The sequence below is a fragment of the Loktanella sp. SALINAS62 genome (assembly GCF_018263905.1).
GTDB lineage: Bacteria > Pseudomonadota > Alphaproteobacteria > Rhodobacterales > Rhodobacteraceae > Loktanella.
In genome coordinates this window covers 108,755-222,747 of the sequence record NZ_JAAFZU010000023.1, presented here as the reverse complement: position 1 = coordinate 222,747, position 113,993 = coordinate 108,755, and the positions used below count along the sequence as shown (strand labels likewise).

Here is a 113,993-nt window from a genome sequence, read left to right as displayed (position 1 = left end):
GTTACAGGCTTGCGTCGAGCGCGGCCAGAATCCGGTCGCCCATGACTGTGGTGCTGATCGGTGTGCCGTCTTCTGGGCCCAGCAGATCGGCGGTGCGGGCACCGTCGGCCAGCACGCGTTCCACCGCCTGTTCAAGGCGATCTGCCTCTGACCCGGCGTCGAAGGAATAGCGCAGCGCCATCGCAAAGCTAAGGATACAGGCAATCGGGTTGGCCTTGCCTTGACCTGCAATGTCGGGCGCGGATCCGTGCACCGGTTCGTACAACGCCTTTGGACGGCCATTGGCCATCGGCAGGCCCAGCGATGCACTTGGCAACATGCCCAGCGATCCGGTCAGCATGGCCGCCGCGTCGGACAAAAGATCACCGAACAGGTTGTCGGTCACGATCACATCGAACTGTTTGGGCCAGCGGCAAAGCTGCATCGCACCTGCGTCGGCGTACATGTGGCTTAGTTCGACGTCCTGATATTCTTTCTGGTGCACTTCGGTGACGACCTGACGCCACAGCACGCCGGATTCCATCACATTGGCCTTTTCCATCGAACAGACCTTGTTGCTGCGACGGCGGGCCAGTTCGAATGCGGACCGGGCGACACGGGCGATTTCGGATTCCGTATAACGCTGGGTGTTGATGCCGACGCGTTCGTTGCCTTCGGTATGGATGCCGCGCGGTTCACCGAAATAGACGCCGGACGTCAGTTCGCGCACGATCATGATATCCAGACCAGCCACGACATCGCGTTTCAGCGACGAAAAATCCGCCAATGCATCAAAACACTGGGCGGGGCGCAGGTTGCTGAACAGGTCCATTTCCTTGCGCAGGCGCAGCAGACCGCGTTCCGGCTTCAGGCTGAAATCAAGATCGTCATATTGCGGACCGCCAACGGCACCCAGCAGAACGGCGTCGACCTCTTGCGCCTTGGCCATCGTGTCGTCGTGCAGTGGCGTGCCGTGCTTGTCATATGCGCAGCCGCCGACCAGATCTTCGGACACGTCAAACACCATGTCGCGTTTGGTGCCATACCAGTCGATGACGCGTTTAACCTCGGCCATGACTTCGGGGCCGATGCCGTCGCCGGCCAGAATCAACAGTGAGGGGTTCGACATGTCAGCGGTCCTTGTGTGGAAAGGTTCGCGCGTGGCGTAAACCCAAGGGCCGCCGGGATCAAGTCAGCGTGAGATATCGACCCAGACCAAACGGTGCGGACCCGCATCTGCCACAATGCGCGCCACAGGGTCATCCGACGGCGGCCAGACGACGCCGGCGTCGTCGATGCGCCAATCCGCAGATGGCAGCACATATGACACGCGCAGGTTGCCGGGCGTGCCATCAGTCCAATCGGCGGTGTCCAGTGCGGGATCACCCACATGATTGGCGTCAGCGGCTTCGACCCCGCCAGCACTGCGTGGTAAAGGATCGATGATGCGGGGATCGGCCAGAAAATCCGTCATCGCATCGCGCAATCCGTCACCGTCAGCAGGATCAAGATTGGCATTCCCCAAAATGACGAACATCGGTGGCTGATCCTGATCCAGCACATGGGTCCAAAGACGTAACTCGTCACGGTTTCGCAGGCCATTGCGATCCTCTGGCCCATCGAAAACCGGTGGCGTAGACGAAAAGGCCATCAGCGTGACCTGCCCACCCGGGGCGTCGATGGGCAGAACCCAATGCGCTGTCGACGACAGCCGCTGCACGTTCATGATCTCGGATGACCCGGTTGGCCCGTCAGGCGGAACAGCGCCCGGTAGATCATGCCAAAGCATCGTGGTCAGGTCGCGTTTCTGATCTGCCAAGATCGGGAAACGGGATAACACAGCCAATCCGCCCGCACCAAAAAACCGCCCGTATCCCTGAGCGTCGCGTGGTTCCCCCAGCCGCCCATTGGCATTCAGGTCCAGACCGGTCGGTAAACCGCTGTTCGGCGCACCTGCATAGTGGTGCGGATATCCCAAAAGGTCAGCCAAGGCCGCCAGCGTCAGCCCGTCCACATCGTAATCCACGGCTGTCAGCAGCAGGATATCGGGGGCTGCATTCGCAACGATGATCTGCACAGCGTCGATTTGTGGATCGTCGCGCCCCAGATCGCGCAGCAGCATGCCCGGCCCATCACGGCCCAGCGGTGCGGCAAAGGTCGCGACACGGATCGTTTCCGACGCCGCAGCCGTGGCCGATAGCGTCAGGATCAGACTGGCAGCAGCCCGCCAGCGGCCGCTTCGGCGTAGGCGCGTTTGCGCTGGTTGTGGATCATCTGCGCCACCCGCGACAGCGCGATGCCGCGCATCAAAAGACTTGCTGGCAAAAAGGCCCATGCTGCTACCATCCAGATCAGGGTCTGTGGATCGTTAAGAGCAATCGGTGTCGCATAGATCGAAATCAGCTTGCCAACCGCCGGGATCAGGAATGGCAGCAGGAATCCTAAGATCAGGTTAATCTGGCTGTCCCTGTGCAGGCGCTGGACCACGTCGCCCCCTGCGGTGGGATCGAACATCGGCAGATTGATCCAGACATTGAAGCTTTCGGATCGGCGGGGCCAGCGTTTCACGCGCAGCATCATGATGAACGCGGCAATGGAAATCAGCGACACCAGATAGGCAAGCCCAGCCGCGACACGCAGGGTTTCCAGAACTGACGCTGGCGTATTTTCAGACATCATCAGCTGGACAAGCCGAACCGGCGAAAACGGAACGTCCAGCGCGTCGCCGATCTGTCGGCCAATCCCCTGCAGCAAAAGCGTCATTGTACTGGGGTTGTCGCCACCGCGCAGAATCAAAGAGAGTGTGAGAACCGTAAAAAACAGTGCGGCAAAGCGCAGCCGATTGAACGGGGGGGCACTGCGAAATTCGATGAAGCTGGGACTGGCCACACTGTATTCAACGATTGTGAAAAGCGCGGCAAAGACGGCCACAAGTGCCACAACGGCGGAATTGCCATTGGGTTGAATCGGCAGGAACAATGTAGGTGTCGCAATCAACACCACTACGCATAACGCGCGCGCCAATGCCTTTAGCAAAGTCGTGTTCAAAACCTGCATATCCTTCTTGCGGCCAGGGGCGATACGATGCCGACCCTTTGTTCCGTCAAACGATCCCGCTATTGTGGCGGGCTGCCTCGGTACTGCCATAATCTTGCCTTTCTCACCCGGTCCGCACAAGTTTCTGTTATGTCTGTATAAAAGACAGGGCTGTTTTGCGGCGCGGGTGGTGCGGCTTTGCAACCCTTTTGGGGCGCTGGGGCGTCAACGTTGCGTTTGCCTACAAGATAATGGGGCCAGCAAATACTGGCCCCATAGGAAAAATTTGAATTTACTTAAACTTTGTTTAGACCCAAGGCCGAGATGTGGCGGCCTGCGCCTCGAACGCTTCGATCGATGCCGATTTTTCCAGCGTCAGTCCGATGTCATCCAGACCATTCATCAGGCAATGCTTTTTGAAGCTGTCGACCTCAAACGTGAAGACCTGACCATCAGAAGACGTGATGGTCTGGGTTTCCAGATCAATTTCGATCCGGGCGTTCGACCCCTTTTCAGCGTCCGCCATCAGCACATCGACCTGTTCCTGTGGCAGGACCACCGGCAGGATGCCGTTTTTGAAACAATTGCTGTAAAAGATATCGGCATAGCTTGGTGCGATCACGCAGCGGATACCGAAATCCTTGATCGCCCAAGGCGCATGTTCGCGCGACGACCCGCAACCAAAGTTATCGCCCGCCACCAGAATTTCGGCGTTGCGATATTGCGGTTTGTTCAGCACAAAATCGGGGATTTCGTCGCCGTTGTCGTCATAGCGCATTTCGTCGAACAGGTTCACGCCCAGTCCAGACCGCTTGATGGTCTTCAGGAACTGTTTGGGGATGATCATGTCTGTATCGATGTTCACCAGTGGCATTGGCGCAGCAACACCGCTGAGTTTGTCGAACTTTTCCATTACATCATCTCCCTTACGTCGGTCAGCCGTCCGGTGATTGCGGCGGCGGCGGCCATTTGCGGCGACATCAGGTGCGTGCGTCCGCCGCGGCCCTGACGGCCTTCAAAGTTGCGGTTGGATGTGGCGGCACAGCGTTCGCCGGGCGACAGTTGGTCAGGGTTCATCGCAAGGCACATGGAACAGCCTGCCAGACGCCATTCGAAACCGGCGTCCTTGAAGATATCGGCAAGCCCTTCTTCTTCGGCCTGCGCGCGGACAAGGCCCGAGCCGGGCACGACCATCGCACGTTTCACGGCGATCTTCTTGCCCTTCAGGATTTCAGCGGCAGCGCGCAAATCTTCGATCCGGCCGTTGGTGCAAGACCCGATGAAAACGGTGTCGATCTCGATTTCGGACAGCGGGGTGCCGGGCGTCAGGCCCATGTAATCCAGCGACCGCTGTGCGGCACCGACCTTGCCGCCCGTGAAATCGGACGCTGCCGGCACGGTGGCCGTGATCGGCAGCACGTCTTCGGGCGATGTGCCCCACGTGACCGATGGCGCAATGTCTTCGCCTTTGAGCGTTACGACCTTGTCCCATTGCGCATCGTCGTCGGAATACAGCGTTTTCCACCATTCCAATGCGGCTTCCCACTGGGCGCCCTTGGGGGCGTGCGGGCGACCGTTGCAATAGGCGAACGTCTTTTCATCGGGCGCGATCAGTCCAGCGCGTGCACCGCCTTCGATTGCCATGTTGCAGACCGTCATGCGGCCTTCCATGCTCAGGTCGCGGATCGCCTCGCCGCAGTATTCAATGACATAGCCGGTGCCGCCAGCGGTGCCTGTCACGCCGATCACGGACATGGTGATGTCCTTTGCGGTCACACCGGGGCGCAGTTTGCCGGTGATTTCGACCTTCATGTTTTTCGATTTCTTCTGGATCAGCGTCTGGGTGGCCAGCACGTGTTCGACCTCTGACGTGCCGATGCCGTGGGCCAGCGCGCCGAATGCGCCATGCGTTGCGGTGTGGCTGTCACCGCAGACGACCGTCATGCCCGGCAGGGTCCAGCCCTGTTCCGGACCGACGATGTGCACGATGCCCTGCCGCACGTCGGACACCGGGTAATAGTGGATACCGAAATCCTTGGCGTTCTTGTCCAGCGCTTCGACCTGAATGCGGCTGTCTTCGGTCATCGACTGGGCGTTGGCGCGGTCCAGCGTGGTGGGGACGTTGTGATCCGGCACTGCAATCGTCTTGTCCGGGGCATGAACCGTGCGATTCGTCATGCGCAGGCCTTCGAACGCCTGCGGCGACGTCACTTCGTGAACAAGGTGACGGTCGATATACAAAAGGCAGGTGCCGTCTTCGGCTTTGTGCGCGAGGTGCGCATCCCAGATTTTATCGTAAAGGGTCTTGGGGGACATTGGTCCACTCCCGTGTTGGTCAGTGATGTGGGGTCATGGCATGGCGCACAAGGACGCCGCACGCATCATAGATGCGCGAGAATTGTCCGTGTCGCGCCAAAAAACCGCCAAGGCAGCCGTGCGCGATCATCCATGTCGAAAAACCGTTTCATGCAGGGCGGGATATACCCCGCCCCGCTTTGCCGCAAGGGGGCAGTCACTGGTGCGCGCTACCGGGCGTCGATTTCAAGGTAAGACAGCTGCGACGCGGCATAGGTGGTAAAGTTGTCTTCCGTCAAATCAGCCGGAGAAATGCCATTCAGCCGCAGCACCAGATCACCGTTGGTCGTATCTGCCGACGTCGTCGGCCCAAAGGTCACCAAGGTGAACGGTCCGTCTGCATCAGTGCCCGATGTCAGGACAATGTCATATTCCGCGGGCTCGTCGAATTCGCTGCCGTCATCAGGCATGCGCAGTTGATACAGGTCGATCTGGTCGCGGGTTGGATCAAAGTCGGTAATCGTGGTGTCGGTCGCCACTTCGATCGTGTCGAACCCGGTGCCTGTCGTGATGGTGTTGTTGCCCGACATGCTGAATATCTGGTCGCCGCCGTCCCCGCCAAAAACAACGTCGTCGCCTGTGTCCGCCACGATGGTGTCGGCACCAGCGCCACCGTCCAGAACATCGTCGCCGTCCATGCCGATCAGATAATCGTTTCCGGCGCTGCCGATCAGCGTGTCGTCGCCCAGTCCGCCATCAAGAATATCATCGCCACCGTCGCCACCAATCACGTCATTCCCATCGCCACCCATGATGGAATCGTTGCCGTCACCACCGTTCAGGCGATCATCGCCAGCACCACCGCGGATGGTATCGTCACCGTCGCCACCGAACACGCGATAGGGGCCTTCGTCATCGCCGGGATCAATCCTGTCACCGATCAGGATCGTGTCGTTGCCTTCGTTGCCCAGCACAAGGCCGGTGCCACGTTCGACGATGATCGTGTCGTCGCCCAGCCCACCAAAGGTGGTGTCTTCGCCACCGTTGATTGTGATGGTGTCATTACCCGTCCCGCCGCTGACCGTATCGTTGCCAGAACCGTCAAAGATTGTATCATCGCCGGCACCGCCAAAGATAAGGTCGTCACCCGCGCCGCCACCCAACAAATCGTCACCGAACCCACCGTCCACAATGTCGTTGCCGGCATCGCCGCGCAGTTCGTCATTTCCCAAACGGCCGCGCAATGTGTCGTCGCCATCGCCGCCACGCAGGATATCGTCACCGTCGTCACCGATAAGTACATCATTGCCACCGCCGCCATCGATGGAATCATTCCCCATCAGGGCGCTGTAGCGATCATCGACGTTGCCCAACGTCACAACGTCGTCACCGTTCGTCCCTAACTGCAGCGGTGTGATTGCCGGATCGTCCGCGGCATCATCGCCCGACGTGTCCTGATCGGGTTCAGGCAGCGCGGTTTCCGTAAGGCCAAGGGTCAACCCGTCGTCCGCGGGTGGCGCGTCGTCGTTGTCGTCATCATCGTCGTCAAACGTGAATGCGTAGATCAGTCCAACAGCCAATAGTGCGGGCAGCAAAAAGAGTTCCATTCAAAATCCCCTGATTTTTTCACCTGTGCAGGTCAGACGCGACCAAAGCCGCAGAAGATTGCATCGAATATCGTCAAAATCCGCCCGGTGCCGTGGTATTGTTTCCCGTATGAAAACATTATTAATTTCATAGCCTTATAAAAGTCATAATTGACGATTGGCCAAGCTTTGTGCCCTGTCAAGTCTTTGCGTGTCGGACCGGCTTATCTTGATGGTATATCGTTAACGATCTAGCCTCACTTATCTGGCTGGAGAATGCGATGGCGCTGCATGAAGACCTGTTGACGCAACCCGACGGGGCGGATGCCCCAATGGATGAGATTATTGGCGTCGGGCAGGATCTGTTTCAGCAGGCAGAAGTGTTCATCGCGTCGCTGTGGCGGCCATGGATTCTGTACCAGATACTTATCGCATTGGTGATTTTCATCGTTGCGCATGTTGCGCATACTATTCTTGCACCGCGACTGCGCGCATGGATCAAGACGCGTGAAGACTGGCCGTTGTGGCGCATCCGCTGGATGCTGGTTGTGCACAAACGGCTGCGCGGTATTTTGTTCGTGGCACTGATCTGGACCACCATCCTGATCATGCAGGAAATCACATGGAACAGCCGCAGTTACTTGCTGCAGATCGTCGGCAATCTGGCACTGGCCTGGCTTTTGGTGGCATTTACCACCCGTGTGATTGCCAATCCCCTGATGCGTGGCATCGTGCGGTACACGCTGTGGGCCTGGATTACCCTGCGCATTCTGGGGCTGACCGACGAATTTGCTGCACTTCTGGACAGTCTTGCGTTCCATGTCGGCGACGTGCGGTTTTCCCTGCTGATCGTGGTGCAGGCGATCCTGATTATCGGTCTGTTGTGGGTCGGCGCACGGTTTCTGTCGCGGATGGTGACGGGGCGCATCCACGGCAATGCGGATATCAGCCCATCGATGCAGGTGCTTGCGGTCAAGGCGATGCAGATATTGCTTTATGGTGCCGCCGTTTTCGTCGGACTAAAGGCAATCGGGATCGACCTGACCGGTCTTGCCGTGCTGTCGGGTGCCATCGGCGTGGGCCTTGGTTTTGGTCTGCAAAAGGTCGTATCGAACCTTGTGTCGGGCGTGATCATCCTGCTGGACAAATCGATCAAGCCCGGTGACGTCATTAGTCTTGGCGAAACCTTTGGCTGGATCAATTCGCTGGGCGCGCGCTATGTCAGCATCACCACACGCGACGGCAAGGAGTATCTGATTCCGAACGAGGATCTGATCACCGGGCAGGTGGTGAACTGGTCCCATTCCAACGATTTTGTCCGGCTGGATATCTATTTCGGCACGGCCTACAACGATAACCCGCATGATGTACGCCGCATTGCGATCGCTGCGGCGCAAAGCGTGGACCGGGTGCTGAGCACACGACCTGCGGTGTGCCATATCGTTGGTTTCGGGGACAGTTCAGTGGATTACATCCTGCGGTTCTGGATATCGGACCCGACCGGTGGCCTGACGAATATCAGGGGTAATGTCTATCTGGCGCTGTGGGATGCATTCAAGGAACACGACATCAGCATCCCGTTTCCACAACGCGAGGTAAAGGTGTTGGACGGGTCGACGCTGGTGACGCGCTCAAACTCAACCCCCTGAGGTTGGTCCGCTTCTGTGGCGTCTGGTCAAGTGCCGGGGCGCCGTGGTGCTGCTGGCCTGACAAGGGGGCACAGGCTGCAGGTAGATTTTTCACCGTTGCAATTGATCCATAATGGTGCCAATTGGCGATACCTTGCGCGCCGGATGTGTCGCAGTCGTTGAAATCGTGTCTTGACGGGTCTAGATTGAACTTACGCACCGCGTCGGGGCGTTTGATGCCGGCGCTATTCCTTGGAGGACAATGCACTGTCTCTTTCCACCCCGGCAGCTTTCCCTGCCGCCCGCAAGGCCGATAGCGTGACATCGGTTGCATACAATGGCGACCAATTGCTTGACGCCATCCTGACCTCTCTGGATGACGACAAAGCCGAAGAGGTCGTGAAAATCAATCTGCGCGGTAAATCCGAAATGGGTGACTGGATGGTCATTGCGACCGGACGGTCGACACGTCAGGTGTCCGCCATTGCCGAAAAACTGGTCGCACGCATGAAGGAAAAATTCGGCGTCGTGTCCAAGGTCGAAGGCAAGGACGTTGGTGACTGGGTTCTGATCGATACCGGCGATGTCATCGTGCATATCTTCCGCGAAGAAGTGCGCGAATTCTACCAGCTTGAAAAGATGTGGATGCCCGGCGCGGACACCGCCACCGTCTGATGAAGCTGTCGATCTGCGCCGTCGGGCGTCTTGCGCCCCGCTCTGAGGAGCGGGCGCTGACGGATGATTACATGTTACGGTTCGCGCCGGTCGGGCGTACGCTGGGCTGGGGTCCGTTGACCGAAACGCAGGTCGAAGACCGCAAATCCCAAGGGATGGGCGCAGAAGCAGAGCTTTTGCGCCGTGCCATTCCCAAGGGCGCCGTAATCGTGGCGCTGGATGAACGCGGCAAGCCTGTCACCTCTCCGGATTTTGCCGAACGGTTGCGCAATTGGGGCGATCAGGGGCGTGATGTGGCGTTTGTCATCGGTGGTGCCGACGGTATCGATCCGGGTCTGCGCGATCAGGCCGATATGCTGCTGTCGTTCGGATCAATGGTCTGGCCGCACAAGCTGGTGCGCGTCATGCTGGCGGAACAGATCTACCGCGCCGCGACGATCCTGACGGGATCGCCCTATCACCGGACCTGACAAATTGCCCTAGAAACCGCGTACCGGGCATTTTCCCGCGCCGCCGCTTACGCTAGGTCTGTGCCAACAAGGAGATCCGCGATGACCCAGACAACGCCAAAACCAGTCGTCCTGTGCATTCTTGACGGCTGGGGGGACCGGGATGCGCGCGACGGCAATGCGCCCGCGCTGGCCCAGACCCCGAACTTTGACCGGATTGCCGCCGCAGGTCCGCGCGCACAACTGATCACGCACGGGCCGGACGTTGGGCTGCCCAGCGGCCAGATGGGCAATTCAGAGGTCGGCCATACAAATATCGGCGCAGGCCGCGTCGTGGCAATGGATCTGGGCCAGATCGACCTTGCCATAGAAGACGGCAGTTACGACACGCAGGCCGCGATCAAGCGGTTCATCGCCGCATTGAAAGACAGCGGTGGTCGCGCGCATCTGATGGGTGTGGTGTCCGATGGCGGTGTACACGGGCATATCGCGCATTTGATCCGCACGGCCCACGTCATCCACGATGCGGGCGTTCCCGTCGTGATACATGCCATCACCGATGGCCGTGATGTCGCGCCGAAATCGGGTGCTGATTTCATGGCTGACCTGCTGGGCCAGCTTCCCCCTGACACACAGATCGGCACAGTGATCGGGCGGTATTACGCGCTGGACCGTGACAATCGCTGGGAACGTGTCGAAACCGCATACGACGCGATGGTGCGGGGTCGGGGTCAAGCTGCAACCGATGCGCCGACTGCCATCGCGCAGGCGTATGCCGCCGGACAGACCGACGAATTTGTGACCGCCACGGTGATTGGTGATTACACGGGGATGGAACAGGCCGACGGTTTGTTTTGCCTGAATTTCAGATCGGACCGGGCCCGCGAAATCCTGGAAGCGATTGGCAACCCCGATTTCGACGGCTTCACCCGGGACCTGCCGCATTTGGTGGCGCGTCTGGGAATGGTCGAATATTCTGACCGGCATAGCGCATGGTATGACGCCGTTTTCCCCAAGCGGGATATCGTCAATACGCTGGGGGCGTGGGTTGCGCAGCATGGACGCACCCAGTTCCGGTTGGCAGAGACGGAAAAATATCCGCATGTCACGTTTTTCCTGAACGGTGGCAAGGAAACGCCAGAAGCGGGCGAAGACCGCCATATGCCAAAATCACCCAATATCGCCACCTATGACATGCAGCCCGAAATGTCGGCGGCAGAGGTGACCGATGCCTTTGTCGGTGCCATCGAAAAAGGTTACGACCTGATCGTCACCAATTATGCCAATCCCGACATGGTCGGTCATACCGGTGATCTGGATGCCGCCATCGCAGCGTGCGAAACGGTGGATCGCGGTCTGGGGCGCGTGCTGGACGCGCTGGAACGGGCAGGTGGCGCGATGATCGTCTGTGCCGATCACGGCAATTGCGAAACGATGGTCGATCCCGCATCCGGCGGGCCGCATACCGCGCATACCATCAACCCGGTGCCCGTCATCATGGTCGGCGGTCCCGATGGTGCGAGTCTGCGCAACGGGCGTCTGGCCGATCTGGCACCGACCCTTCTGGCGCTGATGGGGCTGGACCTGCCCGACGAGATGACGGGACGGTCATTGATCGACTGATGCGTACGCTCGTCCTGATCTTGATGCTGTGGGGCGGGATCGCCGCTGCGCAATCCCCGGCAGAGGCGGCGCAACAGGCGGCTGACCGGCTGACAGCCGCACGCGCGCAGTTGGATGCGGCAGGTTCCGGTTCCGACCGGGTCACGGCGCTGTCCGAAACTGTCGGCGCATATGAGGACGGTTTGATCGCCCTGCGCGACGGGCTTCGGCGGTTGGCGATCCAGCAGGACACGATGCAGACCCAGTTGGACAGTCGCAGCGTAGAGGTGGGCCGCCTGCTGGGGGTGCTTGCATCCATCGGGGACGCACCTGCGCCGTTGTTGCTGTTGCATCCGAACGGGGCGCTGGGCACCGCGCGTGCTGGAATGATCGTGGCGGATGTGACGCCTGCGTTGCAGTCACAGGTGGATGAACTTCGCCTGCAACTTGAAGAACTGGGGCTGATTCAGTCGCTTCAGGAAACAGCGCTGGATACGCTTGGCGACGGGCTCGAAGGGGCGCAAGCCGCGCGCGCTGCCCTGTCCGCCGCGATTTCAGACCGGACGGACCTGCCACGCCGGTTCAGTGACGATCCCATTCAGACCGCCCTGTTGCTGGCCAGTACCGATACGCTGGACGATTTTGCCGATGGGCTGGCGCAGTTTTTCGATACCGGCGACGCGGCACCGACATTGGAACCGACGGGCAACCTGCCATCGCCCGTGCGGGGCACCGTGCTGCGCGGATTCAATCTACCAGACGCGGCGGGTATATCGCGGCCGGGTGTGATCATTGCGGGGCGGCCGCGCGCGCTGGTCACGACGCCGGTGGCGGCCACCGTCCTGTTTCGCGGGCCGTTGCTGGATTACGGCAACGTCATCATCATTGAGCCTGCGCAGGATGTCATGATGGTGCTTGGTGGTCTGGCTGAAGTTTACGGCGAAACCGGTCAAGTGCTGCCCGCAGGGGCACCCGTCGGCCTGCTGGGCGGAGATGCGCCTGCCATTGACGACATTTTGACTGAAACGAAGCGTTCCAGCGACCCTGCGGCGTCCGAGACCCTTTATCTTGAAGTCAGAGAAGGGCAAAGTCCCGTGGACCCCGCGACATGGTTCGCGCTGGACCAAAGATAGGAACACGCGATGAAAAAGTTGATGATGGCAGCCGCTGGCGGCACGATTGTGGGTCTTGTGGCAACGACACAGTTTGCTGGCCCGGTTCTGGCGCAGACGACCGACAGTGGTGGCAGTATTTACCAGCAGCTTGATCTGTTTGGTGATATTTTTGAACGCATTCGACAGGGCTATGTCGAAGATGTGGATGACAAGGCGCTGATCGAAGCGGCGATCAACGGGATGCTGACATCGCTTGATCCCCATTCGTCCTATCTGTCCGAAGACGATGCATCGGACATGCGGGTGCAGACCCGTGGCGAATTCGGTGGTTTGGGGCTAGAGGTTACGCAGGAAGAAGGCTGGGTCAAAGTCGTGTCGCCCATCGACGGCACCCCGGCTGATGCCGCTGGCATGGAAGCGGGCGATTATATCACGAATGTCGATGGTGAAAGCCTGATGGGCCTGACGCTGGACGAGGCGCTGGAACTGCTGCGCGGCCCTGTCGGGTCCGAAGTCATCATCACCGTGGTGCGCGAGGATGAGCCGGAACCGATCGATGTGTCGATCATCCGTGACACGATCAAACTGACCGCCGTGCGGGCCCGTACCGAAGGCCGCGCCGTCGTTCTGCGTGTCACGACCTTTAACAACCAGACCTTCCCCAACCTTGAAGAGGGGCTTGCCGAACAAGTAGAGGCAGCAGGCGGAATCGAAAACGTGGACGGGATCGTGCTGGACCTGCGCAACAATCCGGGCGGTTTGTTGAATCAGGCCGTGTTCGTGTCGGACGCATTCCTGAACGCTGGCGAAATTGTATCCACACGGGGGCGCGACGTGGCGGACAGTGACCGTTTCAACGCCACCGAAGGCGATCTGGCCCAAGGTCTGCCCATCGTCGTTTTGATCAATGGCGGGTCTGCCAGCGCGTCGGAAATCGTCGCGGGCGCGTTGCAGGACCATCGCCGCGCCATCGTCGTCGGCACCAAAAGCTTTGGCAAGGGATCGGTGCAGACTGTCGTGCCGCTGCAGGGGAACGGCGCAATGCGTCTGACCACCGCGCGGTATTACACGCCATCGGGTCGGTCCATTCAGGCGTTGGGCATTTCGCCCGACATCATCGTCGAACAGCCCCGCCGGGCGGAAGAAGATCCAGAGGCTGACGAAAACGATGCGGCACCGCGCACCGAAGCAAACCTGCGTGGCGCGCTGAACAACGACAGCCTGACCGACGACGAGATCGAACAGATCGAAGAAGACCGCGCGCGGGCGGAAGCTGCGGCACAACTGCGCGAGGACGATTATCAACTGGCCTATGCCATTGATATCCTCAAAGGGCTTCAAGCGCTGGGTGGCGAACAGGTCGGTCTGATTTCAGAACAGGACTAATCCATTCGATACCAAAGGGGCCGCATTTCAGTAGAATGCGGCCCCTTTTGCGTCAGACGATGGTATGTCCGGCATCAGTGATCGCCCGCGCCAAAGCGCTGATATGGGCGGGCCCTACCTCGCAGCAGCCACCGACGACGGTGGCGCCTGCGTCGATCCACGCCATTGCATGTTCAGCATAGGCATCAGGTGACAGGTCGCGGCTGGTCAATGCGTCGACTGTCGGTTTGTCCTGCAGAAATTCAGCCGTGATCTTTTGAAACCCGTTGGCATAGGCACCGAACGGCAGATCACCTGTTGCAAGGATGCGCAGGGTGTCATGTATGGCTTCGGGTGCCGAACAGTTCACAAGGATCGCCGCCGCGCCGCCGTCTTTTGCAATCGGTAACACGTCTGAAACGGGCTCGCCTGACCGCAATCTGGTGCCGTCGCGGTCGTCCACCGTCACCGCCAGCCAGACAGGTAAACCGGTCGGCACGGTTGCAGCCAGAATTGATCGGGCATGGTCCAGCGATGCCACCGTTTCACACAGAATCAGATCGCAGCCGGGGGCCAGCGTCTGCGCGATTTCCGCATATAGTGGTATGGCAACCGCCGCTTTGGGATGGATGTCGGGGCGGTAGCTGGCGATCAGTGGGCCGATGGCGCCTGCGATCTTGCCCGACCCGTGGGCGTCACGGGCGGCGTGTGCTTCTGAAAGTGCCAGTGCGTGCAGTTGGCTGAACTGGCCTTCGCAAGGGGTATCGACCAGTCTGTCGTGATGAATGGCATAGGTATTGGCCGTGGCCACGGTCGCACCAGCGGCAAAGTAGTCGGCATGCACCTGTTGCACCATGCCGGGATGGTTGAACATCACCTGCGTGCCCCACAGTGCTGTCGGCTTTTCGGGTGCGCGATGGGTCAGTTCCTGTCCCATGCCGCCGTCCAGAAGGGTAATTTCGGTCATTTCACTGATCCTTTGCGGCGAAAACTGCGCCAAGCAGGCGTTCCAGTTCATCCGCATCTTGTTGTGTAAAGGCGTCGGGTTGGTTGCTGTCGATGTCGAAGACACCCAACAGCCCGCCGTCGCGGCCCCAGACCGGCAGCACCAGTTCGGACCGTGTCGATGACGCGCAAGCGATATGACCGTCAAAGACGTCAACATCAGGCACCAACTGCACCTGTCCCGTCCGGGCGGCAGCACCGCAGACACCACGGGAAAACGGAATGACAAGACAGCCGTGGCCCCCCTGATAGGGGCCGATCTTCAGCAATTCAGGGTCCGTCAGGCGGTAAAAGCCTGTCCAGTCGAACCGGTTGTCAGCGTGATGCACCTCGCATGCGACGGTCGCCATCAGGGCCACGACATCGGTTTCGCCTGAAACAAGCGATGCGACGGTCTGGTGAAGCTGTGGGTAATTGATCTGTTTCATGGCGGTTACGTATCGCCATATTTGGGCCGGAAAAAGCCCCGAAACGACCTGCTTTGCGTCACGACCAGGTCAAACCGACTCGTCAAGGATCGAACTGTAGCTGCATGGCTTCTTTCGGCACCGCGTTTTCTAGCCCCCACCCAGTAACGCGGTGCCGATCAATCTGTGATCAGCGATTGCCCCTGCATGTTTTTTCCCCCACGTTCCGTGATCAAAGCGGGAGGAGCTGCAATGCGTGATTTTCATCTACCAGGTCGGTCGGCGGTCTATGCGGAAAACGGAATGTGCGCGACATCGCACCCGCTGGCCGCAAAAGTGGCCGTACAAATTCTGGAAGCCGGCGGAAATGCCGCGGATGCCGCCATCGCAGGCGCCGTTCTGCTGGGGATCTGTGAACCGCAGATGACAGGGATCGGGGGCGATTGTTTCGTCCTGATGACCCCACCGGGCGAGGATCGTATCATTGCGCTGAACGGGTCAGGCCGCGCGCCTGCCGCGTATTCCGCAGATGCACTGCGCGCACAGGGTCATGCGACCGTGCCAGTTGACAGCGCACATGCCGTCACTGTGCCGGGGGCCATTGATGCATTTTGCCGCCTGTCAAAAGACTGGGGCAAACTGGGCATGAAGGCGGCGCTGGCGCCAGCCATCCACTACGCTGAAACGGGTGTGCCAGTCGCACCGCGCGTCGCCTTTGACTGGGCGCTGGATGAACCGCGCCTGCAAGGTGCGGCACGCGATGCCTATCTGATCGGTGGCGCGGTGCCGCGCACGGGCCAGATGTTCCGCGCGCCCGGTCAGGCGGATGTGCTGCGTCGCATCGGTCTGGATGGACGTGCCGGTTTCTACGAAGGCGAGGTGGCCGCAGATATGGTCGCATCGCTGAACGCCGCAGGTGGTGTGCATACGCTGGACGATTTCGCGCAGCACGAATCAACCTATGGTGACCCGATCCACGGTGCCTATGGCGGGTTGGATCTGTTCGAGCATCCGCCAAACGGGCAGGGTGCAACCGCCATCCTGCTGCTGAACATGCTGGCGCATTTCGATTTGAAATCAATGGACCCGCTTGGGGCAGACCGTATCCATATCGAGGCAGAGGCGACAAAACTTGCCTATGATGCCCGCAACCGTTTTCTGTCCGACCCCGATCATATGACGCGGCTGGACCATATGCTGTCGATGGAAACGGCCCAAAAACTGGCCGCAACCATTGATCCAAAACGCGCACAAGCGCCGCAACGCGCACCGGTCGAGGCGATCCACAAGGACACGATCTATATCACCGTGGTGGACCGCGACCGCATGGCCGTTTCGCTGATCTATTCCATTTTTCATGGGTTCGGGTCGGGGATCGCATCCGACAAATTCGGCGTCCTGTTCCAGAACCGTGGCGCGGGCTTTAGCCTGGCCAAAGGCCACGCCAACGAAGGCGGCCCTGGCAAACGACCCATGCACACGATCATTCCGGGGATGTTGCAGCAAAACGGCAAGACGATCATGCCGTTCGGCGTCATGGGCGGGGCGTATCAATCGACGGGCCATGCACGGTTTGTGACGAACCTGACGGATTACGAAATGGACCTACAGGCCGCACTGGACGCGCCGCGTGCGTTTTCCGACGTGGACGGCCTAAAGGTGGAACGCGGATACAGCGACGCTGTCCGTGCCAAGTTGTCGGACATGGGACATCACGTGGTCATTCCCGAAACCGCAATCGGCGGCGCACAGGCGATCAAGATAACCGAAGACGGTATTCTTGAAGGTGCGTCCGATCCCCGCAAGGACGGTTGCGCACTGGGCTATTAATTTAGCTGCACCTGCAACGGGTATGCACCATCCTCGAACGGGCCAAACAGATCGGGCACGTCGGGATGGTCCACCGGTTCACCGGAATAATCTGCAACCAGATTCTGTTCGGATACATAAGCCACGTAGAAACTGCGTTCGTTTTCGGCCAGCAAGTGGTAATACGGCTGATCCTTGGCCGGGCGCGACTCTTCTGGGATGGCTTCATACCATGCGTCCGTATTCGAAAAACTGGCATCGACGTCAAAGACGACCCCGCGAAACGGATGTTTGCGGTGACGGACGACTTGGCCAAGATAGTATTTCGCGCGTGTCTTATACATGGTTAGCAACCCCCAAGGTCCGAATACCTTCAAAGTTGACCAAAAGTCCATCGGGACAAGGGCAATTCCAAAGAAACAGTCTGTTAAGGGGTCTGATTAAACCAAAATCGGCGGATCGGCGCGGATCGGTGCATTGTGATCAGGCCACTCTCATAGAACCGTTCACACAAGGCGTATCATCAGCTATGCTGTAAAAAAACGAGCGAAAAGCGAGAGGCGTATGAGCAGTTTCTTTCGCGCATTGGTGTTATTGGCGGTCCTTGGCAGTTGCGGCAGCCGGGAATTTTCTGCACCGCGCGACCTGGAAAACGCGTGTTCCATCCTGATGGAGCGCCCGGAATACCGACGTGCCTTCAAGAAGGCAGAGCGTAAGTACGGTGTGCCCATGCCGGGCATGATGGCGATGATCTACCAAGAGAGTAAGTTCATCGGCAACAATCGCCCGCCACATCAATACGCTTTGGGCGTGATTCCCGTTGGGCGACAATCGTCTGCACTGGGCTACAGTCAGGCGCTGGATGGCACATGGGAAGAATACCAGAACGAAGTCGGTGGTCGTAGATCAAAGCGCGAAAACATTGATGACGCTGCTGATTTCATGGGCTGGTACATGACCAAGACCGTGTCTGAAACGGGCGTCCCAATGCACGATATCCGCAATCAGTATCTAGCCTACCACGATGGCCGTTCAGGTTTTAAGCGTGGAACTTGGCGTAGCAAAAGCTGGTTGATCCGGATCGCCGGAGAGGTCGAATCACGTGCCTTGGTCTATGACGCCCAGTTGCGCGCCTGCGGCAAACGCTAAACGGCAATGACCCCGGCGTCATCACGCCGGGGTCATCAACCCTATTTCAGGTTTATCGAGAGCCGTTTGCCCCGATGAACCATGCGTCTTTGTCCAGCGCGCGGCTGATTTCGACGAACAGATCTTCTGTATCGCCGTCGCCCGCCTCTTCGGCAGCGGATGCGGCATCGCGAATGGATGCGCCAACGCTGAGAAAACGCTTTTTCAGCTCTTCGACGTGTTCTTCAATTTTGGTCAGTTCCACCGGATAGGCGGTCATCTTGGCCTTATCGGCGGCGACTTCCAACGTGCCACGGGCGAAACCACCCAAGATTACGGTGCGTTCGGCGATGGTGTCGATACCGTCGCGCAGGCGGGCCGATACATCGTCCAGCAGTTCGTGCACACCGATGAAACCTTCGCCCTTGAGGTTCCAGTGCGCTTGCTTGACGGCCATCTGCAGTGCCTGCATTTCGACCAGATTGTCGTTGAGAATATTGATGACCTTTTCACGGGTCTGGCCGTCCAGACCGGCGACGAATGCTTCTGGCATGTGAAACTCCTGTTCAAATAATACGGCGTCATCGCCTTTGGTCCATTAATGCGTGGGCCCCCTGTACGGTTCCATCGCCGATAGTCGCTGACAGGGTGGCGCTATCGCATGTCAGACCCGATATGGTTTTCATCAAGCCAACCGCGGCCTATGTCGTGGAACACGTCGAATAGGGTTTTAGACACATGAACAGACGCACACTTCTTCTGGCAGCCGCAGCTACGGCGCTTGTCGGCACGGCTGCGCAGGCGCAGCAGCTTTCACTGTCGCAGGTGTCCAGCTATCTGAACCAGCTTGTCACCGCGACGGGCGGATTCACGCAGATCAACGGGGACGGCACGCTGTCCACGGGGCAAATCTATATCAAGCGACCGGGGCGCATCCGATTCGAATACAATGCGCCCGACAATTCGCTGGTGATGGCGGGTGGCGGATCGGTCGCAATTTTCGATCCCCGATCCAACACGCCGGCTGAACGCTATCCGCTGTCACAGACACCGCTGTCGATCATTCTGGCACCGAACGTCGATCTGGGCCGGGCCAGCATGGTCACGGGACACACGTCCGACGGGACAACCACCACGATTACGGCGCAAGACCCCGAAAATCCCCAATACGGCAATATCCAGATGGTATTTACCGCCAATCCGGTGGAATTGCGGCAGTGGGTGGTGACCGATGACGTCGGTGAAAAGACCACCGTGATCCTGAACGATCTGCAGCCCGGTGCGTCGATTTCGGACCGCATGTTCAACATCGTGGCCGAAAACAGCGCACGCGGAAACTGACAACATTAGGGCGCGGGACGATTAGTGTGATCGACCCGCGCCTTTTTGCTTAACTGTCCCGGAATGACGGCTATAAACCGACTGCATTCAGGGAAAGACCAGATATGACATACCCCCGCGATATGATCGGCTATGGCGCCACGACGCCTGATCCGAAATGGCCCAACGGGGCAAAGATCGCCGTTCAGATCGTCGTGAACTACGAAGAAGGCGGCGAAAACAACATCCTGCACGGCGATCCCGCATCAGAAGCGTTCCTGTCCGAAATTCCGGGTGCGACCGCGTGGTCGGGGCAGCGCCACTGGAACATGGAAACCATCTATGAATACGGCGCGCGCGCCGGGTTCTGGCGTCTGCATCGCCTGCTGCACGATCTGCCCGTGACCGTCTTTGGTGTCGCGACCGCATTGGCGCGCGGGCCTGAACAGGTTGCCGCGATGAAGCAATCGGGCTGGGAAATCGCCAGTCACGGGCTGAAGTGGATCGAATACAAGGACACCCACGAAGACACCGAACGCACCCATATCCAGCGCGCAATCCGCCTGCATACCGAAGTTACGGGGGAACGTCCGCGCGGGTTCTATCAGGGGCGCGCGTCGATGAATTCAGTGCGGCTGGCCGCCGAAGAAGGGTTCGACTATCTGGCCGACAGCTACGCAGACGATCTGCCGTTCTGGCAGTCGATCAACGGCACAGACCGGTTGATCGTGCCATATACGCTGGACGCCAACGACATGCGGTTTTCCACGCCGAACGGGTTCAACGCAGGCGACCAATTCCGCGACTACCTGACCGCAAGTTTCGACGCCTTGTATCGTGAAGGCGTCGAAGGTGCGCCCAAGATGATGTCCATCGGTCTGCATTGCAGACTGGCCGGACGGCCGGGCCGGATCGAGGCACTGCGCCAGTTTCTGGACCATGTCCGGTCGCATGATCGTGTCTGGTTCGCCACCCGTGCCCAGATCGCGGACCATTGGAAAGCGCATCATCCCGCAAGCACCGCGCAGCGCCCGTCCCAGATGGACCAAAAGGAATTCGTCAAAGCCTTTGGTGATGTCTATGAACATTCGCCATGGGTGGCCGAAGAGGCATTCAAGCTCGAACGTAGCCCGGCCCATGATACCCCTGTGGGACTGGCGAACCTGATGGCCCGCGCGTTCCGCCGCGCGACGGATGATGCCCGGCTGGAAGTTCTGCGCGCGCATCCCGATCTTGCCGGAAAACTGGCGGCGGCCCGGCGGTTGACGGCAGACAGCACATCTGAACAGGCGTCCGTCGGCCTGGACGCGTTGACCGACGACGAACGCTCTTTGTTCCAGCGCGCAAACGAGGCTTATACTAAGAAATTCGGGTTTCCATTCATCATTGCGGTGCGTGACAATACCAAGAATTCGATCCTTGAAGCGTTCGAAATCAGATTGAACAACACCAAAGAGCAGGAATTTGCGACCGCCTGCGAACAGGTCAACCGCATTGCGGAACTGCGCCTGATGCACATCCTGAAGGGCTGAACGGCCCCGCAAAGATAAAAAAACCGCGCGCACCATGGGGTGTCGCGCGGTTTTTTTGTACGCCTTGGTTTGTGCCCTAGTGTTGTTCGGGCACCAGAATTTCGCGCTTGCCCACGTGGTTGGCCGAAGACACCACGCCTTCGTCTTCCATCTGTTCGACCAGTCGCGCGGCCTTGTTATAACCAATCGCCAGCTTGCGCTGGATATAGCTGGTGGAACACTTGCGGTCTTTGATGACGATGGCAACGGCGGTGTCATACAACGCGTTTTCGGAATCGGACCCGTCGCCCAGACCCAGCACAGCATCGATGCTGGATTCCGTATCTTCTGACGGTCCTTCGACAACACCGGACATGTATTCGGGCGGCCCAAAGGATTTGAGGTAGTTGACGATCTCCTCGACCTCTTCGTCGGAACAGAACGGGCCGTGGACGCGCGTCACCTTGGACCCGCCCGCCATGTAAAGCATGTCGCCCATGCCCAGCAGCTGTTCTGCACCCATCTCGCCCAGAATGGTGCGGCTGTCGATTTTCGACGTGACCTGAAACGAAATCCGGGTCGGAAAGTTCGCCTTGATCGTGCCGGTGATGACATCGACCGATGGGCGCTGCGTCGCCATGATCAGGTGGATACCCGATGCGCGGGCCATCTGCGCCAGTCGCTGGATGCAGGCTTCGATTTCCTTGCCCGCGACCATCATCAGGTCTGCCATCTCGTCCACAACGACAACGATATAGGGCAGCACGACGGGCTTGAATTCATCCGTTTCAAAGATTGGATCACCGGTTTCATCGTCGAATCCGGTCTGCACGGTGCGGCTGAACATTTCGTCCTTGGCCAATGCTTCGCGGACGCGCCCGTTATAGCCGTCGATGTTCCGCACACCCATCCTGGACATCTTGCGATAGCGTTCTTCCATCTCTCCGACGACCCATTTCAGGGCGACAACCGCCTTTTTCGGGTCGGTCACGACGGGGGACAGCAGATGCGGGATGCCGTCATAGACGCTGAGTTCCAGCATCTTGGGGTCGATCATGATCATCCGGCATTCTTCGGGAGACAGTTTGTAAAGCAATGACAGGATCATCGTGTTGATCGCCACGGATTTACCCGAACCGGTGGTCCCGGCGATCAAAAGGTGGGGCATCTTGGCAAGGTTCGCCACGATGGGCTGGCCGCCGATATCCTTGCCCAGGGCCAGCGGCAGTTTCATCGCACTGTCACCGAAATCGCGGGCTGACAGGATTTCGCGCAGTACGACCTTTTCGCGGTTTTCGTTCGGCAGTTCGATCCCGATCACGGTGCGCCCCGGCACGGTGGATACGCGTGCCGACAGCGCTGACATGCTGCGGGCGATGTCGTCGGCCAGACCGATCACGCGGCTTGCTTTCAGCCCGGGGGCGGGTTCCAGTTCATACATCGTGACGACAGGGCCGGGGCGGACGGATACGATTTCGCCCTTGACGCCATAGTCATCCAAAACGGATTCCAGCATCCGCGCGTTTTCTTCCAACGCCTCGTCCGACAGAACGTGCCGCTGCACGCCCGACGGGTCCGCCAGTAGGTTCAGCGGCGGTATTTCGTAGTCTGCAAATTTATCTTCGAACGCAAGTTCTGGCTGCGCTTCGGCACGCGCCTGTTTCGACGGCAGGACCTTGCGGCTCAGCTCGTGCTGGACGACGGCGCGGCGTGGTTCGGCGGGTGTGGCGCGCGGCGCATCTGGATCGAACAGCGGTGCAGCAGTCAGCGAGGGCGCTTCTTCACGCGGAAGGGCGCTGCGCTGATAGACCGATGGCTCATCCGGGGCGATGACCATGCCATCATCGTCTTCATCATGGTCTTCGACGTGCAACAGGGTGTCCTGCGCCGTCAGCGGCGGAACAGACGGCAGGACCAGCGCCTTGGGGCGGCGGCCTTCGGTCAGCGACGGTTCTATGCGCACCCCTGTCACTGCAGGGGACACAACCGGCTGCGGTGGCATGGTGCGCGCGCGGACGGCGTCGGTGATCCGGCTGCTGATCCGATCTTCTGGCGGGCTTTCGACATCACCGTCGAAATCATGTTCCAGCAGTTCGGGTTCGGGCGCCTTGCGGCGCAACAACGACCCGATACCGGGCATTCTGCGGGTGTTTGGCGCGGGGACAGCATCGTCATCATGCGCGTGCTGTGCTGTCACGGGCGGTTCGGCGCGGCTGCCGTCGGCGCGGATGATCGGGGGCATTTTGCGGCCCGCGTTGCCCCCGGCATTGGCGCGGACGGCTGCGATGGCACGGGCGCGCACATCGTGCTGTTGAACAGGCTGGTCGGCTTGCGCAACACTTGCCTCACGCCGGGCGGCCATGGTGGTCCGCGCGGCACCCGCTGCGGTGGCGGCACGGCTGGTTCCCTGCGACAGCAGACGCAGTGCCGCATCATACAGCGTAATTGTCCCGAACAGGACGTAGCGTATGCCAAACCGGATTTCGACACGGGTAAAGCCCAGCGCAAACGCCATCAGCCCCAACGTCACGAATGCCAGCACCACTGACAGCACCTTGACCGAAAACGCGGCACTCAAAGGCAGGATCGTCAGCACCATGCCCAGAACGGTATCGCCCAGCAGCCCGCCAAGACCGAAATTCGGCGGCCAGCCCGCGCCCGGTGTCAACGTAGCGGCGTAAAGCGATGCAATGGCGACCGCGATCGGGGCAAAGACGAGTCGCGTGCCCGCACGGTCGGACCCGTGATGCAGCATGAACCTTGCGCCCCATGCCAGCAGCGTTAGCGGCAGCGCCCAGATACCCAAGCCGACGATCATGATGACCGGCGCCGCGATGGATGCACCCAATGGCCCCAACCAGTTGCGGACCGGGGCATCTGTGGCAGAAATCCAGGACGGATCATCTGGCGAATAGCTGAACAACAGTGCTGCACCCAGCAAGCCCAGCACCACCAGACACAGCCCCAGCAGTTCTTTGCCGCGTCGTTCCAGAATGGCCTGCGTTTCGCTGTCCAAAAGGGGATCGCGTTGCCGGGTCTGGTAAGAAGCCATTCGTTTCGTCCTCACTGGTAAAGGCAGTCGCGCAGTCGGGTCAGGCCCGTCGCAACATCGGTCTTGGGGCCGCACAGGGCGACACGGATATAGGACGCGCCGGGGTTTCCGGACGCGGTATCGCGGCTAAGGTATGCACCGGGCAGTGTACGCACGCCGGTGGTTTGCCAAAGATGCAGGGCGGCCCGTTCGCCGTCATCGACGGGCAGCCACAGAAAGAATCCGGCGGGCGGGCTGACGTAACCGGGCACATTGCCCAGAATGTCGTCCGCGATCTGAAATTTTTCGACATACAGCGCGCGGCTGGCGGCGACATGGTCTTCGTCGTCCCAAACACGGGCCGATACCGTCTGGATCGGGCCGGGCAGCGGGGCGCCAGCATAGGCCCGAAGCGCGCGGATGCGGGCGATATTGCCGGGGCCGGACGCACAAAATCCCGACCGCAGCCCGGCCAGATTCGACCGCTTTGACAGCGAATGAAAGATCACGACGCGGTCGGGGTCAGCGCCCATTTCGCGCGCGATTTCCAATGCACCCGGTGGCGGCGCATCGCGGTAAATCTCGGAATAGCATTCGTCGGCGAAAATGATGAAATCATGCTTTTCGGCCAAGCTGATCAGGTTGCGCCAATAGTCGCGGTCCGCAACGGCGCCCTGCGGATTGGCAGGAGAGCAGATATAGGCAATGGCGGTGCGGTCCAGCGTTTTGATGTCCAGTGCTGCGAAATCAGGCAGATGGCCGGTTTCTGCCGTTGCTGGCACATAGACGGGTTGCGCGCCGACGCTGAGCGCTGCAACGGCATAGACCTGATAGAACGGGTTCGGGGTTAGAATAACGGGTGTTTTGCCATTCTTGGTTTCAGGGCACAGCGCCATGGCCGCGTTATAAAGCCCCTCTCGGGTGCCGTTCAGGGCCATTATTTCTGCCGGTGCGACGGTCACGCCATAGCGGCGGTTCAGCCAGCGTGCGACGGCATCAAGCAGCACCGGCGCGCCGTCGTTGTTGGGGTATTTGGCAAAGCTCGCCATTTCGGCAGCCAGCGCGTCGGGCAGAAACGCGGGAAAGGCGTGCTGCGGTTCACCGATAGTCATGTTGACCGGTGTGTCGCCCGGCTGGACGGCATCCAGCAGCCCACGCAATCGGGGCCACGTCGCAACCGGAAGGTCTGCAAACCGCATCGGGGGTTTCATCTTACTGCCTCTCGTGCGGGGTCATGTCGCCCCACTTGCGCCTAACGTAGACGGCGGGCCCGTCCCCTGTCCAGCGGGACGGGGGGGCTTTGACGCAAGAATGTGTCTTTTAGGCCAGCGCCATCTCTGCCGCACGGGCGACCCGTAGCAACGCATCGTCGCGTCCCGGTTGGCCGCACAGCATGATCCCGCAGGATGGCGTGCCAGTGGGCAGCGTGACGGCGGGCAGGTCCATCAGGTTGGCGATGCGCGTATTGCGCAGCGTCAGCAGGTTCTGCGTCTTGTAGTAGTCGGAATCGTCCAGCAGGCGCCGGACCTTTGGCGGCAGGATCGAGGCCGTCGGCATCAGGATTGCATCATAGGGCGCAATCGCTTCGGCAAATTCGGCGCGCACGGCACGCAACCGGGTCCATGACGCGATGTAATCGGCCGCCGATACGTCTTGTCCGGCGCTGACACGTTCCTCGATCTGGTTGAACATGACGCCGGGATGGGTGCTGATCAGATCGCGCCACCACGCCCATGCGTCCGCTGTGTATAGCGGCCCGGCAAAGGTAAACACCTCTTCCATCGGGGGAAATTTCAGGTGATCGACCGTGACACCAGCGGATTGCAGTGTGGCGACTGCGGCGCGGAACCCGTCGGCCGGGGCCTGTTCCAGACCATCCATCGCAACGGTATCAAGAATCGCCATATGCAGGTCTTGACGCGGATTGGACAGATCAGGCGCGCGTTCACCGCCAAGGGCTGCCGTCAAAAGTGCGGCATCGGTGACGGATCGGCACAGCGGCCCGATGCTGTCGAACGTGATACACAGCGGCACGGTGCCTTGCAGGGTCAACCGCCCGTGGGTCGTCTTGAACCCCGTCAGATCGTTCCAGGCGGCGGGAACCCGCACCGAACCGCCTGTGTCGGACCCGATGGCAGCGGCCGCCAATCCGAATGCAACAGATGCCGCCGCCCCCGAAGACGACCCGCCGGGCGCTGCGTCATGGTCGTTGCGGTTCGGCGGTGTTGCGGTGATCGGGTTCACACCCAGCCCGGAAAACGCGATTTCCGACATATGGGTCTTGCCCAGACACACCAGACCGGCAGCGGTGGCATTTTCCAGCACCAGCGCATCGCGGACCGGCACCCGACCCGACAGCAGGCGTGTGCCCGCCTCTGTCGTGGTGCCTGCGGTATCGAACAGGTCTTTCCAGCTGATCGGCACACCGTCCAGCGGGCCGCGTCGCAGGCCAGAACTGGCCCGGTCACTGGCGGCGTGCGCTTCGGCGCGGGCGCGGTTTTCGGTGACGCTGGTGTAGATCCGCTTGCCATCGGGGTGCGCCGCGATGGCGGCCAAAAACACCTCGCACAGGGCGGCGGGGTCGATGCCGCCTGCGGCGATCGCCATGCCCAGATCCTGCGCCGTCATCCACCGCCAGTCGTCCATCGCGTCCTCCGTCATTTGTCGACAGGGTAGCGGTGCGCTGCCGCATGGACAATCCTGCATGCGCAACCATATCGTGCAGTATGAAAACTGAAAGCGACATTCTGATCGTCGGCGGTGGGCTGAATGGCCCAGTGCTGGCGCTTGCAGCGGCCCACGTGGGTCTGGACGTTACGATCGTTGACGCAATGGTGCCGGACACGCAGCGCGCGCCTGATTTCGATGGCCGGGCCTATGCATTGTCACTGACGTCGGTGCGGATGTTGCGCCGGTTGGGGGTCTGGGACGACGTTGCCGACGACGCCCAGCCCATGCTGGACATCAAGGTGACGGACGGTCGCGCCGGTGAAGGCGCGTCACCCTGGATGATGCATTTCGACCACGCCGAGATCGAAGAAGGCCCGATGGGCTGGCTGGTGCAGGATCGCCATCTTCGGCCCGCCCTGTTGGGTGCGCTTGACCGTGACGGGATCACGCATGTGACGGGCCGCACGGTCGTCAGCCAGCAGATCGAACAGGCTGGCGTGTCGGTGGCGCTGGACGACGGCACGACCTGTAGCGCACGTGTGCTGGTCGGGTGCGACGGGCGATCCAGCGGTACCGCGCGGCGGGCCGGGATCGGGCGCACCGGATGGGATTACGATCAGCGTGCGCTGGTCTGTGCCGTCGAACACGATCTGCCGCACAATGGCATCGCGCATCAATTCTTTATGCCGGGCGGACCGTTGGCGATCCTGCCCTTGACGGGCAACAGGTCGTCCATCGTCTGGTCGGAAAAAGCCAGCCGCGCGACGGCGGCGATGGAACTGGATGACGATGCGTTTCTGGACGTGCTTCGGCCCGCTTTTGGGTCGTTTCTGGGGGATATCCGGCTGGCAGGTCAGCGGTTCACCTATCCGTTGGGGCTGACACTGGCGCACAGCCTGATCGCGCCGCGTATCGCGCTTGTCGGTGATGCCGCACATGGTATCCACCCGATTGCGGGGCAGGGGTTGAACGCCGGTCTGCGTGATGTCGCGGCACTGGCGCATGTTTTGCAGGACGCCCGCCAGCGCGGACAGGATATCGGCAGCCCGACGACGCTGGACGCCTATCAGCAGTGGCGGCGTTTCGATACGGTCAAGCTGGCGCTGGCGACGGACGCGTTCAATCGGTTGTTTTCAAACGATAACGCCCTGCTGCGCGGGGTGCGCGATCTGGGCATGGGGATCGTGAACGCGGTGCCCGGTCTGCGCCGCGGTTTCATCCGCGAGGCAGCGGGACTGAACGGCGCGTTGCCGCGACTGATGCGCTAGGCGCTGGACACCGTGAAAGGCGCGCTATCTGTGTTGCAAACGGATAATAGGAGCGCCGCCATGAAAACCGCCAAAGACTATCTGGAAGAAGCCAACAGCGTCATCACCCGCATATCCACAGAAGATGCGATCAAGGCCCATGCATCCGACGATGGGGGTGTCTGGATCGATGTGCGCGACAGCGCTGACATGAAAAAGACCGGCACGATCAAGGGTGCAAAGCACGTCGCACGCGGTTTCATGGAATTTTCAGCCGACCCGGATTCACCCTATTACAAGGATTTCCTGAAGCGTGATGGCAAATATTACCTTGTCTGTGGTGCAGGCGGTCAAGCAGCGCTTGCCGGCAAGACGCTGAAGGACATGGGTTACACCGACGTCACCAACGTCGGCGGCGTCCCCGACTGGAAAGAGGCAGGCGGCCCGACCGAAGAGGTCTAGGCCCATATTTCCCAAAGCAGCCGCACGGCCAACGCCGTTGCGGCTGTGACCAGCACGGGTTTGATCAGGCGCGACCCGACCCGCATGGCCAGTTTCGATCCGACCCATGCCCCGGCGATCTGCGCCGCGCCCATTGCCAGCCCGACCGCCCACCAGGGCTGTGCAACCAGCGCATAGGTTGCGATGCCGCCAAGGTTGGATGCGAAATTCAGCAGCTTGGTATGGGCCGTGGCCCGCAAGACGCCGTATCCCGCCAACCCGACAAATCCCAACATATAGAACGCACCTGCCCCCGGTCCGATCAGTCCGTCGTAGAACGCCACCAGTGGCACGACGGTCAACGCAAAGATCCACGGCGCGATGCGCTGGGCGCGGTCCACATCGTTCAGACCCGGTTTCAGCGCGAAAAACAGCGCAATCCCGATCAGCAGGATCGGCAGGCCCAGCCGGATCACATCTGTCGGCAGGCGCGATGTCAGCAGCGCCCCCGCGATCGCCGCGGCAAAGGCCAGTAGCGCGGGCCGCAGTTGTTTTCGCAGGTCGACATGCCCGCCCCGCGCATATGTGATCGCCGCCATTCCCGCACCAAAGACACCCTGCACCTTGTTCGTGGCAATCGCCGTCACGGGCGGCGCACCGGCCAGTACAAGCACCGGCAGCGTGATCAGACCGCCGCCACCCGCGATGGAATCGACGATCCCGGCGATAAAGGCGGCCAGCAAAAGCCAGATCAGGACATCGGATGCGACTTCGAACATCTAGCCGACAAATTCGCTGTCGGCATAACCTTGAATGAACAGCAGGGCGGTCAGGTCTGAATGGTTGATCCTAACGGCACATTCTTTCTGAACGCTGGGTTTCGCATGCAGGGCAACGCCGGTGCCGGCCCGGCCCAGCATCCCCAGATCGTTGGCCCCGTCGCCCACGGCGATGGCGTCCGCTTCGGTCAGGCCCAGCCGGGTGGTGATCTCTGACAGTGCCTGAATCTTGGCTTCGCGGCCCAGAATCGGGTGACCGACGTCACCTGTCAGCGCACCATCCGCGACTATCAGGGTGTTGGCGCGGTTTTCGTCGAATCCCAGCGTTTCCGCGATCCGGGCGGTAAATGCGGTGAACCCGCCAGACACCAGTGCGGCATACGCGCCATGTGCCTGCATCGTTGCCACAAGCGTCTGACCGCCGGGCATCAAGGTGATGCGGGTGTCGACGACGTGCTGGATGATGCTGTCCGGCAGACCTTTCAGCAGGCCGACCCGTTCGATCAGCGCGGATTCGAAATTCAACTCGCCGTTCATGGCGCGGGCGGTGATATCGGCCACGCGTTCCCCGACACCTGCCTCTGCCGCCAGTTCGTCGATACATTCCTGACGGATCATTGTGCTGTCCATGTCGGCCAGCAGCAGACGTTTGCGGCGGTTGTCGGCGGGTTGCACCACCAGATCGACGCCCAACGCCTGCATGTCGTCCCAGACAGTCCATTGGTTTTCGGGCGCGGCGGGCATGGTGAATTCCGCAGCGGTGCCGCGCGACAGCCAGACAGCATCGCCGCCACCCCAGGCGTTGCGCAGGTTTTCGACCAGCGTGGCGTCCAATGCGCCGGGCTGCGCGATCAGGGTCGTGACGAACATGGGCGGTCTCCTTTGACGAACGGAGTAATGCGGTTAAGTCCGAAGGGAAAGCAGGAGAGCGGCATGACGGATCTGACATGGTGGCAACGCGGGATCATTTATCAGGTATACCCCCGCAGTTTTCAGGACAGCGACGGCGACGGGATCGGTGACCTGCAAGGCATCATCCAGCGGCTGGATTATATCAAGGCGCTGGGCGCGGATATCGTCTGGATTTCCCCGATCTTTCCATCCCCGATGAAGGATTTCGGCTACGATATCAGTGACTATCGTGGCATCGATCCGATGTTCGGCACGCACCGGGATTTCGATGCGCTGATCGCTGCGGCCCATACCCGCGGGCTCAAGGTGCTGCTGGATTTTGTGCCCAGCCATACAAGCGACCAGCATCCATGGTTTGTCGATAGCCGGTCGTCGCGCGACCACCCCAAACGCGATTGGTACATCTGGCGCGACGCCCAGCCCGACGGCAGCCCCCCCACCAACTGGATCAGCGAATTCGGCCCGACGACATGGGCGTGGGATGAAACGACGGGTCAATATTACCTGCATATCTTTCTGGCGTCCCAGCCCAGCCTGAACTGGCGCAATCCGCAGGTGCAGGCCGAAATGCTGGATACCATGCGGTTTTGGTATCAGCGTGGCGTCGATGGCTTTCGCGTCGATGCGATCACCCATGCCGCGCCAGACGTGGCAAGGGGCGACCACCCAGAAAATCCCGATTGGCATGACGGGATGAACCCGTCCCAACGGCTGTTGAAAGCTCATTCCAAAAACCAGCCGTTCAATTTTGATATCGTGCGGATGATGCGCCGCGTGACAGAGGAGTTTCCCGGTCGCCTGCTGTTGGGCGAAACCGACGGCACGCTGGCAGAGGTGACCCGCTACTACGGCGCGGATATGGACGGGTTCCAACTGCCGTTCAATTTTGCGCTGCTGGATGTGGAATGGACCGTTCCGGTCCTTGTCCGCACCATCGAAAACTATGTGGCGGCCTTGCCCCGTGACGGATGGCCGACATGGGTGATTGGCAATCACGATTGCATCCGTATCGCGTCGCGTGTGGGCCATGATCGGGCGCGGTTGGCGATGACGCTGCTGCTGTGTCTGCGTGGCACGCCGACGATCTATCAAGGCGACGAACTGGGGATCGAAAACGCTGATATTCCTGCGGACAAGGTGCAGGACCCGTGGGAAATTCAGGTCCCGGGCAAGGGGCTGGGACGCGACCCGGTCCGCACGCCGATGCCGTGGGATGCCAGCAACGGCGCGGGCTTTACCACCGGCACGCCGTGGTTGCCGGTTGCGGTGCCGCGCGACGGTCCTGTCAGCCTGCAAGGTCCGGGGTCGGTCGTGGATTATGTCCTGCAGCTGATCGCGTTGCGACAGGGGACGGACGCATTGCTGCGGGGTGCCTATCGCACTGTCACGGCGACCGATGATGTGCTGATCTTCGCGCGGGACGGGGCGGACCAGACAATCCTGATTGCGCTGAATTTCTCGGATCACACACAGCCTGCACCAAGCGGCGATACCCTGCTGTCGTCGCATGACGGCACTGGTCCGCTGGCCCCGCACGAGGCGCGAATCCTGCGCGCACACTAAGTCGCAAAATGTCGTAAAACCGTCGTTGCCTTTACCCGGCGTCCGATCTATGTCCGGCGGTGGGACACCCTTCCCCAACGAAGGGCGCTTATCTGTGAGGATACCAGCAATGGTTACGACCAAACCGGCAACGCGGCCGGCTAATCCGCGTTTTTCTTCTGGCCCCTGTGCCAAACCCCCCGTTTTTGAATTGCAGAACCTGTCCGACGCCCCATTGGGACGGTCGCACCGGGCTGCTGTCGGCAAGGCGAAACTTGCCGAAGCAATCGACCTGACGCGCACCATTCTGGGCGTGCCGGACGATTATCGCATCGGGATCGTGCCCGCATCCGACACCGGTGCCTATGAAATGGCGATGTGGACCATGCTGGGGGAACGCCCTGCCGAAATGGTTGCATGGGAATCCTTCGGTGCGGGCTGGGTCACGGATGTGGTCAAACAGCTGAAAATCGAAGCGCAGGTGCATACCGCCGAATATGGCGATATCGTCGACATGGCAGCGCTGAACTATGACAATGACGTCTGTTTCACCTGGAACGGCACGACATCTGGCGTGCGGATGCCGCATGGCGAGATGATCCCTGCGGACCGTGCAGGGCTGACGCTGTGCGATGCGACCTCTGCCGCGTTTGCGCAGGATCTGCCGTGGGACAAGCTGGATGTGACGACGTTCAGCTGGCAAAAAGTGATGGGCGGCGAAGCGGCACACGGCATGCTGATCCTGTCGCCGCGCGCCGTGGAACGACTGGAAAGCTACACGCCCGCATGGCCGCTGCCCAAGATTTTCCGCATGACCAAAGGCGGCAAGCTGATCGAAGGTATTTTTAAGGGTGAAACGATCAACACCCCGTCCATGCTGTGCGTCGAAGATTATTTGCTGGCGCTGAAATGGGCACAGTCGATCGGGGGTCTGGACGCCCTGCACGCCCGTTGCGATGCCAACGCACAGGCCATCTGGGACTTTTGCGATGCCAACGATTGGATTGCGAACCTAGCCAGCGATCCTGCGACGCGGTCCAATACATCCGTTTGCGTGAAATTCACGGACGACCGGATCACGGACGGACCCGCGTTTGCCAAGGCCGTCGCCAAACGGCTTGAAGCCGAAGGCGTGGCGTTGGATATCGGTGCCTACCGTGACGCCCCAGCCGGTCTGCGGATCTGGTGCGGTGCAACCGTGGAAACGGCCGATGTGCAGGCGCTGTTGCCTTGGATCGACTGGGCATTCCAAGCCGAATTAGCAGCCTAAGGCTGGCCGGGCGGACATGATTTCGCCCGACCGTCATTCCCCAATTTATGCGGGATGCGTCCCGCACCATTCATTCAAGGAGCGCCCATCATGGCCCCCAAAGTTCTGATCTCGGACGCGTTGTCCGAAGCTGCCGTCCAGATTTTCCGCGACCGTGGGATCGACGTGACGTTCGAACCCAAACTGGGCAAGGACAAGGAAAAACTGCTGGAAATGATCCATGAATTCGACGGTCTGGCCATCCGGTCCGCCACGAAAGCCACCGAAAAGCTGATCGAGGCCGCGACGAACCTCAAAGTGATCGGTCGCGCCGGGATCGGCGTCGACAACGTCGACATTCCTGCCGCGTCCAAAAAGGGCATCATCGTGATGAACACGCCCTTTGGTAATTCCATCACCACCGCCGAACACGCGATCAGCCTGATGATGGCCGTCGCACGCCAGATCCCCGAAGCAAACGCCAGTACCCACGCAGGCAAATGGGAAAAATCCCGTTTCATGGGGGTCGAGCTGACCGGCAAGACGCTGGGCGTCATCGGGGCAGGCAATATCGGGTCCATCGTGATCGACCGCGCCAAGGGTCTGAAAATGAAGGTCGTCGCCTACGACCCGTTCCTGTCCGAAGACCGCGCGCTGGAAATCGGTGTTGAAAAGCTGGAACTGGACGATCTGCTGGGTCGGGCTGATTTCATCACTTTCCACGTGCCGCTGACCGACCAGACGCGCAACATCCTGTCGGCGGATGCGATTGCCAAACTCAAACCCGGTGTGCGGATCGTGAATTGCGCCCGTGGCGGTCTGGTGGACGAAGCCGCGCTGGCCGAAGCGATCAAAAGCGGCCATGTCGCAGGTGCCGCGTTTGATGTTTTTGCCGAAGAACCAGCCACCGACAGCCCGCTGTTCAATCTGCCCAATGTCGTTGTGACACCGCATCTGGGTGCCGCCACGACCGAAGCACAGGAAAACGTCGCCCTGCAGGTCGCGGAACAGATGTCCGATTATCTGCTGTCTGGTGCCGTGACCAACGCGATCAACATGCCGTCGATCACGGCAGACGAATCAAAGATCATGGGCCCGTGGATTCAACTGTCCAAACATCTTGGTAATTTTGTCGGGCAGATGACCGATGAACCGATCCTGTCGATCAACATTCTGTTCGACGGCGAAGCATCGGATATGAACCTCAAGGCGCTGACAGCGTCGACCGTCGCGGGCATCATGCAGCGGCGGAACCCCGACGTGAACATGGTCAGCGCCCCTGTCATCGCCAAGGAAAATGGCATGAAGGTCAGCACGACCAAACAGGACCAGTCCGGCGTTTTCGAAGGCTATATCAAAGTCACGGTCAAAACTGCCAAGATGGAACGGTCCGTTGCCGGCACCGTGTTCAGCGATGGCAAACCGCGTTTCATCCAGATCAAGGGCATCAACGTCGATGCCGAAATCGGAAGGCACATGCTGTACACCACCAACCTTGATGTCCCCGGCATCATCGGTGTGTTGGGGCAGACGCTGGGCAACCATGGCGTCAACATTGCAAACTTTACCCTTGGACGTTCCGCAGCCAAGGGCGAGGCGATTGCCCTGCTTTATGTGGACGACAAAGTTCCGGAAGATGTCGTGCAAGCGCTTGGCGCGACTGAAAAGTTTCAGCAGATCAAAACGCTGGCCTTCGACGTCGCCTGACAGCTTGCGTCCTGAACCCAGATTTGGCCCGCCCGGACATCACGCCGGGTGGGCCTTTTTATGCGGACCTTGCGTCTGACCTGTCAATCGCCACGCAGCCTGCTACATATTGCCCGCAACTGACGGAGTGTGACCCATGATCTATGCAATCGGTGATATCCACGGCCAGAAACAGATGTTGGACCACGCGCTTGATCTGATCGCGCGGGACGGTGGCGATGATGCGGCGGTCGTCTTTCTGGGTGATTACACAGATCGCGGTCCTGATAGTGCAGGGGTGATCGACACGCTGATCGCCGGACGCGATGCGGGGCGTAACTGGACATTCATCAAAGGCAATCATGACCGGATGTTCGCGTTGTTCGTGGCTGATGGCACTTGCCATGATCCTGCGATCAAGTCGGGTCTGTCATGGATGAACGCCCGATTGGGCGGGCCGCAGACGCTGCAATCCTATGGGATCGTGCCGACGGGTCCGGCCGTATTCGATCTGGATGAAAATGGGCTGGAAATCCTGCGCTATCAGCCGACCGAACAGGGCGATCTGACCTTGGCCGAATTGGTCGCGGCGGCGCAGTCTGCGGTGCCGCAGGCGCATCTGGATTTTCTGTCGGGCAATCCGCTGATGCACCGTGCGGACGATCTGTTGTTCGTGCATGCGGGCATCCGTCCCGGCGTGCCGCTGGATCAGCAGGTCGAAAACGATCTGATCTGGATTCGCGATGGCTGGCTGGATAATGACGATGACCACGGCGTTATGGTGGTCCACGGGCACACAATGGTCGACCAGCCGACGCATTTTGGGAACCGTATCGATCTGGATGCAGGCGCGGGCAAGGGGCGGCCGCTGATCCCGGCGGTCTGTGATGACGGCAGTTGGTTCACCCTGACCGAATTCGGACGCGTGCCATTGGTCCGTGAATGACACGCAGCTTCGGCGATCTGACGGCCATCCTGTCACATGATTTCGACACGGTGATCGACGTGCGGTCGCCAGCCGAATTTGCAGAAGACCACGTGCCGGGTGCGATCAACCTGCCCGCGCTGTCCAACACGCAGCGGGCAGAGGTCGGGACGATTTACAAACAGCATGATCCTTTTACCGCGCGCAAGCTGGGGGCGGCAATGGTGGCGCGGAACGTGGCGGATTACGTCGATGGCCCGCTGAATGCGCATGACGGATCATGGCGCCCTCTGGTCTATTGCTGGCGCGGGGGGCAGCGGTCGGGGTCGGTGGCCACAATCCTGCAACAGATCGGTTGGCGGGCAGAGGTGGTGAACGGTGGGTATCAAGCCTATCGCAGACTGGTGTTTCGATATCTTTACGAAGCACTGTTGCCGCACCGCCTGATCCTGCTGGACGGCTATACCGGCACGGCCAAGACGGCGCTGTTGCACCGGTTGTCGTCGCGCGGCATCCAAACCCTCGATCTGGAAGGTCTGGCGGCGCATCGCGGATCTTTACTGGGGGGGATACCGGGCGGCCAGCCCGCGCAAAAAGGGTTTGAAAGCGCGTTGGCGGCGCAGTTGTCGCGGCTGGACCCCGACCGCCCCACGATCGTCGAAGCCGAAAGCAGCAAGATCGGGCGGCTTATGCTGCCCAAGCAGCTTTGGCAGCGGATGACCGAATCCCCAAGAATCGAAGTGACAGCGTCGCTGCCTGCACGGGCTGCATTCCTGACGGATGCCTATGCGGATATCATCGCAGATCCGGTGGCGCTGCGCGACCGGCTGCAACCCTTGCGGACCATTCGCGGTCACGCTGTTGTTGATGCATGGGAAGCGTTGTTGGATACGGGCGAATTCGTCACCCTTGCGACCGCGCTAATGGATCAACATTACGATCCTTCTTATGATCGGTCGCGTAAATCCGATACCCGCGATTGGCTGGGGCAGGTCCACGCTGACACGCTGGACGGGTCGGGGCAGGAAACGACTGCCGATGCGCTGGCGGCATTGATCCGCAGGCTTTAGCGCAGGCGCAACCTGTCGCCTGCGGTGATCGTACCGATCCGTGCGGCGTCGGCATAGCCTGCGGCGCGCAGTGCTTGCACAATAGCATCGACCTGACCCGGACTGACGGCGGCCAACAGGCCGCCTGCGGTCTGTGGATCGAACATCAGGTCACGGCGCGGACCGGGGGCCGCTTCGTATGCACCGGCACCGGTTTCGTTGTCTGTGAACAGACTGGACCGTGTGCCTGCGGCTGCAAGCGCCAGCGCGCTGTTCAAAAGCGGCACATCGGCCAGCACGATATTCGCGCCGACACCGCTTGCGTCACAGATGCCGCGCAGATGCCCGGCTAGACCGAACCCCGTCACATCGGTCATCGCGTGGGCATCGCGCAGGATTGTGCTGGCCTGTGCCTGCCCCTGACACATCGCCGCCAGTGCGGCGGCAACATCTGCACCGCGACCTTTGCCCGCCATTTCCGCGGCCATGATCGTGCCGCTGCCAATCGGCTTTGTCAGGATCAGCGCATCGCCCACCTGCGCACCGCCCAAGGTAATGGGTGCTGCATCGCACAGACCTGTGACGGTGAAACCGATGGTCAGTTCCGCACCCAAAGAGGTATGGCCGCCGATCACCTCTGCCCCGGCATCGGACAGGATGTGCCGGGCGGTCGTCACAATCTCGCGGACCGTGCGCGATTGCAGGTCGGCGGACAGACGCGGCAGGATCAGGTTTACCGTTGCCGCCTGCGGCGCGGCACCCATTGCCCAAATGTCGCCCAGTGCATGGGTCAATGCGATGCGTGTCATCAACACGGGGTCATCCCAGAAGGCGCGCAAATGGTCGGTGCTGACGACCTGCCGGACCTGCCCCATGGTCAGCAACCCGGCATCGTCGCCCGCCAGCCGGACCACATCATCACGCTGCGGCGCGGGCAGGTCTGACAGCGCGGCCTGCAAAGCCGCGCGCCCGACCTTGGCCCCGCAGCCGCCGCACATCGGTTTGTCGCCCAGCGCGTCCGGCAGACCCAGCGCGTGTCTTTTTGGCAGATTGGGCAGCGTCATCTGGGGCAGATCGCTGAAACGGCGCATGAACTTGCGGTCGATGTGATCTTTCCACCGCCACAATGGCCCGCCGGCAAAGGCCGTACCGAACCGTTCTGCAAGTGCGCTTTTACCGCCCAGAGATATCAGTTTCAGGTAATCACCCTGCGGGGTGTAATGGCGCAGCTTGTCGCCAGACAGCACAGCGCACAGGTTATCAAACAGGATTGGTGCTTCTCTGACGGCATAGACGCCGGCCTTGGGACGCGGGTCGTGGGTCAGATGCGCGCAATCCCCGACCGCGAATATTGCCGGATCGCTGGATTGCAGCGTTGGACCGACGGCGATGTATCCGTCATGCAGATCCACGGCGATGCCAGAAACCCAGTCATGCGGTTTTGCGCCCGCAGCACCCGTGGTGAAATCGGACCGGATGCGCTGGCCGTTGTCCAGCACCACGGCGCCTGGCTCAATGGCGGATACGGTCGTGTTTTCCATCACCTGAATGCCGTTGCTGTCCAGTGCCGCGCGCAGCTTAACCCGTGCGGTGTCGTTCAGCCCGGTCATTGCAGCGCTGCGGTCGATCAAGTGGACGGTCGGTTGCAGATTGCGCGACCGCAGCGCGTGCGCCATCGCCATCGACAGTTCTGCCCCTGCGACGCCGCCGCCCAGAACCACGATATGCGGATCACTGGCCTGCAGGCGAAACGCATCCCATCGGCTTGCAAACGGGGCCAGCGGTTTCGCAGGGATGCCATGATCGGCAAAGCCGGGCAGCGTCGGCATGTCAGACGTGATGCCCACATCGACGCTGACCACGTCATAGGCGACGGGTGGGCGTCCCGGCACCTCTATTTCCCAGTTTGCCAAGTCAATTCCGGTGACGGCCCCGTCGATCAGGCGGGCACCGGCAAAGCGTGCCAGCTTGACCAGATCAATGTCCAGTTCATCCCGCGTGTAATGGCCCGCAACGAACCCCGGCAGCATCCCCGAATAGGCAGCGGTTGGGCCGGGGGATATCAGCGTCAGACGCACGCCGGGCAGCGGGTTCATCCCCCATTTGCGCAAGACGATCGCATGCGTATGTCCACCACCGATCAGCACAAGGTCGCGGGTCTGGGGAAGCATGTTTTGCATGATTTTAGTCTACCGTCGGTTCAGGGCGAAAGCCATTGGCCTTGCCATCCATCCGCGCGGGTAAACGCAGCGCGTCTGTGATCGTCGCCCAGATGCACCAGATCGATGGTCTGAATCGCACAACGCAGCACCGCAAAACGTTCGAAATCGGGCGCTTTGTCATAGGCCAGCGCATCCGTCAGCGGCGCACCCGGCTGCGGGGTCACCCCATAGCTCAGCCGTCCAGTGTCCGGCATCCTGTCCCAACGGTCGCGCACTGTGTCGCTGGTCAGGATCGTCACCGCGCATTGCAACCGGATCTGTAGCCGTTTTTTATCTTCCCAGACGTGAAGCGCGCCGCGCGGCGCATCGCGCAAGCTCGCGATCTTGTCTGATTGCAGGTCGGTATAGACTTCTAGCGTTGCAGTATCGCGGTCAGCGGCACGCAGAACGATGGTGCGCGCCTCTGGCCAGCCGTCGCGGACGGTGGCGAGCGTCGGTTGTCTGCTGGGCGATTTGTGGTCGGCCACACCGCGCGACAGCCGTTGCCACATGCGGTCATGCAACCCGTTCAGCGTTTCAAACCATTCACTCATATCCCGTCATCTCCAGATATCCTTGGCCTGTGTGGCTGCCGCTTACGGTCACCGGACCTTCCCAGTACGGGACAGAGGTGTCCATCCATGCCAGTGGATTGATCGCTGTCACTGTCACGTCGACCCCCCGGTCGGGTAGCGTGACACGCCATGTGGTCGGCACGCTGCGCCCCGCAACTTCGGTGTTATCCAGCGGGATGGCGCGCAATGCCCCGTCCTGAAACGGCGTCGGCGTGCCGTCGGCTGTAATCCACGTGGCATAGGTGAAATCTTCACCGTCTGTCTGGCGCAACTGAAATCCCATCAGCTTGTCGCCGGTGTCGAACGACAGCGAAAACCAGTCCCATCCGGTCTGCGTGTCCGCCAGCGGCTGGCTGGACCATTCCCGATCCAGCCAAGCCGTTCCGGTAATGGGCACATCACCCGTCGGCAGGGTCAGGGTGCCCGTCAATTCATAGAACGGCTGGGAATAATAATACGACGCCTGACCGGCGGCAGATTTGACGGAATAGCCGTTATCGCCCTGCCGGACCAACGGACCGGTGGCGGTCAGGTCCACGTCATAGGCAAAGTTTGGACCGGATGCGGTCAGGCGCGCGTCGTCGATCCCTGTCATCTGCCAGTCGTCGATCCATGCGGTGAACGGGTCCGCGATCACGCCCGCCTGTCCGATCCCGCCCCGCGCCAGCCGTTCTGTCACGAAATGCGCGTCCGGCGTGGTGACGGCGGCGTGACCCATCCAAAGTTGCGGATCGTCCCAGCCATCGCGTGTTTCAGGGGCCATTGCGCTGCGGAACAGCGTCCATTGCAAACCATAGGGCGTGCCGTCCGGTCCGGTCATGTTGGCGGTCAGATACCACCATTCGATCCTGTAATCGGGATGCGCGCCATGATCGGCGGGAAAGCTGAACTGTGGATCGGGCTGCGGAACCGCAAAGCCCTGTGCATCGCGGCCCAGCCCGGCAAAGCCCTGTGCCATGGCTGTCATCGGCAACAGACACAGGATCAGGATTTTAACGTTCATTGGAAAATACCTGTAGCAAGGCCGCAGGGGGTGTGCGGGCCAACCGCCATGCGGGCCAGAGTGCTGCCAACCCGGCAGCCCCCAGCGCGAAAACCCCCAAACGCAGATAATCTGCCGGGAACAGGAACATCGGCAGTTTCCAGCCAAATGCCGCGACGTTGACGACCGCCAACAGCGCCCAAGCCAACGCCAGCCCCAGCGGCAGCGCGACGGCAGCGGTAAAGACCGCCAGCATCACGGCGCGGATCAATTCGATTGCACCCAGACTGCGGCGCGTCATGCCCATCGCCCAAGCCGGGGCCAGTTGCGGCACGCGCAGCGCTGCAAGTGTCAGAAGGCTCATCAATATGGCGAACCCGGCAACGGCCAGCGTCAGCACATTCAGCGCGGTTGTCACGGTAAACGTCCGGTTGAACACATCCAGCGAAAATTGTTTGATCCCCGCCTGATTGATCATCGCACCATCAGGAATGCCGACATTGCGGGTAAGGGCCGCGCGAAAATCGGACACCTCATCCGGCGGCAGGCGTAGCCCGAACCGCAAGGCGATGACATCGGGGTAAAGCGCGGCAAACACGGTTTCGGACAGGATCGCCTGACCGATGGGGTTGCCATAGTCGCCGTAGATGCCGGCAACGGCAAAGCTGCTGTCACCCACCGGCACCATATCATTCATCGCCAGCCCGGTGCGGCGCGCCAATTGTTCGTTGATCAGGATGCCCGTGCCGTCGCTGACCTGTTGCCACGGGTCCGGCCCTGCCGACAGAAACGTCCAGTTGTCGGTATAGGTCGGACCGATCCGCGCGCCGAACACTTCGGTCGGCAGATCGCGGACTGTGGCCATGGCGGATTGGATGGGCAGGATGGCGTCGGTGCGCGGCGCGGCATAGGTGGTCAGCGCTTGCGCCTGCGCAGCATCCTCTGCCGTGACGTAAAGCTCTGACGCCAGCCGCTGGTCCAGAAATCCGACAAACGTCAGGCGAAAACTGCTGACCATCGTGGACACGCCGACGTTTGCGGCCATGGCCAGCAACAGTGCAGCCAACGCAAGCGACAGGCCCGGCAATTGCTGGCGGGTATCGGCCCAGAACCACTGGGTTCGCACGCCTGATGACAGCGACTGCGCCAGTGCCAGCACCCGGTCAAGGATCAGCGGCAGCGCCAAAGCAGCGCCGATCAACAAGGCGCCAAGCAAGGCGAAACCCGTGATCAGCCCGTCTGCCGTGAACGCCAGCACGGCAGCCAGCACCAGCAAAACGGCGGCCAGCCCACCCTGTACCCGCGCACCACGCCCCGCCGCCATCGACAGCGCCCGCCGCGATCCGCCCGCCAGTAGCGGCATTTGCGCCAGCCGCCAGAACGCCGCCGTCGCGGCAAGCGCCGTGCCGCCCAGCGCGATCCCAAGACCCGACAGCCACCAGACCGGGCGCAGTTGCAGCGTGCCTGCGACGGTCTGCCCGTAAAGCCCCTGCAAGGTCGCGGCGACATCTGGCAACAGGACCGACGCGATCACATACCCGAGCGCCACACCGATGGTGCCTGCGACCAGCGCCATCAGCGCCAGTTCGGCGGCCATCAGTGCCATCAGCGTCCGCAGCGGCACCCCCAGCGCGCGCAGTGTCCGCACGACGGGGCGCCGCTGTTCAAACGCCAGCCCGATCGCGCCGTTCACGATGAAAATGCCGACCGCAAAGCTCAGCAGGCCGAAGGCCGTCAGGTTCAGATGGAAACTGTCTGTCAGACGGCCAATGTCGCTGCCGTCCTGCGCCACCTGCCGCACAAGGTTCGGGGCGATATCCTGCAACGCAGGGCGACCCAGCGGTTGTTCCGTGGCGACAATCATCCGCGTCAGGCCGTCGGTTTCCAGTAACGTCTGCGCCAGTCCGATGTCGGTCAGGACCGTGCCGGGGGCCACATCGGGGGCTGTGATCCGTTCGGCGTCGATGTCGGGCAGACGGTTCAGGACCTCTGCCCGGCCAAAGACCTGACCGGACCCGGACAGGAACGTGTCAATTTCGACCCCATCGGACACGGTGACAGGTCCCAGCCCACCGGGCGCCGTCAGTGGGTCCAGCCCGACGATACGGACACCGTTCAGCCGACCCTCAATCACGGGGGACACCAGCCAGCCGGCGCGGCGCAGCGCGACGTATGTCGATTGCGGGATCGTGCCGCCGTCGCGGGCGGTCAACTGGTCGAACTGGCCTTCGCCCAAGGTTGCGGCGGCCGCGTCGTAGCTGGCCGATGCCTCTGCATTGATGGCCTGCACGCCGGACCAAAGCGCCGTCGCCAGCGCGAGCCCCGCCAGCAGCGTGAACAACTGCAGCGGATTGCGCCACCAATGCGAAGTCAGCGCCTGAAGCGTGGCGCGGATCACGCGATCCGGCCCTTGCGCAGATGGACCCGCCGCTGCATCTGCGCCGCAAGGATCTGCGAATGCGTGACCATCAGCAGGCCCGCGCCCGTGTCACGCACCAGATCCAGCATCAGCGACAGGACCGTCGCTGCGGTATCTTCGTCCAGATTGCCGGTCGGTTCATCCGCCAGCACCAGTCGGGGGCGGGGGGCCAGCGTGCGGGCGATGGCGACGCGCTGCTGTTGGCCCCCCGACAGTTGTTCGGGATATTTGTTCAACTGCGGCGTCAGTCCCATCCGGTCGGCCAGATCGGCGCACCACGCGGCATCGTGCCGCCCCGCCAACCGCGCCTGAAAGTTGATGTTGTCCACGACCCGCAACGATGGGATCAGATTGAACTGCTGGAACACAACACCCACGGTGCCGCGCCGCAGCCCGGCACGGGCGCGGTCGTCCAGCTGTGTCAGATCCGTGCCGTCCAGCATGATGTGCCCTGAATCCGCCTGATCCAGACCGCCGACAAGATGCAGCAGCGTGCTTTTGCCGGACCCGCTTTCCCCGGTCAGCGCAAGCGTTTCGCCTGCGCCCATTTTCAGATCGACACCATCCAGCACAGTGATCCGCGCATCGGCGGTCACATAAGATTTTCGCAGGTCGCTGATGGTCAACAGCATGTACATATCCTTTTGGTGTGAACTTAAGCCGTGAGTAGGGTTTTCCACCACCCGGGCGGTTTGCCGCAGGGTCAGTTCACGTTTTTCTGGCGTCTGGCGTGGCGGCTTGTCATCCTGCTGGTGACACATGATCAGGAGGGTCACATGACCGATATCGTCATTCTGGGCGGCGCACGCACGGCCATCGGCACATTCGGCGGCGCATTGGCAGGGACACCCCCCACCGAACTGGGGGCCATCGTGTCGCGTGCCGCGCTGGACCGCGCAGGCGTGGATGGTGCGCAGATTGGCCATGTCGCATTCGGCCACGTCATCAACACCGAACCGCGTGACATGTATCTGTCGCGTGTGGCGGCGATGGATGCCGGTGTGCCCGACACCACACCGGCAATGAACGTCAACCGCCTGTGCGGGTCCGGCGTGCAGGCGATCGTGTCTGTCATGCAGTCGCTGGCGATGGGCGATGCGGATTTCGGACTTGCCGGTGGGGCAGAGAATATGTCGCGCAGCCCGTTCATCGTATCCGGCCAGCGCTGGGGCACAAAGATGGGCGATGTCGTGTCGCGTGACATGATGCTGGGAACACTGAACTGCCCGTTCGGGTCCGGGCATATGGGCGTCACGGCGGAAAATGTCAGCGGCGAACATGATATCAGCCGCGCGGCACAGGATGCCTTTGCGCTTGAAAGCCAGCGACGGGCGGCCGCCGCGATCAAGGCTGGTTATTTCGCTGATCAGATCGTGCCCGTGCCGATCAGGGTCAGACGGGACACGGTGGATTTCGTGACCGACGAACATCCCAAACCGACAACGGCGGACGGTCTGGCCAAACTGCGCCCGGCCTTTGCCAAAGATGGCACTGTCACGGCAGGCAATGCGTCGGGGCTGAACGACGGGGCGGCGGCCGTGGTGCTGGCGCGCGCCGATGCGGCACAGGCGGCAGGCCTGACACCCCGGTTCCGCGTGCTGGGCTATGCCCACGCCGGTGTCCGGCCAGAGGTGATGGGCATCGGTCCGGTGCCTGCAGTTCGCAAGCTGCTGGACCGCACCGGGTTGCGGCCCGGCGATTTCGACGTGATCGAAAGCAACGAAGCGTTCGCCGCACAGGCGCTTGCCGTCAGCAAGGAACTGGGATTTGACCCAGACCGCGTGAACCCGAACGGTGGTGCGATTGCATTGGGCCATCCGGTCGGTGCCACGGGTGCCATCATCACGGTCAAGGCGATGTATGAACTGGACCGCATTCAGGGCAAGCGTGCCCTAATTACGATGTGCATCGGTGGCGGTCAGGGGATCGCGTTGGCCATCGAACGCATCTGAACGGATGCGGAGCCGCGCCGCCCTAGTAGAACAGGGCGGCGTTGTTGATCAGCAGAATGCGGATGATTTCGATCCCGATCAGGGCGACGATGGGCGACAGATCGATCCCCCCCATGCTGGGCAGGATGTTGCGGATCGGACGATAGATCGGGTCCAGGATGCGCTGCAATGTGTACCAGATCTGGCCAACGATTGGCTGACGGACATTCAGCACGTCGAAACTGATCAGCCAGCTCATGATGAAATGGGCGAAGATGAAAAAGCGCGCCACGCCAAGCAGCAGCAGCAGGATCTGGAACAATGATGTCATCAACGTCACTTTCGGGCTATGTCAGCCCCGGAGGTAAGCGCAAGTCGCTGGCGCATCAAGACCTTGTTGCCGCAGCGGCACAGCTTGACCTGCGCGTCAGGCAGTGACACCTGCGCCCGCATGTATCCATTTGTTCGTCTTGCCAAGGAATTCATCGTGCACCGGGGCGCGCAGGACCTGCCGGTTCTGGGCGCGCATGTCAGTCATCATCGGTGCTGGCCGCAGGATCTGGATGTCTTCGTCGAAATGAACAACGGGCGCATTCTGACGATCCTTGATCTGGGGCGCACCATTCTGGCCCAGCGGGTCGGTCTGCTGCGGGCGCTACGGCGCAACAGGTGGGGTCTGACGATGGCGGGGGCCAGTGTGCGCTATCGTCGCCGCATCCGTCCGTTCGAAAAATTCCGGGTCATCAGCCGTTGTGTCGGCTGGGACGGGCGGTTCTTTTATCTGGATCAGTCGATCTGGGTGGGCGATGTCTGTGCGGCGCAGGCGCTGTATCGATCCGCCGTGACCGACCGCAACGGGATCGTCGATCCCGCGCGGGTGTTCGAGGCAGCGGGTTTTGATGATGCCCCACCGATGTTGCCTGCGTGGACGCAGGGCTGGATTGATGCCGATGCAACGCGCCCCTGGCCGCCGGAACTGCCCGACGCGCTATAATACTTGCCAGCGCATGTCCCGGCGGGCTTAGGTTGCCGCAACGGGACAAGGGGCAGGGCATGGCAGTATCACGCAGGCGTATCTGGGGCTGGATGGCGTTCGATTGGGCGTCACAGCCGATGTATACACTGGGACTGACATTCGTGTTCGGACCCTACTTTGCCAGCGTCGCCACAGCCTATTTCATGACCGGTGGGCTGGACCGCGCCGCCGCCGGGGCAGAGGCGCAGGGGCTGTGGTCGATGGGGCAGGCGGTGGCCGGACTGTTAATTGCCGTCACCGCACCGTTTCTGGGGGCTTTTGCCGATAATTCCGGGCGCAAGATGCCGTGGATTGCAGGCTTTTCCGTCCTCTTCGTCGTGTTGACGGCAATGCTGTGGAACCTGACTCCAGACGGTGCCTGGATCTACATGGCGCTGATATTTTTCTACCTTGCGTTCTTTTGTGCGGAATCGGCGCTGAATTTCGTCAACGCAATCCTGCCCAGTCTGGGCAACCGGCATGAAATCGGGCGCATTTCAGGGTCTGGCGCGGCATTCGGCTATTGGGGCGGGGTGGCATCGTTGTTCATCATGCTGCTGCTGTTTGTCGAAGACCCCGACACCGGCGTCACCCTGATCGGCCTTGCCCCGGCGCTGGGCCTTGATCCCGCCCAGATGGAAGGGACGCGGTCGGTTGGTCCGTTCATTGCCATCTGGTTCGCGATCTTCATGGTGCCGTTCTTTATGTATGTGCGCGATGACCCGTCGCTGGGCGGGCAGTCCACGAAAATCAGCGCCGTCTGGGCAGAGCTGAAAGACACGCTGCGCGGTGTCGTCCGACGTAAAAGCCTGCTGAACTTTCTGCTTGGGTCGATGTTCTACCGCGACGCACTGAACGCGCTTTATGCGTTCGGCGGTGTCTATGCGGCGATTGTGCTGGACTGGACAACCATCAACATCGGAATTTTCGGGATCGTCGCGGCCTTTGCCGCCGCGATTTTTACCTGGATCGGCGGATTGGCCGATGCGCGCTATGGGCCCAAACCTGTGATCATTGTGTGTGTCTGGTTGCTGATCGGCGTCAGCATCGTGATCGTCGGCATGTCGCGCGCGTCGCTTTTCGGCGTTCCGCTGGCCACCGGATCGGCGATGCCCGACGCGATCTTTTTCGCGGCTGGCGTGATTATCGGCGGGGCGGGTGGTGCGACCTATGCCGCATCCCGGTCGCTGATGGTCCGCCACACAGACCCCGACCGCCCGGCAGAGGCGTTCGGCCTGTTCGCCCTGACCGGCAAGGCGACGGCGTTTCTGGCCCCCGCCAGCATCGCACTTTTCACATATATGACAGGAAACGTACAACTTGGGTTTCTGCCGGTGATCTTCCTGTTTCTGTTGGGGCTGCTTCTGCTAAGGTGGGTCAACAAAGACGGAGACCGAGCATAATGATCCGCACCATCGCCGCCATGACGTTGCTTGCCGCCCTTGCGGCTTGCCAGCCCGAAAAGCCTACTGTTTCTGTGGTGTCCACCCAGAACACCAACGACACACGGATCGCCAAACAGGTGTTCGGCCCGATGGCAGGCGCATCCCGGCAGGCACCCGAATCGCTGGGGTCCTATGCGCGGGGCTGTCAGGCGGGGGCGCAAGCGTTGCAGGAAACAGGCCCGACGTGGCAGGCGATGCGACTGTCGCGCAATCGCAACTGGGGGCAGCCGCAGCTGGTGGATTTCGTGCAGGATCTGTCGCGTTTCGCGGCGACGCAGCCGGGGTGGAACGGGTTGTATGTCGGTGACATCAGCCAGCCGCGTGGTGGCCCGATGACATCCGGCCATGCCAGCCACCAGATCGGTCTGGACGCGGACATCTGGTTGAAACCCGCACAATCGCTGACACTGAGCCGGACAGAGCGCGAGAATATCTCGTCCGACCGGATGGATCGCAATTCCGGCGCTTACATCAACAGCAGTTGGACGCCGCAGCACGAAGCGATCATCAAAGCTGCAGCATCCGACCCGCGCGTGGCACGTATCTTTATCTTTCCGGGGGCAAAGGTGGCGATGTGCAACAACGCCACTGGCGACCGAAGCTGGCTGAACAAGGTCCGGCCTTGGGCCGGCCACAACTATCATTTCCATGTGCGGCTGAACTGCCCGCGTGGCGATGTGACGTGCGAAGATCAGACCCCGCCGCCGCCCGGTGATGGCTGCGCCGATGCGCAGGAGTGGGTGAACAACATCATCAACCCGCCACCATTAATGCCGCCACCGCCAGATGCGCCGCGTCGTGTGCCAAGGGGTGATCTGACCATGGCCAACCTGCCTGGCCAATGCGCTGCAGTCGCTGCCAACTGACGTGTTCAGACCTGTCGTTATTCTCTTGTCCCTGCTTGGGGGCTGCCAGACCTACGTCGGGGTGCAGGCCGACACGTCTGCCGAATATCTGGGCCGATTTGTCTGGCAAGACACGGACCCGGCGTTTGGCGGATTGTCCGGGCTGGAATTGAACGCGGACGGGTCGCAGATCTGGGCTCTGGGTGACCGCGGCGTTCTTTGGACCGGCGACGTCATGCGTGACGACGGTCTGATCGCGTCGATTGCGCTGGATTCACCGCACACGCTGCGCACGTCAAAGGGTGATCCTGTATCGGGCAGTACTGCCGATGCCGAAGGTCTCGCTTTGTCCGGCGACGGCAGGCTTTATGTCTCATTCGAGGGGCTGGCCAGACTGGCGGCCTATCCCGACCCGAACGGCCCTGCAGTCCGCATCCCCCGCGCAGAGTCGTTTGCAGACATGCAGGGCAATGCCTCTCTTGAGGCGCTGGCCATCGTCGGGTCAGACGGTGCGCTTTATACCTTGCCGGAACGCAGTGGCGCTGTGACGCGTCCCTTTCCGGTCTATCGTTATCTGGATGGTGAATGGTCCACAGTGTTCAGCATCCCGCGGACCGATACGTTTTTGCCGGTTGGCGCGGACATCGGACCGGACGGGCTGTTCTATCTGCTGGAACGTGATTTCACCGGGTTCGGGTTCCGATCGCGGGTCCGGCGCATGCAGATGGATGGCACCGGGCTGGAATTGCTGTTGGAAACCAGCACCGGGACGCATGACAACCTCGAAGGTATCAGCGTCTGGCGCGATGCTGCAGGTGATATCCGCCTGTCGCTGGTGTCTGACGACAATTTTCGCTGGTTCCAGACAACAGAAATCGTGGAATACCGCGTCAGCGATTGACGCGGTTCGGGCTTGTGGCTAATCGGCGTCGTCCCCGAAAGGTTCGGGGGCCAAGTGCCGCACCCTTGTCAAAACGGAAACCAACATGACCCGAATCCTTCCCGGCGTAATCGCCATGGCCGCCATTGTCGTGGCGTCCAACATCCTTGTGCAATTTCTGATCCTTGATGGTCTTCTGACCTGGGGGGCATTCACCTATCCGCTGGCGTTCCTGGTCACCGACCTGATGAACCGCATCTACGGTGTCACCGCCGCCCGCCGCGTTGTGTTCGTCGGATTGATCGTCGGCATCATCTGTTCGCTGATCGGCAGTCAGATCCAGCTTGAATTCGGTCCTGCCGTGCCGATCCGGGTCGCCATCGCATCGGCCACCGCGTTCGGCGTGGCGCAACTGCTGGATATCACGGTGTTCAACAAGCTGCGCATGGGTGTGTGGTGGGTTGCCCCGCTGGGATCGACGCTGGTGTCGTCCATCGTGGACACCGTGATCTTTTTCTCGATCGCCTTTGCCGCTGTGTTCAACTCACTGTCGGCCGCCGCTGCGGATCAGATCATCTGGGCCCAGGATGCCGTGCCGTTCCTGAATGCCGGACCACTGGTGCCGCTGTGGGTATCGCTGGCCGTCGCGGATTGGGGCGTCAAGATCGCCGTGGCGCTGATCGCTCTGGTCCCATTCCGCCTGATTGTCCGTCGAGTCACAGCCACGTCATAAATGCAGGATTTAGTGTGATTAGGGTTTGACAGACGCGATATCTGCGGCAAACCTGACAACAGGCGAAACATTTGAAAGGAGGTGATCCAGTGCATCATGAAGTTCTGGAGACGTGTGTCGGGACAGCTTGGGGGATTCTGATCTAGGGCAGCCCTTGGATTAGCAATTTCACAGGTGGGTGACCCTATGGGTTCCTAACCGACCACCTCCGATATTCAGGAAAGGGCTGTCCCATCGCCGGGGCGGCCCTTTTTTGCTTTGAATGCTTGGCGGTCATCTGTTGGGCCAGCGTTTGGCAACGCCAATTACGACGATACGTGGTATGAAGCTGGGTGCAGGTGTCAAATGCGCGCGGGCCTGCTACATCAATCCCATGGCCGACGATCTGTACATCACCGACAGCATCACCCTGCAGGGGTGGGAACTGACCGAACAATTCACCCGCGCCTCTGGCCCCGGCGGGCAAAACGTGAACAAGGTCAGCACCGCTGTCGAACTGCGGTTCGAAGCCGCCAGGTCCCCGTCCCTGCCCGATCCCGTCAAAAGCCGTCTGCGCCGTCTGGCCGGGCGTCGCTGGACAACGGACGGCGCGGTGGTCATTTTCGTGCAGGACACGCGGTCGCAGGCCCGCAATCGCGATCTGGCCCGCGAACGACTGGCCGAACTGGTGATCGAGGCGACCCGCCGCCCCAAACGCCGCGTCGCCACCAAACCGACCTATGGATCGGTCAAACGCCGGCTGAAGGCCAAAAAGGTCCGTGGAGAGGTGAAGGCCCTGCGCGGATCTGTCGACCCCGACTAGGGGAACGATCGCCCGGCCATCGTGTTGAACCCAAAAGGAGACTTATTATGCGCAACCGCTATATCTACGCCCTGATCCCCCTCGGCTTTGTCGCCCTCGTCGCTTTCATGCTGCTGGGAGGAGAGGCTGTTCAGGAAACAACCGACGGCCCCGTGGGTGATGTAATCGAAGGGCAGGGCGAGTAATCGCCCAGACATTTCAAAAATGATGCCTCAAGTCGGGATGGAAAGCGCCAAAAAGTTCAAACCACGACCTCCGCCCGGTCCTGTGCCCCCACCCCGAATACCCGTTTGTACCGTGTGATCTCTTCTTCCGGTCCCATCGCCTTGTTGGGGTTGTCGGACAGCTTTACCGTCGGGCGGCCTTCGGCCGAGACGGCTTTGCAGACCAGTGAAAACGGTGCCAACCCGTTGTCGGGGGTCAGGCCGATGAAATCATTGGTCAGCATCGTGCCCCAGCCGAAACTGATGCGGACGCGGCCCGCGAATTGGGAAGACAGGGATTCGATCTTGTCCACCGTCAGCCCGTCGGAAAAGATCACCAGCTTGTCGCGTGGGTCTTCGCCACGGTCCTGCCACCACCGGATCGCGGTTTCGGCCCCTGTCGCGGGATCGCCTGAATCGACGCGGATGCCGGTCCAGCCCGCCAGCCAGTCGGGCGCGCGGTCCAGAAACCCCGGTGTGCCAAAAGTGTCGGGCAGGATGATCCGCAGGTTGCCGTCGTGTTCCGCCTGCCAGTCGCGCAGCACGTCATAGGGCGATTGCGCCAGTGCCGCGTCGCCGTCGGCCAAGGCGGCATAGACCATCGGCAATTCGTGGGCGTTGGTGCCGATCGCTTCCATGTCGCGGTTTTTGGCGATCATGCAGTTCGATGTGCCGGTAAAGGCCGCACCCAGCCCTTCTTGCATCGCCTGCACGCACCAGTCCTGCCACAAAAAGCTGTGCCGCCGCCGGGTGCCAAAATCAGCGATCCGCAGACCGTCGATCCGGCGCAGGCGTTCGATCTTTTCCCATGTCTTTGTCATGGCGCGGGCGTATAGCACCTGAAGCTCGAACCGGCCCATGTCGCCAAGCACCGCGCGGCCCCGCAATTCCATCAACACGGCGAGTGCGGGAATTTCCCACAGCATCACCTCTGGCCAGTTGCCTTCGAATGTCAGCTCATACTGTCCATTGCGTTTTTCCAGATGATAGGGCGGCAGACGCAGGGCTTCGAACCAGTCCATGAATTCAGGCGTGAACATCGCGCGCTTGCCATAGAACGTGTTGCCGCGCATCCAAGTGGATTCGCCACGCGACAGCGACAGCGACCGGATGTGGTCCAGTTGTTCGCGCAGTTCGCCTTCATCGACCAGATCGGCCAGCCGGATGGATTTAGTGCGGTTGATCAGGCTGAACGTCACCTGCGTCGTTGGATGGTTGCGGAACACCGACTGGCACATCAGCAGCTTGTAGAAATCGGTGTCGATCAGGGACCGGACGATCGGGTCGATCTTCCATTTGTGGTTCCAGACACGGGTAGCGATATCGACCATGGGGTCCTCCGGCGTTTGGGCCGTTAGACCAACTGCGCATAGGGCTGGCAAGGGCTGGTGCGGGCGCGCTGATTATTCAGAACAGGCCCGATTTCGCCATTTCTTCGTCGTGCAGTTCCTTGGCCCGTCCCGGGGCGACGCCAAGGATCGCTTCGATCTGGTGCAGCAGGTCGTCCTGCTCTGCTTCTTCGAAGCCGTCGGAAAACACCACGGACCACAGCGCACGCACCGCGTCTTCTAGATGGTCGTCTGCGATATGCTGGTGCAGCACCTCTGCCAGTGCCTTGGTGTCGGGCATTGCTGCTTCCAGCTTTTCACAGCGGGCGCGCATTTTTGCGGCTTCAACCGCGTTCAGGCCGTACAGGCGGGCCAGCACGTGGTCGATTTCTTCCACTTCCTCGAAAAGATAGGCGCGGTCGATCTTGGCCGCGCGCACCAGCAAGGCACCCAGCGCGTGGCGTTCGTCTGCCTGTGGCAGTGGCGTGACCGCCTTGTCGGTGTGAAACAGGGACAGCAGACGTTCGAGCATGGAAACCTCGGGCTGGGGGTGATTCGCCCCTCTTACGCGATTGGGCAAACCATGCAAACGGTGGCTAGGACATGCGCCGCAGGATCAGACGGGATGTTGCGGGCGCGACAGCGATGACAAGCGCGATACGGACAATATGCATGACGGACACGTATGCGATGTCCTGCCCCAGTGCGAGTGTCAGCAACGACATTTCCGTCAGGCCACCGGGCGAATAGGCCAAAAACGCTTGGCTCAGGGGGATGCCCTGACTGTAGGCGATCAGTTCCGCACACCCCAGCGCGACCACCAGCATCGCGCCAGAAGCGACAGCCGCGACGCCAAGGTCGCGCGCGATCTGGCGGGGCGTCGATCCGACGAACCGCGCGCCGATGACTGTGCCAATGACGATCTGCGCAATAATGACCAATAGCGTGGGCGGTGCGATTTCGACCCAGCCCATCAGGTGGACCCAGCCCGACAGGATCATCGGGCCAAAGATCGTGGCAGCGGGCAGGCGCAACCGTTTACCGGCAAAGACCCCGATGACAGCGCAGGCCAGCAAGATGATCCCGTTTTTCGGCGTGATCATGTCAAGCGGGACAACACCGTTGCCGTCGGCGCCGGATTTCACGTCCAGCACATAGCCGAAATAGATGACCACCAGCGTGACCACGATCAGGATACGTGCGGCATGGGCCAGCGCGATCTTGCGCGCGTCGCCACCTGCCGCTTCGCCAAGGATCAGCATTTCGTTCAGACCGCCGGGCATGGCAGAATAGAACGCGGTAACAGGGTCATATCTGCCCAAGCGGCGATAAATGACGAAAGACACCGCTGCCGCGAGGGCCAGAAACAGCGGCAACAGCAGGATCGTCAGCGTCCATGTTCCCAAGCGGTCGAACAGATCGGGCGTGATGGCGCTGCCCAGCAGTACGCCGATGACGGGAACGACATAGGGCCGCAACTTGCCGGGGCCGCGTACCGGCAGGCCGACAAGGGCGGCAAGGGTTGTCCCGATCATCGGTCCCAGCATCCAGGGCAACGGCATCTGGATCGCCCAGCCGATAAAACCCGATACGATCCCGATTGCCAGCGCCAGTCCCGTGTCCTGATGACGACGGACCATGCTAAAGACTGCCGATGTGGCGTTCGCCACGCGCGCGGGCCAGTGCGATTTGTCGCTGGCGTTCGCGGAAACGGTCCTTGTCGGCGTCAGTGGTGTCGTTGACGCAGTGATGACAGGCGACGCCTTCTTCGAAAGCGGGATGCTGCGTGTCTTCGGGCAGCAGCGGACGACGGCAGGCATGGCACAGCACGTGCGGGCCTTCGGTCAGGCCGTGGCCGACGCTGACGCGCCCGTCGAACACAAAACAAGACCCCTGCCATGTGCTGTCGTCCTGCGGAACCTCTTCAAGGTATTTCAGGATGCCACCTTGCAGGTGGTAAACGTCTTCGACGCCCTGTTGGCGCAGGTAGTTCGTTGATTTCTCGCAGCGGATGCCACCGGTGCAGAACATCGCGATCCGCTTGTTATGGAAGCGGTGTTTGTTTGCTTCCCACCAGGCAGGAAATTCGCCAAAGCTGCGGGTCTGCGGGTCGATGGCGCCGTCAAAGGTGCCGATCGCCACCTCATAGTCGTTGCGGGTGTCGATGACGGCCACGTCATCGGATCGGATCAGATCGTTCCAGTCGGCGGGGGAGATATATGTGCCGGTCCCTTCGGCAGGGTTCACGTTCGGCTGACCCATCGTCACGATCTCGCGCTTCAGACGGACCTTCATCCGGTTGAATGGCTGCGTGCTGGCGGTACTTTCCTTGTGTGTCAGATCCGCGCAACCGGGCAGGGCGCGGATGTGGGCCAGCACGGCGTCAATCCCAGCACGCGGACCGGCGATGGTGCCATTGATGCCTTCGCCTGCCAGCAGCAATGTGCCGCTGATGCCATGCGTCCGGCAGGCATCCAGCAGGGGACTGCGCAGCGCGGCGGGGTCGGAAAAGCGGGTAAAGTGATAAAGGGCGGCGACAGTGAACATAGGGTCAGACTTACGCCTTTGCCGCCGCGCGCGCCAGACCGTCGGACACGGCGGTAAAGGCCGACCCCTGTTCCAGTCGCGCCTTTGGAAAGGCGCGCGCCAGCGCCTGTGACAGCGTCATCATCAGGGATGAGCCGCCGACAAAGATCAGCGCTGCGATCTGGTCGGGATCGGTGTCACCCAGCGCGTCCCGCGCGGCCTGCACGACATCGGCCACAGGGTCCGACAGCGTGGCGCCAAGCGCCTGCGCATCCAGCGGCACGGCCAGCCCTTTTTCCAGTGGGGAAAGATCGATGTGGGCACGGTCGGTATCGTTGGCCGCGATCTTGCCTGCCTCGACGGCAAAGGCGATGTCGTGGCCCAGTTCCATATCGATCACCTCTTGCAGGCGGGCGAATGCGGTCTGGTCCGCGCCCTGCCGTGCCAGATCGGCCACCAGTCGCCGCGTGTCGGGGGAATACAGGAAAGCGATCTTTTCCCATGTTGCCAGATCGTTGAACACGGCGTTGGGGGCTGTCGATGTGCCGGACCCAAAGGTATCGCGCACCTCGCCGCCGCGGCCCAGCAGCGGCATCACATGGGCCAGCGACAACAGGCGGTCAAAATCGGTTCCACCGATCCGTACGCCATGGCTTTGCATGATCTCGGGGCCGTCGGACCCTTGGCGAAACAACGTGAAATCTGACGTGCCGCCGCCGATATCGACGACAAGGCCCAGTTCACCAGTGGCCAGCGGTGCGGCGGTCAAGGCGGCCGCTTCGGGTTCGGGCAAGAAGTTGACGGTCGTGAAACCTGCCATGCGATATGCTTCTGTCAGGTCGGCCAGCGCGCGGTCGTGACGGTCGGGATCGGGATGAAACCTCACGGGGCGACCCGACAGGGCGCTGTCGATGGTCAGGCGGGTGGCTTCTTCTGCCGCGATCCGGACGTGGCGCAGGAAATCGGCAACAACACCCAGCAGCGTCATCCGGACATAGCCGATCTGCCGGGTTTCGCGCATCAACGGCGTGCCAAGCACCGATTTCAGCGCGCGCATGAAACGCCCTTCGCGCCCGGCGATCAGGGCGGCGTTGGCAGCGGACCCGGTCAACATCCGGTGCGCGTTCATGTCGAAAAACACCGTGGTCGGCAGCGTGGTCCGGTCGGTTTCCACCGGGATACGATAGACGCGGTCCCCCGCCATCAGGGCGGCGGCGGTGTTCGATGTGCCAAAGTCGATGCCAAGTGTCGGCATGGAACGCTCCTGCTATGAGGACGCGCGAAATAGGCGAAAGGCGGTCTACTGGCAAGCTCTGGCTTTGATTCAAGTCAGGAAGCTGCGGGACAAAGATTGACGGCCCTTTGGCCCGTGCCTAACCCTTGCGTTAGCAACAAGGAGACGACCATGTCAGAAGCCCTGATCGTGATCGACATGCAGAACGATTTTTGCGAAGGCGGCGCGCTTGCCGTCGAGGGCGGATCGGCGCTGGTTGCACCAATCAACGCGTTGATGGACGATTTTACAGCGGTGATTCTGACGCAGGACTGGCACCCTGCGGGGCATTCATCGTTTGCATCCAGTCACCCCGATCGTGCGCCGATGGATCTGATCACCATGCCATATGGTCCGCAGGTATTATGGCCTGATCACTGCATTCAGGGCAGCGACGGTGCAGCGTTCCACCCCGGCCTGCGGACCGATGGCGACCTGATTATTCGCAAGGGTTACAACCCGGCTATCGACAGCTATTCGGCGTTTTTTGAAAATGACCATGCGACGCCCACGGGGCTGGACGGCTATCTGAAATCGCGCGGTATCACGCGGCTGACGCTGGTGGGCCTCGCGCTGGATTTCTGCGTCAATTACTCTGCCGTTGATGCGGCCCGGTTGGGGTATGACGTGACCGTGCGGACGGATCTATCGGCGGCCATTGATGTGAACGGATCGCGCGATGCCGCACTGAAATCCATGGCCGATGCGGGCGCAAAGGTTGCCGTATGACACGCGCTGCGCATTACGACGTGGTGATCGTCGGTGGCGCGATTTATGGGTTCGCCATTGCCTGGTTTCTGGCGACTGATCCAGACTTTGACGGGCGCGTGCTGGTGGTGGAACGTGACCCGACCTATGCGCGGGCCGGAACATCGTTGACAAATTCGTGCATCCGTCAGCAGTTTTCTGACCCGTTGAATGTGCGCATCAGCCAGTTCGGTGCGGCCTACATCAAGGATTTTCGCGCGCAGATGGGATTGGGCGACGACGTTCCGCATCTGGCGTTGCACAGCTTTGGTTACATGTATCTTGCGGATACGCCGGCCTTTGCCGATGCGTTATTGCAGGCGCAACAGATGCAGGTGTCATTTGGGGCTGCGACCCGCCACATGATGCCGGATGACATTGCGCAAGCCTATCCATTTTACCAACTGGACGACATCATTGCCGGCAACCACAACACCGTGGACGAGGGCTATTTCGACGGCGGCACCCTGTTCGACTGGTGGAAACGCGGTGCGCGGCAAAAGGGCGTTACCTATGTCACCGATACCGTTGTGGGACTGGATCGCACAGGTGACAGGATCACGGCCGTGCACCTGATGGATGGTGGCAAGGTGGGCTGCGACTGGTGCGTAAATTGCGCGGGCACGCGCGGCGCGCAGATTGCGCAGATGGCCGGGATAGCCCTGCCGGTGGAACCGCGAAAACGATACTCTTTCGTGTTCAAGGCAGAGACACCGCTGGACCGCGACCTGCCGCTGACCATCGACCCGTCAGGTGTGCACGTGCGGCAGGACGGCGCATATTACCTTGCAGGGTGCCCACCGGACGACGACCCTGCCGTCGACCATGATGATTTCGGGTTCGATCACAGCCTGTGGGAAAACAAGGTATGGCCCGCCATCGCAAATCGCGTGCCTGCGTTTGAAAAGGTCAAGGTGGTCAACAGCTGGGTTGGTCACTACGACTACAACCTGCTTGATCAAAATGCGGTGCTGGGGCCGCATCCGCAGGTTGCCAATTTTGTCTTGGCCAACGGGTTTTCTGGTCACGGGCTGCAACAATCCCCCGCCATCGGGCGCGGGCTGGCGGAACGGATCGTGCACGGCGCATACCGGACGCTGGACCTGTCACCGTTGAGCTATGACCGGATCACGGCCAATGCACCAATCGTCGAAAAAGCGATCATCTAAGGAACAGACCATGTTGAAAAAAATCGTCCTGACCGGGGCCGCCGGAAATCTGGGCAGCGTGCTGCGCAAGCCGCTGGCAGAGATGTGCGAAACGCTTGTCACCACAGATATCGCCGACACCCTGACCGGCATTTTGCCGAACGAAACCTATACAAAGGCCGATCTGGGCCAGCTGGATCAGGTCGAACCGTTGTTGCAGGGTGCGGACATGGTCGTGCATTTCGGCGCGATCGGTGACGAAGCTCCTTGGGATCAGATCCTGCATTCCAACATCGTAGGCGCCTATACCATCTGGGAAGCGGCTTACCGTCAGGGGGTGCGGCGCGTCGTCTATGCATCTTCGATCCATGCAGTCGGAATGCACGCAAAGTCCGATTGTCTGGACGGTTTGGAACGTCACCGGCCCGATACCTATTACGGCCTGTCCAAATGCTTCGCAGAAGACCTTGCCAGCCTGTATTGGGACAAACGCGGCGTGGAATCGGTCTGTATGCGGATCTATTCATGCCAGCCTGAACCGGCAAATGCCCGTGCGGTCGGATCGTGGCTGTCCTATGACGATCTGACACGCATGGTGCGATCTGCAATCACGTCGCCCACCACAGGGTTCACGATCGTCTGGGGTGTGTCGAACAACGACCGCGCCCCGGTCAGCAATGCGCGCGCGTCTTTCCTTGGCTACCGACCGCAAGACAACGGCGAAGACTATGCAGGTGCCATACTGCCAAAAGCCGATCCGATGGACCCCCAGAATCCAGAAGACATGTGCCACGGGGGGCCGTTCGCTGTGGTCCCACTGGGAGAGTCCGGTGTCGAGATGATCAAGGCGCGCAGCCCAAAACCGTAGCTTTGGGTCGGCGCGCTGGGTCTGGATATCACAGCAGCTTGATCGCGATTGGACACGAATTAGCCACAGTTTTGCGGTCAGGTCGGCATTGTCCAAGAATCGGAATTTGATCACAGGTATCTTGCTATGCTGACCCGCCGCCGCTTCATTGCCGCCACCGCGTTGCTGCCTTTGGCGGCACCAGCGCTTGCGAACACGGTCGTGTCTTATCCAAAGCTGCCGCGCAAATTCATGCCGCAGACCGTGGACGTGAATCCCGATCTGCCGGCGGGTGAAATCCATGTCGTCAAAGACCAGTTTTACCTGTTCTGGACCTTGGGTAACGGTCGGGCCCGTCGTTATGGAATCGCTGTCGGGGCTGAAGGCCGCAACTATACCGGCGTTCTGACAATCGAACGCAAGGCGGTCTGGCCCAGTTGGCGACCGACACCGGGCATGATCCGCAAGGAACCGCAGGTCTATGGCCCCTTTGCCGCGGGTCTGCCGGGTGGTCATCCGCAGAACGCGCTGGGCGCCCGTGCGCTGTATCTGCACAACCGTGATGGCGACACATTCTACCGCATCCACGGCACCCCCATGCCCGATAGCATTGGCAAGGCATTTTCGTCGGGCTGCGTGCGGCTTCGCAACGATCACGTGGCGGAATTGTATGATTTGGTGCCAGTCGGCACGCGGGTCTATCTGTTCTGAAGCGTGCGCAGCGTTAGCTGCTGGTCCAGCTTTTCGGCCAGATCGGACGGCAGATCGTCATAGCGCGCTTTCACCAGATACCTGTTCCAAAGCCATCCCAGCAATTGTTTTCTCAGGCGCTTGTCCGGTGACCAGTGATTGAGTTGATTCAGCGCGGCATCTAATCCGGCGCGGTCACGTGCACGCAGCACCAGCCCATCAATATCATAACAGGCATCCGCCAGAATGATGACGCTGCGATCCAGCAGCAGTGATTCCAGCCCAACGGTCGAATTCAATGTGATGACGGCCTGCGCGCCTTCGATCAGGTCGCGCGTCACATTGGCATTGGCAAAGATTACGCGCGGATGCGGGTCCACGTCCGGCTGGACCGACAGCGGAAAACTAGGATGTTCCTTGATAACGAACGTCAGATCAGGGTGGCGATCTGCTGCGGCGCGGATTTCGGCATGGAACTGATGCATATCCCTGATCCACGGCGAATGCAGGGTAATCTGCATGTCTGACGGCACCTGAAATGCTACAAAAACATAGTGTTGCGGCAGGGGAACGGGATCGGCACCCTTTGTCTTTGTTGGGCGACGGTGCAGGACGTCGGGCAACCCTTCGGCGGCAAAATCTTCCGCTGTGTCCAGATAGAAGCATGGATCGCGCGGCACCGTGTTTGCAGCATTCAGGCCCAGCGGGTCGATCTGAAGTGTGCCGGGAAAGAAACCGGCTTCGATGAACAGGCAATCACGGTCCAGCCGTTGTGCGACATGCGCAAGCACCGATTCGGGATAGAGTGATCCATTGTAGATCAGCGCAGCCCGATCCGCATCGTCTGTCAGGCGCAGGGTCAGACGCTGTTCGAGCAAGCGTGCTTCGACGGCTTTCAGCCAGCCATAAAGGCCACCTATGACAGCATTGCCGAAAATGCGGGGCAGCCTGATCCGTTTGCGATCCAAGTTGCCAGCAACATGAGCATGTGCGGGATTGCGCAGCGCCAACCCAACCGACGATAGCACACCGGACCAACCTTGCCGTGAAGCAATTTCGCGCAAGGATTCCAAGGGCGAGGTATTTACGCTGTCCGACAGGGCCCCAAGGGCCCTGTCGAAGTGTTTCACGACACCGGTATCCAGTTTCAGCCAGTGTCGCGTCACGCTTAATCGCCCTTGAGCGAAGTTTTCCGCAGGTAGGGCAGCACTGTGGTGAAGTCGCCGAATTTTGCTTTTGCGTCTTCGTCGGACACGGTTGCCGGAATGATCACATCGTCACCGACGTTCCAGTTGGCCGGTGTGGCAACACCATGTCCTGCTGCGGTCTGCAATCCGTCCAGCGCGCGCAGCACTTCGGCAAAGTTGCGGCCCACGTTCATCGGGTAGGTCATCGACAGCTTCAGCTTCTTGTCGGGACCGACGATGAACACGGCGCGCACGGTCGCGGTATCATTGGGGGTGCGGCCATCGGGCAGATAGGCCTCTGCGGGCAGCATGTCGAACGCTTTGGACAGGGCCATATCCTCATCCGCAACGATGGGGAAGCCGGGATTCGCGCCGCTTGCGGTTTCGATATCGCGCTTCCATTTCTTGTGGTCTTCGACACCGTCGACGCTGATGCCCAGCACCTTGGTGCCGCGTTTTTTCCATTCGTCGGCAAGCTGCGCGACAGCGCCAAATTCCGTGGTGCAGACCGGCGTGAAATCCTTGGGGTGGGAAAACAGCACAGCCCAATCGTCGCCCACGAATTCGTGCAGCGTCATCGTGCCTTGATCGGTTTCGACCGTCAGGTCCGGGATTGTGTCGTTGATACGCAGTGACATCTTATGACTCCTTGTGTGTGGAACGTCTTGTCCCATCACATAGACATCTGTGCGGCGGTTTCCAACGCTTGCGGGCTATGATTGGCGGTGCCAGTGTCAGGCAAACCCCAAGAGGAGCTTACCATGCTGGACAAGCGTGAATTCTACATCGATGGCCGCTGGATGGGCCCTGCCGAACCCCGCGACCTGGAAGTAATCGATCCTGCGACCGAAGAACCATGCGCCGTCATCTCGTTGGGTGGTCAACGCGATACGGATGCGGCTGTTTTTGCGGCAACGGCTGCCTTTCCGGCGTGGGCCGCGCTGTCGCCTGAAAAGCGCGCCGCTTATTGTGCGGCCATTCTGGAGCAATATCGCAAACGCAAAGACGAGATGGCAGAAGCGATCCGTGCCGAAATGGGGGCGCCGATCAAACTGGCCCGCGAAAGTCAGGCACCAAGCTTGGCGTGGCATCTGTCAAACTTTCTGGATGCTGTAGACCAGATCGACTGGATCAAACCGTTGGGCGACCATGCACCGAATGATCGGATCGCAATGGAACCCATCGGTGTTGTGGGTCTGATCACGCCGTGGAACTGGCCAATGAATCAGGTCACGCTCAAGGTTATTCCCGCATTGCTGGCCGGCTGCACCGTCGTGCTGAAACCGAGTGAGGAAGCGCCATTGTCGTCGATTCTGTTCGCGGAATTCGTCCATGACGCGGGGTTGCCTGCTGGTGTGTTCAATCTTGTGAACGGTGATGGTGCCGGGGTCGGCACTCAATTGTCGACCCATCCCGATGTGTCCATGATCAGCTTTACCGGATCGACCCGCGCCGGGATCGCCATTTCAAAAGCGGCGGCAGACACGTTGAAACGGGTGACGCTGGAACTGGGTGGCAAGGGCGCAAATGTGATCTTTGCCGATGCCGGACCGAAAGCTGTGAAACAGGGGGTGCTGCATTGCATGCAGAATTCCGGTCAGTCCTGCAACGCGCCGACCCGGATGCTTGTCGAAGAATCGATCTATGATCAGACCGTCGCAGAGGCGGCAGAGATCGCGCAGGGAATCACTGTGGGGCCGACGACGCAGGACGGGCGGCATATCGGCCCGGTCGTGAATAAATCGCAGTGGGACAAAATTCAGGCGATGATCGAGCGTGGCATTGCAGAAGGCGCGCGGCTGGTCGCAGGCGGTCCCGGTCTGCCCGAAGGTGTGAACCGTGGGTATTACGTGCGCCCCACAGTCTTTGCCGATGTCAGCAACGATATGGACATCGCGCAGCAGGAAATCTTTGGTCCCGTGCTGTCGATCATTCCGTTCAAGGATGAGGCTGACGCGGTACGGATCGCGAACGACACGGCCTATGGTCTGACCAACTATGTCCAGACAGAAGACGGCGCGCGGCGTAATCGGATGGCGCTGGCGCTGAAATCCGGCATGGTGGAAATGAACGGCACGTCACGCGCGGCCGGCAGCCCGTTCGGGGGCATGAAGATGTCGGGTCGGGCCCGTGAAGGCGGCGTCTGGGGAATCGAGGAGTTCCTAGAGGTCAAGGCGATCAGCGGCTGGTCAAACGACTGACGCAGAAGGAAATTTTTGCGAAAATCCTGACGCGTATCGGTGTGCGTGTGAAACCGGGGCGCCTAGAACGGTGGTTTGGCGGCAATCTTTGTCGGCAGACCGCCATCGGGGTGACGGAACATCAGCGACTCGCTGTGCAGCATCATCCGGGGGTGATCCAGCGCGGCCCCCGTGGCATAAAAAGGATCGCCCAGAATCGGGTGTCCGATGGCCAGCATATGCACGCGTAGCTGATGCGAACGGCCTGTTTTCGGCATCAATCGCATCCGCGTTTCGGTTTCACCGCGTTTCAGCCTGCGCCAGTCGGTCACCGCAGCGCGGCCGTTTTCGTGGTCGACCATCTGGCGGGGACGATTTGGCCAATCCACGCAAAGCGGCAGATCGACCGTGCCTTTGGCGTCCTGAACCTGCCCCGATACCCGCGCGACATAGGTTTTGCGGGTCTGACGTTTTTCGAACTGTAACCCCAGATGGCGCTGGGCGTGGGGCGTCAGGGCAAAGATCATGACGCCGGATGTGTCGCGGTCCAACCGATGCACAAGCAAAGCCGTCGGAAAAACATTCTGAACCCTGCGGATCAGGCAGTCCGACAGGTGTTCGCCTTTGCCTGGGACGGACAATAGACCTGCGGGCTTGTCCACCAGAACAACCTGATGATCGTGGTGCAGGACAACAAGCGGGTCTTGCGGGGGGGCGTAGGTATCGGTCATGCCGGTGGCACGCGGGCGCCAAAGATCGCAGAGCCAACGCGCACATGGGTCGCGCCCAACGCGATGGCGCGTTCGAAATCGTCGCTCATGCCCATCGACAGGCCGGGCAATCCATTGCGGGCCGCAATCTTTGCCAGCAGCGCGAAATGAAGCGACGGTTCTTCGTCGACGGGTGGGATGCACATCAGGCCTTTGACCGGAAGGTCAAGATTGCGCGCGGTGGCGATGAAAGCATCGGCGTCGGCTGGTAACACACCGGATTTCTGATCTTCTTCCCCTGTATTCACTTGGATGAACAGGTCGGGGCAGATCCCTGTTTCCTGCGCCAGACGTGCGATAGCGGTGGCAAGCTTCGGTCGATCCAGTGTGTGGATGGCATCGAACAGACCCATTGCCGCGCGCGCCTTGTTGCTTTGCAGTGGACCGATCAGGTGCAGGTCCAGATCGCTGTAGGACTTGCCGAATTCCGGCCATTTCCCGTCGGCTTCCTGCACCTTGTTTTCACCGAAACACCGATGGCCTTGTTCCAGCACGTGGACGACACGGTCCGGGGGCTGCACCTTTGATACCGCGATCAGTTTGATGTCATCTGGCTGCCTGCCTGCTTTGATCGCAGCTTTTGCGATGCGATCCTTGATAACAGAAAGTGACATCTGGATTCCTTTGGTTTTTCGGACGGTCTGTCTTCAGGACTGAAATAGGTCAAATGCGCGGCGGTGTCATGGTGGGGCGATGTCGCTATTGTGTGTCTCTCGTGCATCATTTGCTCTTCACCCCTGCCTCGCGGGGGCAATTTCCTTGAGTGGAAGCCGTAACAAGAGCAAATACGCACTCAATGCCGGACAACTGGCATATTCGGGAATGCAAACACGAGGGAATTATCCATGAAAAGCATCCTTCTTACATCGACCGCGCTGGTTGCCTTTGCTGGCGCTGCCTTCGCTGAGGCACACACGACGGGCGCACCAATGGCTGATGGCGACATCATGCCCAGCGACACCGTCATGATGGACCCGCCCACGGCTTCCGGCGTTGTTGTCGGTGCTGACGGCGAGTTCGGCTACAATGAAGAAGTCGAAAACGGCTTCTACTTCGACGGCGGCCTTTCGATCACTTCTTCCGCTGGCATGAACATGGGCCTGACAGCCGGTATCACGCTGGATGTCGATCTGGGCTTTGGCGACGCTGAGTCGTCCGAGCTGACCGGTGGCGGCATGTTCGACGATATCGCTGTGAACGCTTCCGACTTCGTGATCTTCGTCGAAGGTCAGGGCGCAGGCCTGTACGTTGGTGACACCGAAACCGCCGCTGCATCGCGTTGGTCCGGCACCACGAACATGGAACAGGACGGCTTTCTGGAAGTCGACGATGTCGATGATGGCGCAGAAGACGGCGATTTCGTCGACGGTGTGATCCGCGGCGATTTCGAAAACGCGATCTTCAAATCGTCCGTGTCGTTCCTGCTGGTTGACGGCGAAAACGATCTGGTCGACACCGATGTCGAGCTGGACAGCCTTGACGGTCTGTCGCTGGGTGCGGAAGCAACCCTTGGTGGGTTCATTGTCGGCATGGCCTACCAGGAAGAAATCGACCGCGGTCTGGTCGACTTCAACGAAGGCGCAGATGACGACAACGATGGAATCATCTCCGCTGGTGAAGGCGGTCAGAACGACGGTACCGTCGACGAACTGCTGGGTCTGTATGCTGGCACGTCCTATGCTGGCGCTGACATCAAGCTGGCATATGCCCGCAACATGACGTCCGAAGAAAACTCGCTGGGCGTTCAGGTTGACTACCCCTTCGGCCCGGTCACCGCTACGGTGTTCTACTCGGCTGAATCCGCCACCGACGACAACTACGGTGTCGGCGTTGCATATGCTAACGGCCCGATCGCTGCTGCAGCCTACTACCACGGCGGCTTCGACGAAGAAATCGGCGTCGAAGGTTCCTATGACCTTGGCAACGGCCTGCAGATGTTCGCTGGCTACGTCGAAGGTAACGACGACGCAGACGATTACGAAGCATACATCGCAGCAGCCTATGACCTGGGCAGCGGTGCAGCTCTGGTCGCATCCTACGGTGCGGTTGGCGACGACTATGACAGCGCGCTGGACGAAGTGGGTAACGCCTACGAAGTCAACGACGGTGTGACTGTCGGTGTGTCCTTCACGTTCTAACTCATCCAAACGGTTGAAATACGGGGGGCGGTCCGCAAGGGCCGCCCCCTTTGCTATGATGCGACCCGTCTGGTGGGGCATCGGGCTTGTGACAAGAACGCTGCTTCGTTACATATTCGGCAGATGTGAATTGTGGGGCAGGGTATTTCAGTGACGCACGCCATCCATGCGGGACGCGCGACCGTCCTGACGCTGTTGTTCCTGTCGCTGACCGGGTGCGGTTTTCTGAACTTTGGCGGGGGTCAGCCGGTCCCTATTGCCACGGGGCCAAACCCATATCTGTATAACGCCAGTCAGGATGTTCTGGAGTTTCTGCCGTTGCAAACGGCAGATCCCGTGACGGGCCGTCTGATCTATGATTATGGGCAGGCACCCGGGGCTGCGCAGGCGTACCGCGTCGTCGCCACGGTCAGCGGCAGTCGTCTTGACGCGCGGTCCTTGAATCTGGATGTGCGCGACCGGTCCGGCCAATCCGTGCGCGAACCGCGTCTGGCGCTTGAAGATGCAATTTTCACGCGTGCGCGCCAGCTTCGCATTGCCGATCTGTCGCAATAGGCTTTATTTGCGGCCCACCATGCCGCCGGACGATTGTCCGGCCTTTTGTTTCTGGAAAGTCTGATACCGATGTCGACCTATTCACCGTCCGAAATCGAACCGAAATGGCAAGCTGCCTGGTCGGATGCGGGCACGTTCGTATCGCAACGCGATGAATCCAAACCCAAATACTACGTGCTGGAAATGTTCCCCTACCCGTCGGGGCGTCTGCATATCGGTCACGTGCGTAACTATACGATGGGCGACGTGGTTGCGCGCTATAAGATGTCGACCGGGCACAATGTCCTGCATCCGATGGGGTGGGACGCCTTTGGCATGCCAGCGGAAAATGCCGCGATGGCGACCGGCGGGCATCCGTCGGATTACACGTATAACAACATCGCTGAAATGAAATCCCAGATGAAACCGCTGGGCTGGTCCCTGGACTGGAGCCGGGAATTCGCCACCTGCGATCCCGCTTACTACGGTCAGCAACAGGCGCTGTTTCTGGATTTTCTGGATCAGGGTCTGGTTTACCGCAAGAACGCAGTCGTGAATTGGGACCCTGTCGATATGACCGTCCTGGCCAACGAGCAGGTCGAGGATGGCAAGGGCTGGCGATCCGGCGCAGAGGTCGAGCGGCGTGAGCTCACGCAATGGTTCTTCAAGATTTCCGACCAGTCCGAAGACCTGCTGGACGCGCTGGACGGACTGGACAACTGGCCGGCCAAGGTCAAGTTGATGCAGGCGAACTGGATCGGCAAATCCCGTGGTTTGCAGTTTTCGTTTGGTCTGATCGACGGCCCGTCCGGACACGACCGGGTAGAAGTCTATACGACTCGTCCTGACACATTGCTGGGTGCATCTTTTGTTGGGATCTCTCCGGATCATCCGCTGGCAAAGCAACTGGAAGCCAACGACCCCGCTGTCGCCGCATTTTGTGCGGATGTTCGCAAGGGCGGCACCACCGAAGAGGCGTTGGAAAAGGCCGAAAAGCGTGGATTCGATACCGGGCTGCGCGTCCGGCATCCATTCGATACCGCGTGGGAACTGCCTGTCTATATCGCCAACTTTATCTTGATGGATTACGGCACCGGCGCAATCTTTGGTTGCCCCGCCCATGATCAACGCGATTTCGAATATGCGACCAAATACGACCTGCCGATCACGGCGACGTTCTTGCCAGACGAAAACACCGACCCGACCCTGACCGAAGCCTATGTGCCGATGAAATCGGAAAAGGTGTTCTACTGCAAAGGTTTCTCTGGCGATGAATGGCAGACCGGTGAACAGGCCGTAGATGCCGCCATCGCATTTTGCGAAGCAAATGGCGTCGGCCACGGTGTGACGAAATTCCGTCTGCGCGACTGGGGGCTTAGCCGTCAACGATACTGGGGTTGCCCGATTCCCGTGGTGCATTGCGACGCCTGCGGCGTCGTGCCCGAAAAGAAAGAAAACCTGCCGATCACCTTGCCCTACGACGTGACGTTCGATGTGCCCGGCAACCCGCTGGATCGTCATCCGACATGGCGCGACTGCGCCTGCCCGTCCTGCGGCGCTGCCGCCCGACGTGAAACGGACACGATGGATACGTTCGTCGATTCGTCATGGTATTTTGCGCGTTTCACCGCCCCAAATGCCGACACGCCGACCAGCGCCGCCGATGCCGCCTATTGGATGAATGTGGACCAGTATATCGGGGGCATCGAACACGCGATCCTCCACCTGCTGTATTCACGCTTTTTCGCCCGCGCCATGCACGCGACAGGGCACCTGCCCGAAACGGCGCGTGAACCTTTCGATGCCTTGTTCACGCAAGGGATGGTGACACATGCAATCTATACGACAAAGAACCCGCGGGATGGACGCCCGGTGTATCACTACCCGGAAGAGGTCGAATTGCGGGATGGTCAGGCATTTCTAAAGGATGCTGGAACAGAGGTGACGGTGATCCCCTCTGCCAAGATGTCAAAGTCGAAAAACAACGTCGTCGATCCAACCCGGATCGTGGCACAATACGGCGCCGATACCGCCCGCTGGTTCGTGCTGTCCGACAGCCCGCCCGAACGCGATGTCGAATGGACCGCCGCCGGGGCTGACGCCGCGCACAAACATTTGTCCCGTGTCTGGCGCATCGTGTCGGACATTGCGACGTCCGACGAACCGGCGTCTGACGCGGATGACGCGCTGTTGAAAGAAATGCACCGAGCCATCCGCGATGTGACGGGCGGGATCGACAGTTTCGGTTTCAACGCGGCGATTGCAAAACTTTATGCCTTTACCAACGCCCTGACGAAATCGACGGCCGGAACAGAAGCAAAGCGCACGGCCGCCCGCACGCTGGCGCAGTTGATGGCCCCCATGACGCCGCATCTTGCAGAAGAAATGTGGACGGTGCTGGGCGGTTCCGGCCTTGTGGTCGATGCACCCTGGCCGCAGGTCGATGAAGCGATGCTCGTCGATGCCCACGTCACGCTGCCGATTCAGGTCAACGGCAAGCGCAAAGCGGAAATCACCGTTGCCGCTGATGCGGCCAAGGCCGATATCGAGGCACTGGCGCTGCAGCAGGACGCCGTGCAGCGCATGTTGGATGGTGCCAGCCCAAAGAAGATTATCGTTGTCCCGGGCAGGATCGTAAACATTGTCATCTGACCCCATCACGCGCCGCGTATCGCTGCTGTCCTTGCTGGCGCTGGGGGCTTGTGGGTTTAGGCCCGCCCTGACCCCTGACGCGGCTGGTGGCGCGCTGTACGGCCGTGTCACGGTGGATGCCCCACGCACGATACTGGGTTTCGCCGTGCGGACACGACTGGAGCAGCGGTTGGGCGCACCCGCTGGTCCCTACCGCCTGACCGTCAGTCTGGATCAGGCACTGGAAGCTGCGGCATTGTCACCTGCTGGGGATACGCTGCGCTATAACCTGAACGGTGCGGCGGGCTGGTTATTGTCGGGGCCGGATGGCGGCCGACTTGGCGGTGGTCAGGTGGACGCGTTCACCAGCTATGCCGCAACCGGATCGACTGTCGCCACACAGACAGCCGCAACCGATGCGAATGGCCGCCTGATGGTTCTGCTGGCGGATCGGATCGTGGCGCAGTTGTATCTGCTCGATTTGCCCGCATGAAGATGGCTGGCCGTGATGCCGCCGGGTTTATCCGCAAGCCGGACCCGACGCGGGCGGGCATCCTGATCTTCGGTGCCGATCCCGTGCGGGTCGCGACGGCGCGCACCCAGATCGTACAGGCGCTTGTCGGCCCCCAAGGCGAAGCAGAGATGCGCCTGACACGTTTAGCCGCCAGCGACCTGCGCAAGGACGCCGCCGCACTGGACGATGCCGTAAAAGCGCAAGGGTTTTTCCCTGGACACCGCGTTGTTCATGTCGAGGACGCGACAGATGGGCTGGCGCCGTTGCTGTCGGCAGCATTGGAAGACTGGCGAGAGGGTGACGCCCAGATCGTGGCTACAGCCGGTCAGTTGACGGCAAAGTCCGCGCTGCGCAAGGCTTTCGAAGGGCATCGAAATGCCGTTGGAATCGGCCTGTACGACGATCCGCCCGGCCGCGATGAAATCGAGGCAATGCTGGCACAGGCCGATATCACCGGTGCGTCCCGCGATGTGATGGATGCGGTAACCGTGCTGGGTCATAGCCTGACGCCGGGTGATTTTCGCCAGACCATCGAAAAGCTGGGATTGTACAAACGGGGTGATGCGTCGCCACTGACCGTGCAGGAATTGCACCTTTGCGCGCCGCAGGCGTCTGACGTTGATGTCGATGACATTCTGGATGTGGTCAGCGCGGGCGAAACCGAACGTCTGGGCACTGTTCTGCGTGATCTTTACGCGCAGGGTGTGGCGCCAACGACGTTGTGCATCGGGGCCATGCGCCATTTTCGCCGTCTGCACACGGTCGCGTCTGATCCCGGCGGGGCAGGGCAGGGGATTGGTCGATTGCGTCCACCCGTGTTTGGCCCCCGCAGGGATAAGATCATGCGTCAGGCAAGTTCATGGGGTAAGGATCGTCTGGAACGGGCGCTGACAACGTTAACCGACACGGACCTGACGATGCGGTCGTCCAGTCAGGCACCACAATCCGCGCTGATGGAACGGACGCTGATCCGGTTGGCCATGATGGCGCGGCGCTAGACCGCGCAGTCAACCGGTGTCCTGACATCGCAAATCCAGCATAAGCAAGTCTGCGGCCTGAGGAGCATTATAACGGCTTGTCAGAGCGAGATGATGTGCCATCCCTAAGTAATGAAATGTGCAGAAACGAAAAAAGGCTGACCCGAAGGCCAGCCTTTTAAAATGAATAGCTGAAAAGCTATTATTCTGCAGTTGTGGTAGTCGCAGCTGCTTCGTCGTCGTCGTCGCTGGCGGAAGCCAGAACCAGAGCGGCCAGGAGGCCCAGAACGACGTAGCCGGAGTTGATGGAGCCAGTGGGTGCCATCGGTGTGTCAACCATGACGACCGGAGCTTCCATGACTTCGGGTGCCAGGCCGCCAGCGGTTGCTGCGGCACCGGTCACTGCGATTGCAGTCGAAGCGGCGAGAGTAGTGATGATGCGCATGTCGGTACTCCAATTAGATGCACTGTGTGGATGATCTAGGGTTGTCTAACTACGTTTCACGCTCGAAACAAGATACTTCTTAATTTCAGATACTTTGGGCCGGTTCTTAAGGGCGATCAAGCACCAGATAGCCTAATTCAGGACTGATGGCTTGGCGGCTGCGTACAATCTCTCCGGACTCGTTGAGCCAGTAAGTGTTTGAAAAGGATATGTTTTCATTCTCGCAGTTTTCTTCATAGCGCTGCGTTGAAAGCGGTCGTTCAACGATTGAAATTGTCTCTGTGCCGATAAAATTGATGCTGCACTGCAACACTTCGGTCGAAATCTGGTCCATATCCGAAAGCGTTTCGTGTGTCCGCTCTGCCGTTCCGCCCCCGGCGGCAAGCGCCCGCCGGGATTCGATGACCGATGCGGCCATCAGATCGCGTGGAAAGCCCCGCGTCGCGATGACGATGCCGTTTTCCGTCACGATCGATACGCTGTCTTCGCTGATCCAGGTGACGCGGTTCAGGTTGATGGCTGCCGGCACCATCACAGCGCGCGATGTGCCATCGTAGGCTTCGACCACCAGAACGTCGCCGGGCAGTTGGTCGATCATCGCGCGGCTGACGACCATTGGCGGTTCTTCTGGCGCGGCGGCACGACCGGGAATCGACAGTGACTGGGCGGCCAGTTTCAGCGCGCCGGCCCCTTGATCGTTGTCGTTCAGCGGTCCGCAGGCCGACAGTCCGGCAGCGAAAGTGACCGCCAGCATTGTTTTCAGGGCTGGTGTCATCGCCAGAACCTCCCGCTGGTGTCGGATAGCTCGTTCAGGTTGCCGTCGCGCACAGTGTTATACAGTCTGCCGGCCACCTGAAGCCTTGCGCCGCCGTCGCGGGTCAGTGACCTGACGCCGGTGTTGACAGATCGCCGTGTCGGACTGCCGACAAAGTAATCAGCTGGAATCGTCAGGCGAATACCCTTGTCAAACGACCCTTCGCCAAACTGGCTGAACGGCATGTCCGTAAATGTGAAAAAGCCACCCACGGTCCAGCCGTTTTCGAATTCGCGGTCCAGCGAGAAAGTCGCGCCGTAGTCACCGGCAAGATATTTTCCGACATCGACCTGTGCGTGAAAGCCGTCGCCGATATCGTAATACCCCGACAGATGGCCGGTCACGACATCATAATCGCCGACTTCGACCCGGTCACCGTTTGGCTGCGTTTCATACAGGGCGAAATCGAAACCCATGTCCTGATCGCGTAGTTTGGCATAATTCAGCTCTGCGCCGATGGCCCACGATTTGTCGACAGGCGCATAAAGCACCTCTCCGGACACGCCGCCGTACATTTTTTCAAGATAGCCTGCGGTCAATCGACCATAGACCTCGGGCGCAAGGCGATCAACATAAGCCGCGTATAGGCGGTCTAAACGCAGACCGCCCGTCAGGCCGTAATATCCGGTGTCAGTCCGCACATTCACGTAATCGTTGGAGTCCACAAAGGTCGAGACCGGGTCACGTTCGCCCAGCGCAGATATCGATGTCCGTCCGACAAACGACAGGTTGCGGTTCACTTGATATCGCGCATCGAATGCCAGACCGACATCGGCTGTAACCGGGTCGCCGGGCGTGAACAGCAGGAAATCGAGATACGGCCCGATACCCCATTCGAAACGCGGTGATGGGACAGGGGCCAGATCCAGCGGTTCGGTCGGTCCGGCAGGTGTCACGCTTAGTGCGTCAAACATCGCTTCGGTGCTGCCGACGGTGTTTTCCAAATCTTCCAGTTGCGTCCGCGGCACCGTGATCGCGGATAGCGGAACGCCGCGCCGTGACGGTTCCAAAACAAATGTCTCGATCGAATCCGGCATGACCTGCGTCATCATCCGCGAAACGCGACCTGCTGCCTGTGCTTCTGACCGGAAACGGTTATTGACGTAACGCACGCGTGCGGTGCGGTCGGTCATTTCAAGCCCGATCAGATCGATACCTTCGACATCCAGCAGGCCGGTCAATGCTTCGCGAATGGCTGGCTGCGTGCCCCGGTTCCATGACTGTGCGGCGCGTTGCGCTTCGGTGCGGGGCTTGACCGGGGCGGGTGCCACATCCAGTCCGCTATAGGTGGGCCGTTCATTGGGGTTGATCGTGAACGTCGCGCGCAGGCCGAATTCATTCCCGTAAAGATAGTTTGCGCCAAACTCCATTCCGGGTCGCGGTCGATAGGACACGCCGAAATTCAGCGGCGAAGATACGTCGACAGCCGGTGTATACAGCCCTTTTTCATAAGCGATCGACGAATATTCCGCCTTAAAGCTAAGGTCCGGCGACAGGTTGTATTCGACCCCGGCAAATGGCGCGACATCGCCGCGGAACCACTGTTTCACCGACAATTGGCCGCCTGTGTTGACGCCTGCATCCTCGTCGAACACGTCGACTTCGTTGCGGTTTTCAAAATTGCCGCCCAGTGGATTACTGACGCCGTTGCGTTCGCCCATTCGGCCCCATCCCAGACCACCCGTCACTTTCAGGTTTGAACCGATGGATTTGGTGCCGACCACGTATTCGGAACTATAGCGCCCGGTGCCCAGAAAATCGCGCAGACCCACCGCGATGGCGGGCATATATTGGCCTTCGTTGGTCAGTCTGTATTCGATGTCAAAACTGCGGTCATAGGTCCGAAATGTCCGGCGTTCGCCATTTGCACGTTCGATCCCGTAGATGTCGAAAATCGCATAACGGAAACTTCCCGACAGACGTTCGGTCAGCTGGAACGTCAACGTCGTGCGGTATCCCGCCGTATCGGAATAGGATAAAGTCGTCGCCAATTCGCCGCTGGCGGCACTTTCGGCTGTTGGCATTTCCAGCAGGCCGGTGGTGCCAAAATTTGTGTATGTCGGCCCCTCAGCCTGGGCGGTTGCCGCAAGACAGCACAGGATGGCGCCGTAGCTTGTGGTTCTGACATATCTCAGCTTCATCGGCGTCACCTTCGGTCATACTCGTTTGGCTTCTATCAGCCGGGACCGCTGTTGCAAATCTTGAAAATCCTTCGGGGTCAGAACCCGCCAATGGTTTTGGTTTCAGGTCGTTTTCAATGTTTTGCTGTCATTCAATGCCTGCAAAGCGGCAGCGCGGCCTGTCGCAAGGCAAGCCGTGATCAGATAGCCACCCGTCGGTGCGTCCCAATCCAGCATCTCTCCGGCGCAATAGGTGCGGGGCCGATCACGTAGGGCAAAGCCGTCCAGCGTGTCCCAACGCAGGCCGCCTGCCGTGGAAATTGCCTGATCTATTGGCAAGGGGGCAGCGACCGGCACGTGCAGCGATTTCAATGCCTGTGCCACGGCTTGCGGCGTGCGGTCCATGTTGCGGGCACATTCGTTGAACAGGGCGACCTTGACCGCAGGCAAGCGCAGCGTTTTTCGCAAGGTGTTTGCGAGCGACGTTTTCGGCGGCACTTTTGACAATCGATCCGTCAGCGTGGGCGGTGACAGGTCCGGTACAAGGTCGACGGTCAGGCGATGGCCCCGCGCGATTGCGTGGCTGATATCGTAGATCCCGCCGCCCTCGACACCCTGCGCGGTGATCACCCATTCCCCGCGTGACACGATGTCGCCCGCCCGCAGCGCTGTGGCCTTGACCGGGTGCCCGGTCACAACGGCCATGTGCGGCGACCAATCCACCCGAAAGCCGCAGTTTGCTGGGCGGAAAGGTGCTGTCTTGTCCCGCAGTTTGTCGGCCCATGCGCCATCTGACCCCAGCCGCCGCCAGCTGGCGCCACCCATGGCCAATATCGTGATGTCCGCAGTGATCCGCTGCGGCCCGTCGGGTGTTTCAAACAGACAGGCATCCCCGTACCATCCGGTCCAGCACCACCGCAGGCGGCGTGTGACACCAGCGCTGTCCAGTCGTGCGAGCCAAGCGCGCAGCAGCGGTGACGCTTTCATCGCGGTCGGGAACACGCGGCCGGTCGTGCCGGTAAAGAGTGGCTGTCCCAGATTTGCGGCCCATTGCGCCACGGCATCCGGTCCAAAGTCCTGCAATGCATCCGACAGGGACGGGGCAAGGTGAGGATAACGCGCAGCAAAGCGGTCCTGGTCTTCGGCTTTGGTCAGGTTCAGGCCGGATTTGCCCGCCATCAGGAATTTGCGCCCCACCGAAGGCATGCGGTCCGCTATCGTCACCCGCAGCCCGGCGGCTGACAGGATATCGGCGGCCATCAGGCCAGCGGGTCCGGCACCGATCACAAGGGCGGTCTGTGTCATGTCTTGGCGATCCCCTGAACTGGATTATCTTGTGCGGCGATGACAGATGACCTGCAAGACACCGTTCCGATCTGCGCCCTGTGCCTGCGTCCGATCCCGCCGGGCGTGCCGCAAAGCCTGCATCATTTGGTTCCAAAGCTGAAGGGTGGCAAGGGCGGGCCGACGGTGCTGGTGCATCACATCTGCCACAAGGAAATTCACGCCACGCTGTCAGAAGCCGAACTGGCCCGCGTTTACAACACACCGGCGATGTTGCGCGGTCACCCCCGACTGGAAAAATTTGCGGCTTGGGTCGCGAAACGGCCCCCGGATTTCATGTCGCGGGCGCCCAAACGCAGGCGCGGGCGGTGATTTATCAGCCGTCACAAAACGGATTTCAGGTCGCGCACATACGCTGGGTCAGCAGCGCATGCAGCGGCACACAGGTCTTTCGCTGCCGCGACGGGATCGTCTGCTATGTCGTCGATCAGCCCGAATGTCAGCGCCTGATCCGCTGTCCATTTGCTTGCGCCCATCAGCAGCATGCGTGCCCGCGCCGGCCCGCACAGCGCGATAAGCCGGGCAGGGTCGGACGGTTGTGGGCGGACGCCCATCTTTATAACCGGATAAAAGAACCGGGCGCTGGGGACGGCGGTCCGCATATCACAGGCAAGCGCCATGCCCATCGCGCCCCCGGCCAGTGTGCCGTTCAATGCGGCGATGGTCAGGCCGGGGTGCCGCGCAATCGCTGACGACACTTCTTCCCACAAAGGCGATGTCGCCAGAGTCGTGATGTCCTGTAGGTCGGCACCTGCGCTGAAAACGCGACCGTTGCCGGTCAGGATCAACGCGCTGGCATCATATGCTGCCAGCACCGCATCGCGCAGGTCTGTCAGCATCGCGGCGGTCAATGCATTTGCCTTGTCAGGGCGGTCCAGCGTCAGGACGACCAGATTGCCAACCCGTTCGGTGCGGATCATGCAACGCCGACCATCTGGCGCACGTTTTCATCGCGCAGGGACACGTCCTGACCTAGATAACTGTCTGCTTCTGGCGTGCACATCCAGACCAGCGCCTGCGCGGCCCATTCGGGGGGAATGTGGTCTGACCAGTCCAGTTGGCTGACCGGACCGATGCCCGACGCTTTGATGTCTTTTTGCATGTCAGTCGCCACGGTGCCGGGTGACAGGCCCATGACCCGCACGCCCTTGCCCCGCGTTTCGCGATCGGTCACCTGTGTCAACATAAACGCCCCGGCTTTTGACGCGCAGTAGGCAGACCAGCCTTCCAATGCGTTGTGCGCGGCGCCTGACGATACGGTGATGATCGTGCCGCTGCCTTGCTGGATCATCGGTCCGATCGCGGCGCGCATGCCGTGCATCGCGCCTTTGAGGTTGATATCGATGGCTTTGGCCCATGCCTCTGGATCTATGTCGGCCAGCGCACCCATTGGGTCAATCACGCCCGCGTTGTTCACGATGACGTCAACGCTGCCAAAGGTTTCGATTGCCGCGCCAATTGCCTGTTCGACTTCCCAGTAACGGGACACGTCGCAGGGCACGGCCAATGCGTTTTTGCCAATCTCGCCCGCGATTTCGACGATACGGTCACGGCTACGGGCCACCAGAACGACCTGCGCACCTGCATCGGCAAAAGCCCGCGCAGCGGCGGCCCCGATTCCACGGCTTGCTCCGGTGATCACGACTGTCTTGCCGGCCATGTCAAAGTTTTTCATCTGGGGTCCCTTTCAGTCATCTTCCGCAACAACTAGCATCACCCATATCATTTCCAAACCGTCCGGGTCGATCCGCCCGAGATGCGCCGCGAAGGAATTTGCCAGATGACCCATTTTGTAACCATAGGCACGACTGCTGCCTGCGCTGCGATCCTGTCCACGATGCCCGCAATGGCCGATGTCACCCCCCAACAGGTGTGGCAAAGCTGGCAAGACATCATCGAACGCACCGAAGGTGCAACCGTCACAGTCGGCGCCCTGAACCAAAGCGCAGATGAACTGATCGCAAGCGATGTGGTTTACACAGTCGTCAACGACGGCACGACAAGTGCCATGACGGTGTCCACAATCACCTTGCAGGATAACGGTGACGGTACTGTATCGGTCGTTTTGCCCGACAACATCCCCCTGCGCGTCATTACGAATGCTGGCGAAGATTTGGATATGTATCTGGCGCAGACCGACGCAGAGACACAGGTCAGCGGCGCCCCCGATGCGATGAATTATACCGTTTCGGCCGCGCAATACGTGATCGGTGTGAACCAGATGACCGACATTGACGGCAACCCGGTTCCGTTGGAACTGCGGGTCGCGTTGAATGGCCTGTCCGGCACAACGGATCAGACCACGGGCGATACGGTGAACGTGGTCTATGATCTGACAGCAGATAGTCTGGATCTGTTGGTCGACGGTGTCGACAGAAGCACCGGCGACGAACTGACCGTGTCCGGCAAGATCGATGGCCTTGAACTAGATGCCGATGTGATACTGCCCGAGGCGGATGTCGCAGGTGGGCCGGGCATGACGGGAAGCGGGGGTTATGCCTACACCGGGGCGGCGTTCATCTTTTCGTCTGTTGGTGATCAGATGACGGCTGACGGGACGGCGACGACCGGACCAGTCGCGCTGACGTTCGCTGTTGATCCGGCTGGCCTGCGCTATGACGCGGCTGTGCAGGATCTGGCCGCAGCTTTGCGCGGGTCCGAATTGCCGATGCCGTTCGAAATGCAGATGGACGCTTATAACGTGGGTGTCACCATGCCGCTGGGACCGACCGAAGCGCCTGCGCCGTTTGGTTTCCAATTCGGGATGGACGGGGTGACCGTCAATGACGAAGCATGGGCGATGGTCGATCCCGGTGGCATGATCCCCCGCGATCCGGCGAGCCTGACCATCGATATCGACGGGACGGCGCAATTGACGCAATCGCTGATGGATACGCCTGAAAACACCCAGATGCAGGGGTTTCCCGGCCGTCTGCTGGGGCTGAACATCAACGAGATCAGCCTGAACGCGGCTGGCGCCCTGCTGAACGCCGTCGGTGCATTTACGTTCAACGAAAATGGGCCGCAAACCGCACCGGGGATACCTGCGGCCCAAGGCGAAGCCACAATTACACTCGAAGGGGCGAATCAGTTGATTGATAGCCTTATTGCTATGGGCGTTGTTCCGCAGGATCAGGCCATGATGGGCCGCATGATGCTGGGTATGTTCACGTCGCCCGTGGGTGACGATACGCTGGAAACGGTCATCAAGGTGACGCCTGACGGTCAGGTGCTGGCGAATGGCCAGCGGATTCGCTGAGCGCGCGACCCTGTCTTGCGGGCCGGGGACCGGACAACTAGGTCGCACAGGACCATACAGGAACCGATTGATATGACCGAGCTTGCCGACCTGACCCATGCCCTGCTGGATGCCGCCGTAAAGGCAGGCGCCGATGCGGCCGATGCGCTGGCCATCGACGGCACGTCCATTGAAATCGCCGTCCGCGCAGGTGCGCTGGAAAAAGCAGAGCGTTCCGAAGGTGTGGATATCGGTCTGCGGGTGTTTGTCGGCCAACGTCAGGCCAGTGTCGCTTCGTCGGACAATCGGCCCGCTGCGATCGCTGAAATGGCAGCGCGCGCCGTGGCAATGGCCCGCGAAGCGCCGGTCGATCCGAACGCCGGGTTGGCAGACCCCGACCAACTGGCCACCGATACCGATATGTCACGGCTGGACCTGTGCGATCCGTCAGACGAACCCGATCCGGCGGTGTTGCAGGACATGGCATTGCGCGCAGAAGCAGCGGCGCTGGCCGTCGACGGCGTGTCTCAGGTTTCGGAAACCAGCGCGGGCTATGGCCGCCGCCGTCTGCATCTTAGCCAGACGAACGGGTTTTCGGCGGGCTACGCGCGATCGGACGTGGGGCTATCCTGCGTGCCGATCAGCGGCACCGGCACGGGAATGGAACGCGATTACGATTACGACACGCGGATTTTCATGGCCGACATGCGCGACCCCGCAGACATCGGGCGGACGGCAGCCGAACGCACCGTGGAACGGATCGGCGCGCGGCGTCCGAAAACCGGTCACTACCCGGTACTGTACGATGAACGTGTCGCCAGTTCGCTGATCGGGCATATGGTGCAGGCGATCAACGGCAGTTCCATAGCGCGCGGTGCGTCTTTCCTGCGCGATGCACTGGGTGAAGACATTCTGCCCAAGGGAATGAGCCTGACCGAAGACCCGCACCGCCCGCGCGCGTTTTCGTCAAAGCTGTTCGATGCCGAAGGTCTGCCAACGCAATCCCGTGCACTGGTGGATGACGGCACGCTGACCGGCTGGACACTTGATCTGGCGACGGCGCGCAAACTGGGGCAGCGATCGACCGGGAATGCCGCACGCGGCACGTCTGGCCCACCGCGTCCGTCGGTGACGAATCTGTCGCTGACCCAAGGCGAGGCAACACGCGCAGATCTGATCACGCAAATGGGGACCGGACTGCTGGTCACCAGCATGATCGGATCGACGATCAATCCCAACACCGGTGATTATTCACGCGGCGCATCCGGATTTTGGATCGAAAACGGTGAAATCGCCTATCCGGTGAACGAATGCACGATCGCAGGCAATCTGCGTGACATGTGGCTAACGATGATCGCGGCGAACGATGCCCGTCCGCACCTCAGCCGGGTTGTGCCGTCGTTGCTGGTCGAGGGGATGACCCTTGCCGGCGATTGATCTGCCTCTTCTGATCGACGCGGCACGTGCTGCGGGCGATATCTCGCTTTCGTTTCTGGGGCGCAATCCGCAGGTCTGGCAAAAACCCGGCGATGCGGGTCCGGTGACAGAGGCCGACATCGCCATCAACCGGATGCTGGGCGACAGGCTGCGATCGGCCAGACCTGATTATGGCTGGTTGTCAGAAGAATCAGAAGACGATCCGCACCGGCAAAATGCTGCGCGGACTTTCATTATCGACCCCATCGACGGCACCAATGCATTTATCCGTGGCGACAAGGATTGGGCCCACGCCTTTGCTGTGGTCGAAGACGGCGTACCGATTGCCGGTGTGGTGTTCATGCCCGCACGCAGCCTGATGTTTGCCGCAGCACAAGGCCAAGGCGCGACATGCAATGGCCGTCCGATCAGCGTCAGTGCACTGACGCATATGAACAGCGCGCAGGTCCTGACAACGAAACCCAATATGGCGCCGCACCACTGGAAAGGTGCGACGCCACCGTTTCAGCGTGGGTTTCGGTCGTCATTGGCCTATCGCATGGCACTGGCGGCAGAGGGCAAATTCGACGCGATGTTGACCCTGCACCCGACGTGGGAATGGGATATCGCCGCCGGTGCGATCCTTGTGGCCGAAGCCGGCGGGCAGGTCACGGACAAGCGGGGCAAGCCGCTGCGGTTCAATTCGCGCAACCGGCAACTGGACGGTGTGCTTGCGGGCGGGGCCATCGTGACGTCATTGCTGGATGCGCTGGTCTGACAGACATGCGGTTGTGCCGGACGCCTGTGCCGCCTAGTTTCAGCAACACGACAGGAATAGGAAAGAATTATGACTCAACGCCTGCATTTGGTCTTTGGCGGCGAACTGATCGACCCGACAAAAAACGCTTTCACAGATGTGTCGAACATCGACATCGTCGGTATGTTTCCCGATTACGCCAGTGCCTATAACGCATGGAAATCAGCGGCGCAGCGGACCGTCGACGATGCCCACACGCGCTATTTCATCGCGCATATTCACCGTCTTCGGGACGAGGAGCAGCCAGCATCCCCGACCGAGGAACTGGGCGACTGATCCATGGAACCATTGGTCTGGTGCCGTTGCGGATCACCCGCGATGGCCCCTTTGGCCGACACTTTGCGTGACCTTCTGGCGGCCGATGGCGACGCTGTTACGCTGGTTCTGACAGGTGCAATGGGCCAGGCCCATCCGATCGGAAAAAGAGACGCGCGCAGCTACATCGACGCGCAGCGCCCGGTGCTCTTGGTTTGGCTGGGTGGCACGCTTGATCTGGGGACGCTGCAGGCGGCGGCAGACGCAGGGCTGCCTGTCGTCATGGTAAATATGGACGACAGTGCGCTGTCACCGATCATGGGTTTCTGGTCGCGTGGCCGGGCCCGCGCAATTCTTGCGCGGACGCGGTACATGCTGACGGTCAACGAACATGCCGCTGCGGCCTTTCGTGCTGCGGGCGTGCCGCAGGCACGCCTGCGGGCCGGCGTTCGATTGGAAGAACCCGTTTCCGTCTTGCCCTACGATGAAGACGACCGGCGCGAAATTTCGGATGCTTTGAACAATCGCCCCGTCTGGCTGGCCACCAAGGTCACCATGGACATGGTCGACAGTCTGATCGCAGCGCAGCGGCATGCGACACGCCGCGCGCATCGGCTTTTGTTGGTGGTCGAAGCCGCGCAAGGGCTGGATGGCCAGATGCTGGTCAATGCGTTCAACGATCAACGGTTGCTGACGGATCGGTCCAGCCGGACGCGTATCCCGCAAGAAGCAAATCAGGTGCATGTTGCAGATTCTGACGGTGATCTGGGGCTTTGGCTGCGACTGGCATCTGTCACCTTTGCTGGTGGCACGTTCAGTAAGGTCAAAGCGCAGGACCCGTTCGAGATTGCGACACTGGGGTCGGGGCTGGTCCACGGTCCAGTCACAAATCCCTATGGCCTGCGCTATGCGCGGTTGGATGCCGCAGGTGCAGCGCGTCCGATTGCCGATTGGACCGTTCTGGGCAGAACGGTAGAAGATCTGCTGGCCCCCGATCGTGTCGCAAAGCTTGTCACCGCCGGGTGGGACGTTGCATCGCAGGGTGCGGAAGCCGCAGAAATTGTCGTGTCCCAGATCCGGGATGCCGTTGACGGGATCGTGGCCTGATGCGCCCGCCGTTGTTCTGGTCAAACCCGCCTGACGCACCCGGTTGGCAAGCGCGTGCACTGGCCCCGCTTGCGCACATCACACGCCGCATCACCGCCCGCCGTCTGACGCAACCGGGCTACAAGGCCAGCGTGCCCGTGATCTGTATCGGGAACATCAATGTCGGCGGAACGGGTAAGACACCCACGGTCATGGCGTTGGCCGGGCGACTGACGGACCGGGCCCAACGCCCGCACATTGTGTCGCGCGGATATGGCGGTTCGCTCACCGGGCCGATCCGGGTCGATGAGCTGACACATCGCGCGGATCAGGTCGGTGACGAACCGCTGCTGCTGTCGGCCTTTGCGCCCACGTGGGTCGCCAAGGATCGCGCAGCAGGTGTACAAGCGGCCGAAGCGGCCGGTGCCACCGTGATTGTGCTGGATGACGGGTTTCAAAGCCCAGCCGTTCACAAGGATATCAGCATCGTTGTGGTCGATGCGTCGCGCGGGTTCGGTAATGCCTGTGTGATGCCTGCTGGACCGTTGCGCGAACATGTGGCCACAGGGCTTGCCCGCGCTGATCTGTTGCTGGCAATCGGCGACGCGGCTGCGCAGGCCCGGTTCGCTGACGCGTGGCCTGCGCCACAGCTTTGCGGTGAACTGGTGCCGCTGGTCACGGGGATGCCATGGACCAGCCTGCGATTGCTGGCGTTCGCCGGGATTGGCCATCCGGAAAAATTTTTTGCAACCCTGCGCGCCATGGGCGCCGATGTGGTGCGCGCCGAACCGCTGGACGATCACCAGCCCTTGACGGATGCCCTGATGCTGCGCCTTGAAAAGGAAGCGGCGTTGCGGACGGCGCAGCTGGTCACTACGGAAAAGGACGCGGTGCGCCTGCCCGATGCATTCCGGTCCAAGGTGCTGACGCTGCCGGTGCGCTTGCATGTCGGTGACTGGGGCCCGCTGGACCGCGCGCTGGCCGATCTGGGGATTTAGCGCAGCAGTGACTGGTCCTGTCCCAGCGCTGGTGCGGGTTGTTCTGACAGGGATTCCGCGCCGGAAAAACGCACGGGATGACGCACGCCCGGAACGCCATCACGGTCGATCTGCAAGCCGCGCGCGATGATCTGCGGATCTGCGAAAACCTCTGCCATGTTGTTGATCGGGCCTGCGGGCACGCCATGGCTTTCGCAGCGTGCCAACAATGTCGCCTTGTCGATTTGCCCCAACGCGGGGCCCAGTCTATCGTTCAACGCTGTCAGATGTGCCAAACGGTCTGCGTTCGTCGCAAACCGGGGATCGGTCAAAAGATCCGGCAGGCCCAGCAGCGTGACAAGTTTTGCAAACTGACTGTCGTTGCCGACCGCGATCACGATATGCCCGTCGGCGCAGGCATAGACCTGATAGGGGGCAAGGTTGGGGTGGAAATTGCCGATCCGGGCGGGTGCCGTACCCGTGACCAGATAATTCATCGCCTGATTGGCCATCATCGCAACCGCGACATCCAGCAGGGCCACGTCGATCTGCTGACCCTGACCCGTCGTCGCACGCTGGTGCACCGCCGCCAGAATCGCCGTCGCGGCATACATCCCCGTGAACAGATCGACGACCGCGACGCCGACACGGTGCGGCTGACCATCGGGTGGGCCGGTCACGCTCATCAAGCCGGACATGCCCTGAATGATGTAATCGTAACCAGACCGGTTCGAATAGGGTCCGGTTTGGCCGAAACCGGTGATCGAGCAATAGATCAGACGGGGGAAATCGTTTTTCAGGCTGTCATAGTCCATGCCGTATTTGGCCAGTCCGCCGACGCGGAAATTTTCGATCACGATATCTGCGTCGGCCAAAAGACGACGCACCTGCGCGCGGCCCTGTTCCGTGCGAAAATCCGCGACGACGGATGCCTTGCCCCGATTCGTGCCGTGAAAATAGGCAGCAGACCGATCAGCCACCTTATCGACAAAGGGTGGACCCCAACGGCGGGTATCGTCGCCGTCGGGGGATTCCACCTTGATGACCGTGGCGCCCAGATCTGCGAGTGTCTGGCCGCACCACGGCCCGGCCAGAATACGCGCCAGTTCGACAACCTTCAGCCCGGCCAGTGGTTGCATCAAGCGTCCAGCTTGGCGTCTAGAATCGCCTGCAGATCGGCGTAAGACATATTGCCGTGTTGTTCGCCGTCGATGATGAACGACGGTGTTGACCGGATCGAATCTTCTGCCGCGTTCTGCTCGTACCACGCGACAAGGTTCTGCGCGGTTTCAGCGTCCTGCATGCAAGCGTCCAGCATTTCGTCGGTCAGGCCGGCTGTCTTGCCGATGGTGCGCAGCTCCTGCGCGATGGTTGCGGGATCGCCGGATGCGGTCCATGCGCGCTGCTTGTCATAGATTTCTTCGGTCAGGCCGAAAAAGCGCATTTCGCCGCCGCAACGTGCCATCATGGATGCCCACAGGCCGAACCGGTCGAAATAGACCTCGCGGTAGATGAAGCGCACCTTGCCGGTGTCGATGTAATCGGCCTTTAGCTGCGGCCAAACGGTTGCGTGGAAATTGGCGCAGTGCGGGCAGGTATAGGACGCGTATTCGATCATTTCGATCGGGGCGTCCGCGTCGCCCATCGTCATGTCTGTGATGGCCGACGGGTCCGCGTCCTGTGCGCTGGCCATGCCGACCAGCAGGTTGCCGTCCTGGCCGCCCGTGGTGAACGCGAAAGCGCCGATTGCGGCCAGCGATACGCCGCCAAGAAGAAGAGTTCTGCGGTTCATTGTGTCGGTCCTTTGGTCAGGTTTTCTGTTTCGTCAGGAAATTCGTTGTCAGCGCTTCCAGCGCGGCCCGCAATTTGTCATCGCCCACGCCGCTTGCGGCCTCTTTGGCCTTGGTGGCGATAGCAGGATCAGGCTTTGCCTCGGCCTTTGGTGCGGGTTGAAACATCGCGCGTCCGTCTGCAAACCCGGTAGGGGCTGTTTGCGTGATGCGGATGCGCGCGATGGCGCGGTAGCCGTAACAGGCGTTGACCCGTTCCAGCAATTGCGCCTTTTGCATATCCAGCATCGGCGCATTGGCCCCCGTCGTCAGCACCGTCAGGGTCGCCCCCATGCCGCCGCGGCTGTACGAGATATTCACCGGGCGTGCGATGGATGCGATGCTGTCACCCACGATTTCGGCCCAATGGGTCAGCAGCCGCGATTCGGCAAAACCACGGCCTTCGGTCGCCGTGCGGATACGCGTCTGCATCAGCGTGGCGGCCCGAGAAAAACCGCGAGTAGAGGATTGGCGCCTGGGCTGTTTCATAGTCATCTTTTAATCTAAGGCTGTTCCCGCGCCAAGTCAGCGCACAACGATCTGCCGACAGGTGAAGAATGCGTGAACGACCGTTACAGCTTTTGCAATGGTATGACCGGAATGCGCGGGCGATGCCGTGGCGCGTGCCGCCCGCCGACCGTCAAGCTGGCGTTCTGCCCGACCCCTATGGCGTCTGGCTGTCAGAAGTCATGTTGCAGCAGACCACAGTGGCCGCCGTGCGCGATTATTGGCGGGCTTTTACACAGCGCTGGCCGACGGTCGCAGATCTGGCGGCGGCAAAGGACGCCGACGTGATGGGCGCATGGGCGGGTCTTGGATATTATGCCCGTGCGCGCAACCTGCTGAAATGCGCACGTGTCGTCGTGGCGGATCATGGCGGTCGGTTTCCATCGAATCATGCAACCTTGCTGTCCCTGCCGGGAATCGGCCCCTATACAGCGGCGGCGGTCGCGGCGATTGCATTCGACAGGCCGGAAACGGTTCTGGACGGCAATGTTGAACGGGTCATGTCGCGGCTTTACGATGTGCATACACCCTTGCCCGGGGCCAAACCCGAACTGATGGCGCTTGCTGCGGCGCTGACCCCTGTTGAACGGCCCGGCGACTATGCCCAGGCGGTGATGGATCTGGGGGCGACGATTTGTACGCCCAAATCACCCGCCTGCGGGCTGTGCCCGTGGCGCGACGACTGCTGCGCCCGTTTGGCGGGGACAGCGGCGGAACTGCCGAAAAAGACCCCGAAAAAGGCGGTGCCGGTCCGGCGTGGCATCGCCTATGTCGCCCGGCGCGCGGATGGCGCGTGGTTGCTGGAAACGCGACCCGAGAAAGGATTGCTGGGCGGTATGCAGGGCTGGCCGGGATCGGATTGGTCAGATGACCCGCAACCTGCCGCACCCGTGGATGCCGACTGGCAGAAACTGGATGCCACGGCGCGGCACACGTTCACGCATTTCCATCTTGAACTGGTGATCATGACCGCCACGCTGCCGCAGAGCGCGGTTGCAGGTCGTGGTGCGTTTGTGCCGCATTGTGCGTTTCAACCCACGTCATTACCCACGGTGATGCGCAAGGTTTACGATTTGGCACAGGGGGCGTTGATTTGAATATTGCGTCTTCATATTCTGGACAAGAAACTGGATCATAAATCCCGCGATGACTGATACCGCACCACCGCCCCGCATTGCCCGTTTCAGCGCAGCGCTGCCGTTCTGGCTGTCGCTGTTGTTGATCCCGATTGCATGGGTGTCAGCGATTGCTGGTGGCTGGGCGGTCCTGCTTGTGCCGGTGTCGACGTGGTATCTGTTCGGGATCATCGACATATTCGCTGGCCTGAACGAAGCGAACGAAGATCCGCAAACACCCGACGATCAGCTGTGGTGGTACCGGTTGATCACGATAATCTGGGCACCGGTGCAAGCGGTATCGCTGTTTGCCATGATCGCCTATGCGACCCGTGCAGAACATCTGGGCGGTTGGGAATTGGTGGGCCTGTTCTTTGGGATGGGCGTCATCACCGGCACCATCGGCATCAATTATGCCCACGAACTGATGCACCAGAAACCAAAGATCGAACGGTGGATGGCCGACGTTTTGTTGGCGATGGCGCTGTATTCGCATTTCCGCAGCGAACATCTGTTAGTGCATCACCGCTATGTCGGAACGCCGCGCGATCCGGTGACGGCGCGCTATAACGAAGGGTTTCACCGCTATTTCCCCCGTGTCGTCGTGCAATGCGCGAAATCGGGTGTCGCCGCCGAATCCGCGATGCTGGCCCGCAAAGGGTTGCCGTGGCACCACCGCAGCAACCCGATCTGGCGCTATGCCGGGCTTCAACTGGGGTTCGTCATGCTGGCTTTGCTGGCGGGTGGATGGCTTGGGCTGGCGTTGTTCCTGCTGCAAGCGTTCATCGCGGTCTGGCATCTGGAACTGGTGAATTACATCGAACACTACGGGCTGACGCGCGAACATCTGGGCGACGGCAAATACGAACATACCAAACCGCACCACAGCTGGAATGCGGCGTTCAAGGCGTCGAACTGGCTGCTGATCAATCTGCAACGCCATTCCGATCACCACTATAAACCGGACCGGCGGTTTCCGCTGTTGCAGAACTACGATGCCGCGGATGCGCCGCAGTTGCCTTATGGTTATTCCGTCATGGGGATTGTCGCCATGACGCCGCCAGTCTGGCGGCGCATGATGAACCCGCGCGTGCGGGCGTGGCGCCGGCGGCATTACCCGCATATCGCGGACTGGACACCGTATAAAACGGCGTCCAATCCTTGGCCGCGCTAGGCGGGATCGGCCCCGACACGTACCAACTGTTTGCCGAAATTGCCGCCTGACAGCATGTCCAGAAACGCTTTTGGTGCATTTTCCAGCCCGTCGGCCACGTCTTCGCGGAATTTTACGGTGCCGTCTGCGACCATTGGCGCGACTTCGGACATAAAGTCGGGAAATTTGTCGTAGTGGTCAAAGATGATGAACCCTTCGACGAGCAGGCGGCGCGTCAGGATGTTGCGCCAGACAGCGGGCAGGGGCTGTGCATCGGCGATGCCCTGACCTGAATACCACGCTATCATTCCACACAGCGCGATACGGCCATGCGTGTTCATCCGTTGCAAGACGGCTTCCAAAGTCTTGCCGCCGACGCTTTCGAAATAGACGTCGACGCCGTCGGGGGCTTCGGTCTTGATCGCGTCTGACAGGCTTTTGGCGTCATGGGCGCGGTGATCAAGACAGGCATCGTATCCCAGCTCCTTGACCGCGAAATCGCATTTTTCCGCACCGCCAGCGACACCGATAACCCGCATATTGCGCGCCTTTGCCAACTGACCCACGACAGCCCCCACAGCACCGGTTGCGGCGGACACCACAATGGTTTCTCCGTCGCGGGCGCGTCCGATATGGTTCAGCCCGACCCATGCGGTGATGCCGGGCATGCCCAGCACGCCAAGCGCGGTCGAGATCGGCGCCTGTTCGGGATCAACCACCCGAATGCCATCCCCGTTGCTGATGGCATGGGTCGTCCAGCCGAACGGGCCGACAACGATCTGGCCCTTCTTGAAACCGCCGTGACGGCTTTCCATCACCTCTGCCACGGCGCCGCCTTCCATGACGCCGTCGATGTCGACGGGTTTGGCATAGGATTTGGCATCATCCATGCGGCCCCGCATGTATGGGTCCAGCGACAGCCAGATGACGCGGACCAGAAATTGCCCATCTGCGATCTGCGGAAGCTGGGTTTTTTCCGTTCTGAAGTTATCCGTCGTGGGCGCACCTTTGGGGCGGCTGGCAAGCAATATCTGTGTCGCTACGGTCATGATGATATCCTTTGGTTTTTACGACAGGTAGCATGTTGCGGTCAAAAAAAACCCCGACCTCGCGGAAAGCGAGAGCCGGGGCAAGGTAGTGCCTGCGCGGCTGCATCATTGTGCAGCCGTCGTCGCAAGGCACCGGCGGTAACTGTGAATGTCGTCAGGCGTTGGCGGCCATCTCGGCGCGGATCTGCTGGCGCAGCAGATCGATCGGCACCTTTTGTCCATCGCGGCGGAATTGCCAATACGTCCAGCCGTTGCAGCTGGGTGCGCCCTCAAGGAAAGCACCGACCTGATGGATCGACCCCTTGATATCGTCACCAATCAGCGTGCCGTCGGCGCGAACACGGGCCTTGTGGCGACCGTTCATCGACCACAACTCCTCTCCGGGGCGCAGCATGCCGCGTTCGACCAACACGCCAAAGGCGACGCGTGGCTCAGAGCGTTTTGATTGGGTGACTTCCAATGCCTCACGGTCGAATTTACGGATCTTGGCCAACCGTTTTTCGGCCACGACGCGGTAGCTGTCTTCGCGTTCGATCCCGATGTAGTCGCGGCCCAGCATCTTGGCGACCGCACCCGTGGTACCGGTGCCAAAGAACGGGTCCAGCACGACATCGCCGGGGTTTGTCGTGCCCAGCAGGACGCGGTGCAGCAGGCTTTCGGGCTTTTGTGTCGGATGCGCCTTGTTGCCGTCTTCGTCCTTGAGTCGTTCGTGACCGGTGCAGATCGGCAGCATCCAGTCGCTACGCATCTGCGTGCCCTCGTTCAGGGCCTTCAGTGCTTCGTAGTTGAACGTATATTTTGCGCCTTCGGACTTGGACGCCCAGATCAGTGTTTCATGCGCATTGGTCAGGCGCTTGCCGCGGAAATTCGGCATCGGATTTGCCTTGCGCCAGACCACGTCGTTCAGAATCCAGAACCCCTGATTCTGAAGCTCCGCTCCCATGCGAAAAACGTTGTGGTAGCTGCCGATGACCCAGATTGCGCCGTTTGGTTTCAGCAGGCGGCGTGCGGCCGTCAGCCAGTCACGGGTGAACCGATCATAGCGGGCAAAGCTGTCGAACTGATCCCAGTCGTTGTCGACTGCGTCGACTTTTGAATTGTCGGGCCGATGCAAATCGCCCCGCAACTGCAGGTTGTATGGCGGATCAGCAAAGATCAGATCGATGCTGCCAGCGGGCAAGGCGTTCATCCGCTGGATGCAATCCCCGTCCAAAATTTGATTAAGCGGTAGCGTTAAGGCCTTCTGGCCCTTTGTTTTTATTGTCATGCTCTGCCTCTGTCCCGGCCAGATTATTTCCGGCTCGTGAATTGAGAACAAGATGACCTGTCGGGCGTTTCAACCGCAACGACTAAAGTTGAGTATTGCTATGGGTTTTTTTCTTGCCACAAGATGTTGCGGATAGGGGCAAAGGCACGCCGATGATGTAGTGTGACACCGTTGCATTTGAGCCCCTCTTTATGTTCCGGCGTCGGATATCCGGCGTTTCGATCCCAGCCATAACCGGGATGCTGTTGCGCCAATCCCACCATCAAACGGTCGCGCCACACTTTGGCCATAATTGATGCCGCCGCGATGGACTGTGACCGGGCATCGCCCTTGACCAGCGCCATGGCAGGACACGGCAGATTGCGGGGCAACATGTTTCCGTCAATCAGCGCATAGTCCGGGCACACCGGCAGGGCGGCCAGCGCACGGATCATGGCAAGATGACTGGCCCGCAGGATATTGTGTTCCTCTATTTCCGACACCGTCGCCTGCGCGATCCCGACGAATGCCATCCGTTGGATTTCGTCGTATAGCGAATCGCGCTTGCGGGCCGTCAGACACTTGCTGTCGTTCAAACCCGCCGGGATGTGGTCAGGGTTCAGAATAACAGCCGCGGCAACCACGGGACCTGCGATCGGGCCACGCCCGACCTCGTCCACGCCGGCGATCTGCAGATAACCATGCGCGGCGGCAGATGTTTCAAAGCTAAAATCAGGGGTAGTCCGGGTCATGCGACACGATGGCCGACAGGCGACATAGGGTGCAAGCCCTAACGATAGCCTGCCGCCCGCAGGCATCCGGCATGATACAGGTCGATGACCCTGTTTTGATAAATCCCGCGTTGTTCGCATAATTTCGGCAACGGTGCCGTGACAGGAAGCCGGTCTTGCAGGCATGCGCTGTCATAATGTTCAGCCCCGCGGGCACAAACTGACGGCAGTGCTGTGCCTTGCCAATCATCACCAATGACCGCGCCCTTTTGGGTGACGACGGGTGGTTCATTTGAATCGCGCAGCCCGCCGCGTTCCGTCGCCGTGTCGTCATCATCGCTTGATAAAAGCTGCGTCAGAACAAGTGCGGCAACAACACCTACGGCGACGCGCGCCAGCGTTTTGTCCTGATCAAGTTCAGCGTGTGCCGCTTGTGGCAGCGCGAGTGTCAGTGCTGCGGCTATCGCAAGAAATATCTTTGGCATATGTCGACCTCTTGGATGAAGGGGGATGGCGTTCCCCCGTGCCCTGGCACCGATCGCCGGGCATCTTGCAAAACCAAACGCTGCGGCCCCGTGTCAGGCAATAACACGCTCTGGTGTTGGCCGGATCCCGGGGGTAGCATCGCAGGATATTGCATAACATCGTGACAAGAGGTGGGGTGGCGGCATGAAACATTTTATCTCTCTGCTTCTTGTCCTGTTTGTGACCGCCAATGCGGCGCAGGCCGCGTGCTTTGCCGACTACAAGGCAAAGCGTGACGGCCCCTTGCGCTTGCATTATGGGGTTGCCGAGATCGAAGGACCTTGCACCACGGAATCCGCTGCGGCCCAACTACGGCCAAAGCTTCAATCCGATGGCTGGGAACTGTTGACTGTGGTTGGCACCTTTGATGATTCGGGTCTGGACAGCAGAAAGGACAGCGCCGGTGAATATTTCCTCCGCTACTGAAGGGCGCGAGATCGGCAATCGAATCGTCATGGGTGGCATCATCGCCATCGTCGCGATCCTTGCGGGCGCGGCGGTTCTGCTGTTCGTGAACCTGCCGGACGCGAACGCGTTCAATGCGCGTGTTGAACAATTGTTCATTGAAAATGATACGCTGACCGGCAATGCCGAAATCAAGTTGCTGGAAATCATCGCACAATCCGGGACGGCGTTCAGCGATACGCTGTCGTCCTATCGTTTTGTGATCTTTGTCCTGTTGGTGTTTTCGACGGCCCTTTTGGTGGCGGCTATCGCTTTTCTGGTCATGCTGATCGGCCTGACGCGCCGGATGGGGCGGATCGAACGCAAGGGGATCGAGGTGAATTCCCTACTGATCAGCCGTGACCAAGGTTCTGTCTACCTGAACAACTTTGAATTCAAGCTGACCGAGGCCGCGATTGAAACCCTGTCGGTCCTGGCCGAAGCGCGGATGGACGACGAGGTGCTCTCAGGTGCCGAAATCGAAGGCGTGATTTCCGGTCGGGATGCTTCGGACTGTGAAGAGGCAGCAGGTGCAACGCGGATCAAGCGGCTGCGCGACACCCTGGGTAACCAGATGGTCAGTGAGCTGCTGGTCAAGAACATCGCCCGCAAGGGATACATGCTGGCGATCGACAAGGACGTCATCCGCATGGTCTGATGGTGACCCCGGCAGGGTTCGAACCTGCAACCTGCCCCTTAGGAGGGGGCTGCTCTATCCAGTTGAGCCACGGGGCCTTGTTCCTTCCTTGCCCCGGTTTGTGAATTTGGTCAACGGTAGGACTGTGGGCTTGGACAACCGCCTGTGGGCGCTGTAGGTAAAAGGCAGCTATACAGGATCTCGCCAGTGACTATTCCACCGCGCCGCCCGATGACATTGCGAGACGTATCAGAGGCGTCCGGCGTCAGTGAAATGACGGTCAGTCGGGTGTTGCGCAACAAGGGCGACGTCAGTGCTGCGACCCGTGCAAAGGTGCAGGAAGCTGCAAAGTTATTGGGCTATGTTCCGAACCGGATCGCCGGGTCGCTTGCATCAAGTCACGTAAACCTGATTGCAGTTATCATTCCCTCACTGAAAAACATGGTCTTTCCCGAAGTGCTTTCAGGGATTTCTGATGCTTTGGACGATACTGAACTGCAGCCTGTGTTCGGGGTGACAGGATATCGACCCGAAAAAGAAGAAAAGGTGCTGTTTGAAATGCTGTCCTGGCGGCCAGCGGGTGTGATTATTGCGGGGTTGGAACATTCGCATGCGTCGCGCGCGATGCTGGCGCAAGCGGGGGTGCCAGTGGTGGAGGTGATGGACACGGACGGTGACCCGATTGACGCCTGTGTCGGTATTTCACATCGGCGCGCCGGGCGTGAAATGGCCAAGGCAATCATTGACGCCGGTTATCGACGGATCGGATTTTTGGGCACGCAAATGCCGTTGGACCACCGGGCGCGCAAACGGTTCGAAGGATTCACGCGGACCATGGCGAAGGCCGGGATCGAAATCGAAGGCCAGGAATTCTATGCTGGTGGGTCAGCGCTGTTGAAAGGCCGCGAAATGACGAAAATGATCTTGGATCGGCACCCAAATCTGGACTTTCTTTACTATTCCAACGACATGATCGGGGCTGGCGGGCTGTTGTATCTGATGGAGCAGGGCATTGATGTGCCCGGCGAAATTGGGATGGCCGGTTTCAATGGTGTCGAATTGCTGGACGGTTTGCCCCGAAAACTTGCCACGATGGACGCCTGCCGCCGCGAAATCGGAGAGGCCGCAGCGAATATCATAAAGGCGCGGATTGCCGGGACCAGCGCTGGCAGGGAACGCATTAATATGACACCCCGTCTGGATCTGGGCCAAACCTTGATCCGGAATGGCGCGTTAAACACTGGCTTCAAAGATACGTAGGAAATCAGGAAGTTTGGACAGGGGGAGGGCCTTGTCGTAAAACCATCCCTGTGCCCGTGAACACCCCATGCTGACCAGACACGCCTGTTCTGCGGCGGTTTCCACCCCTTCTGCCAGAATGCAGATACCCAACCGCTGCGCCAGACTGATGATCGCCCCGGTCAATTCTTGCAGTTCTGGATCATGATCCACGTTCTGGACAAAGCTGCGATCAATCTTGATCTGCGACACCTTGAATTTGCGCAGCGTCGCAATCGCGGCATGACCAGTGCCAAAGTCGTCGAGTTCCATGACAAAGCCTGCCTGCACCAGCTTTTCAATGTTTGCGATGTAGTGCGACGTGCGTTCATCCAGCAAGGTGGATTCCAGTAATTCAAGCCTGATCCGATGCCGCGCGACATCGTGTCTGCGCAGTGTCGCCAAAAGGCGCGACAGCAGGCGCGTGTCGGCGACCTGATTGGCCGAAAGATTGACGCTGACTGTCAGGTCGGATCGACCGATGCTGTCCAGAAATGTCAGAGCACGGCAGGCACGGTCAAGAACCAGATCATCCAGGGTTTCCGTCAGGCCTGCACGTTGCGCGATTGCCAGGAAAGCACCGGCAGGCAGGATTCCCCGTTCAGGATGAACCCAGCGCAGCAACGCTTCGAACCCGATGCAGCGTTGCGCGATGGCATCGACCTGCGGTTGAAAGAATGCCTCAAATTCGTTGCATTCAACAGCGCGCTGCAAATCGCGTGTTAGGTCACCATCATTGACGGCCCGAACCTGCATCGTTGGTTGAAACAGCTGCACGGACCGACCCAATTGTTTGGCTTCTGCGAGCGCCATTTCCGCAGCGGCCAGGACCGATCCGTCACCGTCGCGGCAAGTGGCCGGGTCAAGCACGGCAATCCCGGCAGAAACACAGCATGCAATCTGTTGGCCATCAATCGACACGGGCCCGGACGTCCATTTGCAAAGTGTTTCTGCAAAATCCACGATGTCGACTGCGGCGATATCTATTTTTTTTGCCACGATGAATTCATTGCCGCCAACCCTTGCTGTCAGCCCATGCGGCCCGGCGGCGGCCCGCAACGTGTCGGCGATATGACGCAGCAGCCTGTCACCAATATCATAGCCATAAACGCTGTTGATCTGTTTGAAGCGTTCGACATCCAGATGGTAGACCGCCAGCCCCTGTTGCGGCGGTAGCGAATCCCCCCAGGCCAAAAGGTCGTTCAGCAGATTACGACGGTTGCGCAGCCCGGTCAGTTCATCGGTCAGCATCATGCGATGCAGTTTTTCCTGCTGATTCTTCAGGTCGGTGATATCCACACGCAGGCCAACGCGGCCGCCGTCGGACGTCATCCGTTCCTCGATCCGCAGCCAGCGTCCGTTGGACAGGCGCTGTTCGACGATGCTGTTGTTACGAGAATGATCGGCCAACCGCTCGTTCAGCCAATCGACTTCTCTGCCGATGGCATCCAGGTATTCGCCCTTATCAAGTCCGGCTTGCAGGATGTCGCGGAATCTGGTCCCCGGCACCATGCGATATGCGCTTTTGGCATATAGCGATTTGTAGGGTTCGTTGCAGATGACCATGCGATCGTGCTGGTCGTACAGAACGAACCCATCCGACAGCGCGTTTATCGCAGTCATCAGTTGCGCCTGTGCTTCATCTGCACGGGTCTGGGCCTGAACATGCGCGGTATGATCGCTGACCACCACCACAAACGTTGGGAGTCGATGGCCAAGGTATATGATCCGAACGCACAATGAACGCGCGTCACGACCATGCATTCGCAGCCGGGTTACACGTCCCGGTCGCCGCCGTTTGACAGCGGTCAGCAGACGGTTGACCCGATCTGTGGACATACTGGACAATACGTTATCCAGCCGCAATTTGCGAAGCTGTCGTAGGCGATAGCCGGTGTTTGCCAAAGCTGCCGGATTTGCAGCAATAATCCGGTGGGTTCTGCCATCGGCAACAATCACCCAAGACGGGCTCATACTATAGAGCGCGGTCAGTACGCCGCGTCGATCAAGTTGCTGCCGCGCTTCGAATTCAGCGTTCTGGTCTGGATCAAGTTTCATCGCAATCCCGGAGTGAGTCCGGTTTTGCTAACGCGCGGTCATGAAATAATCCTTAAATCCCAAGCCGCGAACAACACGATTCACGCTGAAGGACTGAAAATATCAGACGTCTGGTCGACGTTCGGTCATGCCTTGGCAGGTTCGACCCCAAAGGCCGCCGCTATGTCCGCAATCTGAAACGGCTTTTCCACAAGCTGAAATTCACTGATTTCCGCGATTTCGTCCCGGTTATAGCCCGAAGCAAAGACGACCTTTATGCCCTTTTCGGCCAGTTCCAGACCTAAATCGATACTGCGTTCGCCATTGCCAAGATTCAAGTCGAGCAGCGCATAGTCAAATTCATGGGCTGCACATTTGGCGCGCGCTGTCGTCAGGTTGTGCGCGACCTGCACATCGAATCCCAGATCGTTTTCCAGCCCGTCGGATACATCAAGTGCGACAATCACCTCGTCCTCTACATATAGAATTTTAGGACGTAAGGGTGTCGAAGACTGAGTCATGCGGGATCTCTATTAATGAATCTTTCGGAATGATGAAAACGCACCGCAAGCCGGTTTGTTCCCAGTAAAACTCCACCTGGCCGTCAAGGCTGCCTTCGATGGTGGATTTGATCAATTGGCTGCCGAAACCAGCGGTTTCGCTTTCTGCCGCAGAGGGGCCAAACCGTTCTTGCCAGTTGAAAATATAGTCGTCGGATTCGCCGTCGTCCTGACGCACCCATGACAGCGATACCTGTCCGTCTTCGACGGAAAAGCTGCCGTATTTCGCCGCATTCGTAGCCAGTTCGTGAATCGCCATTCCCAGTGACAGAGCGGCGCGCGCGTTGACGGTGATATCCGGGCCCTTTAGCTGGACACGTTCAGCACCGTAGACATCAACCAGTTCCGGTCGCAGCACGTCTTGAAGTTTGGCGGACGCCCAATTCGACTGCGTCAGCAGCTTGTGCGTTTGCGCCAGTGCCTGAATCCGCTGTGACAGCGCTGCGAAAATCTGCGCGTCGGCCGTTGCATCGCGCCGCGCGCGAGACACCAGCGCCAGCACGTTTGCCAGCATGTTTTTAACGCGGTGCTGCAACTCTTGCATGATACGGCGCAGTTCGAACTGCATTTGTACCATTTCAGTGGTGTCGCGTACGTTAATGCCAACACCGACAAGCTCGCCGTCCTGAAAGACAGGATACCAGTCTGTCTGAAACACCCGTTCATTGCCCGGTGATACTGGGAGGGCGCCCTGCATCTGGTAATTTTCGATCTTTTGTTGGGTCAGCAGTACCTCTTTTGCCAACGATCGGGCTTTTTCAGCCATCCCACCTGACATTTCGCCCAATGACGCACCGATCATGTCGTCGACCGGGACACCCAATATTTCGGACAAACGCGTGTTTGCGCGGACATAGCGCAGATTTGTATCCAAAAGCGCCATGGCTTGCGGGCTGGCAGAGTAGAGCTCTTCGATTTCTTCAAGCCTGTGGGCCGCGACTTTACGCGCCTGTTCGGTGTCTTCGGCCAGTTTGCGCAATTCTGTCACTTCAAACAGGGATACGACAACGCCGCCCCTAGAATGGCCACTTTGTGCATAGGGTACGAAGCGCGCGCGATAGCTTCTGTCGCGGCGCGTGTCGTATTCTTTTTCCAGCAGGCTTTGGCTTTCCATGACGCTTTGGCAATCCGCGACAAGGCTTTCCATGTCCAGATCTGACCCAATATCGTCGATGCGGCGACCGACATCGCTTTCCTGAAACCGGAAAACTTCGGTCGCTTCGGGCGTGTAGTTGCGCAGTCGCAGGTCCGGGTCCAGAAACACGGTGCCGATCTTTGTGCTGCGGATAAAATTCGCCAGATCGGTGTTGGCGTCGCGCACCTCGGTTATCTTGTTGTTCAGTTCGTCGTTCGTGGTTGTCAGCTCCTCGTTTGCGGACTGCAACTCTTCGTTCATCGACATCATTTCTTCGTTCGAGCTTTTCAGCTCTTCGTTCGAGGTTTCCAGTTCCTCGACCGTCGAACGGATCTGATCGCGCGCTTCGTCCAGATCGCCTTCCAGCTCTGTGATATAGCGTGCGGTCGCGTCTGAAACGCTTTCGGACGACGGCGATTGGCCCTGATCCGGTAACGCTTGATCCTGAAACAGCAACAGATCCTGCGCATTGGGCAATCGCTGCCGGGTGATCGTGATGTTGCGGGGAACGTCGTCCAGGGTGCCACGGAACGCATAGGTCGACGTTTCGCCGGTTTCCAGGTTCCGGTTCAACAAGCGCCGCAGGTATTTTTCCAACTCTGGGCGGATCAGCTTGAGCAGGTCGAGCTGCGGGCGGCCACCCTTGATTTTAAGAAATCCAGCAGCGGCATCAGATGCAAATTGCAGATCGCGCGCATTGCCCAGCACAAAATAGGCGGGCGCGATCAGGTCGATGACCTTATCGGAATGGATGTTGGCTTGCGCAACATCCCGGGCAGCCAAGGGCGTCGACTGTGGTGGCTGTGGTTCGTCGTGTTCGGCGCTGCCGCTGACCAGATCCAGACGCCGGGCCGGGCCGGGCAACCGGCGGTAGATCCTGTTCGTGCGTGACACGTCCTTGAACATATCTCCTGCGGAAATCGGGGATTCGGACGTGCCCAGCACCAGTATCCCGCCTTCGCGCAGGCCATAGTGGAACACGCGGATTGCTTTTTCCTGCAATACCTTATCAAAGTAAATCAAAACGTTACGGCAGGTCACCAAATCGATTTGGCTGAATGGCGGGTCCTTGATGATGCTTTGGTTGGAAAACCGGACCATCGCGCGCAGACGGTCGTTGACCGTGTAGCCATCGCTTCGCCACTTGAAATACTTATGCAGGTATTCGGTGGGAATCTCATCCGCAACGGTGTTCAGATATTGGCCACGCCGCGCCATTTCCAGCGCGTCCTCGTCGATGTCGGTGCCAAAGATCAGAACGCGCGGCCAGACATCAAGCCGCTCCATCGTTTCGGAAATCAGGATGGCGATGCTGTATGCTTCTTGGCCCGATGAACAGCCGGGCACCCAGATCCGCAATTCGTCGGCGTTGGTGCGACCTTCCAGTAATTCGGGAATGATGGTGTTGCTCAATTCTTCGAACACGGCATCGTCACGGAAAAAGCTGGTGACGTTGATCAGCACATCCTTGAACAGGCGCTTCACCTCTTCTGGATCATTGATTAGCACCTTCAGGTATTCGCCCGGTTCGATTTGCCCCAGTACGGACATGCGCACCGCAACCCTGCGCAGCAGGGTGCCGGGTTTGTAGCCCGCAAAATCGTGCCCCGTGCGGTATCGCACATGGCGCATGGCGCGGTCGATGAATTCTCGATCTGTCAGCGCGTCTTCCTGAATACCCCCGCGACAGTCAAAGTAGTCGTTTAGCACCGGGAACATTTCTGCGACCGGCAAAACGATGTCTGCAACCCCTGTTTCGATCGCGCTACGTGGCATGCCGTCGTATTTTGCTTCTGATACGGCCTGAACGAACACCAGCCCACCCGCAGCCTTTATCGCACGTGCGCCAAGACTGCCATCGCTGCCCGTCCCTGACAGAATGATCCCGACCGCCCGTTCGCCAGAGTGTTCCGCAAGCGACGTCAGAAAACAGTCGATCGGACGCCGTCGTCCACGCGGCAGGTGAAAATCTTCTGATTTGAGCTGCCCGTTCATGACAGTCAGCGACTGACCGGGTGCAATCAGATAAATATGGCTTGGCTTGATCTGCATGCCGTCCACGGCTTCGAAGACCGGTGTTTTTGTCCGCTTGGTCAAAAGTTCACCCAGCAGGCTGTCGTGATCTGGGTCCAGATGCTGCACAATGACAATGGCAAGGCTGTTGTCGAATGGCAGATAATCCAGGAACTTTTGCAATGCTTCCAGCCCGCCTGCGGACGCACCGATCCCAACGATCACGGGGGTGTCAGCAGATGTCAGCGGAAATTCGAACGTATCATTCATTGTCTAATCCGGCCCTGTTGTCGTTGGACCCCAAAATGCATAAGCGCAAAGTTCTACTGGTAGGAGCTCGCATGCCAATCCTCAATATTCCCGAAGTCGCGAAACGCCTTGATCATTTAAGCGTCGCTCTGACGATTGCTGATCCGCAGCGCGAAGACTCTTCCTTGATCTATGCCAATCAGTCATTTTTCAATCTCACCGGCTATGAATGTCACGAAGTTTTAAACCGCAACTGCCGATTTCTGCAGGGCAATCTGGAAAACGCTGCGGCACGAAGCGTGATCCGGGACGCCATCGTCAAGGGCAAGCCTGCACAGGCGACATTTGACAACCTGCGCAAGGATGGGTCGCCCCTGACGACACTTTTGCTGATTGAGCCGCTGCACGACCGCGATGGCAAACTTGTGTATGTGGTCGGGTCGCAGTTCGAGCTGCACAAACGTGTCCAAGAGCATGATGTCAAACAACATTCAGATCGGGTCATCGACGGTATCAGTGGTTTGCTGGCGTTGAACGCAAACCTGCGCGCCACAACACAGCGTTCGCTGGCACGGTCTGCCACGGCGACGGTACGGCTGTGGCTGGAAACCTAGATCTTATAATTCGGCAGCGACGCAAACGCTTCTTTCAAGGCGATGGACCACCCTTCCGAGATCTTCAGATACAGCTTGTCATCGACTTCGACCCGTTTGCGGTGCTTCACCGTAAAACTATCTGACTCATAGCACAGGATATCGAAGGGCAGGCCGACGGACAGGTTCGATTTGACCGTCGAGTCAAAACTGACCATCAACAGTTTCACGGAATCTTCGAACGTCATGTCGGCGTCGTAGCCACGCACCAGAATGGGTTTGCCGTATTTCGTTTCACCAATCTGGAAGAACGGCGTTTCTGTCGTGACTTCGACAAAGTTGCCTTCGGGATAGACCATGAACATCGTTGGTTCACCGCCCTTGATCTGGCCACCCACGATCACGGTCGCGCGAAACTTTTCTTCCGTTCCGGTCACAGAGGCGTTCGAATAGGATATCACCTCTTTCAGGGTGGCGCCGACCAATCGCGCAACCTGAAACATTGTCGGTTCGCGCAGGATCGACGGATCGCGGTCGGCTGCGGTTTTCGACCGCTCATCCAGCAAAGAGATCAGCGATTGAGTTGTCGCAAGATTGCCTGCAGTCATCAGGGTGATCAGGCGTTCGCCTTCGGTTTCCCAAGTGAACAGTTTTCGGGTGGATGAAAAGTTGTCAACGCCCGCATTGGTGCGCGTGTCGGACATGAAAACAAGGCCGTGGTTCAGACGCAGGCCAACGCAGTAAGTCATCTTGTAAGGTCCAGATAGGGTGTGGCGCCTGTTCTACTGCTGCACTTGCAAAGTAACAATCAGCGATTCGTCACCGGCACCAACGCGCATGCCGCGCACGGGCGATGCGTCGCGCGCATCGCGTCCGACTGCAAGACGGGCATATCGGTCGTCTGGGCTGATACGGTTGCTGACGTCGAACCCGACCCAGCCCAGATCAGGTAGATGAACCTCTGCCCAAGCGTGGCTGGCGGTCTGGTCTTCGGTCTGGTCCAATTTGAGATAGCCGGAAACATAGCGTGCCGGCATACCCGCCGCGCGCGCCACGGCGATCAGGATATGGGCGTGATCCTGACAGACGCCATACGCGCCGGTCAGGGCTTCCTGCGCGGTCGTGTTGGAATAGGTCCTGCCGGTTTCATAGGGCACCGCATCCAGAATGGCCGTGCTGATGGTGTGCAGCGCCGAGATCGACTGATCGGTCTTCAGTGTGTTTGCCAACGCACGGATTTCGTCGCCTGCTTCCGTTGCTGGTGTCGCTGAAATGAAATGCCATAGTGGCGCTGTGCCATAGACCGGACCCAGCACCCCGGCCGTATCGTGGGTTTCCACGATACCGCGCGCAGTCACCGACAATTCAGTCGTGCCACGGGTTACGTTAACCAGATCAGTCTTGTTGCCATAGTGATCGTCATAACTCAGCTCAAGCTGGCCGCCTTCGACGGTAATCTCCCACTCTTTGACGCGCTGCATCCGATTGTCCTGCGGACGCAGGTGCAATCGTTGCAGTGCATAAAGCACAGGTTTGTCATAGGTGTAGCGGGTGGTATGCGAAATATGCAGGTCCAAGGGGCGATCCTATCCGTAGAACTTGTAGTCCTGCTCGATCATCTGACCCAGCGCGTTGTTGTCCCGGATGAAACCGGTGATGAATTCGTGCAGGCCTTCGTCAAAGATCGACGCGATGTCGCGCTTTGTCAGGCCATCGACCATCTGGCTGGCATGGTCCTGACTGGTGTGCCGTTCACCATAGGCGTCGCACAGGCGTTCAAGGTTGGAACAGGTCTGTTGCAGGCTGAACAACAGGCTGCGCGGCAGGCGACGGTCAAGGATCAGGAACTGCGCGACCGATGATGCGGTCATGTCCTCCTCGTCCAGCCAGCGGAACGCACGGTGCGCGCTGACCGACCGCAGGATCGTTTCCCACTGCACGTTGTCCAGCGACGACCCGACAAAACTGGTGCTGGGTAACAGCGTATAGTATTTCACGTCGATGATACGGGCGGTATTGTCGGCGCGTTCGATGAACGTGCCCAACCGGGCAAAGTCATAGATGTCGTTGCGCAGCATCGTACCGTGCAGCGCACCGCGCACCAGCGCCGACTGCTGACGTATCGTATCCAGCACCTTGGGCAGTTCGGTTTCCACGACAGGTTCGGCCAGCAGGTCCTTCATCGTCATCCAGTTGTCGTTGACGGCGGTCCATACCTCTGTCGTCAGGGCGGTGCGGACCAGCCGCGCATTGTCGCGCGCTGATTTGATCACCGACATGACCGACGACGGATTGTCGGTATCGCGCAGTAGAAAATCGATCACGTCCGCGCTGTCGAAGCCTTCGTATTTCTGCGAAAACGCGCCGGCTGCCCCTGCGGTCGTCGCCACGGATTTCCATTCAGACGCCTTGTCCTGACTGCGGGTCAACGCGATGCGAAACCCGGCTTCGATCAGGCGGGCGGTATTTTCGGCGCGTTCCAGATTGCGGAACATCCAGTACAGTCCGCCTGCGGTCTTGCCCAGCATATCAGTCCTCCAGCACCCAAGTGTCTTTTGTCCCGCCACCTTGGGAAGAGTTCACAACCAGTGAACCTTCTTTCAGGGCGACACGGGTCAAGCCACCTGGTGTGATATTGATTCCCTTGGGACTGACCAGCGCAAAGGGGCGCAGATCGACGTGACGCGGCGCCAGACCCTGTTCGACAAAGATCGGGACAGTGGACAGCGACAGCGTGGGTTGTGCGATGTAATTGCTGGGCCGCGCACGCAGCTTGGCTGCAAAATCTTCCAGTTCCTGCTTGCTGGCGGCGGGGCCGACCAGCATCCCGTATCCGCCCGAACCGTGAACTTCTTTCACGACAAGGTCAGCCAGGTTATCCAGCACATAGGACAGGCTGTCGGGTTCGGAACAGCGCCACGTGTCCACGTTTTTCAAGATCGCCTTTTCGCCAGTGTAGAATTCCACCAGTTCCGGCATGTAGCTGTAAATCGCCTTGTCGTCGGCCACGCCAGTGCCGGGGGCGTTGGCGATCGTGATGTTGCCCGCGCGGTAGACATCCATGATCCCCGGCACGCCCAGCGTCGACTCCGGGTTGAACGTCAAAGGATCAAGATATTCGTCATCGACCCGGCGATACAGCACGTCGATCTGTTCGTAACCGCGTGTCGTGCGCATTTTGATATGCCCGTCCACGACCCGCAGATCGTGTCCTTCGACCAGTTGCGCACCCATCTGGTCGGCCAGAAAGCTGTGTTCAAAGTATGCGGAATTATAAATGCCGGGCGTCAGCACAGCGACGCGCGGCTTTCCCTGACACGATGCAGGCGCGCAGGCTGCAAGCGATGCGCGCAGGTTCTTGGGGTAGTCACTGACCGGCTGCACCTTGATCCGTGCAAATAGTTCCGGGAACATCTGCAGCATGGTTTCACGATTTTCCAGCATATAGCTGACACCGGACGGCGTGCGCGCATTGTCTTCGAGGACATAGAAATCGTCTTCGCCAATGCGGACGATATCGGTGCCGACGATGTGGGTATAGACGTTACCCGGCGGCGCCATACCGATCATCTGTGGCAGGAAGGCGTCGTTTTGGGCAATCAGTTCGCGCGGCATGCGGCCGGATCGCAGAATTTCCTGCCGGTGATAGATGTCATGCAAGAAAGCATTGATCGCGGTGACGCGCTGTTCGATCCCTTTGGATAATTTTTGCCACTGACGCCCGGAAATGATCCGCGGCACCAGATCGAACGGGATCAACCGTTCCTGTGCCGCGTCCTCGCCGTAGACGTTGAAGGTGATGCCGGTCCGGCGAAAAAACGCTTCTGCCTCTTCGTGTTTTGATCGCAGGCGTTCTGGATCCTGCTGATCGAACCACGTGCGATAGGTGGCGTAGGGCGGGCGGACCTGATCGGCTGGCCCACGCATTTCATCGAAATGTTTTTCTGTATCATCCATCAGGTTACGGTAGCGCTTTGCCGTCGGTCTGCAATGTCTGGTTTCGCAGCTCAGCTTTCTTGAACATGGACTGCCTGTTCCTTTAGCTGGACGACGCCGAAACTGGTCAAGAAAGAGACATCTGCCGCATCGCGCCCCACACCGGTCAGGACCATGCGGTCAGTGGTCGTCATCTCGGTGGGGTCAACAAGGTGCCATCCGCCATCCAGAAACACCTCTGCGACAGCATGGAAATCAGGCGGGCTGATATCGGGGCTATAGACAGCGGCGATGCGTGCGGGGATCGCACTGCACCGGCACAGCGCAATCAGCAGATGCGCGTAGTCGCGGCACACTCCCCTGCGGTCGGCAAATGTATCCTGCGCAGTCGTGTTGGCCGTGCTGACACTATTATCGTATACTAGGTTCGACGTGATCCAATCGCGCATCGCCACGACCTTTGCCCCGCCCGACAAATGGGAAAAAGTATCAAGCAGATCTTCGTAACCCGTGGCCCCGCAATAGCGAGACGCCATCAGGTATTTGATGTCGGGCGCGTTCATCTGAAACAGTGGCGTAGCCTGAAGACGCGCCAAATCGTGCGCAGGGCGATCAATGCTGACGTGGGCGTGATAGCTCAGTTTCAGCGGTTCATCGATGTCCATCCAAATCCGTTCACCAATGCCTTCTTCACCAGATGTCGCGCGCCAGTGGCATCCGTCGGGAACCAAAAGCGTTTCGTCTGTGACGTGTTGAAATGGGTCTGTCACGGCGCGCAGCTGCAACAGCAGCGTCACGCGGTCAGGCACCTCGTAATCCAGATGAACCCGAATGTCGCAGTCCAAGGCAAAGTCCAATCAATACGGAAGGAAGTTTCCAACTACCTAGGCTTTCTGCCGGGGCGCGCAAAGGGTCAGGCATAAAGAACGTCACGAAACACGCGCGCCACGCTTTGATCGCGGTTGATAGCCAACCGCCGCATCGGTTTTCGCGGGGTCACCATAGTTCGCTGTATTCAGGCCGCGACCGGGGCAGGGGCAGATCTGACGTTCCAGAACAGCAGCCCTGCGACGACCACAACGCCACATAGATTGATCAACAAGCTACCGGGCCACATACAGGCAATTCCTGCGACGATGACAACAGCGCGCATCGGCCAGCCAATGACGTTTTCCATGCAGCCCTGCAATCCGGCGGCCAGCGCGTAGATGCCCACCACGGCAAAGCCAAAGACGGTCAGTACCGCGCCCCAGTCGTCACTGAGCAGCGGCGTATAGGCAAACAGGATCGGCACGATATACAGCCCTTTCGCCAGCTTCCAACTGGCAAAACCCGTGGCCATCGCCGGTGCTTTGGCAATCGCGGCGGCGGTAAATGCCGCCAGTGCCACGGGTGGCGTGACGTTGCTGTCCTGGCTGAGCCAAAACACGATCATATGCGCCGACAGCAGCGCTGCCGTCGCGGCTGCAGGGCTGACAACCAGATCGCGCAGCGGTGCGGCAACTTCCAACGGCAGGCTGCCAATCAATGCGCTTGCATCAGCGCGCGCCATCGGCGCCATGATTGCCTGCATGGCGTCCGGCGCGCCCAGCATCAGCACGGCACGCGCGGCGTCGGGCAGATTACCCGCCACCAAAGCGTCGATCACAAATCGGTCCCCGATCATGCCCGCCAACGCAGGTGCGGACAGGGTCGCAAGCACAATATAGGCTGCCGTCACTGGCAGCCCCATGCCCAGTATCAGGCTGGCCAGTGCGATCAGAATGATGGCGATCAGGATGTTACCCCCGGCCCAGTCGGATATCATCAGGCTAAAGGTATTGCCGATCCCCGCCGTCGCAATGACGTTCACGATCAATCCCACAGCGCACAGCAGCACGGCCGTCAGGATCATGTTGCGGGTTCCCATTGCCAGTGCTTCGACCACGGCTCTTGGTCCCATCGGGTTTGTGGTCAGCCAACTGGATGCGATCACCGCAATGATGCCAAAAACAGCGGCATAGGTCGGCGTAAAACCAGAAACCAGCATCCCGATCAGCAATGCAATGGGCAGTATGAAACTGGCACCGCCACGCCGGAATGCGCTGCCCAGCGTCTGACCTGTGTTTTCCATCGGCGGCAGGTTTGCGCGCTTTGCTTCGATCCGCACGAAAAAGGCAACGGACAGGAAATACAGCAACGCAGGCAGTGCGGCGGCGGCGATGATGTTTTCATAGGGGATCTGCGTGAATGCAGCCATGACGAATGCGCCAGCCCCCATGATCGGTGGCATCAACTGGCCGCCAGTGGACGAAGCGGCTTCGACCCCGCCTGCAAATTTTGCATTGAACCCCGCCTTTTTCATCAGCGGGATCGTGATGACCCCCGTCGATGCGGTGTTGGCCACGGCAGAGCCTGAAATCGTTCCCGTCAATCCGCTGGCGATCACAGCCACGATGCCGGGTCCGCCGACCATCTTGCCCGCGACCGCCCGCGCCAGATCAACGACGAAATCCCCGGCACCGGATCGCAGCAAAAACGCGCCAAAGATGATGAACAAAAACACATAGGTCGACGAAATGCGTGTGATCGACCCGAACATCGCATCGTCACCATAGACAGACCGAAACGCGACGGTTTCGATGCTGAGCCCGGGAAACCGGAACACACCGCCCACGAATTGCCCCCACCATGACACGTATGTCAGCGCCAATATGATCAGGACCGGGATGATCCACCCGGTCAGGCGGCGTGTCAGTTCTATGGCACCGATCACAGCGACAGCGATGGCGATCCAGTCCGGCACGCTTAGGTTCACGCCGCGGTCATAAATTGCGTTTTCCGCAGTTGCGAGCCACAGCGCAGACGCAGCGACCGCCACACCCAGTGACAGGTCGATGGCCAGCCCCGCGCGGGATGCTTTTGTATTGTGACGCAGCGGGTAATACAGAAACGCCAACAGCCCAAAAACGCCGTAGTGTAAGGCGTTGCGCGTCAGTTCTGACACGACAGGATCAATCGCCACATAAAGATGGGCAAGCGCGATCAGGGCGCAAAACACGGTAAGGACATGGCCCGCAGTCCCTGTGAAATGACGCAATGCGCCTTCGTCGGTATCGTCCGCCATAGTCCCCCCTTGGTCGTAAAAAGGGGCGGGACCGCATGGTCTCGCCCCATCGCATCACGTTACTGCGCAGGTATCAGACGGTCGGGAATATCCATCCCGATTTCCTGATAGTACCGCACCGCACCCGGATGCAGCGGCAGCGGCAGGCCCGCGATTGCCGCATCGATGTTCATCGCGTTCGTCGCGGGGTGGATGGCCTGCAGAAACGGCAGGTTTTCGTAGATCGTCTTGGTGATCTGGTAGACATTTTCTTCGTCTACATCCGCACCGACCGCCAGAAAGTTCGGCTGGGCGACGGTCACAACATCCTCTGTCTGGCCTGAATAGGTATTGGCCGGAATGGTATATGCGGTCCACAGATCGCGCCCGCCATCCGCTGCCGTCCGCTGTTCATCGGTGAAATTCAGCAAGGTTACGCTATCACCCGCAGATGCGAAAAGCTGGCTCAGCGCGCCCACGGGCACACCGGCTGGGGTGCTGATCCCCTTGACCTGACCGTTTTGCAACGCCTCTGCCGCTGGACCGTAGCCGCCGTAAACCAGCTCGTAGTCGGTTTCGACATCGACCCCCAGACCTGACAGCAACGCCGCATTTGACCCCAGCGTCCCAGAGTTCTGCGCACCCAGCGCGACAGCTTCGCCTGTCAGGTTTACGAAATCTTCCATCGTGCCTGTTGGCGCGGCATCGCTGGCGGCGACAAAATGTTCGACGTTTTGCCATAACATGCTGACCGAACGCAGGTTTTCCTGCGGTCCGACGTCTTCCAACGGGCCAGTGCCCGATGCCGCATAAAATCCGTAAAGTCCCTGAAGAATGGCGAATTGAGCCTCGTCTTCACGCAAAAGACGGACATTTTCACCCGATCCGGCAGAGCTGATGGCAGACATGCCGATCCCCATGCCCGGCTGTAGCTTGACCTTGACCAAGGTGGAAAGCGCGACGCCCACTGGATAATAGGTCCCGCCCGTCGATGCGGTCGCAAGGATGTAATCGGATGTGTCCTGCGCCGACGCCATATTTGCGCCAAAGGTCGCAACAACGGCAGCGGCGACAAATGTCGATACTGTTTTCATGGTAGCCTCCCGGTTGGTGGCCCGTCTGGGCCAGAACCGAAACTATGACCAGCGCGCTTTCATATGACAACCATCGAGATACCGCAGGTTTCCGCCGACTGCGGCTGTTTGTCCCTTTTCGCGCTGCCCCGTGTAAATTAGGCGTCCGTTTGAAATGAACGGAGAGTACGATGACGTCCCTGACCCGCCTGATGACCGGAATGATGCTGGTCTTGTTGCCCGGATTTGCCTTTGGGCACGATTACACGCTGGGCGATTTGCGGATCGAACACCCGGTCGCGCGCAGTGCCGCTGCCACCGCAATGACCAGTGCTGGTTATCTGACTGTCCTGAACACCGGTGCAGAAGCAGACACCCTGATTGCAGTCGAAGCACCGTTCACCCGCGTGGAATTGCACAGCGCCATAACCGATGCAGACGGCATTACCCGTATGGTCAAACAAGAGACGGGTATCGTCATCGCCCCCGGCGAAACGCTGACGCTGGCACCTGGCGGCTTTCACGTGATGTTCATGGGATTGAACGGCGATGCGCTGGAAGTCGGTGAAGCCGTCGAAGGAACGCTGGTCTTTGAACGGGCCGGGCGGCTTGACGTCTCATTTAACGTCGAAGACGTGGCCGCGACGGGAGCCGATCACAACTTAAATCACGACACGATGGATCACGACGCCCATATGTCAGGCGACGACTGAACCCGGTCGGGCCGGGGCAATCTAGTCGTTGCTCTGCCCGATCAGTCCGAATTTGCGCAGCTTCACGTAAAGCGATTGCCGCGACAGGCCCAGCATTTCTGCTGCGGCGACACGGTTGTTGCTGGTCAATTCGATGGCGGTTTCGATACACATCTTTTCAACGACATTTGTCGTTTCGGCCACAATATCGCGCAAAGTCGAGCTGCCGACCAGTTCGACCACGGAACTCAGCCCACTGTCGTCGTCGCCGTCCTTCAGGCTCTCGGTTTGCGATTGCTCTCTGATGACAAAGGCAAAAATCGTTGTGTCCGCGGCCTTGATCGCGGTTACGCTCATGTCGACGTCACGCGGGCTGCCATAATCGCCTGCAATACGCGTGGCATACGACCGCAAGCTGCCAGCACGGGCGGCGTTCTGGGTCATGACGCTGAAATCGACCATGCCGCGTTGCAGAAAATCCATGAATGGCGTGCCGCGCAGGTTCAGGTCATGCGCCGCGCCGATCATGTTCAGGAAACCATCGTTTGCAGACAGCATCGCGCCTTCTTCGCTGGTGAACACGATACCGTCGGGGCCAGCGTCATAGATCCCGCGCAAAACCTGCGCCGTCCGGTCCTGATCTGCCATCGCATCGGACGCGCTGCGTATGCGACACAGCAAAATGCGTTCGCCTGCGGATCGGAACATCGTCGGTCGCAGCGTCAGGGGGGTGCCATTCACCGATTTGACCGAAAGCCGTCCATCATCATCTGACATCGCCAAAGAGCCCAGCCTGTCGATCAGTGTGGGCTGTGACCGGGCGTCGAACAGCTTCGTGAATGATCGCCCGACCAATTCTTCGCGCGGGGTTCCGACAAGCCGGGATGCTTCTGCATTCAGGTCATTGATCTTGTCGGACTGCGCCGACACCATCACGACACCATCGGTGGAGCTGTCCATCAGAACCTTGAACCGGGTCTCATAGTCGCGTTGTGCTTCGTAGTCGCGTTCCAATGCCAACTGGGCACTGACAAGCTGCTGCTGCATTTCCGCGACCGGACGCAGATCATGGCCCAGCATCAGGATAACGCCGCCTTCGCTGATACGATGAAAACTGTAGCGTACAGGTAATCCGGTGCGGTCCCCGTCGATCGTATGGTTGACCTCGATCGGACGGACGTTGTCGTCGCCATCGATAAATGCCGACAGGCGTTTGGTGAATTTTTCCTTGCTGTCGATCATCAAAAGGTCGGCCACTTCGCGGCCTTCGACCTTGTCGAACAATCCATCGTCCGAAAAATTGCGGTTCAACAGCACAGACATGACGATGCCTGTTTCCGATACGACCAGACCGACATCCGACACGGATGCCAGAATGCCACCCAGAATATCCGGCCCGATCATCGGAATGTCGCCGTTTTTCCAGTATTTGATGCCGCCCGATGTCATGCCGGTCCGTTCTGTAGGCGAAAGCCGACCTAAGGTTTAGTGAGAGCGCCTGTCGGTTGGCGCAGTAGTCCGCATTGGGTCAGAGCCTCGTCCAGATCAGAGGTCGCAATGTCTGCTCCGATAAGGCGTCCTATATCTGCGCGCGCAGAAAGCAAGGGGCCGCCAACGACAATGGGAACCCCACTGTTGAAAACTCGAACCTGTTTTACGATTTGCCGCAAGGTTGCAACCCCATCACTATGGGACGCGGTCAGAAACACTGCGTCACTTGCTGTGTCGCTGAACCGTGCATGTGCGGATTGTGGTGTCGTGTCCAGCGACAGCGCAACCGACAGACCGCGCCGTCGAATCTGATGGGCCAGCAGCATGGGGCCGAACGTATGCGCCATGTCCTGACAGGAAATCAAAAGAACCGACTTTGTGTCATGACAGCGTGCGTCACCCGGCTGGATCGGCGGGGCAAGCCAGCGCAGGGCTGCCTGCAACCTTGCTGTACCAATTGTCACGTCGGTCCAACCGATGTGATCTTCACGCCATAGGTCACCCAGACTGCAGACCGCACGCGGCAAGAGCACATCAGCCAGAACGATGTCGGTCAGCCCATCGTCCCGCGCCGCCATGACGACATCTGCAACCGCGTCCCGATCCTGCGACAGCGCTGCGTCGCACAGGGCCATTGCCACATCGCCGCCCGACACCCGGCGCTGCGGCAGAACCGATCTGAGCGGCCGGGATGACAAAAGCTGCGACATGGGTAACGGGCGTCCTCTTCACTTGGCCAACGCGGCGGGTGCCACCATAGTCGAAATTTGGCAGCAGATTGTCAAAGAAAATTGACAGATTATCCTGCATTAGGCGAGCGCGCATGAAAAGTTGTTTAAATGCAGATATTTAGAAATTTCTTCTCAGAAGATCTGCTCGGGTAGAAGATCAAGCAATGTGTAACGTATGGTTGACACATACCCAGAATCGCTCCTAATCTGCAATGGCAATGTGTCAGGAGGGCATACCGTGCAGACGACCCTGCAATCTCGGACTGACCATCTCGCCGTCCGCCGGATGGCGCAGCCATTGTATACGGCACGGCAGCGCGAACGCCGCGATGCGACGCGCTGGACGCTGGTGCAGGGGGTGCTTGCGCCCGTCCAATTTATTGTTTTCCTGATCTCTTTTGCGCTGGTGGTCCGGTTTTTGCTGACCGGTGACGGATATCTTGCCGCGACGGTTTCCATCGTAATCAAAACCGGCGCGCTGGCCGTCATTATGGTGACTGGCGCGATCTGGGAAAAAGTTGTGTTCGGCCAGTATCTGTTCGCGCCGTCGTTCTTTTGGGAAGACGTGGTCAGCTTTGGCGTCATCGCGCTTCATTGTGTCTATGTCTGGGGGCTGATCACGGGCGCAATTGACCCGCTGGCGCTGATGTGGGTCACTTTGGCCGCTTATACAGCGTATGTCGTCAATGCCGCGCAATTCGTGCTGAAGCTGCGTCGCGCGCGTCTGGATGTGGCAGCATGAACGTGCCTGTTCCTCCGCCCGGTGGTGGATGCCGCACCGCCCCCGTCCTCAAGCAACGCGGACAAAGGGAAGTGTTCTGTGGCTTGACCGGGATCATCTGGCTGCACCGCAAGATGCAGGATGCCTTTTTTCTCGTCGTGGGATCGCGCACCTGTGCGCACCTTCTGCAATCCGCTGCCGGCGTCATGATCTTTGCTGAACCGCGCTTCGGCACGGCCATCCTCGAAGAGCAGGATCTGGCAGGCATGAAAGATGCCCATACGGAACTGGACCGTGAGGTCGCCCGCCTGCTGGAACGCCGCCCCGACATCCGGCAGCTGTTTCTGGTCGGGTCCTGTCCGTCCGAAGTGATCAAGATCGACCTGGCCCGCGCCGCTGAACGCCTGTCGCAGATCCACGCGCCGCATGTGCGCGTGCTGAACTATTCCGGGTCCGGGATCGAAACCACCTTTACCGAAGGCGAAGACGCTTGTCTCGCCTCCATGGTGCCCGTGCTCAAGGACACGGTGGCGCGTGAACTGCTGCTGGTCGGTGCCTTGCCCGATGTGGTCGAAGACCAGATGCTGGCCCTGCTGGGGCAGATGGGGATCGACAATATCCGTCTGTTGCCTGCCCGCCGGATCGACGACACGACGGCCGTTGGGCCGAACACCGTCTTTGCCCTGACGCAACCCTTTATGGGCGATACCCACGCGGCGCTGATCCGCCGTGGCGCACGGCACATCGCGGCCCCGATGCCCTTTGGCGACGAAGGCACAACGGCCTGGCTGCGGGCGATCGCGCTGGAATTCGGTGTCCCCGATGCGACATTCGACGCCGTGACTGCCGCACCGCGCGCGCGTGCGCGCCGCGCCATCGCGCAGGCCGCCGAACACTTGCGTGGCAAATCCATCTTTTTCTTCCCGGACAGCCAGCTTGAAATTCCGCTGGCCCGGTTCCTGACCCGGGAATGCGGCATGACCGCGATAGAGGTCGGATCTCCTTACATTCACGACGCGATCCACGGCCCCGATCTGGATCTGCTGCCCGCCGGGCCGCAAATCTCTGAAGGTCAGGACGTCGATCTGCAACTCGACCGCGTGCGGGCCGCGCGCCCTGATCTGACCGTCTGTGGTCTTGGCCTTGCCAATCCATTGGAAGCCGAAGGTCTGACCACGAAATGGGCCATCGAACTGGTCTTCACGCCGGTCCATTTCTACGAACAGGCAGGCGATCTGGCAGGCCTGTTCAGCCGTCCGATCCGTCGCAAGGCTGCTCTGCGGCTGGAGGCAGCGCAATGACCGTCGCTTTCGCTGTTTTTCAAATATCCTCGGGGGTCCGGGGGCAGACAGCCCCCGGCGGTCAGCCATGAAGCTGACGGTCTGGACATACGAAGGCCCGCCGCATGTCGGTGCGATGCGCGTAGCCACCGCGATGACAGGGCTGCATTACGTGCTGCATGCGCCACAAGGCGACACCTATGCCGATCTTCTGTTTACGATGATCGAACGGCGCAATCACCGTCCGCCCGTCAGCTATACGACGTTTCAGGCGCGTGATCTGGGGTCGGACACCGCCGGTCTCTTCAAGAAAGCCGCGCAGGATGCCGTCGACCGCTTCAATCCGCAGGCGATCATCGTCGGCGCCTCTTGCACCGCCGAATTGATTCAGGACGATCCCGCCGGACTTGCCGAAACGATGGGTCTGTCGATCCCCGTCATCGCGCTGGAACTGCCCAGCTATAGCCGCAAGGAAAACTACGGGGCGGACGAAACGTTCTACCAGATTGTCCGTCATCTGGCGCAGCCTTGCGACCGCACGGGGCGGATCACCTGCAACCTTTTGGGACCGACCGCGCTGGGCTTTCGCAACCGCGACGACGTCGAGGAACTGACAGGTCTGCTGTCCGATCTTGGCGTCGACGTAAACGTCACGGCCCCGCTGGGCGCGACCCCCGCCGATATCGCCCGTCTGCCTGCGGCACATTTCAACGTGCTGATGTATCCCGAAACCGGAGAGGCTGCCGCACGCTGGCTCGAAAAGACATTTGATCAGCCCTATACGAAAAACGTGCCGATCGGTGTCGCGGCCACCCGCGCATTTGTGGCAGAAGTGCAGGCGCTGACAGGGTCGACGGCCCCGGCCGATGAGTCGCGGTTGCGGCTGCCCTGGTGGTCGGCATCCGTCGACAGCACCTATTTGACAGGCAAGCGCGTCTTCCTGTTCGGTGACGGCACCCATGTCTGCGCGATGGCCCGTATGGCACGCGACGAAATGGGGTTCGAGGTTGCAGGACTGGGCTGTTACAACCGCGAACAGGCCCGCGCCGTGCGCGCCTGCGCAAAGGAAATGGGCGTCGAGGCGCTGATCACCGACGACTACCTTGAAGTCGAAGAGACCATCGCGGCACTGGCACCCGAAATGATCATGGGCACCCAGATGGAACGCCACATCGGCAAGCGTCTGGGTATCCCCTGCGCCGTCATTTCCGCCCCGGTCCATGTTCAGGATTACCCGGCCCGCTATTCGCCGGTCATGGGCTACGAAGGCGCGAACGTCCTGTTCGATACACTGGTCCATCCGCTGGTGATGGGGCTGGAAGAACACCTTTTGACCATGTTCCGCGACGATTTCGAATTCCACGATGCAGCCGGGCCAAGCCATCATGGCGGTCACGCGCCGGTTGCGA

107 protein-coding genes and 1 tRNA gene are annotated in these 113,993 nt (G+C 60.0%); 52 read left to right on the top strand and 56 right to left on the bottom strand.

Annotated elements, in window-relative coordinates:
• Position 1 precedes the first annotated feature (1 nt).
• The 6 genes from leuB to GZH79_RS08580 form a co-directional block, all read right to left on the bottom strand.
• Positions 2-1,108: a 3-isopropylmalate dehydrogenase gene (gene leuB, locus GZH79_RS08605; RefSeq protein ID WP_211643372.1), complete on the bottom strand. Its 1,107-nt coding sequence runs from the start codon at positions 1,106-1,108 to the stop codon at positions 2-4.
• A gap of 63 nt (positions 1,109-1,171) precedes the next feature.
• The gene (locus GZH79_RS08600) at positions 1,172-2,101 is read right to left on the bottom strand and encodes an endonuclease/exonuclease/phosphatase family protein (RefSeq protein WP_249219063.1); all 930 of its coding nucleotides are present in this window, start codon (positions 2,099-2,101) and stop codon (positions 1,172-1,174) included.
• 86 nt (positions 2,102-2,187) lie between these two features.
• The gene (locus GZH79_RS08595; RefSeq protein WP_249219044.1) at positions 2,188-3,027 is read right to left on the bottom strand and encodes a hypothetical protein; all 840 of its coding nucleotides are present in this window, start codon (positions 3,025-3,027) and stop codon (positions 2,188-2,190) included.
• A 295-nt stretch (positions 3,028-3,322) separates the two neighbouring features.
• Positions 3,323-3,928 (bottom strand): 3-isopropylmalate dehydratase small subunit, encoded by a 606-nt coding sequence (gene leuD / locus GZH79_RS08590; RefSeq protein ID WP_211643370.1) that lies wholly within the window; start codon positions 3,926-3,928, stop codon positions 3,323-3,325.
• The gene (gene leuC / locus GZH79_RS08585) at positions 3,928-5,331 is read right to left on the bottom strand and encodes a 3-isopropylmalate dehydratase large subunit (RefSeq protein ID WP_211643369.1); all 1,404 of its coding nucleotides are present in this window, start codon (positions 5,329-5,331) and stop codon (positions 3,928-3,930) included. Before leuC ends, leuD begins: the two co-directional genes overlap by 1 nt.
• 209 nt (positions 5,332-5,540) lie before the next feature.
• A complete protein-coding gene (locus GZH79_RS08580) occupies positions 5,541-6,917 on the bottom strand; it encodes a calcium-binding protein (protein WP_211643368.1) in 1,377 nt (458 codons plus the stop codon).
• Positions 6,918-7,177: 260 nt separating this feature from the next.
• Between GZH79_RS08580 and GZH79_RS08575 the strand changes: the two genes are divergently transcribed.
• From GZH79_RS08575 to GZH79_RS08550, 6 genes are all read left to right on the top strand, one after another.
• Entirely contained in the window at positions 7,178-8,545 is a 1,368-nt protein-coding gene (locus GZH79_RS08575) for a mechanosensitive ion channel domain-containing protein (RefSeq protein ID WP_211643367.1), read from the top strand.
• A gap of 297 nt (positions 8,546-8,842) precedes the next feature.
• A complete protein-coding gene (rsfS, locus tag GZH79_RS08570; protein ID WP_211643366.1) occupies positions 8,843-9,199 on the top strand; it encodes a ribosome silencing factor in 357 nt (118 codons plus the stop codon).
• Positions 9,199-9,669, top strand: coding sequence for a 23S rRNA (pseudouridine(1915)-N(3))-methyltransferase RlmH (gene rlmH, locus GZH79_RS08565; protein ID WP_211643365.1), 471 nt, complete (start codon positions 9,199-9,201; stop codon positions 9,667-9,669). Before rsfS ends, rlmH begins: the two co-directional genes overlap by 1 nt.
• An 81-nt stretch (positions 9,670-9,750) precedes the next feature.
• Positions 9,751-11,271 (top strand): 2,3-bisphosphoglycerate-independent phosphoglycerate mutase, encoded by a 1,521-nt coding sequence (gpmI, locus tag GZH79_RS08560; RefSeq protein ID WP_211643364.1) that lies wholly within the window; start codon positions 9,751-9,753, stop codon positions 11,269-11,271.
• Positions 11,271-12,383 (top strand): peptidoglycan DD-metalloendopeptidase family protein, encoded by a 1,113-nt coding sequence (locus GZH79_RS08555; protein ID WP_211643363.1) that lies wholly within the window; start codon positions 11,271-11,273, stop codon positions 12,381-12,383. The genes gpmI and GZH79_RS08555 overlap by 1 nt, the downstream gene beginning before the upstream one ends.
• Positions 12,384-12,392: 9 nt before the next feature.
• Positions 12,393-13,751 (top strand): S41 family peptidase, encoded by a 1,359-nt coding sequence (locus GZH79_RS08550; protein ID WP_211643362.1) that lies wholly within the window; start codon positions 12,393-12,395, stop codon positions 13,749-13,751.
• A 52-nt stretch (positions 13,752-13,803) separates the two neighbouring features.
• On the opposite strand, the gene GZH79_RS08545 is transcribed toward GZH79_RS08550, so the two are convergent.
• Together GZH79_RS08545 and GZH79_RS08540 are read right to left on the bottom strand one after the other, a co-directional pair.
• Positions 13,804-14,697, bottom strand: coding sequence for a homocysteine S-methyltransferase family protein (locus GZH79_RS08545; protein WP_211643361.1), 894 nt, complete (start codon positions 14,695-14,697; stop codon positions 13,804-13,806).
• Between the two features lies 1 nt (position 14,698).
• Entirely contained in the window at positions 14,699-15,163 is a 465-nt protein-coding gene (locus tag GZH79_RS08540; protein ID WP_211643360.1) for a GAF domain-containing protein, read from the bottom strand.
• A gap of 231 nt (positions 15,164-15,394) precedes the next feature.
• Here GZH79_RS08540 and ggt point away from each other — a divergent pair, with 231 nt between their 5' ends.
• The gene (ggt, locus tag GZH79_RS08535; protein ID WP_211643359.1) at positions 15,395-16,972 is read left to right on the top strand and encodes a gamma-glutamyltransferase; all 1,578 of its coding nucleotides are present in this window, start codon (positions 15,395-15,397) and stop codon (positions 16,970-16,972) included.
• Here the strand turns inward: ggt and hspQ are convergent.
• Positions 16,969-17,295, bottom strand: a complete 327-nt coding sequence (gene hspQ, locus GZH79_RS08530; protein ID WP_211643358.1) for a heat shock protein HspQ — start codon at positions 17,293-17,295, stop codon at positions 16,969-16,971. The genes ggt and hspQ overlap by 4 nt on opposite strands.
• A 220-nt stretch (positions 17,296-17,515) precedes the next feature.
• Here hspQ and GZH79_RS08525 point away from each other — a divergent pair, with 220 nt between their 5' ends.
• The gene (locus GZH79_RS08525) at positions 17,516-18,100 is read left to right on the top strand and encodes a transglycosylase SLT domain-containing protein (RefSeq protein WP_211643357.1); all 585 of its coding nucleotides are present in this window, start codon (positions 17,516-17,518) and stop codon (positions 18,098-18,100) included.
• A gap of 52 nt (positions 18,101-18,152) precedes the next feature.
• On the opposite strand, the gene dps is transcribed toward GZH79_RS08525, so the two are convergent.
• The gene (gene dps, locus GZH79_RS08520; protein ID WP_211643356.1) at positions 18,153-18,632 is read right to left on the bottom strand and encodes a DNA starvation/stationary phase protection protein Dps; all 480 of its coding nucleotides are present in this window, start codon (positions 18,630-18,632) and stop codon (positions 18,153-18,155) included.
• Between the two features lie 185 nt (positions 18,633-18,817).
• Here dps and GZH79_RS08515 point away from each other — a divergent pair, with 185 nt between their 5' ends.
• The gene (locus tag GZH79_RS08515; RefSeq protein ID WP_211643355.1) at positions 18,818-19,420 is read left to right on the top strand and encodes an outer membrane lipoprotein carrier protein LolA; all 603 of its coding nucleotides are present in this window, start codon (positions 18,818-18,820) and stop codon (positions 19,418-19,420) included.
• Between the two features lie 104 nt (positions 19,421-19,524).
• The gene (gene puuE / locus GZH79_RS08510; protein WP_211643354.1) at positions 19,525-20,931 is read left to right on the top strand and encodes an allantoinase PuuE; all 1,407 of its coding nucleotides are present in this window, start codon (positions 19,525-19,527) and stop codon (positions 20,929-20,931) included.
• 76 nt (positions 20,932-21,007) lie between these two features.
• Here the strand turns inward: puuE and GZH79_RS08505 are convergent, their stop codons facing one another.
• The 3 genes from GZH79_RS08505 to GZH79_RS08495 form a co-directional block, all read right to left on the bottom strand.
• A complete protein-coding gene (locus GZH79_RS08505) occupies positions 21,008-23,962 on the bottom strand; it encodes a DNA translocase FtsK (protein ID WP_211643353.1) in 2,955 nt (984 codons plus the stop codon).
• An 11-nt stretch (positions 23,963-23,973) separates the two neighbouring features.
• Entirely contained in the window at positions 23,974-25,152 is a 1,179-nt protein-coding gene (locus GZH79_RS08500) for an aminotransferase class I/II-fold pyridoxal phosphate-dependent enzyme (protein WP_211643352.1), read from the bottom strand.
• A gap of 109 nt (positions 25,153-25,261) precedes the next feature.
• On the bottom strand, positions 25,262-26,587 hold the full coding sequence (locus tag GZH79_RS08495; protein WP_211643351.1) for an amidase family protein: 1,326 nt from the start codon (positions 26,585-26,587) through the stop codon (positions 25,262-25,264).
• A gap of 44 nt (positions 26,588-26,631) precedes the next feature.
• On the opposite strand from GZH79_RS08495, the gene GZH79_RS08490 reads away from it, so the two are divergent.
• Together GZH79_RS08490 and GZH79_RS08485 are read left to right on the top strand one after the other, a co-directional pair.
• Positions 26,632-27,879 carry an FAD-dependent monooxygenase gene (locus GZH79_RS08490; RefSeq protein WP_211643350.1) on the top strand — a complete coding sequence of 416 codons (1,248 nt, stop codon included), beginning with the start codon at positions 26,632-26,634 and terminating at the stop codon, positions 27,877-27,879.
• Between the two features lie 60 nt (positions 27,880-27,939).
• Entirely contained in the window at positions 27,940-28,320 is a 381-nt protein-coding gene (locus GZH79_RS08485) for a rhodanese-like domain-containing protein (protein WP_211643349.1), read from the top strand.
• On the opposite strand, the gene GZH79_RS08480 is transcribed toward GZH79_RS08485, so the two are convergent.
• Together GZH79_RS08480 and serB are read right to left on the bottom strand one after the other, a co-directional pair.
• Entirely contained in the window at positions 28,317-29,078 is a 762-nt protein-coding gene (locus GZH79_RS08480) for a TSUP family transporter (RefSeq protein WP_211643348.1), read from the bottom strand. The two genes, GZH79_RS08485 and GZH79_RS08480, sit on opposite strands and share 4 nt — an antisense overlap.
• The gene (serB, locus tag GZH79_RS08475; RefSeq protein ID WP_211643347.1) at positions 29,079-29,948 is read right to left on the bottom strand and encodes a phosphoserine phosphatase SerB; all 870 of its coding nucleotides are present in this window, start codon (positions 29,946-29,948) and stop codon (positions 29,079-29,081) included.
• Positions 29,949-30,011: 63 nt separating this feature from the next.
• Between serB and GZH79_RS08470 the strand changes: the two genes are divergently transcribed.
• From GZH79_RS08470 to mnmH, 5 genes are all read left to right on the top strand, one after another.
• Positions 30,012-31,553, top strand: coding sequence for an alpha-amylase family glycosyl hydrolase (locus GZH79_RS08470; RefSeq protein WP_211643346.1), 1,542 nt, complete (start codon positions 30,012-30,014; stop codon positions 31,551-31,553).
• Positions 31,554-31,662: 109 nt separating this feature from the next.
• Positions 31,663-32,802 (top strand): phosphoserine transaminase, encoded by a 1,140-nt coding sequence (locus GZH79_RS08465; RefSeq protein ID WP_211643345.1) that lies wholly within the window; start codon positions 31,663-31,665, stop codon positions 32,800-32,802.
• 90 nt (positions 32,803-32,892) lie between these two features.
• Positions 32,893-34,488, top strand: coding sequence for a phosphoglycerate dehydrogenase (gene serA, locus GZH79_RS08460; RefSeq protein ID WP_211643344.1), 1,596 nt, complete (start codon positions 32,893-32,895; stop codon positions 34,486-34,488).
• A gap of 136 nt (positions 34,489-34,624) precedes the next feature.
• Positions 34,625-35,413 (top strand): metallophosphoesterase, encoded by a 789-nt coding sequence (locus GZH79_RS08455; RefSeq protein ID WP_211643343.1) that lies wholly within the window; start codon positions 34,625-34,627, stop codon positions 35,411-35,413.
• Positions 35,410-36,462 carry a tRNA 2-selenouridine(34) synthase MnmH gene (gene mnmH, locus GZH79_RS08450; protein WP_211643342.1) on the top strand — a complete coding sequence of 351 codons (1,053 nt, stop codon included), beginning with the start codon at positions 35,410-35,412 and terminating at the stop codon, positions 36,460-36,462. The genes GZH79_RS08455 and mnmH overlap by 4 nt, the downstream gene beginning before the upstream one ends.
• Here mnmH and selD read toward each other — a convergent pair.
• The 5 genes from selD to GZH79_RS08425 are packed head-to-tail and all read right to left on the bottom strand — an operon-like array spanning position 36,459 to position 43,250.
• Complete coding sequence (gene selD / locus GZH79_RS08445; protein ID WP_211643341.1) at positions 36,459-38,621, bottom strand: selenide, water dikinase SelD; 2,163 nt, start codon at positions 38,619-38,621, stop codon at positions 36,459-36,461. The two genes, mnmH and selD, sit on opposite strands and share 4 nt — an antisense overlap.
• A gap of 20 nt (positions 38,622-38,641) precedes the next feature.
• Positions 38,642-39,196 (bottom strand): pyridoxamine 5'-phosphate oxidase family protein, encoded by a 555-nt coding sequence (locus GZH79_RS08440; RefSeq protein ID WP_211643340.1) that lies wholly within the window; start codon positions 39,194-39,196, stop codon positions 38,642-38,644.
• Positions 39,189-40,220, bottom strand: coding sequence for a lipocalin-like domain-containing protein (locus GZH79_RS08435; RefSeq protein ID WP_211643339.1), 1,032 nt, complete (start codon positions 40,218-40,220; stop codon positions 39,189-39,191). Before GZH79_RS08435 ends, GZH79_RS08440 begins: the two co-directional genes overlap by 8 nt.
• Positions 40,210-42,597 carry an ABC transporter permease gene (locus tag GZH79_RS08430; RefSeq protein ID WP_211643338.1) on the bottom strand — a complete coding sequence of 796 codons (2,388 nt, stop codon included), beginning with the start codon at positions 42,595-42,597 and terminating at the stop codon, positions 40,210-40,212. The genes GZH79_RS08435 and GZH79_RS08430 overlap by 11 nt, the downstream gene beginning before the upstream one ends.
• Positions 42,594-43,250, bottom strand: coding sequence for an ABC transporter ATP-binding protein (locus GZH79_RS08425; protein WP_211643337.1), 657 nt, complete (start codon positions 43,248-43,250; stop codon positions 42,594-42,596). Before GZH79_RS08425 ends, GZH79_RS08430 begins: the two co-directional genes overlap by 4 nt.
• A gap of 144 nt (positions 43,251-43,394) precedes the next feature.
• On the opposite strand from GZH79_RS08425, the gene GZH79_RS08420 reads away from it, so the two are divergent.
• Positions 43,395-44,570, top strand: a complete 1,176-nt coding sequence (locus tag GZH79_RS08420; protein WP_211643336.1) for an acetyl-CoA C-acyltransferase family protein — start codon at positions 43,395-43,397, stop codon at positions 44,568-44,570.
• A 22-nt stretch (positions 44,571-44,592) separates the two neighbouring features.
• Here GZH79_RS08420 and GZH79_RS08415 read toward each other — a convergent pair whose 3' ends face one another.
• Complete coding sequence (locus GZH79_RS08415) at positions 44,593-44,880, bottom strand: YggT family protein (protein ID WP_211643335.1); 288 nt, start codon at positions 44,878-44,880, stop codon at positions 44,593-44,595.
• 120 nt (positions 44,881-45,000) lie between these two features.
• On the opposite strand from GZH79_RS08415, the gene GZH79_RS08410 reads away from it, so the two are divergent.
• The 7 genes from GZH79_RS08410 (at position 45,001) to GZH79_RS08380 (ending at position 50,454) form a co-directional block, all read left to right on the top strand.
• Positions 45,001-45,543, top strand: coding sequence for an acyl-CoA thioesterase (locus tag GZH79_RS08410; RefSeq protein WP_211643334.1), 543 nt, complete (start codon positions 45,001-45,003; stop codon positions 45,541-45,543).
• Between the two features lie 59 nt (positions 45,544-45,602).
• Complete coding sequence (locus GZH79_RS08405) at positions 45,603-46,967, top strand: MFS transporter (RefSeq protein WP_211643333.1); 1,365 nt, start codon at positions 45,603-45,605, stop codon at positions 46,965-46,967.
• Positions 46,967-47,875 (top strand): penicillin-insensitive murein endopeptidase, encoded by a 909-nt coding sequence (gene mepA / locus GZH79_RS08400; protein ID WP_211643332.1) that lies wholly within the window; start codon positions 46,967-46,969, stop codon positions 47,873-47,875. The genes GZH79_RS08405 and mepA overlap by 1 nt, the downstream gene beginning before the upstream one ends.
• Position 47,876: 1 nt before the next feature.
• Positions 47,877-48,755, top strand: coding sequence for an esterase-like activity of phytase family protein (locus tag GZH79_RS08395; RefSeq protein ID WP_211643331.1), 879 nt, complete (start codon positions 47,877-47,879; stop codon positions 48,753-48,755).
• A gap of 85 nt (positions 48,756-48,840) precedes the next feature.
• Positions 48,841-49,467, top strand: coding sequence for a queuosine precursor transporter (locus tag GZH79_RS08390; protein ID WP_211643330.1), 627 nt, complete (start codon positions 48,841-48,843; stop codon positions 49,465-49,467).
• Between the two features lie 373 nt (positions 49,468-49,840).
• A complete protein-coding gene (gene arfB, locus GZH79_RS08385; protein WP_211643495.1) occupies positions 49,841-50,269 on the top strand; it encodes an alternative ribosome rescue aminoacyl-tRNA hydrolase ArfB in 429 nt (142 codons plus the stop codon).
• A 47-nt stretch (positions 50,270-50,316) separates the two neighbouring features.
• Complete coding sequence (locus GZH79_RS08380; protein WP_211643329.1) at positions 50,317-50,454, top strand: hypothetical protein; 138 nt, start codon at positions 50,317-50,319, stop codon at positions 50,452-50,454.
• A gap of 56 nt (positions 50,455-50,510) precedes the next feature.
• On the opposite strand, the gene pncB is transcribed toward GZH79_RS08380, so the two are convergent.
• The 5 genes from pncB to GZH79_RS08355 form a co-directional block, all read right to left on the bottom strand.
• Positions 50,511-51,803, bottom strand: coding sequence for a nicotinate phosphoribosyltransferase (gene pncB / locus GZH79_RS08375; RefSeq protein ID WP_211643328.1), 1,293 nt, complete (start codon positions 51,801-51,803; stop codon positions 50,511-50,513).
• Between the two features lie 76 nt (positions 51,804-51,879).
• Complete coding sequence (locus tag GZH79_RS08370; RefSeq protein ID WP_211643327.1) at positions 51,880-52,332, bottom strand: TerB family tellurite resistance protein; 453 nt, start codon at positions 52,330-52,332, stop codon at positions 51,880-51,882.
• Between the two features lie 64 nt (positions 52,333-52,396).
• Positions 52,397-53,440, bottom strand: a complete 1,044-nt coding sequence (locus tag GZH79_RS08365; protein ID WP_211643326.1) for an AbrB family transcriptional regulator — start codon at positions 53,438-53,440, stop codon at positions 52,397-52,399.
• A 1-nt stretch (position 53,441) separates the two neighbouring features.
• Positions 53,442-54,347 carry a rhodanese-related sulfurtransferase gene (locus tag GZH79_RS08360; protein ID WP_211643325.1) on the bottom strand — a complete coding sequence of 302 codons (906 nt, stop codon included), beginning with the start codon at positions 54,345-54,347 and terminating at the stop codon, positions 53,442-53,444.
• A 10-nt stretch (positions 54,348-54,357) separates the two neighbouring features.
• On the bottom strand, positions 54,358-55,581 hold the full coding sequence (locus tag GZH79_RS08355) for an Hsp70 family protein (protein ID WP_211643324.1): 1,224 nt from the start codon (positions 55,579-55,581) through the stop codon (positions 54,358-54,360).
• Positions 55,582-55,731: 150 nt separating this feature from the next.
• Here GZH79_RS08355 and pncA point away from each other — a divergent pair, with 150 nt between their 5' ends.
• The 4 genes from pncA (at position 55,732) to GZH79_RS08335 (ending at position 59,052) form a co-directional block, all read left to right on the top strand.
• On the top strand, positions 55,732-56,328 hold the full coding sequence (pncA, locus tag GZH79_RS08350) for a bifunctional nicotinamidase/pyrazinamidase (protein WP_211643323.1): 597 nt from the start codon (positions 55,732-55,734) through the stop codon (positions 56,326-56,328).
• Entirely contained in the window at positions 56,325-57,515 is a 1,191-nt protein-coding gene (locus GZH79_RS08345; RefSeq protein ID WP_211643322.1) for an FAD-binding oxidoreductase, read from the top strand. Before pncA ends, GZH79_RS08345 begins: the two co-directional genes overlap by 4 nt.
• A 13-nt stretch (positions 57,516-57,528) precedes the next feature.
• Positions 57,529-58,362: an NAD(P)-dependent oxidoreductase gene (locus GZH79_RS08340; RefSeq protein ID WP_211643494.1), complete on the top strand. Its 834-nt coding sequence runs from the start codon at positions 57,529-57,531 to the stop codon at positions 58,360-58,362.
• 126 nt (positions 58,363-58,488) lie between these two features.
• Positions 58,489-59,052 carry a L,D-transpeptidase gene (locus GZH79_RS08335; protein ID WP_211643321.1) on the top strand — a complete coding sequence of 188 codons (564 nt, stop codon included), beginning with the start codon at positions 58,489-58,491 and terminating at the stop codon, positions 59,050-59,052.
• Here the strand turns inward: GZH79_RS08335 and GZH79_RS08330 are convergent.
• A complete protein-coding gene (locus GZH79_RS08330) occupies positions 59,040-60,197 on the bottom strand; it encodes a nitrogen fixation protein FixF (protein ID WP_211643320.1) in 1,158 nt (385 codons plus the stop codon). The two genes, GZH79_RS08335 and GZH79_RS08330, sit on opposite strands and share 13 nt — an antisense overlap.
• A 2-nt stretch (positions 60,198-60,199) precedes the next feature.
• A complete protein-coding gene (locus GZH79_RS08325; protein ID WP_211643319.1) occupies positions 60,200-60,856 on the bottom strand; it encodes a peroxiredoxin in 657 nt (218 codons plus the stop codon).
• A 123-nt stretch (positions 60,857-60,979) separates the two neighbouring features.
• On the opposite strand from GZH79_RS08325, the gene GZH79_RS08320 reads away from it, so the two are divergent.
• Positions 60,980-62,419: an aldehyde dehydrogenase family protein gene (locus GZH79_RS08320; RefSeq protein ID WP_211643318.1), complete on the top strand. Its 1,440-nt coding sequence runs from the start codon at positions 60,980-60,982 to the stop codon at positions 62,417-62,419.
• Between the two features lie 62 nt (positions 62,420-62,481).
• Here GZH79_RS08320 and GZH79_RS08315 read toward each other — a convergent pair whose 3' ends face one another.
• Both GZH79_RS08315 and GZH79_RS08310 read right to left on the bottom strand, forming a co-directional pair.
• Complete coding sequence (locus tag GZH79_RS08315) at positions 62,482-63,129, bottom strand: pseudouridine synthase (protein WP_211643317.1); 648 nt, start codon at positions 63,127-63,129, stop codon at positions 62,482-62,484.
• Positions 63,126-63,782, bottom strand: coding sequence for a YggS family pyridoxal phosphate-dependent enzyme (locus tag GZH79_RS08310; protein ID WP_211643316.1), 657 nt, complete (start codon positions 63,780-63,782; stop codon positions 63,126-63,128). Before GZH79_RS08310 ends, GZH79_RS08315 begins: the two co-directional genes overlap by 4 nt.
• Before the next feature lie 231 nt (positions 63,783-64,013).
• Between GZH79_RS08310 and GZH79_RS08305 the strand changes: the two genes are divergently transcribed.
• The 5 genes from GZH79_RS08305 to holA all read left to right on the top strand — a co-directional run bounded on the left by GZH79_RS08305 (position 64,014) and on the right by holA (position 69,983).
• A complete protein-coding gene (locus GZH79_RS08305; protein WP_211643315.1) occupies positions 64,014-65,306 on the top strand; it encodes a porin in 1,293 nt (430 codons plus the stop codon).
• Between the two features lie 150 nt (positions 65,307-65,456).
• Entirely contained in the window at positions 65,457-65,861 is a 405-nt protein-coding gene (locus GZH79_RS08300; RefSeq protein WP_349291176.1) for a DUF3576 domain-containing protein, read from the top strand.
• Between the two features lie 69 nt (positions 65,862-65,930).
• Positions 65,931-68,492 (top strand): leucine--tRNA ligase, encoded by a 2,562-nt coding sequence (gene leuS / locus GZH79_RS08295; RefSeq protein WP_211643314.1) that lies wholly within the window; start codon positions 65,931-65,933, stop codon positions 68,490-68,492.
• Complete coding sequence (locus GZH79_RS08290; RefSeq protein WP_211643313.1) at positions 68,482-68,964, top strand: hypothetical protein; 483 nt, start codon at positions 68,482-68,484, stop codon at positions 68,962-68,964. The genes leuS and GZH79_RS08290 overlap by 11 nt, the downstream gene beginning before the upstream one ends.
• Positions 68,961-69,983, top strand: a complete 1,023-nt coding sequence (gene holA, locus GZH79_RS08285) for a DNA polymerase III subunit delta (RefSeq protein ID WP_211643312.1) — start codon at positions 68,961-68,963, stop codon at positions 69,981-69,983. The genes GZH79_RS08290 and holA overlap by 4 nt, the downstream gene beginning before the upstream one ends.
• 181 nt (positions 69,984-70,164) lie before the next feature.
• On the opposite strand, the gene GZH79_RS08280 is transcribed toward holA, so the two are convergent.
• From GZH79_RS08280 to GZH79_RS08265, 4 genes are all read right to left on the bottom strand, one after another.
• Positions 70,165-70,407 (bottom strand): hypothetical protein, encoded by a 243-nt coding sequence (locus GZH79_RS08280; protein ID WP_211643311.1) that lies wholly within the window; start codon positions 70,405-70,407, stop codon positions 70,165-70,167.
• A gap of 106 nt (positions 70,408-70,513) precedes the next feature.
• Positions 70,514-71,182, bottom strand: coding sequence for a YjbF family lipoprotein (locus tag GZH79_RS08275; protein ID WP_211643310.1), 669 nt, complete (start codon positions 71,180-71,182; stop codon positions 70,514-70,516).
• Positions 71,179-73,362: a YjbH domain-containing protein gene (locus tag GZH79_RS08270; RefSeq protein ID WP_211643309.1), complete on the bottom strand. Its 2,184-nt coding sequence runs from the start codon at positions 73,360-73,362 to the stop codon at positions 71,179-71,181. The genes GZH79_RS08275 and GZH79_RS08270 overlap by 4 nt, the downstream gene beginning before the upstream one ends.
• Before the next feature lie 102 nt (positions 73,363-73,464).
• A complete protein-coding gene (locus GZH79_RS08265; RefSeq protein WP_211643308.1) occupies positions 73,465-74,646 on the bottom strand; it encodes a TIGR03862 family flavoprotein in 1,182 nt (393 codons plus the stop codon).
• 39 nt (positions 74,647-74,685) lie between these two features.
• On the opposite strand from GZH79_RS08265, the gene GZH79_RS08260 reads away from it, so the two are divergent.
• A complete protein-coding gene (locus GZH79_RS08260; protein WP_211643307.1) occupies positions 74,686-74,997 on the top strand; it encodes an HNH endonuclease in 312 nt (103 codons plus the stop codon).
• A gap of 11 nt (positions 74,998-75,008) precedes the next feature.
• Here GZH79_RS08260 and GZH79_RS08255 read toward each other — a convergent pair whose 3' ends face one another.
• Both GZH79_RS08255 and GZH79_RS08250 read right to left on the bottom strand, forming a co-directional pair.
• The gene (locus GZH79_RS08255; protein WP_211643306.1) at positions 75,009-75,605 is read right to left on the bottom strand and encodes an enoyl-CoA hydratase/isomerase family protein; all 597 of its coding nucleotides are present in this window, start codon (positions 75,603-75,605) and stop codon (positions 75,009-75,011) included.
• A complete protein-coding gene (locus GZH79_RS08250) occupies positions 75,602-76,360 on the bottom strand; it encodes an SDR family oxidoreductase (RefSeq protein ID WP_211643305.1) in 759 nt (252 codons plus the stop codon). Before GZH79_RS08250 ends, GZH79_RS08255 begins: the two co-directional genes overlap by 4 nt.
• 105 nt (positions 76,361-76,465) lie before the next feature.
• On the opposite strand from GZH79_RS08250, the gene GZH79_RS08245 reads away from it, so the two are divergent.
• The 6 genes from GZH79_RS08245 to lpxK all read left to right on the top strand — a co-directional run bounded on the left by GZH79_RS08245 (position 76,466) and on the right by lpxK (position 82,495).
• Positions 76,466-77,944: a DUF2125 domain-containing protein gene (locus tag GZH79_RS08245; RefSeq protein ID WP_211643304.1), complete on the top strand. Its 1,479-nt coding sequence runs from the start codon at positions 76,466-76,468 to the stop codon at positions 77,942-77,944.
• Positions 77,945-78,016: 72 nt separating this feature from the next.
• Positions 78,017-79,360 (top strand): metallopeptidase TldD-related protein, encoded by a 1,344-nt coding sequence (locus GZH79_RS08240; RefSeq protein WP_211643303.1) that lies wholly within the window; start codon positions 78,017-78,019, stop codon positions 79,358-79,360.
• Positions 79,347-80,117, top strand: a complete 771-nt coding sequence (locus GZH79_RS08235) for a 3'(2'),5'-bisphosphate nucleotidase CysQ (RefSeq protein ID WP_211643302.1) — start codon at positions 79,347-79,349, stop codon at positions 80,115-80,117. The genes GZH79_RS08240 and GZH79_RS08235 overlap by 14 nt, the downstream gene beginning before the upstream one ends.
• Positions 80,118-80,186: 69 nt before the next feature.
• Complete coding sequence (locus GZH79_RS08230) at positions 80,187-80,432, top strand: DUF4170 domain-containing protein (protein ID WP_211643301.1); 246 nt, start codon at positions 80,187-80,189, stop codon at positions 80,430-80,432.
• Between the two features lie 42 nt (positions 80,433-80,474).
• Complete coding sequence (locus GZH79_RS08225) at positions 80,475-81,518, top strand: hypothetical protein (protein WP_211643300.1); 1,044 nt, start codon at positions 80,475-80,477, stop codon at positions 81,516-81,518.
• Positions 81,518-82,495, top strand: coding sequence for a tetraacyldisaccharide 4'-kinase (gene lpxK, locus GZH79_RS08220; RefSeq protein WP_211643299.1), 978 nt, complete (start codon positions 81,518-81,520; stop codon positions 82,493-82,495). Before GZH79_RS08225 ends, lpxK begins: the two co-directional genes overlap by 1 nt.
• On the opposite strand, the gene GZH79_RS08215 is transcribed toward lpxK, so the two are convergent.
• The 3 genes from GZH79_RS08215 to GZH79_RS08205 are packed head-to-tail and all read right to left on the bottom strand — an operon-like array spanning position 82,492 to position 84,792.
• Positions 82,492-83,616 (bottom strand): CaiB/BaiF CoA-transferase family protein, encoded by a 1,125-nt coding sequence (locus tag GZH79_RS08215; protein ID WP_211643298.1) that lies wholly within the window; start codon positions 83,614-83,616, stop codon positions 82,492-82,494. The two genes, lpxK and GZH79_RS08215, sit on opposite strands and share 4 nt — an antisense overlap.
• A complete protein-coding gene (locus GZH79_RS08210; protein WP_211643297.1) occupies positions 83,613-84,266 on the bottom strand; it encodes a DsbA family protein in 654 nt (217 codons plus the stop codon). The genes GZH79_RS08215 and GZH79_RS08210 overlap by 4 nt, the downstream gene beginning before the upstream one ends.
• Positions 84,267-84,282: 16 nt before the next feature.
• Complete coding sequence (locus GZH79_RS08205) at positions 84,283-84,792, bottom strand: DUF721 domain-containing protein (protein ID WP_211643296.1); 510 nt, start codon at positions 84,790-84,792, stop codon at positions 84,283-84,285.
• 68 nt (positions 84,793-84,860) lie between these two features.
• Between GZH79_RS08205 and mutY the strand changes: the two genes are divergently transcribed.
• Together mutY and GZH79_RS08195 are read left to right on the top strand one after the other, a co-directional pair.
• Entirely contained in the window at positions 84,861-85,907 is a 1,047-nt protein-coding gene (gene mutY, locus GZH79_RS08200) for an A/G-specific adenine glycosylase (RefSeq protein ID WP_211643295.1), read from the top strand.
• Between the two features lie 49 nt (positions 85,908-85,956).
• Positions 85,957-87,099, top strand: a complete 1,143-nt coding sequence (locus GZH79_RS08195; RefSeq protein ID WP_211643294.1) for an alkane 1-monooxygenase — start codon at positions 85,957-85,959, stop codon at positions 87,097-87,099.
• On the opposite strand, the gene GZH79_RS08190 is transcribed toward GZH79_RS08195, so the two are convergent.
• The 4 genes from GZH79_RS08190 to GZH79_RS08175 all read right to left on the bottom strand — a co-directional run bounded on the left by GZH79_RS08190 (position 87,096) and on the right by GZH79_RS08175 (position 90,589).
• Positions 87,096-88,127 carry an NADP-dependent oxidoreductase gene (locus GZH79_RS08190; RefSeq protein WP_211643293.1) on the bottom strand — a complete coding sequence of 344 codons (1,032 nt, stop codon included), beginning with the start codon at positions 88,125-88,127 and terminating at the stop codon, positions 87,096-87,098. The genes GZH79_RS08195 and GZH79_RS08190 overlap by 4 nt on opposite strands.
• 154 nt (positions 88,128-88,281) lie before the next feature.
• On the bottom strand, positions 88,282-89,394 hold the full coding sequence (locus GZH79_RS08185) for a site-specific DNA-methyltransferase (protein WP_211643292.1): 1,113 nt from the start codon (positions 89,392-89,394) through the stop codon (positions 88,282-88,284).
• A 98-nt stretch (positions 89,395-89,492) separates the two neighbouring features.
• Positions 89,493-90,125 (bottom strand): ribonuclease HII, encoded by a 633-nt coding sequence (locus tag GZH79_RS08180; protein ID WP_211643291.1) that lies wholly within the window; start codon positions 90,123-90,125, stop codon positions 89,493-89,495.
• A gap of 38 nt (positions 90,126-90,163) precedes the next feature.
• Positions 90,164-90,589, bottom strand: coding sequence for a hypothetical protein (locus tag GZH79_RS08175; protein WP_211643290.1), 426 nt, complete (start codon positions 90,587-90,589; stop codon positions 90,164-90,166).
• A 184-nt stretch (positions 90,590-90,773) separates the two neighbouring features.
• Between GZH79_RS08175 and GZH79_RS08170 the strand changes: the two genes are divergently transcribed.
• Both GZH79_RS08170 and GZH79_RS08165 read left to right on the top strand, forming a co-directional pair.
• Positions 90,774-91,055 (top strand): hypothetical protein, encoded by a 282-nt coding sequence (locus GZH79_RS08170; RefSeq protein WP_211643289.1) that lies wholly within the window; start codon positions 90,774-90,776, stop codon positions 91,053-91,055.
• A gap of 28 nt (positions 91,056-91,083) precedes the next feature.
• Positions 91,084-91,731 carry a hypothetical protein gene (locus GZH79_RS08165; RefSeq protein ID WP_211643492.1) on the top strand — a complete coding sequence of 216 codons (648 nt, stop codon included), beginning with the start codon at positions 91,084-91,086 and terminating at the stop codon, positions 91,729-91,731.
• On the opposite strand, the gene GZH79_RS08160 is transcribed toward GZH79_RS08165, so the two are convergent.
• Positions 91,732-91,808 (bottom strand) — tRNA-Arg (locus tag GZH79_RS08160).
• Between the two features lie 133 nt (positions 91,809-91,941).
• Here GZH79_RS08160 and GZH79_RS08155 point away from each other — a divergent pair.
• Positions 91,942-92,970, top strand: coding sequence for a LacI family DNA-binding transcriptional regulator (locus GZH79_RS08155; RefSeq protein ID WP_211643491.1), 1,029 nt, complete (start codon positions 91,942-91,944; stop codon positions 92,968-92,970).
• Here GZH79_RS08155 and GZH79_RS08150 read toward each other — a convergent pair.
• The 3 genes from GZH79_RS08150 to GZH79_RS08140 form a co-directional block, all read right to left on the bottom strand.
• Entirely contained in the window at positions 92,944-94,611 is a 1,668-nt protein-coding gene (locus GZH79_RS08150) for an EAL domain-containing protein (RefSeq protein ID WP_211643288.1), read from the bottom strand. The two genes, GZH79_RS08155 and GZH79_RS08150, sit on opposite strands and share 27 nt — an antisense overlap.
• A 560-nt stretch (positions 94,612-95,171) precedes the next feature.
• On the bottom strand, positions 95,172-95,546 hold the full coding sequence (locus GZH79_RS08145) for a response regulator (RefSeq protein ID WP_211643287.1): 375 nt from the start codon (positions 95,544-95,546) through the stop codon (positions 95,172-95,174).
• A complete protein-coding gene (locus tag GZH79_RS08140; RefSeq protein ID WP_211643286.1) occupies positions 95,515-99,003 on the bottom strand; it encodes a chemotaxis protein CheB in 3,489 nt (1,162 codons plus the stop codon). The genes GZH79_RS08145 and GZH79_RS08140 overlap by 32 nt, the downstream gene beginning before the upstream one ends.
• Between GZH79_RS08140 and GZH79_RS08135 the strand changes: the two genes are divergently transcribed.
• Positions 98,973-99,596: a PAS domain-containing protein gene (locus GZH79_RS08135; RefSeq protein WP_211643285.1), complete on the top strand. Its 624-nt coding sequence runs from the start codon at positions 98,973-98,975 to the stop codon at positions 99,594-99,596. The genes GZH79_RS08140 and GZH79_RS08135 overlap by 31 nt on opposite strands.
• On the opposite strand, the gene GZH79_RS08130 is transcribed toward GZH79_RS08135, so the two are convergent.
• The 7 genes from GZH79_RS08130 to GZH79_RS08100 form a co-directional block, all read right to left on the bottom strand.
• Positions 99,593-100,324: a peptidase gene (locus tag GZH79_RS08130; protein ID WP_211643284.1), complete on the bottom strand. Its 732-nt coding sequence runs from the start codon at positions 100,322-100,324 to the stop codon at positions 99,593-99,595. The genes GZH79_RS08135 and GZH79_RS08130 overlap by 4 nt on opposite strands.
• 33 nt (positions 100,325-100,357) lie before the next feature.
• On the bottom strand, positions 100,358-101,152 hold the full coding sequence (locus tag GZH79_RS08125; RefSeq protein ID WP_211643283.1) for a transglutaminase family protein: 795 nt from the start codon (positions 101,150-101,152) through the stop codon (positions 100,358-100,360).
• Between the two features lie 9 nt (positions 101,153-101,161).
• Complete coding sequence (locus GZH79_RS08120) at positions 101,162-102,103, bottom strand: alpha-E domain-containing protein (RefSeq protein ID WP_211643282.1); 942 nt, start codon at positions 102,101-102,103, stop codon at positions 101,162-101,164.
• A gap of 1 nt (position 102,104) precedes the next feature.
• Positions 102,105-103,532 carry a circularly permuted type 2 ATP-grasp protein gene (locus tag GZH79_RS08115; protein ID WP_211643281.1) on the bottom strand — a complete coding sequence of 476 codons (1,428 nt, stop codon included), beginning with the start codon at positions 103,530-103,532 and terminating at the stop codon, positions 102,105-102,107.
• A gap of 50 nt (positions 103,533-103,582) precedes the next feature.
• Positions 103,583-104,356, bottom strand: a complete 774-nt coding sequence (locus tag GZH79_RS08110) for a transglutaminase family protein (RefSeq protein WP_211643280.1) — start codon at positions 104,354-104,356, stop codon at positions 103,583-103,585.
• Positions 104,357-104,526: 170 nt separating this feature from the next.
• Positions 104,527-106,617: a TRAP transporter fused permease subunit gene (locus tag GZH79_RS08105; protein WP_211643279.1), complete on the bottom strand. Its 2,091-nt coding sequence runs from the start codon at positions 106,615-106,617 to the stop codon at positions 104,527-104,529.
• A 59-nt stretch (positions 106,618-106,676) separates the two neighbouring features.
• The gene (locus GZH79_RS08100) at positions 106,677-107,690 is read right to left on the bottom strand and encodes a TAXI family TRAP transporter solute-binding subunit (protein WP_211643278.1); all 1,014 of its coding nucleotides are present in this window, start codon (positions 107,688-107,690) and stop codon (positions 106,677-106,679) included.
• 170 nt (positions 107,691-107,860) lie between these two features.
• Between GZH79_RS08100 and GZH79_RS08095 the strand changes: the two genes are divergently transcribed.
• Positions 107,861-108,382: a copper chaperone PCu(A)C gene (locus tag GZH79_RS08095; RefSeq protein WP_249219043.1), complete on the top strand. Its 522-nt coding sequence runs from the start codon at positions 107,861-107,863 to the stop codon at positions 108,380-108,382.
• Positions 108,383-108,403: 21 nt separating this feature from the next.
• Here the strand turns inward: GZH79_RS08095 and ppsR are convergent, their stop codons facing one another.
• Positions 108,404-109,810, bottom strand: a complete 1,407-nt coding sequence (gene ppsR / locus GZH79_RS08090) for a transcriptional regulator PpsR (protein WP_211643277.1) — start codon at positions 109,808-109,810, stop codon at positions 108,404-108,406.
• 29 nt (positions 109,811-109,839) lie between these two features.
• Positions 109,840-110,562, bottom strand: coding sequence for a cobalamin-dependent protein (locus tag GZH79_RS08085; protein ID WP_211643276.1), 723 nt, complete (start codon positions 110,560-110,562; stop codon positions 109,840-109,842).
• A gap of 307 nt (positions 110,563-110,869) precedes the next feature.
• On the opposite strand from GZH79_RS08085, the gene bchF reads away from it, so the two are divergent.
• From bchF to bchB, 3 genes are all read left to right on the top strand, one after another.
• Complete coding sequence (gene bchF, locus GZH79_RS08080; protein ID WP_211643489.1) at positions 110,870-111,325, top strand: 2-vinyl bacteriochlorophyllide hydratase; 456 nt, start codon at positions 110,870-110,872, stop codon at positions 111,323-111,325.
• A complete protein-coding gene (locus tag GZH79_RS08075) occupies positions 111,322-112,605 on the top strand; it encodes a ferredoxin:protochlorophyllide reductase (ATP-dependent) subunit N (protein ID WP_211643275.1) in 1,284 nt (427 codons plus the stop codon). Before bchF ends, GZH79_RS08075 begins: the two co-directional genes overlap by 4 nt.
• Positions 112,606-112,672: 67 nt before the next feature.
• A partial coding sequence (gene bchB / locus GZH79_RS08070; RefSeq protein ID WP_249219042.1) for a ferredoxin:protochlorophyllide reductase (ATP-dependent) subunit B occupies positions 112,673-113,993 on the top strand: 1,321 nt, incomplete at its 3' end.

What these genes read in the sequence shown, in the direction of transcription:
- leuB (WP_211643372.1), bottom strand. Translation starts at nt 1,108, where the DNA reads ATGTCGAACCCCTCACTGTTGATTCTGGCCGGCGACGGCATCGGCCCC.
- GZH79_RS08600 (WP_249219063.1), bottom strand. Translation starts at nt 2,101, where the DNA reads ATGCTGCTGCGCGATCTGGGGCGCGACGATCCACAAATCGACGCTGTG.
- leuD (WP_211643370.1), bottom strand. Translation starts at nt 3,928, where the DNA reads ATGGAAAAGTTCGACAAACTCAGCGGTGTTGCTGCGCCAATGCCACTG.
- leuC (WP_211643369.1), bottom strand. Translation starts at nt 5,331, where the DNA reads ATGTCCCCCAAGACCCTTTACGATAAAATCTGGGATGCGCACCTCGCG.
- GZH79_RS08580 (WP_211643368.1), bottom strand. Translation starts at nt 6,917, where the DNA reads ATGGAACTCTTTTTGCTGCCCGCACTATTGGCTGTTGGACTGATCTAC.
- GZH79_RS08575 (WP_211643367.1), top strand. Translation starts at nt 7,178, where the DNA reads ATGGCGCTGCATGAAGACCTGTTGACGCAACCCGACGGGGCGGATGCC.
- rlmH (WP_211643365.1), top strand. Translation starts at nt 9,199, where the DNA reads ATGAAGCTGTCGATCTGCGCCGTCGGGCGTCTTGCGCCCCGCTCTGAG.
- gpmI (WP_211643364.1), top strand. Translation starts at nt 9,751, where the DNA reads ATGACCCAGACAACGCCAAAACCAGTCGTCCTGTGCATTCTTGACGGC.
- GZH79_RS08555 (WP_211643363.1), top strand. Translation starts at nt 11,271, where the DNA reads ATGCGTACGCTCGTCCTGATCTTGATGCTGTGGGGCGGGATCGCCGCT.
- GZH79_RS08550 (WP_211643362.1), top strand. Translation starts at nt 12,393, where the DNA reads ATGAAAAAGTTGATGATGGCAGCCGCTGGCGGCACGATTGTGGGTCTT.
- GZH79_RS08545 (WP_211643361.1), bottom strand. Translation starts at nt 14,697, where the DNA reads ATGACCGAAATTACCCTTCTGGACGGCGGCATGGGACAGGAACTGACC.
- GZH79_RS08540 (WP_211643360.1), bottom strand. Translation starts at nt 15,163, where the DNA reads ATGAAACAGATCAATTACCCACAGCTTCACCAGACCGTCGCATCGCTT.
- ggt (WP_211643359.1), top strand. Translation starts at nt 15,395, where the DNA reads ATGCGTGATTTTCATCTACCAGGTCGGTCGGCGGTCTATGCGGAAAAC.
- hspQ (WP_211643358.1), bottom strand. Translation starts at nt 17,295, where the DNA reads ATGTATAAGACACGCGCGAAATACTATCTTGGCCAAGTCGTCCGTCAC.
- GZH79_RS08525 (WP_211643357.1), top strand. Translation starts at nt 17,516, where the DNA reads ATGAGCAGTTTCTTTCGCGCATTGGTGTTATTGGCGGTCCTTGGCAGT.
- dps (WP_211643356.1), bottom strand. Translation starts at nt 18,632, where the DNA reads ATGCCAGAAGCATTCGTCGCCGGTCTGGACGGCCAGACCCGTGAAAAG.
- GZH79_RS08515 (WP_211643355.1), top strand. Translation starts at nt 18,818, where the DNA reads ATGAACAGACGCACACTTCTTCTGGCAGCCGCAGCTACGGCGCTTGTC.
- puuE (WP_211643354.1), top strand. Translation starts at nt 19,525, where the DNA reads ATGACATACCCCCGCGATATGATCGGCTATGGCGCCACGACGCCTGAT.
- GZH79_RS08505 (WP_211643353.1), bottom strand. Translation starts at nt 23,962, where the DNA reads ATGGCTTCTTACCAGACCCGGCAACGCGATCCCCTTTTGGACAGCGAA.
- GZH79_RS08500 (WP_211643352.1), bottom strand. Translation starts at nt 25,152, where the DNA reads ATGAAACCCCCGATGCGGTTTGCAGACCTTCCGGTTGCGACGTGGCCC.
- GZH79_RS08495 (WP_211643351.1), bottom strand. Translation starts at nt 26,587, where the DNA reads ATGGACGACTGGCGGTGGATGACGGCGCAGGATCTGGGCATGGCGATC.
- GZH79_RS08490 (WP_211643350.1), top strand. Translation starts at nt 26,632, where the DNA reads ATGGACAATCCTGCATGCGCAACCATATCGTGCAGTATGAAAACTGAA.
- GZH79_RS08485 (WP_211643349.1), top strand. Translation starts at nt 27,940, where the DNA reads ATGAAAACCGCCAAAGACTATCTGGAAGAAGCCAACAGCGTCATCACC.
- GZH79_RS08480 (WP_211643348.1), bottom strand. Translation starts at nt 29,078, where the DNA reads ATGTTCGAAGTCGCATCCGATGTCCTGATCTGGCTTTTGCTGGCCGCC.
- serB (WP_211643347.1), bottom strand. Translation starts at nt 29,948, where the DNA reads ATGTTCGTCACGACCCTGATCGCGCAGCCCGGCGCATTGGACGCCACG.
- GZH79_RS08470 (WP_211643346.1), top strand. Translation starts at nt 30,012, where the DNA reads ATGACGGATCTGACATGGTGGCAACGCGGGATCATTTATCAGGTATAC.
- GZH79_RS08465 (WP_211643345.1), top strand. Translation starts at nt 31,663, where the DNA reads ATGGTTACGACCAAACCGGCAACGCGGCCGGCTAATCCGCGTTTTTCT.
- serA (WP_211643344.1), top strand. Translation starts at nt 32,893, where the DNA reads ATGGCCCCCAAAGTTCTGATCTCGGACGCGTTGTCCGAAGCTGCCGTC.
- GZH79_RS08455 (WP_211643343.1), top strand. Translation starts at nt 34,625, where the DNA reads ATGATCTATGCAATCGGTGATATCCACGGCCAGAAACAGATGTTGGAC.
- mnmH (WP_211643342.1), top strand. Translation starts at nt 35,410, where the DNA reads ATGACACGCAGCTTCGGCGATCTGACGGCCATCCTGTCACATGATTTC.
- selD (WP_211643341.1), bottom strand. Translation starts at nt 38,621, where the DNA reads ATGCAAAACATGCTTCCCCAGACCCGCGACCTTGTGCTGATCGGTGGT.
- GZH79_RS08440 (WP_211643340.1), bottom strand. Translation starts at nt 39,196, where the DNA reads ATGAGTGAATGGTTTGAAACGCTGAACGGGTTGCATGACCGCATGTGG.
- GZH79_RS08435 (WP_211643339.1), bottom strand. Translation starts at nt 40,220, where the DNA reads ATGAACGTTAAAATCCTGATCCTGTGTCTGTTGCCGATGACAGCCATG.
- GZH79_RS08425 (WP_211643337.1), bottom strand. Translation starts at nt 43,250, where the DNA reads ATGCTGTTGACCATCAGCGACCTGCGAAAATCTTATGTGACCGCCGAT.
- GZH79_RS08420 (WP_211643336.1), top strand. Translation starts at nt 43,395, where the DNA reads ATGACCGATATCGTCATTCTGGGCGGCGCACGCACGGCCATCGGCACA.
- GZH79_RS08415 (WP_211643335.1), bottom strand. Translation starts at nt 44,880, where the DNA reads ATGACATCATTGTTCCAGATCCTGCTGCTGCTGCTTGGCGTGGCGCGC.
- GZH79_RS08410 (WP_211643334.1), top strand. Translation starts at nt 45,001, where the DNA reads ATGTATCCATTTGTTCGTCTTGCCAAGGAATTCATCGTGCACCGGGGC.
- GZH79_RS08405 (WP_211643333.1), top strand. Translation starts at nt 45,603, where the DNA reads ATGGCAGTATCACGCAGGCGTATCTGGGGCTGGATGGCGTTCGATTGG.
- mepA (WP_211643332.1), top strand. Translation starts at nt 46,967, where the DNA reads ATGATCCGCACCATCGCCGCCATGACGTTGCTTGCCGCCCTTGCGGCT.
- GZH79_RS08390 (WP_211643330.1), top strand. Translation starts at nt 48,841, where the DNA reads ATGACCCGAATCCTTCCCGGCGTAATCGCCATGGCCGCCATTGTCGTG.
- arfB (WP_211643495.1), top strand. Translation starts at nt 49,841, where the DNA reads ATGGCCGACGATCTGTACATCACCGACAGCATCACCCTGCAGGGGTGG.
- GZH79_RS08380 (WP_211643329.1), top strand. Translation starts at nt 50,317, where the DNA reads ATGCGCAACCGCTATATCTACGCCCTGATCCCCCTCGGCTTTGTCGCC.
- pncB (WP_211643328.1), bottom strand. Translation starts at nt 51,803, where the DNA reads ATGGTCGATATCGCTACCCGTGTCTGGAACCACAAATGGAAGATCGAC.
- GZH79_RS08370 (WP_211643327.1), bottom strand. Translation starts at nt 52,332, where the DNA reads ATGCTCGAACGTCTGCTGTCCCTGTTTCACACCGACAAGGCGGTCACG.
- GZH79_RS08365 (WP_211643326.1), bottom strand. Translation starts at nt 53,440, where the DNA reads ATGGTCCGTCGTCATCAGGACACGGGACTGGCGCTGGCAATCGGGATC.
- GZH79_RS08360 (WP_211643325.1), bottom strand. Translation starts at nt 54,347, where the DNA reads ATGTTCACTGTCGCCGCCCTTTATCACTTTACCCGCTTTTCCGACCCC.
- GZH79_RS08355 (WP_211643324.1), bottom strand. Translation starts at nt 55,581, where the DNA reads ATGCCGACACTTGGCATCGACTTTGGCACATCGAACACCGCCGCCGCC.
- pncA (WP_211643323.1), top strand. Translation starts at nt 55,732, where the DNA reads ATGTCAGAAGCCCTGATCGTGATCGACATGCAGAACGATTTTTGCGAA.
- GZH79_RS08345 (WP_211643322.1), top strand. Translation starts at nt 56,325, where the DNA reads ATGACACGCGCTGCGCATTACGACGTGGTGATCGTCGGTGGCGCGATT.
- GZH79_RS08335 (WP_211643321.1), top strand. Translation starts at nt 58,489, where the DNA reads ATGCTGACCCGCCGCCGCTTCATTGCCGCCACCGCGTTGCTGCCTTTG.
- GZH79_RS08325 (WP_211643319.1), bottom strand. Translation starts at nt 60,856, where the DNA reads ATGTCACTGCGTATCAACGACACAATCCCGGACCTGACGGTCGAAACC.
- GZH79_RS08320 (WP_211643318.1), top strand. Translation starts at nt 60,980, where the DNA reads ATGCTGGACAAGCGTGAATTCTACATCGATGGCCGCTGGATGGGCCCT.
- GZH79_RS08315 (WP_211643317.1), bottom strand. Translation starts at nt 63,129, where the DNA reads ATGACCGATACCTACGCCCCCCCGCAAGACCCGCTTGTTGTCCTGCAC.
- GZH79_RS08310 (WP_211643316.1), bottom strand. Translation starts at nt 63,782, where the DNA reads ATGTCACTTTCTGTTATCAAGGATCGCATCGCAAAAGCTGCGATCAAA.
- GZH79_RS08305 (WP_211643315.1), top strand. Translation starts at nt 64,014, where the DNA reads ATGAAAAGCATCCTTCTTACATCGACCGCGCTGGTTGCCTTTGCTGGC.
- leuS (WP_211643314.1), top strand. Translation starts at nt 65,931, where the DNA reads ATGTCGACCTATTCACCGTCCGAAATCGAACCGAAATGGCAAGCTGCC.
- holA (WP_211643312.1), top strand. Translation starts at nt 68,961, where the DNA reads ATGAAGATGGCTGGCCGTGATGCCGCCGGGTTTATCCGCAAGCCGGAC.
- GZH79_RS08280 (WP_211643311.1), bottom strand. Translation starts at nt 70,407, where the DNA reads ATGCGCATCATCACTACTCTCGCCGCTTCGACTGCAATCGCAGTGACC.
- GZH79_RS08275 (WP_211643310.1), bottom strand. Translation starts at nt 71,182, where the DNA reads ATGACACCAGCCCTGAAAACAATGCTGGCGGTCACTTTCGCTGCCGGA.
- GZH79_RS08270 (WP_211643309.1), bottom strand. Translation starts at nt 73,362, where the DNA reads ATGAAGCTGAGATATGTCAGAACCACAAGCTACGGCGCCATCCTGTGC.
- GZH79_RS08265 (WP_211643308.1), bottom strand. Translation starts at nt 74,646, where the DNA reads ATGACACAGACCGCCCTTGTGATCGGTGCCGGACCCGCTGGCCTGATG.
- GZH79_RS08260 (WP_211643307.1), top strand. Translation starts at nt 74,686, where the DNA reads ATGACAGATGACCTGCAAGACACCGTTCCGATCTGCGCCCTGTGCCTG.
- GZH79_RS08255 (WP_211643306.1), bottom strand. Translation starts at nt 75,605, where the DNA reads ATGATCCGCACCGAACGGGTTGGCAATCTGGTCGTCCTGACGCTGGAC.
- GZH79_RS08250 (WP_211643305.1), bottom strand. Translation starts at nt 76,360, where the DNA reads ATGAAAAACTTTGACATGGCCGGCAAGACAGTCGTGATCACCGGAGCA.
- GZH79_RS08245 (WP_211643304.1), top strand. Translation starts at nt 76,466, where the DNA reads ATGACCCATTTTGTAACCATAGGCACGACTGCTGCCTGCGCTGCGATC.
- GZH79_RS08240 (WP_211643303.1), top strand. Translation starts at nt 78,017, where the DNA reads ATGACCGAGCTTGCCGACCTGACCCATGCCCTGCTGGATGCCGCCGTA.
- GZH79_RS08230 (WP_211643301.1), top strand. Translation starts at nt 80,187, where the DNA reads ATGACTCAACGCCTGCATTTGGTCTTTGGCGGCGAACTGATCGACCCG.
- GZH79_RS08225 (WP_211643300.1), top strand. Translation starts at nt 80,475, where the DNA reads ATGGCCCCTTTGGCCGACACTTTGCGTGACCTTCTGGCGGCCGATGGC.
- lpxK (WP_211643299.1), top strand. Translation starts at nt 81,518, where the DNA reads ATGCGCCCGCCGTTGTTCTGGTCAAACCCGCCTGACGCACCCGGTTGG.
- GZH79_RS08210 (WP_211643297.1), bottom strand. Translation starts at nt 84,266, where the DNA reads ATGAACCGCAGAACTCTTCTTCTTGGCGGCGTATCGCTGGCCGCAATC.
- GZH79_RS08205 (WP_211643296.1), bottom strand. Translation starts at nt 84,792, where the DNA reads ATGAAACAGCCCAGGCGCCAATCCTCTACTCGCGGTTTTTCTCGGGCC.
- mutY (WP_211643295.1), top strand. Translation starts at nt 84,861, where the DNA reads ATGCGTGAACGACCGTTACAGCTTTTGCAATGGTATGACCGGAATGCG.
- GZH79_RS08195 (WP_211643294.1), top strand. Translation starts at nt 85,957, where the DNA reads ATGACTGATACCGCACCACCGCCCCGCATTGCCCGTTTCAGCGCAGCG.
- GZH79_RS08190 (WP_211643293.1), bottom strand. Translation starts at nt 88,127, where the DNA reads ATGACCGTAGCGACACAGATATTGCTTGCCAGCCGCCCCAAAGGTGCG.
- GZH79_RS08185 (WP_211643292.1), bottom strand. Translation starts at nt 89,394, where the DNA reads ATGACAATAAAAACAAAGGGCCAGAAGGCCTTAACGCTACCGCTTAAT.
- GZH79_RS08180 (WP_211643291.1), bottom strand. Translation starts at nt 90,125, where the DNA reads ATGACCCGGACTACCCCTGATTTTAGCTTTGAAACATCTGCCGCCGCG.
- GZH79_RS08175 (WP_211643290.1), bottom strand. Translation starts at nt 90,589, where the DNA reads ATGCCAAAGATATTTCTTGCGATAGCCGCAGCACTGACACTCGCGCTG.
- GZH79_RS08170 (WP_211643289.1), top strand. Translation starts at nt 90,774, where the DNA reads ATGAAACATTTTATCTCTCTGCTTCTTGTCCTGTTTGTGACCGCCAAT.
- GZH79_RS08165 (WP_211643492.1), top strand. Translation starts at nt 91,084, where the DNA reads ATGGGTGGCATCATCGCCATCGTCGCGATCCTTGCGGGCGCGGCGGTT.
- GZH79_RS08155 (WP_211643491.1), top strand. Translation starts at nt 91,942, where the DNA reads ATGACATTGCGAGACGTATCAGAGGCGTCCGGCGTCAGTGAAATGACG.
- GZH79_RS08150 (WP_211643288.1), bottom strand. Translation starts at nt 94,611, where the DNA reads ATGACTGCGATAAACGCGCTGTCGGATGGGTTCGTTCTGTACGACCAG.
- GZH79_RS08145 (WP_211643287.1), bottom strand. Translation starts at nt 95,546, where the DNA reads ATGACTCAGTCTTCGACACCCTTACGTCCTAAAATTCTATATGTAGAG.
- GZH79_RS08135 (WP_211643285.1), top strand. Translation starts at nt 98,973, where the DNA reads ATGTCAGCGGAAATTCGAACGTATCATTCATTGTCTAATCCGGCCCTG.
- GZH79_RS08140 (WP_211643286.1), bottom strand. Translation starts at nt 99,003, where the DNA reads ATGAATGATACGTTCGAATTTCCGCTGACATCTGCTGACACCCCCGTG.
- GZH79_RS08130 (WP_211643284.1), bottom strand. Translation starts at nt 100,324, where the DNA reads ATGACTTACTGCGTTGGCCTGCGTCTGAACCACGGCCTTGTTTTCATG.
- GZH79_RS08120 (WP_211643282.1), bottom strand. Translation starts at nt 102,103, where the DNA reads ATGCTGGGCAAGACCGCAGGCGGACTGTACTGGATGTTCCGCAATCTG.
- GZH79_RS08115 (WP_211643281.1), bottom strand. Translation starts at nt 103,532, where the DNA reads ATGGATGATACAGAAAAACATTTCGATGAAATGCGTGGGCCAGCCGAT.
- GZH79_RS08105 (WP_211643279.1), bottom strand. Translation starts at nt 106,617, where the DNA reads ATGGCGGACGATACCGACGAAGGCGCATTGCGTCATTTCACAGGGACT.
- GZH79_RS08100 (WP_211643278.1), bottom strand. Translation starts at nt 107,690, where the DNA reads ATGAAAACAGTATCGACATTTGTCGCCGCTGCCGTTGTTGCGACCTTT.
- GZH79_RS08095 (WP_249219043.1), top strand. Translation starts at nt 107,861, where the DNA reads ATGACGTCCCTGACCCGCCTGATGACCGGAATGATGCTGGTCTTGTTG.
- ppsR (WP_211643277.1), bottom strand. Translation starts at nt 109,810, where the DNA reads ATGACATCGGGCGGCATCAAATACTGGAAAAACGGCGACATTCCGATG.
- GZH79_RS08085 (WP_211643276.1), bottom strand. Translation starts at nt 110,562, where the DNA reads ATGTCGCAGCTTTTGTCATCCCGGCCGCTCAGATCGGTTCTGCCGCAG.
- bchF (WP_211643489.1), top strand. Translation starts at nt 110,870, where the DNA reads ATGGCGCAGCCATTGTATACGGCACGGCAGCGCGAACGCCGCGATGCG.
- GZH79_RS08075 (WP_211643275.1), top strand. Translation starts at nt 111,322, where the DNA reads ATGAACGTGCCTGTTCCTCCGCCCGGTGGTGGATGCCGCACCGCCCCC.